Origin of the sequence: Gracilimonas tropica DSM 19535 (genome assembly GCF_000375425.1) — a bacterium.
GTDB classification, from domain to species: Bacteria; Bacteroidota; Rhodothermia; order Balneolales; family Balneolaceae; genus Gracilimonas; species Gracilimonas tropica.
In genome coordinates, this window is the sequence record NZ_AQXG01000001.1 from 634,387 (window position 1) to 749,729 (window position 115,343).

101 protein-coding genes and 1 tRNA gene (2 of these 102 only partly in view) are annotated in these 115,343 nt (G+C 43.0%); 63 read left to right on the forward strand and 39 right to left on the reverse strand.

Annotation, left to right across the window (positions count from 1 at the left end; translation table 11 throughout):
- The 4 genes in view from B151_RS17770 to B151_RS19315 are tightly spaced (at most 21 nt apart) and all read right to left on the reverse strand, a layout consistent with a single transcriptional unit that may run on beyond the window.
- Nucleotides 1-246: the beginning of a WG repeat-containing protein gene (locus tag B151_RS17770; RefSeq protein WP_157470653.1), read on the reverse strand. The gene continues 798 nt to the left of window position 1, outside the view; 246 of the gene's 1,044 nt are visible here — the first part of the coding sequence; the start codon lies at nucleotides 244-246; its stop codon lies off the left edge, out of view.
- A gap of 11 nt (nucleotides 247-257) precedes the next feature.
- Nucleotides 258-1,322: a WG repeat-containing protein gene (locus tag B151_RS0102870; protein ID WP_020402091.1), complete on the reverse strand. Its 1,065-nt coding sequence runs from the start codon at nucleotides 1,320-1,322 to the stop codon at nucleotides 258-260.
- Nucleotides 1,319-2,956 (reverse strand): DUF1501 domain-containing protein, encoded by a 1,638-nt coding sequence (locus tag B151_RS17775; RefSeq protein ID WP_020402092.1) that lies wholly within the window; start codon nucleotides 2,954-2,956, stop codon nucleotides 1,319-1,321. Before B151_RS17775 ends, B151_RS0102870 begins: the two co-directional genes overlap by 4 nt.
- 21 nt (nucleotides 2,957-2,977) lie before the next feature.
- Nucleotides 2,978-4,609 (reverse strand): DUF1800 domain-containing protein, encoded by a 1,632-nt coding sequence (locus B151_RS19315; RefSeq protein ID WP_020402093.1) that lies wholly within the window; start codon nucleotides 4,607-4,609, stop codon nucleotides 2,978-2,980.
- Between the two features lie 280 nt (nucleotides 4,610-4,889).
- Here B151_RS19315 and B151_RS0102885 point away from each other — a divergent pair, with 280 nt between their 5' ends.
- The 4 genes from B151_RS0102885 (at nucleotide 4,890) to B151_RS0102900 (ending at nucleotide 9,462) form a co-directional block, all read left to right on the forward strand.
- Nucleotides 4,890-5,348, forward strand: a complete 459-nt coding sequence (locus B151_RS0102885; protein ID WP_020402094.1) for a single-stranded DNA-binding protein — start codon at nucleotides 4,890-4,892, stop codon at nucleotides 5,346-5,348.
- Nucleotides 5,349-5,479: 131 nt separating this feature from the next.
- Complete coding sequence (locus B151_RS0102890) at nucleotides 5,480-6,871, forward strand: hemolysin family protein (RefSeq protein ID WP_020402095.1); 1,392 nt, start codon at nucleotides 5,480-5,482, stop codon at nucleotides 6,869-6,871.
- Nucleotides 6,864-7,895: a UDP-N-acetylmuramate dehydrogenase gene (gene murB, locus B151_RS0102895; protein WP_020402096.1), complete on the forward strand. Its 1,032-nt coding sequence runs from the start codon at nucleotides 6,864-6,866 to the stop codon at nucleotides 7,893-7,895. The genes B151_RS0102890 and murB overlap by 8 nt, the downstream gene beginning before the upstream one ends.
- 82 nt (nucleotides 7,896-7,977) lie before the next feature.
- Nucleotides 7,978-9,462, forward strand: coding sequence for a M48 family metalloprotease (locus tag B151_RS0102900; RefSeq protein ID WP_211207807.1), 1,485 nt, complete (start codon nucleotides 7,978-7,980; stop codon nucleotides 9,460-9,462).
- Between the two features lie 218 nt (nucleotides 9,463-9,680).
- On the opposite strand, the gene B151_RS0102905 is transcribed toward B151_RS0102900, so the two are convergent.
- Complete coding sequence (locus B151_RS0102905) at nucleotides 9,681-11,105, reverse strand: ammonium transporter (RefSeq protein WP_020402098.1); 1,425 nt, start codon at nucleotides 11,103-11,105, stop codon at nucleotides 9,681-9,683.
- A 290-nt stretch (nucleotides 11,106-11,395) separates the two neighbouring features.
- On the opposite strand from B151_RS0102905, the gene purB reads away from it, so the two are divergent.
- From purB to B151_RS0102920, 3 genes are all read left to right on the forward strand, one after another.
- The gene (gene purB, locus B151_RS0102910; RefSeq protein ID WP_020402099.1) at nucleotides 11,396-12,691 is read left to right on the forward strand and encodes an adenylosuccinate lyase; all 1,296 of its coding nucleotides are present in this window, start codon (nucleotides 11,396-11,398) and stop codon (nucleotides 12,689-12,691) included.
- A 171-nt stretch (nucleotides 12,692-12,862) separates the two neighbouring features.
- The gene (locus tag B151_RS0102915) at nucleotides 12,863-13,939 is read left to right on the forward strand and encodes a PAS domain-containing protein (RefSeq protein WP_020402100.1); all 1,077 of its coding nucleotides are present in this window, start codon (nucleotides 12,863-12,865) and stop codon (nucleotides 13,937-13,939) included.
- Nucleotides 13,905-14,669 (forward strand): sensor histidine kinase, encoded by a 765-nt coding sequence (locus B151_RS0102920; RefSeq protein ID WP_020402101.1) that lies wholly within the window; start codon nucleotides 13,905-13,907, stop codon nucleotides 14,667-14,669. The genes B151_RS0102915 and B151_RS0102920 overlap by 35 nt, the downstream gene beginning before the upstream one ends.
- A gap of 184 nt (nucleotides 14,670-14,853) precedes the next feature.
- Here B151_RS0102920 and B151_RS0102925 read toward each other — a convergent pair whose 3' ends face one another.
- Genes B151_RS0102925 through B151_RS0102935 form a run of 3 tightly spaced genes read right to left on the reverse strand, consistent with a single transcriptional unit; the run spans nucleotide 14,854 to nucleotide 18,131 of the window.
- Nucleotides 14,854-15,708 (reverse strand): HAD-IIA family hydrolase, encoded by an 855-nt coding sequence (locus B151_RS0102925; protein WP_020402102.1) that lies wholly within the window; start codon nucleotides 15,706-15,708, stop codon nucleotides 14,854-14,856.
- Nucleotides 15,708-16,751 (reverse strand): aminoglycoside phosphotransferase/kinase family protein, encoded by a 1,044-nt coding sequence (locus B151_RS0102930; RefSeq protein WP_020402103.1) that lies wholly within the window; start codon nucleotides 16,749-16,751, stop codon nucleotides 15,708-15,710. Before B151_RS0102930 ends, B151_RS0102925 begins: the two co-directional genes overlap by 1 nt.
- A gap of 12 nt (nucleotides 16,752-16,763) precedes the next feature.
- Complete coding sequence (locus B151_RS0102935) at nucleotides 16,764-18,131, reverse strand: glutamine synthetase family protein (protein ID WP_020402104.1); 1,368 nt, start codon at nucleotides 18,129-18,131, stop codon at nucleotides 16,764-16,766.
- Between the two features lie 503 nt (nucleotides 18,132-18,634).
- Between B151_RS0102935 and B151_RS0102940 the strand changes: the two genes are divergently transcribed.
- From B151_RS0102940 to rho, 32 genes are all read left to right on the forward strand, one after another.
- Nucleotides 18,635-20,131, forward strand: coding sequence for a phytoene desaturase family protein (locus B151_RS0102940; protein ID WP_020402105.1), 1,497 nt, complete (start codon nucleotides 18,635-18,637; stop codon nucleotides 20,129-20,131).
- A gap of 224 nt (nucleotides 20,132-20,355) precedes the next feature.
- Nucleotides 20,356-21,399, forward strand: a complete 1,044-nt coding sequence (locus tag B151_RS0102945) for a site-specific integrase (RefSeq protein WP_020402106.1) — start codon at nucleotides 20,356-20,358, stop codon at nucleotides 21,397-21,399.
- Nucleotides 21,400-21,428: 29 nt separating this feature from the next.
- Nucleotides 21,429-22,424 carry a hypothetical protein gene (locus B151_RS0102950; RefSeq protein ID WP_020402107.1) on the forward strand — a complete coding sequence of 332 codons (996 nt, stop codon included), beginning with the start codon at nucleotides 21,429-21,431 and terminating at the stop codon, nucleotides 22,422-22,424.
- A 72-nt stretch (nucleotides 22,425-22,496) separates the two neighbouring features.
- Nucleotides 22,497-22,730, forward strand: coding sequence for a helix-turn-helix domain-containing protein (locus B151_RS17785; protein ID WP_020402108.1), 234 nt, complete (start codon nucleotides 22,497-22,499; stop codon nucleotides 22,728-22,730).
- Between the two features lie 89 nt (nucleotides 22,731-22,819).
- A complete protein-coding gene (locus tag B151_RS17790) occupies nucleotides 22,820-23,974 on the forward strand; it encodes an AAA family ATPase (protein WP_020402109.1) in 1,155 nt (384 codons plus the stop codon).
- 212 nt (nucleotides 23,975-24,186) lie between these two features.
- On the forward strand, nucleotides 24,187-25,308 hold the full coding sequence (locus tag B151_RS0102965) for a BT4734/BF3469 family protein (RefSeq protein ID WP_020402110.1): 1,122 nt from the start codon (nucleotides 24,187-24,189) through the stop codon (nucleotides 25,306-25,308).
- Between the two features lies 1 nt (nucleotide 25,309).
- Nucleotides 25,310-25,465: a hypothetical protein gene (locus tag B151_RS20065; protein ID WP_020402111.1), complete on the forward strand. Its 156-nt coding sequence runs from the start codon at nucleotides 25,310-25,312 to the stop codon at nucleotides 25,463-25,465.
- A gap of 1 nt (nucleotide 25,466) precedes the next feature.
- The gene (locus B151_RS0102975; protein WP_020402112.1) at nucleotides 25,467-26,036 is read left to right on the forward strand and encodes a hypothetical protein; all 570 of its coding nucleotides are present in this window, start codon (nucleotides 25,467-25,469) and stop codon (nucleotides 26,034-26,036) included.
- Nucleotides 26,033-26,260 carry a hypothetical protein gene (locus B151_RS0102980; RefSeq protein WP_157470654.1) on the forward strand — a complete coding sequence of 76 codons (228 nt, stop codon included), beginning with the start codon at nucleotides 26,033-26,035 and terminating at the stop codon, nucleotides 26,258-26,260. The genes B151_RS0102975 and B151_RS0102980 overlap by 4 nt, the downstream gene beginning before the upstream one ends.
- Before the next feature lie 163 nt (nucleotides 26,261-26,423).
- The gene (locus tag B151_RS0102985) at nucleotides 26,424-26,681 is read left to right on the forward strand and encodes a hypothetical protein (RefSeq protein WP_020402114.1); all 258 of its coding nucleotides are present in this window, start codon (nucleotides 26,424-26,426) and stop codon (nucleotides 26,679-26,681) included.
- A complete protein-coding gene (locus B151_RS0102990; RefSeq protein ID WP_020402115.1) occupies nucleotides 26,678-27,001 on the forward strand; it encodes a hypothetical protein in 324 nt (107 codons plus the stop codon). The genes B151_RS0102985 and B151_RS0102990 overlap by 4 nt, the downstream gene beginning before the upstream one ends.
- Before the next feature lie 78 nt (nucleotides 27,002-27,079).
- The gene (locus B151_RS0102995) at nucleotides 27,080-28,396 is read left to right on the forward strand and encodes a phage major capsid protein (protein ID WP_020402116.1); all 1,317 of its coding nucleotides are present in this window, start codon (nucleotides 27,080-27,082) and stop codon (nucleotides 28,394-28,396) included.
- 322 nt (nucleotides 28,397-28,718) lie between these two features.
- The gene (locus B151_RS20235; RefSeq protein WP_020402118.1) at nucleotides 28,719-29,093 is read left to right on the forward strand and encodes a hypothetical protein; all 375 of its coding nucleotides are present in this window, start codon (nucleotides 28,719-28,721) and stop codon (nucleotides 29,091-29,093) included.
- Nucleotides 29,094-29,610: 517 nt separating this feature from the next.
- On the forward strand, nucleotides 29,611-30,243 hold the full coding sequence (locus tag B151_RS0103010; RefSeq protein ID WP_020402119.1) for a rhomboid family intramembrane serine protease: 633 nt from the start codon (nucleotides 29,611-29,613) through the stop codon (nucleotides 30,241-30,243).
- On the forward strand, nucleotides 30,236-31,141 hold the full coding sequence (locus B151_RS0103015; RefSeq protein WP_020402120.1) for a rhomboid family intramembrane serine protease: 906 nt from the start codon (nucleotides 30,236-30,238) through the stop codon (nucleotides 31,139-31,141). The genes B151_RS0103010 and B151_RS0103015 overlap by 8 nt, the downstream gene beginning before the upstream one ends.
- Nucleotides 31,142-31,206: 65 nt before the next feature.
- Nucleotides 31,207-32,439, forward strand: a complete 1,233-nt coding sequence (gene ispG, locus B151_RS0103020; RefSeq protein ID WP_020402121.1) for a flavodoxin-dependent (E)-4-hydroxy-3-methylbut-2-enyl-diphosphate synthase — start codon at nucleotides 31,207-31,209, stop codon at nucleotides 32,437-32,439.
- Between the two features lie 285 nt (nucleotides 32,440-32,724).
- Complete coding sequence (locus tag B151_RS0103025) at nucleotides 32,725-35,391, forward strand: TonB-dependent receptor (RefSeq protein WP_083909852.1); 2,667 nt, start codon at nucleotides 32,725-32,727, stop codon at nucleotides 35,389-35,391.
- Between the two features lie 39 nt (nucleotides 35,392-35,430).
- On the forward strand, nucleotides 35,431-39,090 hold the full coding sequence (locus tag B151_RS0103030; protein WP_020402123.1) for a hypothetical protein: 3,660 nt from the start codon (nucleotides 35,431-35,433) through the stop codon (nucleotides 39,088-39,090).
- A complete protein-coding gene (locus B151_RS17800) occupies nucleotides 39,090-40,130 on the forward strand; it encodes a PorV/PorQ family protein (RefSeq protein ID WP_020402124.1) in 1,041 nt (346 codons plus the stop codon). The genes B151_RS0103030 and B151_RS17800 overlap by 1 nt, the downstream gene beginning before the upstream one ends.
- Before the next feature lie 59 nt (nucleotides 40,131-40,189).
- Nucleotides 40,190-42,409, forward strand: coding sequence for a T9SS type A sorting domain-containing protein (locus B151_RS20240; RefSeq protein WP_020402125.1), 2,220 nt, complete (start codon nucleotides 40,190-40,192; stop codon nucleotides 42,407-42,409).
- Between the two features lie 82 nt (nucleotides 42,410-42,491).
- Nucleotides 42,492-43,508 (forward strand): LacI family DNA-binding transcriptional regulator, encoded by a 1,017-nt coding sequence (locus B151_RS17810; protein ID WP_020402126.1) that lies wholly within the window; start codon nucleotides 42,492-42,494, stop codon nucleotides 43,506-43,508.
- A gap of 11 nt (nucleotides 43,509-43,519) precedes the next feature.
- Nucleotides 43,520-46,414 carry an alpha-amylase family glycosyl hydrolase gene (locus B151_RS17815; RefSeq protein ID WP_020402127.1) on the forward strand — a complete coding sequence of 965 codons (2,895 nt, stop codon included), beginning with the start codon at nucleotides 43,520-43,522 and terminating at the stop codon, nucleotides 46,412-46,414.
- Between the two features lie 81 nt (nucleotides 46,415-46,495).
- Nucleotides 46,496-48,865 carry an alpha-amylase family glycosyl hydrolase gene (locus B151_RS17820; RefSeq protein ID WP_211207808.1) on the forward strand — a complete coding sequence of 790 codons (2,370 nt, stop codon included), beginning with the start codon at nucleotides 46,496-46,498 and terminating at the stop codon, nucleotides 48,863-48,865.
- Nucleotides 48,866-49,185: 320 nt separating this feature from the next.
- On the forward strand, nucleotides 49,186-50,553 hold the full coding sequence (locus B151_RS0103060) for an alpha-amylase family glycosyl hydrolase (protein WP_020402129.1): 1,368 nt from the start codon (nucleotides 49,186-49,188) through the stop codon (nucleotides 50,551-50,553).
- 38 nt (nucleotides 50,554-50,591) lie between these two features.
- Nucleotides 50,592-52,136 carry an MFS transporter gene (locus B151_RS0103065; protein ID WP_020402130.1) on the forward strand — a complete coding sequence of 515 codons (1,545 nt, stop codon included), beginning with the start codon at nucleotides 50,592-50,594 and terminating at the stop codon, nucleotides 52,134-52,136.
- A gap of 118 nt (nucleotides 52,137-52,254) precedes the next feature.
- Complete coding sequence (locus B151_RS0103070) at nucleotides 52,255-52,593, forward strand: hypothetical protein (RefSeq protein ID WP_157470655.1); 339 nt, start codon at nucleotides 52,255-52,257, stop codon at nucleotides 52,591-52,593.
- Complete coding sequence (locus tag B151_RS0103075) at nucleotides 52,571-52,990, forward strand: type II toxin-antitoxin system VapC family toxin (RefSeq protein WP_020402132.1); 420 nt, start codon at nucleotides 52,571-52,573, stop codon at nucleotides 52,988-52,990. The genes B151_RS0103070 and B151_RS0103075 overlap by 23 nt, the downstream gene beginning before the upstream one ends.
- A gap of 1 nt (nucleotide 52,991) precedes the next feature.
- Nucleotides 52,992-54,776, forward strand: a complete 1,785-nt coding sequence (locus tag B151_RS0103080) for a glycoside hydrolase family 13 protein (protein WP_020402133.1) — start codon at nucleotides 52,992-52,994, stop codon at nucleotides 54,774-54,776.
- 30 nt (nucleotides 54,777-54,806) lie between these two features.
- Nucleotides 54,807-55,331 carry a TlpA family protein disulfide reductase gene (locus B151_RS0103085; protein WP_020402134.1) on the forward strand — a complete coding sequence of 175 codons (525 nt, stop codon included), beginning with the start codon at nucleotides 54,807-54,809 and terminating at the stop codon, nucleotides 55,329-55,331.
- Entirely contained in the window at nucleotides 55,328-56,182 is an 855-nt protein-coding gene (locus B151_RS0103090) for an aminotransferase class IV (RefSeq protein WP_020402135.1), read from the forward strand. Before B151_RS0103085 ends, B151_RS0103090 begins: the two co-directional genes overlap by 4 nt.
- Entirely contained in the window at nucleotides 56,179-57,432 is a 1,254-nt protein-coding gene (locus B151_RS0103095; protein WP_020402136.1) for a bifunctional folylpolyglutamate synthase/dihydrofolate synthase, read from the forward strand. The genes B151_RS0103090 and B151_RS0103095 overlap by 4 nt, the downstream gene beginning before the upstream one ends.
- 118 nt (nucleotides 57,433-57,550) lie before the next feature.
- Nucleotides 57,551-59,101, forward strand: a complete 1,551-nt coding sequence (rho, locus tag B151_RS0103100; protein WP_020402137.1) for a transcription termination factor Rho — start codon at nucleotides 57,551-57,553, stop codon at nucleotides 59,099-59,101.
- Nucleotides 59,102-59,257: 156 nt separating this feature from the next.
- Here the strand turns inward: rho and B151_RS19990 are convergent, their stop codons facing one another.
- Nucleotides 59,258-59,914, reverse strand: a complete 657-nt coding sequence (locus tag B151_RS19990; RefSeq protein ID WP_051069693.1) for a hypothetical protein — start codon at nucleotides 59,912-59,914, stop codon at nucleotides 59,258-59,260.
- Nucleotides 59,915-60,049: 135 nt separating this feature from the next.
- Here B151_RS19990 and B151_RS0103115 point away from each other — a divergent pair, with 135 nt between their 5' ends.
- Together B151_RS0103115 and B151_RS0103120 are read left to right on the forward strand one after the other, a co-directional pair.
- Complete coding sequence (locus tag B151_RS0103115) at nucleotides 60,050-60,838, forward strand: hypothetical protein (RefSeq protein ID WP_020402139.1); 789 nt, start codon at nucleotides 60,050-60,052, stop codon at nucleotides 60,836-60,838.
- Between the two features lie 130 nt (nucleotides 60,839-60,968).
- Entirely contained in the window at nucleotides 60,969-61,943 is a 975-nt protein-coding gene (locus B151_RS0103120) for an NAD(P)-dependent alcohol dehydrogenase (protein WP_020402140.1), read from the forward strand.
- A 238-nt stretch (nucleotides 61,944-62,181) separates the two neighbouring features.
- Here B151_RS0103120 and B151_RS0103125 read toward each other — a convergent pair whose 3' ends face one another.
- The gene (locus B151_RS0103125; protein ID WP_020402141.1) at nucleotides 62,182-63,186 is read right to left on the reverse strand and encodes a metal-dependent hydrolase; all 1,005 of its coding nucleotides are present in this window, start codon (nucleotides 63,184-63,186) and stop codon (nucleotides 62,182-62,184) included.
- 348 nt (nucleotides 63,187-63,534) lie between these two features.
- On the opposite strand from B151_RS0103125, the gene B151_RS0103130 reads away from it, so the two are divergent.
- The 7 genes from B151_RS0103130 (at nucleotide 63,535) to B151_RS0103150 (ending at nucleotide 67,941) form a co-directional block, all read left to right on the forward strand.
- A complete protein-coding gene (locus tag B151_RS0103130; RefSeq protein ID WP_020402142.1) occupies nucleotides 63,535-64,149 on the forward strand; it encodes a hypothetical protein in 615 nt (204 codons plus the stop codon).
- Between the two features lie 146 nt (nucleotides 64,150-64,295).
- Nucleotides 64,296-64,382 (forward strand) — tRNA-OTHER (locus tag B151_RS20070).
- Nucleotides 64,383-64,389: 7 nt separating this feature from the next.
- Nucleotides 64,390-65,184: a hypothetical protein gene (locus B151_RS17825; RefSeq protein WP_020402143.1), complete on the forward strand. Its 795-nt coding sequence runs from the start codon at nucleotides 64,390-64,392 to the stop codon at nucleotides 65,182-65,184.
- A 229-nt stretch (nucleotides 65,185-65,413) separates the two neighbouring features.
- Complete coding sequence (locus B151_RS20310) at nucleotides 65,414-65,614, forward strand: hypothetical protein (protein ID WP_020402144.1); 201 nt, start codon at nucleotides 65,414-65,416, stop codon at nucleotides 65,612-65,614.
- A gap of 9 nt (nucleotides 65,615-65,623) precedes the next feature.
- A complete protein-coding gene (locus tag B151_RS20315) occupies nucleotides 65,624-65,950 on the forward strand; it encodes a hypothetical protein (protein WP_020402145.1) in 327 nt (108 codons plus the stop codon).
- Between the two features lie 207 nt (nucleotides 65,951-66,157).
- Entirely contained in the window at nucleotides 66,158-67,108 is a 951-nt protein-coding gene (locus B151_RS0103145) for a phosphotransferase (RefSeq protein WP_020402146.1), read from the forward strand.
- Nucleotides 67,105-67,941, forward strand: a complete 837-nt coding sequence (locus B151_RS0103150) for an inositol monophosphatase family protein (RefSeq protein WP_020402147.1) — start codon at nucleotides 67,105-67,107, stop codon at nucleotides 67,939-67,941. Before B151_RS0103145 ends, B151_RS0103150 begins: the two co-directional genes overlap by 4 nt.
- A 274-nt stretch (nucleotides 67,942-68,215) precedes the next feature.
- Here B151_RS0103150 and B151_RS19330 read toward each other — a convergent pair whose 3' ends face one another.
- From B151_RS19330 to sppA, 5 genes are all read right to left on the reverse strand, one after another.
- The gene (locus B151_RS19330; protein WP_020402148.1) at nucleotides 68,216-69,433 is read right to left on the reverse strand and encodes a collagen-like domain-containing protein; all 1,218 of its coding nucleotides are present in this window, start codon (nucleotides 69,431-69,433) and stop codon (nucleotides 68,216-68,218) included.
- Between the two features lie 1,009 nt (nucleotides 69,434-70,442).
- Entirely contained in the window at nucleotides 70,443-70,670 is a 228-nt protein-coding gene (locus tag B151_RS0103165; protein ID WP_020402150.1) for a hypothetical protein, read from the reverse strand.
- Nucleotides 70,671-70,697: 27 nt separating this feature from the next.
- Entirely contained in the window at nucleotides 70,698-71,138 is a 441-nt protein-coding gene (locus B151_RS0103170; protein ID WP_020402151.1) for a copper resistance protein NlpE, read from the reverse strand.
- A 13-nt stretch (nucleotides 71,139-71,151) separates the two neighbouring features.
- Nucleotides 71,152-71,997, reverse strand: coding sequence for an MBL fold metallo-hydrolase (locus B151_RS0103175; RefSeq protein WP_020402152.1), 846 nt, complete (start codon nucleotides 71,995-71,997; stop codon nucleotides 71,152-71,154).
- Between the two features lie 6 nt (nucleotides 71,998-72,003).
- Nucleotides 72,004-73,794 (reverse strand): signal peptide peptidase SppA, encoded by a 1,791-nt coding sequence (gene sppA / locus B151_RS17840; RefSeq protein WP_020402153.1) that lies wholly within the window; start codon nucleotides 73,792-73,794, stop codon nucleotides 72,004-72,006.
- A gap of 52 nt (nucleotides 73,795-73,846) precedes the next feature.
- Between sppA and B151_RS0103185 the strand changes: the two genes are divergently transcribed.
- Together B151_RS0103185 and alr are read left to right on the forward strand one after the other, a co-directional pair.
- Nucleotides 73,847-75,517 (forward strand): phytoene desaturase family protein, encoded by a 1,671-nt coding sequence (locus tag B151_RS0103185; protein ID WP_157470657.1) that lies wholly within the window; start codon nucleotides 73,847-73,849, stop codon nucleotides 75,515-75,517.
- A 12-nt stretch (nucleotides 75,518-75,529) separates the two neighbouring features.
- Complete coding sequence (gene alr, locus B151_RS0103190; protein WP_020402155.1) at nucleotides 75,530-76,594, forward strand: alanine racemase; 1,065 nt, start codon at nucleotides 75,530-75,532, stop codon at nucleotides 76,592-76,594.
- On the opposite strand, the gene B151_RS0103195 is transcribed toward alr, so the two are convergent.
- The 4 genes from B151_RS0103195 to rpiB all read right to left on the reverse strand — a co-directional run bounded on the left by B151_RS0103195 (nucleotide 76,588) and on the right by rpiB (nucleotide 79,836).
- Nucleotides 76,588-77,100 (reverse strand): FKBP-type peptidyl-prolyl cis-trans isomerase, encoded by a 513-nt coding sequence (locus B151_RS0103195; protein ID WP_020402156.1) that lies wholly within the window; start codon nucleotides 77,098-77,100, stop codon nucleotides 76,588-76,590. The genes alr and B151_RS0103195 overlap by 7 nt on opposite strands.
- A 123-nt stretch (nucleotides 77,101-77,223) precedes the next feature.
- A complete protein-coding gene (gene tatC / locus B151_RS0103200; RefSeq protein WP_020402157.1) occupies nucleotides 77,224-78,054 on the reverse strand; it encodes a twin-arginine translocase subunit TatC in 831 nt (276 codons plus the stop codon).
- 30 nt (nucleotides 78,055-78,084) lie between these two features.
- A complete protein-coding gene (gene glyA / locus B151_RS0103205; RefSeq protein WP_020402158.1) occupies nucleotides 78,085-79,383 on the reverse strand; it encodes a serine hydroxymethyltransferase in 1,299 nt (432 codons plus the stop codon).
- A 9-nt stretch (nucleotides 79,384-79,392) separates the two neighbouring features.
- Entirely contained in the window at nucleotides 79,393-79,836 is a 444-nt protein-coding gene (gene rpiB, locus B151_RS0103210; protein WP_020402159.1) for a ribose 5-phosphate isomerase B, read from the reverse strand.
- Between the two features lie 139 nt (nucleotides 79,837-79,975).
- Between rpiB and B151_RS0103215 the strand changes: the two genes are divergently transcribed.
- Nucleotides 79,976-80,785: an inositol monophosphatase family protein gene (locus B151_RS0103215; RefSeq protein WP_020402160.1), complete on the forward strand. Its 810-nt coding sequence runs from the start codon at nucleotides 79,976-79,978 to the stop codon at nucleotides 80,783-80,785.
- Nucleotides 80,786-80,881: 96 nt separating this feature from the next.
- The gene (locus B151_RS0103220) at nucleotides 80,882-82,846 is read left to right on the forward strand and encodes a GNAT family N-acetyltransferase (RefSeq protein ID WP_020402161.1); all 1,965 of its coding nucleotides are present in this window, start codon (nucleotides 80,882-80,884) and stop codon (nucleotides 82,844-82,846) included.
- Here the strand turns inward: B151_RS0103220 and B151_RS0103225 are convergent.
- Nucleotides 82,827-83,708 carry a hypothetical protein gene (locus B151_RS0103225; protein WP_211207809.1) on the reverse strand — a complete coding sequence of 294 codons (882 nt, stop codon included), beginning with the start codon at nucleotides 83,706-83,708 and terminating at the stop codon, nucleotides 82,827-82,829. The genes B151_RS0103220 and B151_RS0103225 overlap by 20 nt on opposite strands.
- 62 nt (nucleotides 83,709-83,770) lie before the next feature.
- Nucleotides 83,771-84,514 (reverse strand): bacillithiol biosynthesis deacetylase BshB1, encoded by a 744-nt coding sequence (gene bshB1 / locus B151_RS0103230; protein ID WP_020402163.1) that lies wholly within the window; start codon nucleotides 84,512-84,514, stop codon nucleotides 83,771-83,773.
- Between the two features lie 133 nt (nucleotides 84,515-84,647).
- Here bshB1 and B151_RS0103235 point away from each other — a divergent pair, with 133 nt between their 5' ends.
- From B151_RS0103235 to B151_RS0103270, 8 genes are all read left to right on the forward strand, one after another.
- Nucleotides 84,648-85,877 (forward strand): ABC transporter permease, encoded by a 1,230-nt coding sequence (locus B151_RS0103235; protein ID WP_020402164.1) that lies wholly within the window; start codon nucleotides 84,648-84,650, stop codon nucleotides 85,875-85,877.
- A 2-nt stretch (nucleotides 85,878-85,879) separates the two neighbouring features.
- Nucleotides 85,880-87,103, forward strand: coding sequence for an ABC transporter permease (locus B151_RS0103240; RefSeq protein WP_020402165.1), 1,224 nt, complete (start codon nucleotides 85,880-85,882; stop codon nucleotides 87,101-87,103).
- Nucleotides 87,104-87,170: 67 nt separating this feature from the next.
- Complete coding sequence (locus tag B151_RS0103245) at nucleotides 87,171-87,383, forward strand: hypothetical protein (RefSeq protein WP_020402166.1); 213 nt, start codon at nucleotides 87,171-87,173, stop codon at nucleotides 87,381-87,383.
- Between the two features lie 8 nt (nucleotides 87,384-87,391).
- Nucleotides 87,392-87,832: a phage holin family protein gene (locus tag B151_RS17845; RefSeq protein ID WP_020402167.1), complete on the forward strand. Its 441-nt coding sequence runs from the start codon at nucleotides 87,392-87,394 to the stop codon at nucleotides 87,830-87,832.
- Nucleotides 87,822-88,208, forward strand: a complete 387-nt coding sequence (locus B151_RS0103255; protein WP_020402168.1) for a hypothetical protein — start codon at nucleotides 87,822-87,824, stop codon at nucleotides 88,206-88,208. Before B151_RS17845 ends, B151_RS0103255 begins: the two co-directional genes overlap by 11 nt.
- Before the next feature lie 122 nt (nucleotides 88,209-88,330).
- Nucleotides 88,331-89,674 (forward strand): TolC family protein, encoded by a 1,344-nt coding sequence (locus B151_RS0103260; protein WP_020402169.1) that lies wholly within the window; start codon nucleotides 88,331-88,333, stop codon nucleotides 89,672-89,674.
- A 35-nt stretch (nucleotides 89,675-89,709) separates the two neighbouring features.
- On the forward strand, nucleotides 89,710-91,080 hold the full coding sequence (locus B151_RS0103265; protein WP_020402170.1) for an efflux RND transporter periplasmic adaptor subunit: 1,371 nt from the start codon (nucleotides 89,710-89,712) through the stop codon (nucleotides 91,078-91,080).
- A 14-nt stretch (nucleotides 91,081-91,094) separates the two neighbouring features.
- Nucleotides 91,095-91,817, forward strand: coding sequence for an ABC transporter ATP-binding protein (locus tag B151_RS0103270; RefSeq protein WP_020402171.1), 723 nt, complete (start codon nucleotides 91,095-91,097; stop codon nucleotides 91,815-91,817).
- Between the two features lie 105 nt (nucleotides 91,818-91,922).
- On the opposite strand, the gene B151_RS0103275 is transcribed toward B151_RS0103270, so the two are convergent.
- The 9 genes from B151_RS0103275 to B151_RS0103315 all read right to left on the reverse strand — a co-directional run bounded on the left by B151_RS0103275 (nucleotide 91,923) and on the right by B151_RS0103315 (nucleotide 104,070).
- The gene (locus B151_RS0103275; RefSeq protein ID WP_020402172.1) at nucleotides 91,923-93,005 is read right to left on the reverse strand and encodes a DUF6588 family protein; all 1,083 of its coding nucleotides are present in this window, start codon (nucleotides 93,003-93,005) and stop codon (nucleotides 91,923-91,925) included.
- Between the two features lie 89 nt (nucleotides 93,006-93,094).
- Nucleotides 93,095-94,003, reverse strand: coding sequence for a ribosome small subunit-dependent GTPase A (gene rsgA / locus B151_RS0103280; protein WP_020402173.1), 909 nt, complete (start codon nucleotides 94,001-94,003; stop codon nucleotides 93,095-93,097).
- Nucleotides 94,004-94,053: 50 nt separating this feature from the next.
- A complete protein-coding gene (locus tag B151_RS0103285; protein ID WP_020402174.1) occupies nucleotides 94,054-95,658 on the reverse strand; it encodes an ABC transporter permease in 1,605 nt (534 codons plus the stop codon).
- Between the two features lie 110 nt (nucleotides 95,659-95,768).
- Nucleotides 95,769-97,217, reverse strand: a complete 1,449-nt coding sequence (locus tag B151_RS0103290) for a phytoene desaturase family protein (protein WP_020402175.1) — start codon at nucleotides 97,215-97,217, stop codon at nucleotides 95,769-95,771.
- Nucleotides 97,218-97,221: 4 nt separating this feature from the next.
- Nucleotides 97,222-98,904 carry a S8 family serine peptidase gene (locus tag B151_RS0103295; protein ID WP_020402176.1) on the reverse strand — a complete coding sequence of 561 codons (1,683 nt, stop codon included), beginning with the start codon at nucleotides 98,902-98,904 and terminating at the stop codon, nucleotides 97,222-97,224.
- 28 nt (nucleotides 98,905-98,932) lie between these two features.
- On the reverse strand, nucleotides 98,933-100,072 hold the full coding sequence (locus tag B151_RS0103300; protein WP_020402177.1) for a DUF445 domain-containing protein: 1,140 nt from the start codon (nucleotides 100,070-100,072) through the stop codon (nucleotides 98,933-98,935).
- A 35-nt stretch (nucleotides 100,073-100,107) separates the two neighbouring features.
- Complete coding sequence (gene ybeY / locus B151_RS0103305) at nucleotides 100,108-100,569, reverse strand: rRNA maturation RNase YbeY (RefSeq protein WP_245550351.1); 462 nt, start codon at nucleotides 100,567-100,569, stop codon at nucleotides 100,108-100,110.
- 11 nt (nucleotides 100,570-100,580) lie between these two features.
- A complete protein-coding gene (locus tag B151_RS0103310; RefSeq protein WP_020402179.1) occupies nucleotides 100,581-101,030 on the reverse strand; it encodes a hypothetical protein in 450 nt (149 codons plus the stop codon).
- A gap of 61 nt (nucleotides 101,031-101,091) precedes the next feature.
- Nucleotides 101,092-104,070, reverse strand: coding sequence for a glycosyltransferase family 117 protein (locus tag B151_RS0103315; RefSeq protein WP_020402180.1), 2,979 nt, complete (start codon nucleotides 104,068-104,070; stop codon nucleotides 101,092-101,094).
- 179 nt (nucleotides 104,071-104,249) lie between these two features.
- Here B151_RS0103315 and B151_RS0103320 point away from each other — a divergent pair, with 179 nt between their 5' ends.
- Nucleotides 104,250-105,743 (forward strand): sodium-dependent transporter, encoded by a 1,494-nt coding sequence (locus tag B151_RS0103320; protein WP_020402181.1) that lies wholly within the window; start codon nucleotides 104,250-104,252, stop codon nucleotides 105,741-105,743.
- Between the two features lie 58 nt (nucleotides 105,744-105,801).
- Here the strand turns inward: B151_RS0103320 and B151_RS0103325 are convergent, their stop codons facing one another.
- Genes B151_RS0103325 through B151_RS0103335 form a run of 3 tightly spaced genes read right to left on the reverse strand, consistent with a single transcriptional unit; the run spans nucleotide 105,802 to nucleotide 108,680 of the window.
- On the reverse strand, nucleotides 105,802-106,938 hold the full coding sequence (locus B151_RS0103325) for a GNAT family protein (protein ID WP_020402182.1): 1,137 nt from the start codon (nucleotides 106,936-106,938) through the stop codon (nucleotides 105,802-105,804).
- On the reverse strand, nucleotides 106,925-108,037 hold the full coding sequence (locus B151_RS0103330) for a DUF3419 family protein (protein ID WP_020402183.1): 1,113 nt from the start codon (nucleotides 108,035-108,037) through the stop codon (nucleotides 106,925-106,927). The genes B151_RS0103325 and B151_RS0103330 overlap by 14 nt, the downstream gene beginning before the upstream one ends.
- Nucleotides 108,038-108,086: 49 nt before the next feature.
- Nucleotides 108,087-108,680, reverse strand: coding sequence for a hypothetical protein (locus B151_RS0103335; protein WP_020402184.1), 594 nt, complete (start codon nucleotides 108,678-108,680; stop codon nucleotides 108,087-108,089).
- A gap of 281 nt (nucleotides 108,681-108,961) precedes the next feature.
- On the opposite strand from B151_RS0103335, the gene B151_RS0103340 reads away from it, so the two are divergent.
- Nucleotides 108,962-109,546, forward strand: coding sequence for a hypothetical protein (locus tag B151_RS0103340; RefSeq protein ID WP_020402185.1), 585 nt, complete (start codon nucleotides 108,962-108,964; stop codon nucleotides 109,544-109,546).
- 92 nt (nucleotides 109,547-109,638) lie between these two features.
- On the opposite strand, the gene B151_RS17850 is transcribed toward B151_RS0103340, so the two are convergent.
- Nucleotides 109,639-111,060 (reverse strand): serine hydrolase domain-containing protein, encoded by a 1,422-nt coding sequence (locus B151_RS17850; RefSeq protein ID WP_020402186.1) that lies wholly within the window; start codon nucleotides 111,058-111,060, stop codon nucleotides 109,639-109,641.
- 115 nt (nucleotides 111,061-111,175) lie between these two features.
- Nucleotides 111,176-111,898 (reverse strand): DUF6090 family protein, encoded by a 723-nt coding sequence (locus B151_RS19335; RefSeq protein WP_020402187.1) that lies wholly within the window; start codon nucleotides 111,896-111,898, stop codon nucleotides 111,176-111,178.
- A gap of 178 nt (nucleotides 111,899-112,076) precedes the next feature.
- Here B151_RS19335 and B151_RS0103360 point away from each other — a divergent pair, with 178 nt between their 5' ends.
- Nucleotides 112,077-112,760, forward strand: coding sequence for a methyltransferase domain-containing protein (locus B151_RS0103360; protein ID WP_020402189.1), 684 nt, complete (start codon nucleotides 112,077-112,079; stop codon nucleotides 112,758-112,760).
- A gap of 237 nt (nucleotides 112,761-112,997) precedes the next feature.
- Here B151_RS0103360 and B151_RS0103365 read toward each other — a convergent pair whose 3' ends face one another.
- From B151_RS0103365 to B151_RS0103385, 4 genes are all read right to left on the reverse strand, one after another.
- Nucleotides 112,998-113,276 (reverse strand): helix-turn-helix domain-containing protein, encoded by a 279-nt coding sequence (locus tag B151_RS0103365; protein WP_020402190.1) that lies wholly within the window; start codon nucleotides 113,274-113,276, stop codon nucleotides 112,998-113,000.
- Between the two features lies 1 nt (nucleotide 113,277).
- Entirely contained in the window at nucleotides 113,278-113,523 is a 246-nt protein-coding gene (locus B151_RS0103370; protein ID WP_020402191.1) for a type II toxin-antitoxin system RelE/ParE family toxin, read from the reverse strand.
- A 748-nt stretch (nucleotides 113,524-114,271) separates the two neighbouring features.
- Nucleotides 114,272-114,844, reverse strand: a complete 573-nt coding sequence (locus tag B151_RS0103380) for a PD40 domain-containing protein (protein ID WP_020402193.1) — start codon at nucleotides 114,842-114,844, stop codon at nucleotides 114,272-114,274.
- A 395-nt stretch (nucleotides 114,845-115,239) separates the two neighbouring features.
- Nucleotides 115,240-115,343, reverse strand: the final stretch of a protein-coding gene (locus B151_RS0103385; protein WP_020402194.1) for a S9 family peptidase. 2,221 nt of this gene lie beyond the right edge of the window; only the last 104 of its 2,325 coding nucleotides appear in the window; the start codon falls outside the window, past its right edge; the stop codon is at nucleotides 115,240-115,242.

Genomic DNA, 115,343 nt, shown 5'->3' on the forward strand with positions numbered 1-115,343 from the left:
GGAGTTGATGTATTTCCATCCCCAGGATTCCCGAACGGCTGCAAGTCCATCGTGAAAAGGCGCTGCATTTTGGAAATCAGGTTCCAGCACAATCTTGCCGTTAGCATTGATATATCCCCATTCACCGTCCACCGAAACAGGATAAAGTTTCACCTTGTTATCATCGTTGTTGGGTACGATAGAGTTAACCACATCGCATGATGTGATCGAAAAAGTAAAAACCAAAAGTAAAAATAAGCGTTTCATGATGAATTGATTTATTGAGTTGGGTACCAAATGTATTCGCCTTTTTTGTTGATATATCCATATCGGATGTTATCATCGGTTCCAAGCTGAACGCGGGCAATGCCGTTGGAAAAACTTTCCGCATTTTCAAAAGGAGTGGTGATGGAAACAAGTCCGCTTCCTTTCTTAATGTAGAACCAATCATTACTTAAACGTACAGCCGCCATATCTTCAGAGAATGGTTTTACTTCGGCAAACTGAGCATCTATAACGATCTTTTCATCCTTATTTATGAAACCGATATACTCTCCATCCCGAAACCAAGCCAGTCCCTGGGAAAAACGACCGGTTTCCTGATATTTTGGGGTGATGACAGGATTACCGGATTTATTGATAAAACCCCAGCCATCGGAAGTTTCAATGGGAGCAAGGCCGTCCACAAACTCACCGGCCGTCGAGATCTTAAATGTAGGGTTAATACTTTCGTTCCCGTTTTCGTCGATATAGATCCAGCCCTCAAAAGTTTCTACGGCGGCAAGTCCATCTGAAAACGGACGGGCATCACTGTAGGTTGGCTCTACCAAAAATGTACCATCTGCGTTAATGTAGCCCCATAAGCCATCCAACCGTACAGCTGCTTTTCCTTCAGAAAGGGGCTGAGCAAAATCGAATTGTGCTTCAATAACATAATTTCCGGCTCGGTCTATAAAACCATAAGACTGTCCCGGAAGTTGGACCGGAGCCAATCCATCTTCAAAATCACCTGCACTGATAAATTGTGGCTCGATCATTGTTCCTGTCGGTTCCACCTGCACATATCCCCACAGCGTTTGTTTACGGACGGCAGCCATACCATCAGAAACATCCCTTGCCAGATCAAACTGGGGATTCATGATGATATTCCCAGAGCTCGAAATGAATCCCCAGCTGCCATTCAGAAGAACAGGGTGTATGGCAGTTGCTTTATCGTTGTCATCATCCTTCCCGGTGATAGAGTTAACTACATCACATCCGGTCATCAGAACCAAGACAAAAAGGGTAAATAGTAAAAGGGAGAGTATCCTCGGTTTGAGTTCTTGTTTTCTTGAATAAGTCATTTTATCAGCGTCATTTTTTTGGTTTTGGTGCCGGTAGGGGTTTCCAGTTTGTAGAGATACGTTCCGCTTGATAACCCGCGGGCATCAAAGGTAACATTGTACTCACCGGCTGCTTTCCGTTCATTGATTAACGTCCGGATCAATTTCCCGTTAATGGTAAAAATGCTGAGTTTTACATCAGAATCATGCACCAGAGAGAATGAAATGGAAGTAGTGGGATTAAAGGGGTTGGGATAATTCTGATCCAGCATGAAGGTTTGCGGAGCAGAGGCAGTTTCCGTGCTTGTCGCCATCGCATTTACAAAACCCAGCTTTTCAAAATTCCCATCAATTACTGAACCTGTTTCCTCATCTCCCAATCCAAACCAATCATCCAGAATGGAAGTGTACACAGATCGATAGTCGGTACTAAAAACAGGATCTCCGGAATTGTCAAGGTTGGTCAGGTTAGAGTGATTTCCATAGAGTCCGCCGTTCACCGGTCCAAAAACCATCACTGGAGCTGAAGAACCATGGTCGGTACCATTGGAGGAATTCTCATCCAGCGTACGGCCGAATTCTGAAAAGGTCATCGTCAAAGCTCTGTTGTGCAAATTGTCGCTTTCCAGGTCTGCATAAAAAGCTTGTACTGAATCAGCGATATCAGCGAGTAAATTGGCATGACCTCCTTCTGTTCCTCCTTGGTTATTGTGCGTATCAAACCCGCCTTTTGAGACCAGAAAAAGTTTGGTTTGAAGTCCACCGCGAATGAGCCGGGCTACTACAGAAAGGCTTTGTGCGAGAGACGAATTTGGATAATCCCCGATGTTGGTGGCATTATCCGCTGCATCCTGAATGGATTCAAGATACTTGAAAGAGGAGTTCGCTATTTTTCGGGCAAAGGACAGTGACTGGCCAAAATCGTTCTGAGGTACGTTGTTCTCATCGTAAAAACCACCCTGCTCCAAAAATTGAGTAAACTGGCCTGCTCCTCCAAAAGTGACCCCTAAATTTCCGAACTCACTTTGAAATAGTGTAGCGGAACCTCCGATACGTACACCTAATGGAAATTCGGGGGGATTGGCAATGAAGTCAGGATTGTCTTCTACCAGAAATCGTCCGGCCCAACCGGTGTTTTCGATGTTGTTGCTACCACTTCCGGTTGTCCATATGTCTGTGGCTCGGGCATGGGAACGGTTGGTATCAGCGTAACCAACATTATTGATCACAGCCATATTGCCTTCACCCCAAAAAGACTGAAGGCTGCTCATAGCCGGGTGCATTCCAATATTATCACTCAGTAAAATAGAATCTTGTTTGGCAATGCCGATGGTAGGCCTTTTTTGATAATAGATATCATTTTCTACAGGTATAATGGTATTCAATCCATCATTTCCGCCACTAAGCTGAATAAGTATGAGAACGCGATCGTTATCTGCCCGGGAAAGTCGGTTGAAAAACTTGGAGCGGGCAAATGTACTTATTGGCATACCGCCCAAGAGCATTGAAGAACCGATGGCTCCAAACCCAAGTGTACTCAGGAAACTGCGTCGGCTCCAGCATTGGTGATCATGTTGGTGCGCTTCTTTGTCATCCAGGCTTGCACCTTTGCGGGTATGTGATAATCCGGGATTTTTGAGGTCTTTTTTACACATTCGTTTAGGCGATTTTTGAAATTAAATGAGCTGGTAAGCTGGAAGTTGCTGCAGATAGGTAATGTATTGGCGGATGCTTTCCGCGAAGTGTTCCTGGTAATACAAGTTGCCATCCTGATCGGAATTTGCAGTGAATTCATACCATGGAATGGGCCCCAGTAGTATCTTGGTGAGATTGATCTTATAAGCCGGGAAAGAATCAAAATCAGGGATTCGCTCAGCGGGATGAAGTGCCGGGTTTCCTGCAAAATCTTCTTCAACGGTACGAACACCCACCGTATCTAAAGGAGGTGCTAATAAATGCTCAGCCAGATCTTCAGCCAGCGTAAATGGATTGGAAGGATCGGAGATTTTCTCTGCTAAACGTATTGGGTTGAACCGATTGCCGGAGCCGTTGCTTCCATAAATTATATCAGTAAGGTTGTCCCAACGGGAAGGCAGTAAATTAGTGTTAAGCCAGGCGTAATGTCCGGGTGTGCCATCTGAATAGGGAGGATTGTAGCCGGCCCAGCCGAACACAGTTTCAGGGCGAAGCAGTTCTTCATTAAGTTCCTGCATACGCAGACGAATAAATTCTTTCAGACCGGATGTGGGAGTTATTTCAAGCTCCCGTAAATAACTGATGAAGATCTCGGTAGGGCTTTTGATCCGGCTGCCATAAAACTGTTCTTCATAAAAATGTGCACTGCCAAGGAGCTTTTTCAGTACCTCTGCAATATTAAAATTTTGACTGACGCAGTGATCAGCAAGTTCGGTGATGATAGTTTCATTGGGAGTTGCAGAAACAAAAAAGACGTAGATCTTCTTGCAAATAAAGTAAGCTACTTCCTGTTCCTTCAAACTGAAAATGAGATCGATTACTCCGTCCAGATCAAAATTACTTGATTGTCCGAAAATGGTCTTGCTACTGTTATCGAAACGGTTTTCATCAAAATAACCGGAAAGGGAAGCATCGTTTACCCGCCAGCCCGTGACAGCCCTTGCTACTTCTGAGACATCATTTTCAGTGTAATTAGGGTTGCCGTCTTTGTCTGCGGTACCCAAAGTAAAAAGCTCCATCAACTCCCGCGCAAAATCCTCATTTGGTTGCCCCACAGGGTTATTATAATTATTGAGGTAATACAACATCGCAGAATTTTTACTAACAGCTTTCACCAATGTCTTGAAATCACCAAAGCCAAATTCGAATAACAGTTTCCAATATTTATACATATGGCTGGCATAGCTGTTGCCTGCCTTTTCTGGAAGTGCATTCATGTTACTGTAGGAAACGGCAAAATGGTTACTCCAAAATAATTGCATTCGCTGTTGAAGTCCGCTGTTGTACATCATGTCCATCCATCGGAATTGAATATCATACACATCCAATACATCTCCCGAATTGCCCTGGCTGTACCATTGAGGGTCATCGGGCAGTGGCTTATTTAGCGCATTCTGAACGAGCGTACCTACTGCATCAACGGCGCCATTAAAACTACGCACATAATTAAGGTCATTGACCTTCAACCCAAGATGGGTTCTTCGAATTAGATGGGCAGCTTGAGCTTTTGTCCAGGTGCCGCTATAGGTTTCCAATCCGGCTCTTTTGCGTACAGTTGTTGGATTATCTGTTAAGGTCTCTGATGAGTCCTCTTTGACCGGTTCATTAAACATATGCCTTCATTAATTTTGTCTCTTCCTTTTACTCAAGAGGGCTCAGGGGTGAAGTTTGTTACAAAATTCAACGTATGTTTATAGTATCTTCAGGTAAGCAAGTTCCCCGGTGCAGGTATATTAATTTTGGCTTAGAAGTGATGTTTTAAGACATGTTTTTAATTTTTAATCATTAAGTAAAGACTTAATGATTTGAAAGTTTTTGAAATTTTTTTGTAAGGAATTGTTCTGAAGTTACTCTTACATTGTAAAGAAACAGCAAAAAAACACAGGATACGTTATGAGTTCACTGAATAAAGCAATGATCATTGGAAATTTAGGCCAAGATCCGGAGGTACGATACACACAAAATAATACAGCCGTAGCCACACTAAGTATTGCCACGGGCGAACGGTATAAAGACAGTAATGGAGAATGGCAGGAACGCACGGAATGGCATCGTGTGGTTGCCTGGGGCCGAACTGCTGAAGTATGCCAGCAGTATTTGAACAAAGGATCAAAAGTCTACATCGAAGGGCCTATTCAAACCCGCCAGTGGGAAGATAAAGATGGTCAAAAGCGGTATACGACAGAGATCAAAGCATTACGTATGATCATGTTGGATAGCCAGGGTGGCGGCGGACAAGGCGGAAATCAATCCCCTTCACAAGCACAAAACCAGGGAAACAGTCAACCTATGAGCAGTAATGTTGAGCTGGACAGCAACTTCGATGACATGGATGATGATCTTCCATTCTAAAGACATCTATTCAAAAAAATTAGAAAACGGTGCAGTTTTTAGCTGTGCCGTTTTTTATATCCACCTTTTCACAAAATCTTTTATTTTGCCATTCAACAAGAACATTCACGTTCAATAAATCTCAATCGTAATTGGATATTCCCGACGATCCTTTCAGTTTGGTACAAGACAGTTTGCTTAGCGTAACAGAACATCCTGAGGTACTTGGATTAGATCCTTGGGCTTTGGGTCTGCAACTTTTGTTTTTGTTACTCGGGTTAGGCTTTTCAGCCATATTTTCGGGATCTGAAGTAGCTCTTTTCTCTCTTTCTACCCGAATGGAAGACCTTAAGCAGGATCAGTCAGCCGGTTCTGCTGACGACCGTATTATCAAGATGCTGGAAAAACCCCGGCGCCTACTGGCTACGATCCTTATCGGTAATACCTTTGCAAATATAGTTGCGTCTGTGCTCGCCGCTGTGATTACAGGTGATATTGTAGAGGCCTACGGGCTTTCTGAAGTAATTGTTTTTACGGTAGAAGTGATTGTTCTCACATTTATGATTCTCATCCTGAGCGAGATCACACCGAAGATAATTGCCATAAATAACCCGATGAAAGTTTCCCGAAGAAACAGTGCCTTTATCTACACGTTGTTTATTTTGATGAAGCCTTTTGCAAAACTGATCGCAGACAGCACTATCAGCCTTGAACGATATCTTCCAAAACCTCCCAGTAAAATGACCTCCGAAGACATCCGAACGATGGCGGAAGTGGGGGAACAAGAGGGATCCATAAAAGAAGACGAGCGAGAGATCATAGAGAATGTGATTGGTTTTGGTGACATTGCTGTACGGGAGATCATGACTTCCCGTGTTAATATCGTGGCCGTTTCTCTGGATGATTCCCTGCCGGATGTGCTGAAGAAGATCCGTGAAAATGGACTATCAAGAATGCCTTTGTATGAAAATGACCTCGATAATATTGTAGGGGTGTTATATGCTAAAGATGTGCTTCCATATTTAAATAATGATCTGCAAGAGCCTTCCTTTAATTGGAAGACTGTTTCTCGTAAAGCCTTATTCATCCCGGCAACCAAAAAACTTGATGACCTGCTCCGTGATTTTCAACAAGAGAAAACACATATCGCTATTGTAGTTGATGAGTATGGAGGTACGGAAGGAATTGTTACTATGGACGATATTCTGGAAGAGATCGTGGGAGACATTACCGACGATTCCGGGGAAGAAGAAACACTTTATACCCGATTCAAGAGTGGTATCTATATTTTTGATGCCAAGATTGATCTCGATGACATGGAAGAGATCCTTGAAACTGACATCACCGGAGAGAATGACGAATTTGAGACCCTGGGTGGACTGATCTATCACCAAACAGAGAGTTTGCCAATGGTTGGAGAGCGTATCAAATATAAGAACCTGGAGCTTACGGTTCACTCCGTAAAGAATAACCGGATCCGAAAAGTGAGAGTGAAAGTAGAACATCCCAAAAAAGAAGAGCCTTCAGTAGAAGAGAATGAATGATTATTCCCATTTGATCCGTGAACATGTAGATCTTTCTGACTTTAATACAATGGGAGTATCTGCAAAAGCCCGCTATTTTGCCCGGGTTCTCTCCGTGGAGGATCTCCGTAAAGTGTTACAGTTTGTTCATGCAGAAAAGATCCCTGTGTATGTTTTGGGAGGTGGTAGTAATGTTCTTTTTATAGATGATTATGAAGGTTTGGTCTTGCTTAATGAAATTAAAGGGCGGGAAATTCAGAACGAAACTGAAGATCATATACAATTAAAGATCGGGGCCGGGGAGAACTGGCACGATTTAGTGATGCATTGTGTAAGTAACAATTGGGGTGGTATTGAGAATTTATCATTGATACCCGGATCGGTCGGTGCTGCCCCCATTCAGAATATCGGTGCCTACGGGGTTGAACTGGAAGAGGTATTCGTGAGCCTTGAAGCAATCGAGATCACAACCGGTAAACGAAAGGTATTTACCAAAGAAGCCTGTCAATTCGGATACAGAGAAAGTGTTTTCAAGAGAGAATTAAAAGGCCGGTTTGTGATCACTTCCATTGTATTGGAGCTGCAGAAACATCCCAAGGTCAATACTTCGTATCGGGCATTGTCGGATGCTTTGATGGAAAAAGGCATTGCTAAACCCACCATCAAGGAGGTAAGCGATACCGTTATAGAAATTCGGCAGAGTAAATTGCCGGATCCATCCAAGATCGGAAATACGGGAAGTTTCTTTAAGAACCCGGTGATAACCGGGAAAGCATTTGAAGCTCTTCAGAAAAAATATCCCCAGATTCCGCATTATCCGGCCGGTGAGGAGGTAAAAGTGCCCGCTGCCTGGCTCATTGATGAGTGCGGATGGAAAGGCAAAAGAATTGGCGATGCTGGTGTGCATACAATGCAAGCTTTGGTCATTGTTAACTACGGAAATGCGGGCGGAGCAGAGATCTGGAATCTGGCTCAGGATATTCGGAAATCGGTGAAGGAAAAATTCGGGGTTGAACTTGCACCGGAAGTGAATGTGGTGGGATAGCACGAATCCTGAAACAAAGTTCACGAATTATTGTTACCATTTACAGCTAATCAATTGATATAGGTTTATCATCATGAAGAATATGCGCACATACTATTTTTTGCCCATTATAATTGTAGCCGTGATATTAAATGGCTGCGTTTCACTTGAGATCAATCCGGTTTCCGGTAATAAGCGGGCCTTTGGATACAGTTGGGAAGAAGAAGAAAAGATCGGAGCGCAGGCTGACGGAGAGATCATTGCCCAATACGGGTTGTATGAGAATGAGGAATTATCGGAGTATGTTTCCCAAATCGGGCAAGACCTGCTGGAAGAGAGTCATCTCAGAAGAGAGGATACACCGCAAAAGTTTCGGGACACTGAATTTACATTTCGTGTTTTAAACAGTGAAGTGGTCAATGCTTTTGCTTTACCTGGAGGATATGTATATGTGACAAGGGGCTTATTAGGACATTTGAATAATGAAGCTCAGCTTGCTGTTGTATTGGGACACGAAATTGGACACGTGGCGGCACGCCATGCTTCTCAGCGTGCAGTAGAACAGCAAATAGGTCAGGTTGCTATTATTGGCGGAGCGGTATTGGGACAATCTCTGGGATATGATCCCGGCAATATTCTCCAGTTAAGCAGTCAGACCGCACAGCTTCTATTCCTGAAATACGGCCGCGATGACGAAAGGGAGTCGGATGCTCTTGGTGTTGAGTATTCTGCGATGGAAGGATATGTGGCAGCCGAAGGGGCTGATTTTTTCACATCCTTGAAACGGATTTCCGAACAGCACGGTGGAGGAATTCCTACATTGCTTTCAAGTCACCCTGATCCCGGTGAGCGTGAAAAAAATATTCCTAAAATGGCACAGGAATGGGCAGAAAAAGGCTATGAACAAACCATCATTGACAAAGATGAATACCTGGGAATGATTGAGAACATCATATATGGAAAAAACCCAAGGGAAGGCTTTGTAAGGAACGGCTTATTTTATCATCCAGACCTGAAATTCCAGTTTATGGTTCCCGATGGATTTGAGGTGATCAATCAGCCTTCAGCCGTTATTTTGGTCAATGATGATCAGAATGCCATCAGTCAATTTACTATCGACACAGAAAATGACTCTCCACAAAGTTCAGTTCGTGCCTTCTTGGGTCAGGATGGGATTACGCCAATTAAGCAAGTTAATTATTCCAATAATGGCATGAGTGGCTATCAGGGGGTAGCAAAAGCGTTCACTCAAGACAGTTCTGAACTTCGGATACAAATCACAGCCCTTGCATATCAGGGGAATATTTATCGTTTTTTGAATTATACCCTTGCAGAGCAGTATCCCGAGTATGAAGAACGCTTCAGTAAGCTCCCTCAGAGTTTTGCCCAACTGACAGACTCTAATATTCTGAATATAAAACCGGTCCGGTTAGAGTTGATCACCACTTCACGATCGGCTCCCTTTTCATCTTTCCTTCCGAATGAGCTTCCGATGGAAATTCAGCCTATAGATGTGGCTATCCTAAACCAGGTAGAACTGGATCAGGAAATAGAAAAGGGAACGAAGCTGAAGATGCCTGTTCAATAAATAAAAGCCGATTTTTCACATTGTTCTTTTTTTATTAAGAGCCTCAGCATCAATTTAGTTTGGTGAAAGACTTAATAAAGGGAATTATAAAATACCTTGCCTAAGGCCATCATATTCCGAAAGTTTGCAACGATTTAAATGAGGATTAAGATTTCATCCACACCCGGCTTTCATCATTTCTGCCGGGCCAGGATGAATCAAGCACTGCTTCTGAAGACTTAATCGGCAAAAGCACCCAATTCCGATGTTTTAAAAGGTGAAAATTCTGGATATGCGTGGTTTCCGTGTTCGGAGATATCCAATCCGTCGGATTCTACTTCTTTAGAAACACGAACACCCATAAAAGCCTTTATTGCTCCAAATACCAACAGAGAGAATAGAAAGGTAAAAGTTGCAACGGAAACGGTGCCCAACAACTGAATTAAAAAGCTGTGTTCTGTTGAAAAGATTCCTACTGCAAGGGTTCCCCAAACACCGCATACTCCGTGAACTGAGATTGCTCCAACCGGATCGTCAATCCTCAATTTATCGAACATGAGAATGGACAGTACAACAATTGCACCAGCAATAGCACCGATCAATACGGCATCGGTGAGTGAAACAACATCAGCTCCGGCTGTGATACCAACAAGTCCGGCGAGAATACCATTAAGAGCCATAGGAGCATCCAGTGTTTTCATAACCATTTGGGTTGTGATCATCGAAGAAAGCGCTCCGGCGCAAGCGGCTAAAGCTGTAGTCACAAACACGTAAGAAACAGTTTCCGGGTCTGCACTGAGTACGGAACCCCCATTAAAACCGAACCAGCCAAGAAAAAGGATAAATACCCCTACGGTGGCTAAAGGGATATTATGAGCCGGAACTCCATGAATCTCTCCATTCTTATATTTTCCGGTGCGAGGTCCAAGTAAAAGCACACACGCAAGTCCGGCGAAACCACCTACTGCATGGACCAGGGTAGAACCCGCAAAGTCATAAAAACCGAGGTCGGCTAACCAGCCGCCTCCCCAATGCCAGCTTCCGGTTACGGGATAAGCAAAAGCAAGCAATAAAACCCCGAAAAGCATAAAAGAGGAAAGTTTTATACGTCCCGTAACGCAACCGGAAACAATGGTAGCGGCTGTTGCAGCAAACATAGCCTGGAAAATGAAATCGGCCCAAATGGTCATATCCAAACCGTAAGCAGGAGTGAGCATTCCTATTGGATCAGAAGGGTCGAATCCGATCCCAAAACCTCCAAAACCAAAGAAGCCATTAAAATCACCGGGATACATGATCTGAAATCCTATGAATGCATAAAGAATGATTCCGATCGTCAAAACAAAAACATTTTTATAGATCACATTTACAGCATTTTTAGCTTGCGTAAGGCCACTTTCTACTGTAGCAAAACCAAGATGCATCATCAGTACCATAAAGGCGGCAATCAGGATCCACAGGTTATCAATAACAAACTTGATGTAATCAGTGGATGCCTTGAACTCTTCAAGGGTAGAGTATTCATTTCCATAAGCCTGGAAGGTAGTTTTCTCCGTTAGTTCGATGGCGTTATTAGCGGCATAGGTCATGTCTGAAATTGCCAAAGCCGAATCAGGAAGTACAAGTAGTATGGCGGTAAGTATTATTCCGTAGCGTAGCTTCATATTTAATGGATTGATTGAAATTGAGTGAGTGAATTGCTAACTATTTTTTAATTATGGTAAAATAATTAGGCTTAATTAATAATAATATAAAAATATTAAGCCAAAAATTGACAATAACATTATTAAAATATGAAATGTGTGTTATTTGATAATTATTATTATGGAAGCGATTACATTGACCCAAACCAATTAAAAAAGCCCTTTCATTTTTTTAGGAGAAATCTTCCTTAAACCTGAAAAAGAAAAGCTTTATCTTTGGGTCGTAATTTTTAATTCGAAAAAAAGATCGCATGATTGCTCGCTATTCCCGCAAAGAAATGTCGGATTTGTGGACCGATGAACAACAATTTCAAGCTTGGTTAGATGTAGAACTTGCTGCCTGCTGGGCATGGGCCAAATTGGGTAAAATACCTATGGAAGACGTAGATAAGCTCTACGAAAAAGCGGGATTTGATGTCACCCGGATCAAAGAAATTGAAGCTCAAACCCGCCATGATGTAGTAGCATTTACCCGGTCGGTTTCCGAAACATTAGGCGATGAAAAAAAATGGGTGCACTATGGATTGACCTCCACCGATGTAGTGGATACTGCATGGGGGGTCCGGCTCAAAAAAGCGAATGCAATTCTGCTGGAAGGAATTGAGCGGATTATTGAAGTACTGGGTGAAAAGGCAAAAAAGCATAAGTTCACGGTTATGATGGGGCGTACGCACGGAATTCACGCCGAACCGACGACTTTTGGGCTGAAATGCGCTCTTTGGTATGCTGAGATGAACCGAAACCTCAAGCGTTTCAAAAAAGCAGCAGCAGACGTTGAATTTGGGAAATTGTCTGGTTCTGTTGGAACATTCGCAAACATTCCACCGGAAGTTGAAGAATATACGTGTGAAAAATTGGGGCTTAGTCCGGCGCCTATTTCAACCCAAACCTTACAACGCGACCGGCATGCCTATTATTTATCCACGCTGGCACTTATCGGTTCAACCCTTGAAAAGATCGCGGTGGAAGTTCGTCACCTTCAGCGTAGTGAATTACGGGAAGCTGAAGAGGCGTTCAGAAAAGGGCAAAAGGGATCATCTTCCATGCCGCATAAACGAAATCCGGTGAGTTCAGAAAATATTTCCGGATGTGCTCGTGTATTGCGCGGTTATATGGTTACTGCTTACGAAAATATTCCATTGTGGCATGAACGCGATATTTCACATTCTTCAGCGGAGCGAATCATTTTGCCGGATGCCACTACCTTATTGGATTATATGTTGAACCGGTTTGCAGGGGTGATCGAAAATCTGGTGGTATTTGAGGATAATATGGAAGCCAATATCTGGAAAACTCAGGGATTGGTTTTCTCCCAAAGACTGCTGCACAAATTGATCGACAAAGGCATGCCTCGCGAACAGGCTTACGATACCGTTCAACCTTTAGCAATGAAATCCTGGGAAGAACAAACGCTGTTCAGGCCTATTGTTGAGGCGGATGAGACCATCAAAGAAGCGCTCACTCAGGAAGAGATCAATGAAGCCTTTGACCTCAATCATCATACCCGAAATGTGGATCGGATTTTCCAGCGTGTTGGTTTGGAGTGATTTTAACAGGTTTATGCTGGTGAGCTACAAAATTGACCACGATTCCCCCGAAATAATTAGGAGATCATTTTTTCCGGAGATTCATAGAATCTTAAAAAAAACTTAATACTCTTTGCAAGGACAGAAAATGTTCTCCAACAAAGAGTTCGTTAAAATTTGAGGCCGGAAGAAATGAATAGTGTATCTGATTTTAATTCAGATTCCGAAATAAAGAAAAATGGATTATCTGTTCATGATAATCATACCTATAAGTATATCTTTGAAAAGGCCCCGATCGGGATCATCTATTATAACGAACAGGGGGTTATTACTACTTGCAATGACCGGTTTGTAGAAATTGTAGGTTCAACCCGTGAACAGCTGATTGGAAAAGACCTCACTCAGCTTCCGGATAAAAATATTCGAGAAGCTATTTATGAAGCATTAGGCGGAGTGGTTGGGGTTTATGAAGGGGAATATATGACGGTTACATCCCACCGCCTCATCGCTATTCGGGTGGAATTTCATCCATTACATGAAGATGGCAAAAAGACCGGAATTGGAATGATTCAGGATATCAGTCAGCGTTACTATGCTAACATAAAGCTGAAAGAGAGTGAAGAGCGCTATCGCACCATTTTTACCCGAAGCCACAACGTTATGTTGCTCATAGATATGGAAACGGGGTTAATTAAAGATGCGAATCCCGCAGCTTTGAGATTTTATGGATGGACCAAGAGACAAATTCTGAGAAAGAAGATAAGTGAGATCAACATATTGTCGGCCAGGCAGGTTGCAGAAGAAATGGAAAAGGCTCGAAAAGAGGAAAAAAACTCTTTCCATTTTAAGCACCGGTTAGCAGATGGGCAGATCAGAGACGTTGAGGTTTACAGTGGCTTGGTTCGGTTTGATGGAAATATGTTCTTGTATTCAATTGTACATGATATCACAGACAGGCTGACTTATGAGAGGGAACTAAAAAAGTTCAAATTGGGTATCGAACGTTCGTCAAATGTTGTGTTTATTACTGACAGGGAGGGTAATATTGAATATGTAAATCCCAGTTTTACAAAAGTGTACGGCTATTCTTTAGATGAAGTAAAGGGCAGTACGCCCCGTATTTTAAAGTCAGGAAAACAAAGCGATGATCATTATCAAAAATTTTGGAAAACGATCACGAGCGGCAAAGAGATGACCGGAGAATTTGTTAATAAGACAAAGCAGGGGGGAACTATTGAATGTCAGCTTTTCAAGCAATCCTATTATTGATGATGAAGGCAGAAATATCGGATACATTGCTATTCAGGAAGATATTACGGAGCGAAAAAAGAAGGACAAAAAACTGATAAAGTCTCTTAAGGAAAAGAAAGTTTTACTCTCGGAGGTTCATCACCGTGTAAAAAATAATATGGCGGTCATTTCTGCTTTGCTTGAATTGAATTTGTATCAAGATGAGAAGGAGGACATTGAAGAGTTCATCAGAAACAGCCAGCTGAGGATTAAAGCCATGGCCAATGTTCATGAGCTGCTGTACCAGCAGGAGACATTTTCGACCATTCCTTTTAAAGAGTATGCTCAAAAATTGGTGGATTCTATTATCTCCACTCAAACTGAAAGTAAATTCCTACCTAAGGTTCTTCTCGAAATTGATGATGTGAAGTTGAACATTAATCAGGCTGTACCTGTAGGACTTATACTGAATGAATTGATCATCAATTCCATGAATCATGCTTTTAAAGGCCAGAAAAATCCGGAAATCAAGGTAAAATTAAAAAACAGGGATTCGTATATCTTCTTAACTGTACGCGACAATGGAACAGGCATCCCCGGAAATATTGATTTCAGTGAAATGAGATCCTTTGGCCTCACTTTGATCCGTATATTAAGCAGTCAGTTAGAAGCTGAATTGGAGATGAAAAACATCCCTGACGGATTCCAAACAACTCTTACCTTTGAACGAAATTTAGGGTTGAAAGGAGCCTCTGCATCTTTTATCTGATCCTTAAGAGTTTTAACCTATTCTTATCGGTTGAATATTGTAATCTTTATTTTGAAGGGTATAAATTTTGGGAACGATATAGCCCGTGGCCCATCTCCATCACCCGGCTCGGACTTACCCAGGTAACTGTTCCTTTATGGCTGAGCTGCGAGATGGCGATGTGCCTGTTTTCTAAATTTCTGCCTTAAGCCAAAATTGAATTGCAGATGTAATCCGGGATAATTCCGGAAGAGTTGATCCAGAGGTCGGCATTATCGGAGCGGGTGTTTCCGGTAAGGACCAGCATGGTTTTCAGCCCAAATTTATTCCCACCAAGTATATCGGTACTCAAAGTGTCGCCAACCATAAGGATGTCGTCTTTGGTGTATTTGAACGCATCATGATTGATATGTTCAAAAGCATAGTTAAACATCTGGGTGTCAGGTTTTCCGAAATGAATGAATTTTTTGTTGAGCATGCTTTCGCACAGTTTGGCTATACCACCTGTTGCTACGGATACGTCGTTTTTATTGACCGGATAGTATTTATCTGAGTTGGCAACGATCACCGGCACAGTTTTCCTTCGCAGGAAATTGACCGTGGTATCAATATCCGTATTCCAGTCGAATCCTTCGTCATCCAGGAATACAAAAGCAGAAATTTCATCCAGGTTTTCCAGGTCAATATCACGAACGGCTATATGCTCCAACCCGGATTGAAGGATATATTCGGCTGAATTTTCGGTTCCTAGATAAGCAATTTTTCCGCTTTTAATTTTGTGTGAAAGAAACTGTTTCGCGAGCATTCCTGACGTTATGATCTCATCCACTTTCAGGTTCTTCAAACCCAGCCGGTCAAATACTTCCGATTGCTGTTGCTGGCTTCTTGAGGCATCGTTGGTCAGCACCCGAAGCTCAATTCCTTCCTCCCGAAGAAACTGAATGGTATCGGAAACTCCGTCTATAAGTCCTTTATGGTTCTTAAGAACACCATAAGAATCCAGGAATATGACTTTAAACTGCTTGGCTATTTCTCGAAAAGAGGGGACTCGTATATGCATTACAGGTCTAAGGCTTTGAGTAGAGGTTCTGGGTCAAATTTTTGGTCAAGCTGGGGAAGGTAGCGTTCATAGGCTTCACGCTGAAGTTTTGTGGCAAAAATATCATGAAAGAAATACTTGCCATACTTTACCACATAGTTCAGAATAAAAAAACGATAGGATTCCTGTAGAAAACGTATCTCTGTTTCAGTGAGTGGAAAGACCTTGTGATATGCTTTCAGGAAGGTGATGAATCGGTCTTCCATCATCGGGTCTGCATCGTAGCTGAATACGGTTCGGTCACCTACATCCGAAACAATGCGTGCGAAGAAGTAAAAATCGATCATTCGGTTACTGATACGAAACCAATCATAGTCCCACCGGGAAAATAACTGGTATTGCGGGGTGACCGAGAAGTTTCCAATATTCCAGTCCACAAAAACCGGGATGGTATCCAGTTTTTGGGCTCCAAGTTTCTCTACGTTCGTAAAAAAGAGATCGCAATGTTTTCGGATCTGATCTTCATGCATGCGGTACTCATGTTGGCCTAATTCTGTATCAAGAGTATCGAGCAGATGGCGTATATCTACTTCCATGGTCTTGGAGGATCCGGGAAGGGTATTTCGGATAGTGTGGCAGGCTTTATGAAATTTGGCAAACTCTTTTCCAAGCTTCTTGATCTGCTCTTCCGATTGTCGTTTTGCCGGCTTGCGTTTGATCTTGATAGGCCGGTAAAAAACCACCCAGGCATCTATAACCTCATCTTTATGCCGGTGGACAAACAGTGAATTTTCTTTGATCAGTGACCGGGCAAGAAAGTTTTCAAATGGATCGGGAAGGTTATTGGAAAGGGAATTGATGATGGTATGATCTTCTACAAAATGCTCAAACTTTCCAAAGTAAGACAGTTTGGCTATGATGATGTTACCGTCCTTGAAAGTAACCCGATAAACATGGTTGGTAGATACCTTGGCACTGATATCTGTAATGGTGATAATGGTTCGGGTGGGATCGTATGCACGCCACGCTTCCTTTACAATTTCATTAAAATCAATAAATGACATACATCCTTTTTCTTAGATAATTTCAAAGTAGCGTTTTATTTCCCAATCGGTAACAGCGTTTGAAAACTGCTCCCATTCCCACTCTCTTGTTCGGCTGAAATGGTCAGTAAAAGTCTGGCCAAATAATTTGGGTGCCAGATCCGAATGTTTCATTTTTTCGGTTGCTTCAGCCAGTGTTGCAGGAAGTTTTTGATGATCCTTATGATCATACTCATTTCCGGAAGTAGCTTCAATATCCAGTGAAAGTTCGTTTTTGATCCCATACAAGCCCGAAGCTAAACTTGCAGCCATAGACAGATATGGATTGGTATCAGCACCCGGTACACGGTTTTCCAATCGCATGGCATCCACAGTTTGGTTAATAACCCGAAGAGCTGTGGTTCGGTTTTCAACTCCCCAGCTTACAGAAGTAGCTGCCCATGAACCAGCAACCATGCGTTTATAACTGTTTACTGTAGGAGCATACATGGGTAAAATATGAGGCAAGCAATGAAGCTGTCCTGCTATATATTGCTCCATGATCGTACTAATGGAATGATCACGACTATCATCAAAAAACAGATTTTTTTCTTCCTTCTCATCCCATAGGCTTTGGTGGATATGGCCACTGCATCCCGGTAAATTTACATTCCACTTGGCCATGAAACTTGCCATGATCTCATGACGGGAAGCAATTTCCTTTACACCTGTTTTAAAAAGCACAGCCCGGTCAGCAGCTTCTAAAATATCGGTATAGGCAATGGCCGCTTCATAAACTCCGTTTCCGGTCTCGGTGTGCAGGCCTTCCAGCGGGACTTCAAATTTCTTTAACAAATTGAAGAGATCATCAAAATAGGCTTGGTTCTGGGATGATCTCAGAATGGAATATCCAAACATGCCCGGAGTGAGGGGGGTTGGGTTGATTCCTCCTTTTTCATTTAGAGAATCCGGAGTTTCCCGAAAATTAAACCATTCAAATTCATTGGCGAATTTTGGTTTGAAACCGAGATTTAAGGCTTCTTCAGAAACTCTTTTCAATAATGTGCGCGGACAAACATTCGACATGTTCTCATCCCGGTGAAAGTCGGCCAGGAAAAGAGGAGTATTATCATTCCAGGGAATTTCTCGTGATGTTGAGAGATCAATAGAGGCTGTTGCATCCGGAAAGCCGGTATGCCAGCCTGTTACTTTAGAATTGTTGTATACCATATCGTTAGCATCCCAGCCAAAAACCACATCACAAAAACCAACATTCCTATCTATGGCTTTAAGAAATTTTTCTTTTGAGATGATCTTGCCCCGCAGGATCCCATCAATATCAGTAACGGCCAATTTTATTTTTGTAGAAGGGGAAGCTTTAATTGCTTCTATGATTTCCTGTGATGTATTTGTCTGTGCCATGCTTTGAAAATGATTGAGCCATAAAACTAACTAAACCCCGCGACTTTTTTGAATGGAAAATGTAGAATGTGCTATGTGCTATGTGCTATGTGCTATGTGCTATGTGCTATGTGCTGAGGGGAGGAATATTTTAAACAGATATAGAATTGCGTATCGTTTTGGATTCAAACGTGCTTGTAAAATATGAGTAAGAAAACAAAGGTCACTATGAATAGAAAATTTTGCCCTGAAGTTTTTAAAGGAAAATAGTTAACCCGAAAATTGGGCAACTGCTTGCGACTATGGAGTTACGCTACAAAAATATTTGTCAGGGTTGAATTCACCACATCACATATCGGTCAGACGGCTCAAAGCCGTCTGACCGATGGTAGGAATTCGTGTAACAAAGCCTTAGCCATCCATCAGACCGGCAATCGGTCAGATGGAGTTTTGGGTGGTATTAGAAGGTGAATGATTTTTTGTTTTTATGGAACAAATTTGATGGGTGTATATGTTAGTCGGGCATGGATATCAATACAGACTATGACGTAATTATTGTCGGTTCCGGTATGGGGGGAATGAGCGCGGGAGCCATGTTGGCTAAAGATGGCTACAAAGTCCTGATACTTGAGAAAGCGCATGCGCCAGGAGGGTGTTCGTCTTCTTATTTCAGGAAGGGATTTGTGTTCGAATCGGGTGCCACGACGCTGATAGGATTTAACGAGAATCAACCGCTATGGAAGCTGGAGCAAGAAACCGGTATTCAAATTCCCAGGGAAGAGATTACTCCAAGCATGTCGGTTTGGCTGGATGGGGAACAGATCACCCGGTACAAAGACCGGGAGCAATGGATTCAGGAATGTATTCGCGTTTTTGGAAATGAAACCGGACAGCGTACTTTCTGGGAAGAAGCTTTTAACGTATCGGATTTGGTCTGGAAGGTCTCGCTAAGAAATCCTTTTTTCCCACCACAAAAAATTTCAGAATGGGGATCGCTGGCCATCAATAATAACCCCCTGGATGTATGGGTGCTTAAATATGCGTTGAAATCGGTTCGCGAGGTAATGCAAGAATATGGAATTGATGCCCCAAAATTCCGCCGTTTCGTGAATGAACAGCTTATGATCACTGCCCAATCGAAAGCTGATGATACACCCTTTCTATTTGGTGCTGCAGGATTGACGTACACCAACTATTCCAATTTCTACGTACCCGGTGGGTTGCTTGAGATGGTAAACACAATCAGGGCTTTCATTCAAAAAAGAGGAGGTGCACTGCATACTAAAGAAGGCGTTGAAATGATCACAAAAGATAAGGGGCAGTTCACAGTTCACACCCGAAATAAAAGAAAAGAATCCTTTGCATACCGGGCGCCCATTGTAATTTCAAATATCCCGGTTTGGAATATGAAAGAAGTGACTTCCGGGGAAATGAGATCATATTTTCAAAAAGAAAGCGCTGAATATGAGTCGGCCTGGGGGGCTATAACCTTGGGCATTGCCACTAATGACACTTATCCCGAAGATTTGCCTCTGCACCATCAAATTCACTTAAAAGAGGGAAAAACCGTTCCATTTACAGATTCTGATTCAGTATTTGTGTCTATGTCGAAAAAGGGAGATACCTTACGAGCCAAAGCCGGAAAACGCACACTTAATATCTCAACGCACGCTGATCCCGAACGGTGGTATTCGTTGAACGGCCAATATGAAACGGCCAAACAACAGGTTCAGGATTTTATCGTTGAGACTCTGCAAGAAAAGCTGCCCGGATTTTCTGACGCACAAATTGAAGTGATCCACACAGCCACTCCCATTACCTGGGAAAACTGGGTGTACCGAAAAAAGGGCAGAGTGGGGGGAATTCCCCAAACTATGGCACGAAGCTTGCTAAAATGGACACCAAGCGAAACTCCGTTCAAAGGTTTGTATCTTTGTGGAGATACGACGTATCCCGGGCAAGGAATTCCCGGCGTAACTTTGAGTGGAATCAACGTATATTACAGAGTTGTTAACTCTTAGTTGCTTTTCCTTGCTTATACGTGCTTAAAAGGCGGTTTTAGTCTTGTTACTTTCCTTTCTTTTCTCTTTTTTCTGTTACTTTTGTTACTATATTGTTACTTTTAGACGGTCGATGTAAGCCAAGTTTATACGAATAGAGTTTCATTCACTTAAACTTTTTTGGTTTTGTTACTCGACTCAATAGTAACAATCACAGCCAATTTTCACTTGAATAGTAGTGTATTATGGGAATCAAAATCAGAGAAAAGGATTTAAAATCGGGCAAAAAGTCTTTGTACTTAGATATCTATCACAAAGGGAAACGGAATTATGAGTTCCTGAAGATCGGGCATTTAACAGGTGATAAGAATAAGGATGAAGAGATACGGGATAAGGCGAAGGCTATCAAAGCAAAAAGGGAGTTGCAGATCTTTAATGAAACCTACGATTTTGACAAAAAGGATGATGATCTACTCTTTACTGATTTTATGCAGATTATCGCAGATGAGTTTGAGAAGAAAGGGAACCGGAATGTTAGCACGGTTTTATTTCATGTTCGGGAATTTGGCAAAGATGATATTTCATTCCGTGGTGTTGACGAAAAGTGGATAAAGGGATTTAAAGACTATCTGCTGGATGAAGTGAAGCAAAGCACAGCCCGGACGTATTTTTTAGTGCTGCAATCGGTTATTAATAAAGCAGTGAAGAAAGGGCACCTGAAAAAAAATCCGATGGATGAGGTAGAAAACATTCCAAAGGATGAACCAAAGATCGAATACCTGAATGATGAGGAACTGAATAAACTTTGGGGAACTGATATCAGTAATATTGAGGTGAAACGGGCTTTTCTCTTTTCATGCTATACGGGGTTAAGACTTTCGGACGTGCAACGGTTGAAATGGAGTGATATCGAGGACGTCCGGGATAATGGAAAGGCTTATAAGCAAATTTCCATCAACATGAAGAAAACAAATGACCTGATTTATATTCCTATCAGTAAACGAGCCGAAAAACTACTAAATGTTAAGCATAGGGTATCTGAATATGTGTTCGATATTTCACCCAGCAAGGTGGAATATTGGCTGCCTAAGTGGGCAAAGAAAGCCGAGTTGGGAAAGCATATTCATTTCCATATGTCACGCCACACATTCGCAACGCGGTTGCTTAATAAAGGGGTGAACATCTTTACAGTGAGTAAGTTGTTAGGGCACGCTTCCATTGAGCACACACAAAAATATTTACACTTGAGAGATACCGATAAAAAATCAGCAATTGACGTGCTGGATTAAAAACAGGAATAACGCATGAAGGTTCTATTATGATAACACCCTTGGAAATACAAAACTGGCTGAAAAATGTTGTAACCAAAAAAAGCTTTGGCCGGGAAAACACGGAATATCTAAAACAGATCAATAAAAGTGCGTATGATTTTTTAGAGAACGAAAATCAAAAACTTGCAGAACCATACGACAATGACGAAGATTATTTTGAATACCTATGGACGTTTAGGCTTTACAGAGAAAGCTATTGGGATAGAACGGTCGAGGCTTATCTATACTCTTTGCACGCTTCAGCTATGCTTATAAATTTACAAAATCAAAAACTTGCTGGAATTTACTATAATGAATGGCTGGATGAAATCAATAGCGCTCTTGACGGTTCATCTGGAGCTTTTAGGTGGATTGCAGAAATAGCCAACCACCTGAATGGCAGCCGGGTGATCTCTGAAGATGAATATTTAGAATTTCGGCTCAGGCTATCTAACTATCAGACTGAATTTATAAATGAGTTTTTCACAGCCTTTGACCGGGGTTTAGATAAAGATAGCAAAAAGGTTTACGCCGTGGCGGCAGTAGATTTGAAAATAGTATTTGATCGTCTTGGTAAAATGGTTTCAATTGAAAACGTTTTCCCGCGAGATAGTCGTTTTTGGCCTGACTTTTATATCCAAAAAGCATTAGTAAATTTCATTGATAGCACCGTCAATAAATCCCGAAGAGGTCGAAAAAGCCTAATTAGTAAATGCGGTATATCTGAAAAACAGTTTGCCCAAGATATTAATAAATACCTTTTTACTATTTCTAAAAATAAAACTGAAATGCCATTTAGCACGTACGAACTTGCGGGGCACTTAATGACTAAACCTGCTTATCAATCTACGGATGAAAACGGCGATCAATGGATTCAGGATCAGAACGATTTTAATAAATTTGTGAGGGGCTTTCTAAATAATAAGTGGGGTAAATACATGCACGAAAATGAGTTTCCCGCAATAGTGCAATATGGGGGAGAATTTATTTTAATTGGGGATTAATTAATAAATCCTTACCCGCCGTTAATTACATGCTGATCTTTCTGTCAACAATTAACAAAAAACAGAAAGATTATGACTACGAAAGCTTATCAAAAACCCCTTAATGTTGAAGAGGCAGCCGAGTTTCTCGACCTGTCAAAATCCCATCTGTATAAACTTACAAGCCGGGGGGAAATTCCACATTACAAACCGACCGGAAAGCGTCTATACTTTTTGCCCGAAGATTTGATCGAATACCTAAAGGCTGGACGTGTTAAAACCAACCGCGAGCTTGACCAGGAAGCCGCAAAATATGTAGCGCAATAAAAAGCCCTGGAGCAACGAACTCCAAGGCAGGAAAAGCACGTATCAATATACGATTCTTGTTTTTCTATTGCACTTCAAAGGAAAAGCACATGCAGAAAACAGAGCAAATATCAAACGGGCAATTTAAGCCGGTTCCATTAGAGGAAAGGTATAAAGCATTCCGGCAAAGGGATACAGACGACTTTTCCGATGTTACCCCGATTGGTGGGAAACCTTCACTGAAAGAGCTTGCACGGATTGACTATACAAGGGAGCTGCCACCACCTGAAACAGCCTTAAAAATTGGTGGTGAAATATTTGGTACGCTTGGGAACTTCTCTTTAGTGATAGGTAAGGCAAAAAGCCGTAAAACCTTCTTAATGGCACTTGTGCTTGCTGCATGTTTAGGGTTTAAAAACGAAGATTCTTTTTTTGAAGGATTATTGCCCCCCGGAAAAGATAAAGTTGTTTTCGTGGATACCGAACAAGGCGAGTACCATGTTATCAAAGTTGCCCAACGTGTTACGCGACTGACTGGAAAGCCGCAACCGCCTAATTTTGAAGTGTACGCGCTCAGGAAATTTTCAACCGAGGAGCGTAATATCATTATCGAAGAGATCATCAATTCCACACCGGATTTAGGTCTGTTAGTTATTGATGGCGTCCGGGATATCGTAACATCTATAAATGATGAAGGTGAAGCCACAAATTTGGCTAATAAGCTGCTTAAGTGGACTGAAGAGAAGCAGATACATATCGTAACCGTTCTACACCAGAACAAGGGAGATTTTAACGCGCGGGGACACATTGGAACGGAGCTTATAAATAAAGCTGAAACGACCGTTTCCGTTACCGTGGAAAAAGATGCTGAAGTATCCAAGGTTGAGGTTGAGTATTCGCGAAATAAAGCCTTTGAGCCGTTCGCATTCCGTGTAAATGAAATTGGATTGCCTGAAATTGTGGAAGGCTGGCAGCCGAAAAGTGATACCAATTCCAAGAAGTGCGTCCCGTCCGAACTGGATGAGTATAAACACACCCAAATTTTACAAAAGATTGCCCGGAATATATCTGACCGTCCGTCTTATTCAGATGTATCATCACAAATTATTGAAGCCGTTACCGATGTTGAAGAGTATATCGGAGAAACAAAAGCACGGCAATTTTTTACCCACTATCTGAATAACAATTTCATTAAAAAACATGGACGGGATAGAAGCCCAAAAGCATACTATTCCATCCATCCGATGGGGGGTAATGATGAGTAAAAAAGTAACTGTGTTAGGGGGTACTGTGTTAAGTGGGGGTAACACACCTGACAAAAACATGACACCCCTATTCAAAACGCTACAAACAAGGATTTTTAACTGTGTTACTGTGTTAACACACCTATTAACACACCACTGTGTTACTGTGTGCACGCCTATGTATAAGGCGTGCCCAACACAGTACGACCACCACAGTACTAAAGGAGTTCACCATGTTTGATGAGAAAGTATCCATATTCCAGAGCTTCCAAGCTGACCCAAAATCCATTCCATTGGCTCAATGGCTGAAGGTATGTAAAGAGGGTTCACGCTATGCCAAACAAGTTGAACAGTATAGAAGCACCGGACGGGATGATCTGAAAAAATCACTTCCATTGATAACCGTTGGTGCGATATGTGAAGGTGGTAGAAAATTGGAGAATGTAACCACCCGGACGGGATGGATATCCTTAGACGTTGACGGTAAAGATAATCCACATATCAAAGACGCCAAAGCTTTACGGGATGAGATTGCAAAGATTGTGTATGTAGCTTTTTCAGCATTGAGTACGGGCGGTAAAGGAGTTTGGGCACTTGTTAAGGTGAAGCATCCAGAAAGACAGGCAGAACATTTTGAGCAGCTTATCAAAGATTTTGCAAGCCGTGGTATTATCCTGGATAGCAGCAAGGGTAAAAATCCTAATGATGCACGGTTTTATAGTTACGACCCCGGCGCGATAGTGAAGGATAGTTTTAAGATATACGACCGATTGCCCATTGATAATAAGTGTTCACCGTTCATTTCACATAGCAAAGTGAACGTGAACACCCCTGACGGTACTTTAAACTATGGTAAAAAAGCTCTCGAAGATGAGATCAGTATCCTGTCAAATGCACCTGAAGGAGATCGAAATAATCAGTTATTCAAAAGTGCTGCTGCCTTGGGCTCCTTAGTTGCCGGGGGAGTGTTAGAAGAACATACCGTGAAAGATTTGCTATTTGATGCAGCACGTTCAACCGGACTGAAAGAGAGTGAGATCAATAAGACGTTGACCAGTGGTTTTAATACCGGACTGCAATCACCCAGAACACCCGAACCGAACGGGCACAATAGAAGCATGGTAAGCCCTTCACCTAAAGACGATAAGCGTTCTACGGCTAAATATGAAAGCCGAAATCCAGCACCCCACGGATATAACCCATTTACGGGCGAAATCTTTGATGAGAGAGGATATCCAGAGGATTGGGATGAGATCGACACGGACTTGGAAGTATTAATGCAGCGCGACCCGATAGTAAATGATATTGTGGAAATCTTTGGAGCTGAACTTGAATCACAAATACAATTGAACTGACATGAATAAACACAATGATATTGACGGAAATGAGATCGCAGAACTGCTGTACGGTAAGCGAAAAAAGAAGCGCAGGAAACGTATTCAGAAAGTGAATAAGCCTGACCATTGGCGACCTGATTTTGATAGTAACGAACTAAAATTAAAACAGAAATAACATGAAAGAAATGATAGAAAATAACGCGGATAAGTTATTCCAGAAAGTGAAGCGACAAACGAGCCTTTGCGAAATACTCTATGACCGCAAAAACGAGCTGGCAAAGCAGGACGTAGATCAACACAGGGATGAGATAAAATCAATTTCCAAACGTCTTGACCAGGAGTTTATAACATTGGAAAAGTTGCAAAATGAATACCTAAAAGAAACCGGAATTGATATGGCCATTATAGACGAAAGAATTATCGAACCAGTAAAAATGCTCAATGCCGCGGGTTTAATTACTTCAGGAAGCTGCCAAGGTGCCGACTTCACCAATTACGATGATTATCGAAGGTATTGGAATGAAACAAAAGGGCACCACGCAAAAGCGTATATCCAGATTGCAGATTATAGGGAACTGCCTGAAAAGTTTACAGACTTAGTGAATATCCATACAGATCTAACTTTGGTTTATGTGATGGAAAATGAATTTGATTTTAGATGTGAAATAAAATCTGTTTCCATGCTGAAGAACAAAGAGTTTCCCAACAATGTGATGGAAGTAATTACAAAATGGATGGAATCATGAAAGACATTTTAAACAACATCTACACATTTATAATTGTATCGCTTTCCTGTCTATCCTTCACGGCTGCCGGGGTGATGATAGTAATGAGTACAATCGACACGCAACAGGTTTACCTATGGCAGGCAGTAGCATTCATAGCAATTGGAATTGTGATGGCGCTTTTCTTCTTGCACTTGAGCGAAGTAGCTAACAGAAAGGAGCCCAAAGACAATGAAAACAGATAGATACCCCCCGGGGGAAAGAAAGAAAACAGATATTCATATCGATACCGTTGCTTTCCAAAATTTCCCTTTCTGCCACGAATCAACCGGGGCGGGGTAAAACTTGAAAATCCATGTTCTGGCACTATTGAGCTAACATTTTAACAAAAAACTAACTTGAAATAATATGGGAACTTACAAACAGAAAAGAAGCCGTAAGCCTTTATCGCTGGATGATGCACAATTAAGAATGACAGACAGTATAAAGCAATTAGAGAAAATAATTTTGACCAGTGAGGACGAAAACCGAGTGATAAACGCTTCAAATGCCCTTTCTGGACTTATCAGTCGATATGCAAAATTACTCGAAGTGAGCGACTTGGAAAAACGTATCGAGCACTTGGAAAGGATTAATGAGAATCAAAAAATGAGAAAAGTAAAATGAAACCAACCGACCGACTGGCAAAGCTTGAAACTGAAATTTTTGAACCGGGAACCGATGCCGAAAAGTTGATCGCGTTGGGTGAAAAATGGCTGGATGCCGTTCACCAAAGAAATTGGGATACTGCTATTGAGTTAGCAGAACAGGCCACTACCTATTTTGAAGATCACCCCGATTGGAAGGAATGGCCACCGGAACATGCACCGAAATTGCTATTCATACAATGGCGTTGGTTTTCACGTTTCCATCACCCGGAAATTAGGACGCTCTATCAGGACGCTATTACCCAAAATAAAACACCAAATTTAGTACCTATTAATTGATATGTATCAGTATATCAGTTATATTTAAGCAAAGCTCAAAGAGAGCACTAACAACAACGAAACCAATAGAGAATAGTTATGGACAATTACGAGCGCAGAATTAAAGCAAAGGATTTAAGAGAGCAGTCAGGCGTTTTAAACGACAAAGCCCAAGCAATAGTTGATAAAGCAGAAGGTCGAGAAATGACCAACAAAGAAACAACCGAGTATAACCGGTTAATTGCTGCTATTAATAAAAAAATGGATGAGGCTGAAGATCTGGAAAGACAGGCAGGAATAAAACCAAGTGAAGTTGGAGCGGTTCCAATTGCCCCGCACCTTTCCGCACCTAATGTAAACGCAAAAGGAATTGAACTTTGGGAAAGTGCATCTGGCCCAACAAAAGGTTCACAAATCCGGGTTTATAATCGAGGCACTTCATTCAGTGATGATCTACGGCGACAGAACCCGGAAGAGTTTGAAAAGTTTAAAGACGTAACATGGGCGAGCTGGATAAGAGGTATCATCAACGGGGAAACTCGATTAATGGATACTTCCAACGATTCGCAATTAGTACCCACCCCGCTATCTGCTTCAGTGATTGATTTAGCGAGAAACAAGAGCCGAATTTTTCAGGCAGGCGCTAAAATGGTTCCTATGTCAAGTAAAACCTTAGACATGGCGAGAGTAACATCCGATGTTGACAGCGAATGGAAGGCGGAAGGTTCTGCATGGAGCCAAAGCGATGTTACCCTTGATAAAGTAACGCTAACCGCTAAAACGCTTATTGCAGGTACCCGCCTAACAGTTGAATTGTCAGAAGATGCGCCGAACGCGTCCGAAGTAATTCAAAACTCAATAGCTGAAAAATTGGCGCTGGAATTAGATCGCGTTGGTTTAGTCGGTTCAGGCTCAGGACAAGAACCCGAAGGTCTATTTCTTAACAGCAACGTTAATGAAGTAAGCCTTGGAACCGATGGAGCCGTATTAACTAATTACGTGCCATTTTCAGAGGCTTATCAAAAAGTACTGGAAGCGAACGGCGTTCCACGTTCTGCAATCTTTGCACCGCGCACCTGGGGTGAATTAGATCGCTTAGTCGATAACGATAATAACCCATTACGAGCGCCCCAAAGCTGGCAGGATTTACAAAAACTTGTTACTAATCAAGTTCCCATTGACCAAACACAAGGCACATCTACCGATGCATCAAGTGTGTTTATTGGCGATTACAGTCAAATGCTTGTAGGAATGCGCACACAGCTACGCTTAGAAGTTTCACGAGTTGCAAGTGATGCGAATGATTCAGCATGGGAAAATCTGGAAATTTGGATAAGAGGATATTTAAGAGCAGACATCCAGTTTGCACATCCAAACCATTTCTGTAGAGTAGTAGGAATCACACCTGAATCTTAAGTTTGCGTACATCCATAATTATCTCTCTCAAAGGATAATTATTTCACCCGGCTGGAAAATCCAGTCGGGTTTTTTTATGCTTACCAGCTAAATGAAAGGCAGTGCTTACCATGCTTCAAATAAAATAGGATATTTGGATATTGAAGCAGAAGTAAAGCATGTCAGAAGCGGGGTCGATGAAAGGTAAAAGCGATGGTCAAAATGACCATAGCTTAACATCTGAGCGACTTGCTAAAGAGATGCTGTTCTATATTCTGTTTCTGCAAACTCAAAACACGGGTTAAGGCGCACCAATGCAGATAAGCGAAAGGCAGTACTAACCTTGCTGAATGATGAAGAGTGGAGCCAGTGGAGTGATTCTGAAATTGCAAGAAAATGTGCCGTTGACCATAAAACCGTTGCGAAATATAGAACTAAAAGCGACTTGGGAAATTTTGAAAATATCGAAGCGGTTAAGGATTGGATGGATGCCAATCAATTAGGTAGAAGAAACCTAACTGATGGGTGGAAGTTTGAACTTGCACAAGCCCGAAAAGAGATCCTCTTAGAAAAGGGGAGGGAGAATATGTCGGCTGGTGGTGGTGATAAAAAAACGGGTTTATCAACAGCTGATAAACCCGATATTGAGCCAATTAACACACAAAAAGAAATAGCCAAAGATTTGAGCCTATACAGTCAAACAGTCTTATTTAGTTAATGGTAAGATATGCTTAAACCTTAGATAAGCCCTTAAAATCGAAATATGAGCTTAATTATTTCGGTAACTTGGTAAAATTAGCTATTTTAGGATATGGAAGAGCAAATTTCCATATCACTGCTAAAGATTGCCCGGAATTGTGCGGAATGTAAGCAACCGATAAAAGAGAGCTACGCGCAAATGATGAGAGCTAACCGGGAGAGCCTGATTGCTTACCTATGTAAAAACTATTCAGATCAGGACGTTTCTATCCTTCATTATTTCCAAGTCATATAACATTTTGCTGCAAGTAACGTATTTGGGAAGAGTAGTATTTAAGGCAAACAATTGGAATGAAATTTGTACCTTTGATGCTCAGGAATTTCATATCAGTTAAAAAAACACTTGTTACTATACCGTTACTTTGTCATTTACATAAAGGCAGTTAAATAATTGATATAAAATATCTTATAGATGAAATTCAGTTCATCAACGTATATTACAGAGTTAAAAAGAATCATCAATAAAGCAGATATTTTTGGATAATTTTTCACCCAACACCCGGTTTTCAGTTTTCCCGCCTGTCATTAAAAATCTTTTGATCATCAATGGGTTAGTATTTCTTTTAACCAAACAGATCTTTGGTTCCGGTTGGACTCCCATAGGAGCAGCATTAGCGCCATATCTTGTGCTCAATCCTTTGGGAGAGGGCTTTATGCCATGGCAGCTTTTAACCTATATGTTTCTGCATGCGGATATCTATCACATCATGTTCAATTTGTTTGCCCTTTGGATCTTCGGGCAAGCCATTGAAAATTTATGGGGCTCAAAGCGATTTTTGATCTACTATCTATTATGCGGAATTGGTGCTGCGATCATTCATATGTTCTTTGGTGGTTATTTTACCTATACACTAGGAGCCTCAGGAGCCGTTTTTGGGATTTTATTAGCGTTCGGAATGATGTTTCCTGACCGCTATATCATGTTATTGATTCCTCCCATCCCTATCAAAGCTAAGTACTTTGTTACCTTTTACGGACTCTTTGAACTCTTCAACGGTCTCTCTATGCCAAACAGCGGAGTAGCTCACTTTGCCCATCTCGGCGGTTTGATAGTGGGTTTTGTACTTATCAAGTATTGGGGACTAAAAAAACCGGAGTATTATGGCTAACCGACCATTTAATTTTCCCGGTAGTGGAAACTTCGGAGGCGCGGGCTCTTACGATTCTTTTGGAGGAGCTATGAAACGAGGCTTCCTTCGTATGCCTGTGGCTATACGGACCATTATTCTGATCAATGCTATTGTGTTTGTGATTCAAATGCTTGGCGGACAAACGCTGAACGGCTGGATTGTTCCCAATCTTGGTTTTGATCCTAATTTTCCAACCTTCCTCACGCAGCCCTGGCGACTGATCACCTACATGTTTTTGCATGGAGGTTTCTTTCACTTTCTATTCAACATGTTATGGCTTTGGTGGATGGGGCGTGCAGTTGAAGAAACGTTAGGTCCCCGCACATTCACGGTTATTTATTTTGGTGCGGGAATTTTAGGAGCTCTCTTGGATGCGGCCTTAGCTTTGGTTTTTGGCTCTGCTTTAGTGATAGGAGCTTCCGGTGCGGTGACCGGGATTTTAGTGGCTTTTGCCATGCTGTATCCAACTGCGCCCATTATGTTATTTTTATTCCCACCCATTCAGGCCCGGTTTTTTGTAGCCGGCTGGATCGCTATCGACATCTTATTTCTCGGAAGTGGTGATGGAGTGGCTCGTTTGGTTCACCTTGGAGGAGCTTTAGGGGGATATTTATTCATCAAAGCGCATGAAAACGGAAGAGACTTAAGTCTGGTTATCAGGTATGTAGAGTATCTTTTTGGAAGGATCAAACCAACAGGCGGAAATAAGAAAAGAAAGCGAAATGCGAATATGCATATTGTTCAGGATGCAGAGATCATCGAAGAAGTAGAGCAAACCGAACTGGACGCGATCCTCGAAAAAATATCACAAAAAGGCTATGACTCGCTCACCAAAGAGGAAAAACGAAAACTCTTTGAATTGAGTAAGAAAAACTAAGTTTCAAAGCACAAAGCACAAAGCACAAAGCACAAAGCACAAAGCACAAAGCACAAAGCACAAAGATGGCAGAAATTAAACGACGCAAATCGATTCAGGTAATGGTAGGAGATGTTCCGGTAGGCGGAGGCGCTCCAATAGCTGTTCAGTCAATGACTAACACAGATACGGCAGATATTGATGAGACCGCAGATCAAATTGAGCATCTGAATAGGTCAGGTTCTGAATTGGTTCGGATCACCGTTAACAATGATGAGGCCGCAAAAGCAGTTCCCTATATAAAAGAAAAATTACTGAAACGGGGAATTACGGTTCCTGTGATCGGAGACTTCCATTATAATGGGCATAAATTGCTGACGAAGTATCCTGAAATGGCTAAAGCGCTTGCAAAATTCCGGATCAACCCCGGGAATACCGGAACAAAAACAAGGGATGAGAATTTTACGACCATCGTTGAGCAAGCCATCAAATACGACAAGCCGGTACGCATTGGGGTGAACTGGGGATCTTTGGATCAGCAGTTGCTGGCTGATAAAATGGATGAAAACAATAAGCTTCCAAAACCCAAATCTGCCAAAGCAGTAATGCTCGATACCATGGTGGAAAGTGCAAAACGCTCCTCCAAACTCGCTGAAGATGTAGGTTTGGCATCCAATAAGATCATTATCAGTTGCAAAATGTCCGGCGTTCAAGATGTGATAAAAGTATATGAGCGCATTGCCGAAGAAGTTGAGTATCCCTTGCATGTTGGATTGACCGAAGCGGGAATGGGAATGAAAGGTATGGTAGCGAGTGCATCGGCACTATCGGTGATATTGCAACAAGGTATTGGCGATACCATTCGCGTATCACTAACTCCTGAACCGGGGGCCGACAGGGCGCTGGAGGTGCAAGTTGCACAACAGATCCTTCAGTCACTTAAGATCAGGAGTTTTGTTCCGCAGGTAACAGCCTGTCCCGGTTGCGGACGAACGAAAAGTACCTACTTCCAGGAGCTTGCCCGGGAAATTCAGGAATACATTGTTGAATCGATGCCGATATGGCGAAAAGTCTATCCCGGGGTTGAGGAAATGGATGTTGCCGTAATGGGTTGCGTGGTTAATGGTCCGGGGGAGTCCCGCAATGCTAATATCGGGATATCACTGCCGGGTACGTTTGAAGAACCGAAAGCTCCTGTATATGTTGATGGCGAACATTCTACAACGCTGAGGGGAGACAATATAGGAGAGGAATTCCGGGAGATATTAGACAATTACATCAAGAACAGATACGGAAAAAAGGAAACAGCTAAAGGTTGATTTTGCTTGTATGAAACCCCTTACATTTGTTCTCAGGAAAAAGATGTAACAAGACATAAATATTTTCATCAAGGTTTTGGAATAAAAATATTCGGGTCTTTTCTTGCCTTATTTATTTTATGTAAACAAATAAATAACAGTAATATTTACGGATTAAAAACTGACCAGTTCACTTCGTGGATTTCGAGTCGGGATAAACATTAAAAACCTAATTTATACTTGAATATATGTAAGCGCTTACATTAAATTGAATCCAACTAATCTGAATGACTAATAGTTGGATGTATGAGATATTTAATGACCCTCATCGTAAGCCTTATCGCGATATCTGCATTTGCCCAAAGCGGTAAAATTCGCGGGGTAGTAACGGATGCTGAGACCGGTGAACCGATCATCGGAGCAAGTGTGATCATAGAGGGGACTACCAAAGGTAATGCCACCGATATTAATGGTGAATACATAATCTTAAATGTTGAACCGGGTACCTATAACCTTGAATTTTCATATATAGGATACAGTCAGACAACAGTTCAGGATGTAAGGGTCAGTATTGATCTTACCACAGAAATCAATGTTGAACTTCAACCTGAGGTGGTAGAAGGAGAGGAAGTTACCGTAGTTGCCGGGCGGGAATTGGTCAGAAAAGATGTAACGGCCAGTTTGTCTTCTGTTACCAGCGAACAGATCGAAGCTATCCCGGTTGAGAACTTTTCAGAAGTAGTGGAATTACAGGCCGGTGTAGTTGATGGTCACTTTCGGGGTGGGCGAACCGGGGAAGTTGGTTATTGGGTGGATGGTGTACCCGTGACAGATGTATATGATGGCAGTCTTTCAGCGGGTGTAGAAAACAGCTCCGTTAAAGAAGTTCAGGTGGTTACCGGTGCTTTTAATGCAGAATACGGACAGGCAATGAGCGGTATTGTAAATATCGTTACAAAAGATGGAAGTAATAATTTTACCGGATCTGTAAATACCTTTGCCGGTGATTATGTTTCTACCCGCGATGACCTGTTTCGTGGGATCGATCAGCTGAACCCTGTTGCTGTGAGGAATATTGAGGCCAGCTTAGATGGGCCTATTATTAAAGACAATCTTTTCTTCTTTGTGAGTGGAAGGTATTTTGGAAACGATGGCTGGTTTTTTGGCCGGGAAGTGTTTAATTATAATGATGTAGGGATTAACAATCAGGGACAATTGGCCCTTTTGGATACACTTGGTTCAGGGGATTCGAGCCTGGTTAATATGAATCCATATGAGAAGTTGAATGGTCAGGTTAAGTTAACCTGGCGGCCTGTGTCAGGATTAAAGATCTCAGCTAATGTGATCGGTGGGGGTGAAGAGTTTAGAAATTATAACCACGGAGCTCAATTCATACCTCAGTTCACCCGCGACGAATATACCCGAAATTACAGTGCTTATTTAAAAGCGACACACTCTCTTTCTGACCGGACTTTTTATGATGTAAGCGTATCCAATACTTATAAGAAGTATGAATCTTATTTATTTGAAGATCCTTTTGACGAGCGATATCTGCCAAATGACTATGCCGGTTTCAGAGCTCCAAACATAACTTCAGGCTTTATAATCGGTGGTACAGATAATGGTCGTACCATGCGAGAAACAAATACAATGATCGGCAAGTTTGATCTTACCAGTCAGGTTAACAATTCTAACCAAATTAAAACCGGCGTTGAATACAGGTACCATAATTTAGTTTTTAGAGATGCTTCTTCAATTGTAACTGATCTTGAAGAGGGCGTTGAACGAGTTTTTGAAAATGCTGCATATGATGTAAATCCCACCGAAATGTCAGCATACATACAGGACAAGGTTGAGATTGGCGATTTGATCATTAATGCGGGTGTTCGTTTTGATTACTTCGATTCTAATTTTAAAGTGTTCACCGACCCAACCGATCCCAATGTGGTTTTTGATGAACAACGTCCGGAAGACGAGTCGTTGGTTTTTGAAGATTCTGAACCAACCTGGCAATTCAGTCCGCGTTTGGGAATTGCATTTCCGATATCGGAAACCGGAGCTATCCATTTTTCCTATGGCCATTTCTTCCAGATCCCGAATTTCAATTTGTTGTATCAAAATCCATTCTTCCGTTTGGGGGGAGGATCAGGGTTGATCGGGTTGTTGGGGAACGCCAATTTAGATCCTCAAAAAACGATCAATGGAGAATTAGGATATAAGCAGGAATTGAGTTCTAGTTCAGCTGTCGAGATCACAGCATTCTTCCGGGATATTCGAAATCTTGCAGGTACTGCCACTGATCCAATTGCAGTACAGGGAACATCGGTTCGATATGGGATCATCCGAAACTCTGATTTTGGATTTATCAAAGGTGTGGTGCTGACGTTAGATCAAGGATTTGACAATGGGATGTATTTGACGGCTGACTACACCTTCCAGATCGCAAAGGGTAATGCTTCTGACCCGGCTCAAGCTTATAATGCAGCGGCTGCTAAAACCGAACTCGAAAAACGTATTGTACCTTTGGATTGGGATCAGCTTCACACGGTCAATGTGACGGCTAATTACAGAACAAAAGATGGATGGGGATTTGGCGCTATATTTAGTGCAGGATCCGGATTTCCATATACCCCTGATTACAGTCTTCGTACCAATACTGCACCCCCTTCTATTAATCCTTTGAACAGTCAAAGAAGACCGTCTAAGTATAATATTGACATAAATTTGACTAAGGATATTCAGTTTAGTGATGATCAACGTTTACAGTTGTATGCTAAGATCGACAATCTTTTTGATACCGGAAATGAACAGAATGTATTTAATGATACCGGCACAGCCGAATATTCTCTTTATAGAAATCAAGATCTGAAAAACTTCAGGGGAGACATTGATTTTTTAAATGCAAACTATACCCGACCGGATTTTTATAATGAGCCGCGCAGAGTGGTATTCGGCATCCGTTACAATTTTTAATTGAATTTCAATATGTACCTGACTGACAGTTTTAGAAGCATGAAAACATATATCCCAAAACTTATCGCTGTATTTGCTGTTTTGATCTTAGCACAAAGCTATGCAGAAGCTCAGCAAGTGCCAGAATTTCTGAAGGATCCTCAGTACCGGTCCAGCCGAGAATATCGTAAAAGTGCGGAAGCGGATGGCAACCGGGTTTGGATTACCTTTGAAAACACCGGATACCTTGCAGGTGTCGGTGAAATACGAGGTCAGTGGCCCCGGGGATCAGAAGTAAACTATATCGGTGATGTGTCCCCCGTTCTTTCCATGGAAATTCCTGTAGATACTGACAGTGATGGTGTTGCGGATACCCTTATTCAACATTCTGTGACTACGCCGGGAGATCGACAAGGACAGGGTGCCAGACCGGGGCAAACCGAAGTCTGGGCATTTGAACCAATTCCGGGATTTGCCAATATGGATCAGGAAAATGACCGGCCTGCTATCAGTACGGATGAATCTACCTGGCCCGACCGATGGCCTGATCAGCCAACCTGGATAGCCCCGGATGGCAGTGTGGAATGGAATGGATTTTTTGGACGCGGTATTCAAAACGCAGACTTTGAAACCTATTTTTGGGCAGATGACCATAATGATCGTTTTATGCAAGAAACCTATGGGTTTCGCCCGGATAGTACCGACCTGACACGGGGCGGACAGGGACTCGCGATGAGTGTCCGTGGGTTGCAGTGGAGTCAGTTTTTGGCGCAGGATGCCATGTTCTATATCTATGAGATCACGAACACCAGTACCACCACTTATCCACGGGTATCGGTTGGACTGGTAGTAGGAACTGCTGCAGGCGAAAGTGCGAACGCTAACTCCGGTGATACTCAGGATGACCTTGCTTTCTTTGACCAGGGAAATCGAATTGTATACTCCTGGGATGCAGATGGAACCAACCAGGATGGTAACGATGTAGGATATGTTGGTTATGCATTTATGGAAAGTCCAGGCGACCCCAATGATGGAATTGATAATGATGGAGATGGTGACCCAAATGAACTGAATGTGGAAGGATTTCCATATACAGATCCTGCTTTGGTCGGCTCACCTGCAAACTCTCAATTCACTCCACAGGATTTCTTACCCCGAACCATTAATGAAGGTGATCCAATTGTTTTGATCGATCAGGAAACCTATGAGCGGTCTATTGTTTATATGGGCAATGGACCTATGACGGTAACGTCACAGGGTATTGAATACGAACTAAGTCCAGGTATTACACTTGAAGAAACCAAGAAAACAATTCAGGGACAGATCGATGAAGTAACCGTCACAGAAAAAAATCTCATTGATGAAGACCTTGACGGTATTATTGATGAAGATGTATCATTACACAGCCAGAGAAGATATCAGGAATTGAATGGTAATGTTGAAACTTATGCTCCTCTGTATTTCAAAAATTATGTAGGCTATGCCGAAGCAGTTGGAGAGAATGGTACTCCAACCCGTCAGGATTCTATAGATTATGGATTGCTTAACCCAATGGTGGATGAGCAGCCGAATGATGGTATTGACAATGATGGAGACTGGAATTCTCTAACCGATGATGTTGGAGCTGACGGGGTATCAGGAACCGGAGACCGCGGAGAAGGTGATGGTCGCCCAACGGTAGGTGAACCAAATTTTGAAAATCTTGATGTCGATGAAACCGATCAGGTTGGTTTGTCAAGTTTCTACTATTTCACTCCGCCCGGTGCCGTTCGTTTGAATGAAGACCAACAGGTATGGAGCGCCATGTCTCCCGGTTTCTTTACCACCAACAATGAACTTCAGCAAAACCAGGGAAGTGGTGGAGTAGACGGAGACTTTATCTTTAGCTCAGGTTATTTCCGGCTTGAGCCCGGTCAGACTCTTCGGTTTTCACTGGCACTTGTATACGGAGAAGACCTCGCCAATATTACCAACAACGTGCAGACCATTCAGGAGATCTATGACCGAAACTACAACTTCGCCCGTCCGCCTGAAAAGCCAACCTTGAATGCGGCTGTTGGTGATGAGAAAGTGACTTTATACTGGAACAGTATTGCGGAAGAAAGCGAAGATCCTATTCTTGGTAAAGATTTTGAAGGATATAAACTATTCAAAAGTACCGATCCTAACTTCCTTGATCCTGATCGAATTACGGATGCTTTCGGTAATGATGCTTTATTGGAACCGATTGCCCAATTCGATCTGGACAACGGCATAAACGGGCTCTGGCAGCCGGTAGCGGATACTTCAACCGGACAAAATGATCCTTCCTACGTATACAATCCTGATCTGGCCGACCGGGTACGAGGAGTTCCATTTTATTTGGGAGACGATACCGGACTGCAGCATTCCTTCGTAGATACGAACGTTGTGAATGGACAAACCTATTATTATGCATTGGTGGCATACGACCGGGGCAGCGTCGACTTTTATCCGGCCGAGAATAATTTTTCTGTGACTATCCGCGAAGACGGTTCCACTGTTACCGACATCAACGTGGTTGAAGTTGAACCCAATACACCGGTGCTGGGTTATCAGGCGGGAGCGGTAGCCGGAGAGGTAGAACATCCGAATGGCTTTGCTACCGGTGATGTATTCGTGGAAGTTTTGGATCCGGTGTTCCTGCGTGAGAACTCAAGTTATGAAGTTCGGTTTTCAGGAGATAATGAACTTAAGGCCGATCAGTTTTCCATTGTCAATAACGGTGATATAATCATCTCTGACGCATCTATTGAAGATGCCCAGTCCAACATTTTTGATGGAATGCGCCTTGCTTTCCAAAATGACGAAACCCGGCTGAATCAAGATGCCATGGGGTGGGCTGATCCTGCAGATTCCACCAATATTGATGTATTGGTACGTGAGGGAACCTTCAGTAATAGTCCTTTCTGGCGATTCTCAGGTATCATCGCTCCTTATGATTACGAAATTGAATTTGGGGACGAGATCTTGGCCACCTCCATCGATACTGTTAATGGGGTTGGCCCAAGTGCCAGAAATACCCCGGCAACTCCGGTCAATTTCAAGATCACGAATACCACAACCGGGCAAGAAGTTCCTTTTGCCTTTGACCAAACCCAGGGCACTGACGAATATGCCAATGGAGCCACCTATGCGGAATTAGGTGACAGAGAGTTCATTTATATCTATGATACTTTTGGAGATTCCCTGAGCCCGACGTACGAAGTTCGCTTTCTCTATGAAACGATATTGGGTCAGACTGAAAGGGAACCTACCGGTGACCTTCCGGAAGCAGGGGATACCTATGAGATCAAAACCTATAAGGCCTTTCGCCCAAATGATACCTATACGTACTCAACCGAATCATCCAAAGTAGATGAGGAAACAGCTCAAGAGATGCTGGATCAGATTCGTGTAGTACCTAATCCATATGTAAGTGCCGCAAGCTGGGAAGGAAAACTTCCGCCTACCATTACCAGTGGTCGTGGTGAACGAAAGATACAGTTTCAGAATGTCCCTGAGAATTCAACCATACGGATCTTTACTGTAAGGGGAGAATTGGTTCGCGAGCTAAAACATGATGATAGCATCGACAGGGGATATATCGATTGGGATCTGCGAACCCGCGAAAACCTGGACGTAGCTTATGGCATCTATTTTTACCATCTGGAAGCACCGGGGATTGGTACGAAAACAGGAAAAATTGCACTGATTAAATAATGAAGACACAAGCAATGAATATGAAAAAGTCACTGAAGTACTGCTTGTTACTGGCAGGCAGCCTGGTACTATCATTAAGTGCACAAGCACAAGATAAAGTGGGTACCACCGGTCCTGCATTTTTAAGTATAACCTCAGGCGCCAAAGCCTCGGCAATGGGTGGTGCATTTGTTGCGGTGGCTGACGATGGAAGTTCCATGTTTTGGAACCCGGGGGGAATGGCTCAGCTGGATAAAAGCACCGTCACGTTCTCCAATATGAATTGGTTCCTTGATTCCCAGATACAGGATGCTTCGGTGGTGCTTAACGGAGGAGAGGCCGGAAATTTTGCACTCTCAGTAAGAGCATTGAATTATGGAGATATTGAAGTAACAACAATCGAGAATCCTGAAGGAACCGGAGAAATTTTCACTCCAACCGACCTTTCTGTTGCTGTGTCTTACTCACGATTCATTACCGATCAGTTTTCCATAGGAGCCAATACCAAATTCGTTCAGCAAAAGATATGGAACGAGGCTGCTAATGGTTTTGCCGTAGACCTGGGAATGTTTTATCGCTCTAACTTCAAGAATCTGCGTATAGGGATGTCGATCACCAACTTTGGGACGGATATGAGAATGACCGGAGATGACTTACGTCAGGCTATAGACATTGATGAAAGCAAAAACGGGAACAACGACCGACTTGAGGGATACCTGGGAACCGACTCATGGCCGATGCCGCTTTTATTTAAAGTGGGTTTGGCCATTGATGCCATAGATATTGACAATCATAAAGTGGAAGTAGCCTTGGATGCCAAGCATCCAAGTGATAACTCAGAAAGTATAGATGTAGGGTTAGAATACGGATTCAATGACCTGATCTTTCTGAGAGGCGGTTATCGAAGCTTGTTTTCATCTCAAATGGAAGATCAGGGCTATACGGCAGGGTTTGGGCTGAAATATGAGATCAATGGCATTGCCGCTGAGCTTGGTGTGGCCTATATGACCCATGAATATCTGCAAGATCCACTGTTATGGACACTTGAAATTGGTTTTTAAGAACTTACATTAAAGAAACTGCATAAGCAGAAACAATAACAATAAAAATAGGAGCAACTATGAAAAAGGTTACAACCTTATTCAGTACTGCATTGATGATGGTTCTTATAGGAACTACATCTTTGTTTGCACAGGATGTTATCTCCATCGAAGCTGCTAAAGACAGCACGGATGGAACGGTAGTTACTGTGCGAGGAATTGCTATTACTCCTGCACTTGAGTCTGATTCAAGAACATCTTTCTTTATTCAAGATAATGGTGTTGGACTGAATATCTTTGATTTCGGAACTCCGGCCAAAGATATAAGTGCCGGTGATAGTGTAGAAGTTACAGGTGAACTGGATACATATAATGGTTTAAGAGAAATCGTGGTAAGTAATATTGAAACAGATATTACTGTGATTAACTCAGGTAATGAACTACCAGCCCCACGTGTAATTTCTTACGAAGAATTTGTAGAAGCTGCAACTCCAGAAACAGATACAGCTGGCATTCAAGGAACGTTGGTGAGAATTAATGATCTTTTAACGACTCCTGCTGATTGGCCTGCTGACACAACTTCAGGATCAACTAATGTTGATGCTTTTTTAAATGCTGACAGCAGTGAAGTACCGATCCGGTTATTAGCTCAAACTGAAGCAATCGGTGTAACTCCACCTGCAAGATTTGATATTGTCGGTGTTGTTGGAACGTTTAACGGCTCACAGATTTCACCAAGATTTGCTAGTGATATTTTAGGCTACTATGATATCACCTTCCAGGCAGACATGAATGATATCATTGACTCTGCTGCATTTGTACCCGGAGAAGATTTCATTACAATCCCTGGTTCCATGAATGGTTGGGATACCGCCGCAGATACTTTGATGGATGCAGATGATGATGGGATTTATACAAAAACTCTTTCTTTAACTGAAGGAGATTATTCTTACAAATTCCATATCTACTCCAATTCAGGACGTATTACCGGTGGGTATGAAGCGAATCAGCCAACTGATAACACGAACCGTAATTTTACGGTAACTGCTGATGATTCTCTGGATGCTGAAATGCCTTCATTCGATTACAGAGACCTGAATGATGCAACTTTCGGTGAAGTAGAACTTTACTTCCAGGTAGATATGTCTATTCAGGAATTGAATGGTAATTTTGATCCGGAAACTGAGTATGTATCAGTAACAGGTGCTTTTGATGGATGGAGTGCTACTTCTAATGCCATGACTGAAACTCAAACTGAGAGCGTATATGAAGTTACGGTAACCTTCCCAACTAACCAGGCAATCCCAAGTACTTACGCTTATAAGTTCACGATCGTGAATGCTGATGAGTCTGTTTCCTGGGAAAGTGGTGATGACAAGCTGATCACTGTAACGGAAGATGGATTGTTTGAAGGAAAATATCTGGCTCAGAACGCGCCTGATGGAAACGTACCATACTTTGACAACATTACTCCAAGTGATGTATTCACTGAAGATACCGATGTGGTATTCGAAGTAGATCTGCGACCTGCATATTATACCGTAGCAGACAGTGGTGCACTTCCGGCTGATGTTCAAACCGGAACCGGTGCTGACTCTACAATATCATGGTTATATGGTAACGGTCCGCTTCTTGCCAATGGTTGGGAAGACTGGGGAGTCGATTCTGCTGCCGCTAAGAGCGCAGGGCTATTCTTCAATGACCGTGGTGTAGACGGTGATGAGGTTGCAGGAGACTCCCTGTTTTCAGCTACCTTCTCATACGTTGCCGGTGATGCCCGTGTAGGAGCATTCAAAATGGGTGTAAACGGACAAGATAATGAAGCCGGCTTTGGAGCTGATCACAATGTACGCATCAACGATGCGAATAAGATCGAAGTGGTATTCGGTGGGTTCATAAGAGCCGATTCCGTATACGATGACCTCTACGATGAATACATCCTTGCCACAGAAGAAGGTCCGGTTGTAGTTCGAAGAGGAGGCTCAGGAGACGATGGTGTAGTAGTTTCAAATGAAACAGAGACCATTGAAACTCCACAAGAGTTTACACTCAGCCAAAACTATCCTAACCCATTCAACCCTACAACGAACATTAACTTTACTTTGCCTCAGGCTACTAATGTTACGTTGACGGTTTATAATGTTCTCGGACAGCAAGTTGCAAGACTGGTTAACGGACGCCTGGCTGCAGGTCAGCATTCCGTACAGTTCGACGCATCTAACCTTGCATCCGGCATGTACCTGTATCGAATCGAAGCAGGCACATTTGCTCAGAACAAGAAAATGATGTTAATCAAGTAGATTGATTTAACTCTCTAATAAGTCTTTCGCAGGTACTTTGACCGGTACCTGCGTTTTATTCAAATAAAATTCACTCAGAAAAGTGCCAGCAACTATATACGATATCGCAAAAAAAGCCGGGGTGAGCATTGCCACTGTTTCACGTGTTTTCAACAACAGTGCCAATGTATCAGACAAGGCTAAAAAGAAAGTATTAGCCGTTGCCGATGAAATGGGATATCACCCGCAGGCATTTGCTCAAGGACTTGCAAGCCGTAAAAATAACACGGTGATGGTAGTGGTTCCGGTGATCTCCAATTACTTCTTCATGGAAGTGTTAAGTGGCATTCAGGATAAATTGAGTGAACTGAACTATGAACTGAGCATCTTCAATATATCTCCCAATAAAGATGTTCAGGAACAGGTGGAGCATGTTCTTAAACGCCGTTGGGCAGAAGGGTATCTGTTTATCTCAATACACCTGGAGGAAGAAAACTGGAAGAAGCTGCAAAAATATAAAGTGCCCATAACCCTGGTTGATGAACATTATCAGGGATTTGATTCTGTGAGTGTTGATAATGCTCAGGGTGCTTACCGCGCAGCTAAGTACTTCTTTAAAAAAGGCTACAAAAGAGTGGCCATGTTGTCGGCATTGGAAACGTCCAAGCCTATAAGAGATCGGCTGATAGGATATAAAAAGGCCCTTGAAGAATTTGACCTTCCCTATGACAGTCAATTGGTTGTTACCGGTGATTCCATGAACCGTGATGGGTTTACGGAAAGAGCCGGTTATGAAGCGATGATGAAAATATTGTCTATGGAACCGATGCCCGAGGCTTGTTTTTGTGCATCCGATATTCAGGCGGTAGGTGCTCTCAAAGCCATGGAGGATGCCGGAAAGAAGATTCCCATCATCGGTTATGATGATATTGAACTTGCGGAATATATGGGGTTGTCTACTATCCGTCAGCCTATGCGCGACATGGGCTTCTTTGCAACCCAAAACCTTATCGACCGGATGAACAACAAAGATAAGGCCATCTCTCAAACCATTTATTCACCTGAGCTTACCATTCGAACCTCAACCAAGGTAAATGGAAAAGCTGATATTCTATCCTAACATCTCATAGCATGAAGTTCCTGAAGTTTTTTGTACTGTTCGTCTTTTCCTTAACTCTGACAGATCTTTATGCTCAAAGTATAGAGGTTACGTTCAGGTATTATGCCAATCCTGAAGCCCAAAGGGCATACGTTCCAGGCGAGTTCAATAATTGGGGCAGTAACAACAGTGGCCGTATCGCTATCGACAATGTTTCTTTGATGGAAAAAGATCAGCAATATGGGTTCTGGTATAAAACCATCTCCCTTGAAGTAGGTGGAGGAGAAGCCTCCAGTAACGGAGCATCAGGATATGCCTACAAGTTTCATGAACAATATGATGCCAGCGGAAGTGAATGGCAATGGTTTACCGATCCTTTAAATCCCATTGCCATTGGGCAAAATAACGACTCTTTTCTGGAGGTAACCCATCCACTTATTTTTCAAATGCAGCCTTCTTCAGGTGAAATTGTGGGAACCGATGGAGAGATCTGGGCTACCATCGCTTCAACCAATGAAGATCCGGTGGATACCCAATCATCTCAATTCTACGTGAATGGGACTGTAGCAGGTACCCTTGATTCTTTCTTTGATGCTGACAGGCAACTTTTCCATATAACCGACCTTTCTCAGATCGATCTTTCTGTAGGATTGAATACCCTTAAATTTGAAGTGGTAACGGAGGCCGGGGAAACCAGAGCCGATTCCGCCTCTTTTGTATACCTGCCGGAGGTAAAACCAGTAAAAGAACAACGTCCTGACGGTTTAAAAGATGGTATTACCTATAATCAAAACAACAGCGCTTCCGTAAGCTTTTCACTCTTTGCACCCGGCAAGGATTATGTGTTTCTGATCGGTGATTTTAATGACTGGCTGCCAAGTGAAGAGTACTTGCTAAAAAAAGACTCTCTGAAAGCCGACAGTGTATGGCACTGGATCACTCTTGATAATCTTACCCCCGGTGAAGAATATGCATTTCAGTATCTTGTGGAGGGAGAACTTAGAGTCGCAGATCCTTATTCTGATTTAGTACTTGATCCGAATAACGATCAGTATATCTCTGAAGAAACGTTTCCGGGTTTGAAAGCATATCCGGAAGGCAAAACCAACGGTTTTGTGAGTTTGATCCGGCCCGGCAATGAAGAATACCAGTGGGAGATCACTGATTTCCAAAAACCATCGAAAGATGAGCTTGTCATTTATGAACTGCTTTTACGGGATTTTGTTGAAGCACGAAACTTCCAAACCCTTACGGATACCCTTGATTACTTAGAGAATTTGGGTATAAACGCGATTGAACTGATGCCGGTCAGTGAATTTGACGGCAATCTCAGCTGGGGATACAACCCAAGTTTTCATCTGGCTTTAGACAAGTTCTATGGAGATCCTCACTCTTTTAAACGCTTTGTAGACGAGGCTCACAGTCGGGGTATTGCGGTGATCCTGGACGTAGTTATGAATCATGCCACGGGTTCAAATCCATTCTACCAGCTTTATGGAAACGATGATAATTACTACTTCAACTCAGAAGCCCGGCACGCTTACAATGTATTTAATGATTTTGATCATTCTTATTCCGGCACACGCTACTATACCAAGCGCATGATCGAGCACTGGATCAATGAGTACAAGATTGATGGGTTTAGGTGGGATCTTACGAAAGGATTTACACAGAATTGTGCCGGGGGAAGTCAGACTTGTACCAATAATCCTCAAACCGACCGAATCGAGGTCCTGAAGCAGTATGCCGATTACCAATGGGCTGCTGATCCTGATTTTTATGTGATCTTCGAACACCTTGGAACCGAACAGGAAGAAGCTCAATGGGCCAACTATCGCGTTCAGGAAGGAAAAGGCATCATGCTTTGGGGTAAGATGAATGATCCTTACAACGAAGCTACCATGGGATATAATGAAAATGGTAAGTCCAATTTATATGGAGTGCTTTCAGAGTCAAGAACTTCATTCAGTCATCGGCGGTTGGTAGGGTATATGGAAAGTCACGATGAGCAGTGGCTCATGTTCAAGAATCTTAAATATGGTAATTCTGCAGGGGACTATGATATTACGGAGTTGGGAACGGCACTAAACCGGCAGAAACTTGCGGGCGCATTTTTCTTCCTGTTGCCCGGACCAAAAATGATCTGGCAGTTCGGTGAATTAGGCTATGGAGGCGGACCCAAAGAATGTCTGAAACCGGGTGACGGCAGTAATGGAGACTGTTTAGCCTCCGACCCAAGCCGGACCGGACAAAAACCAATTCGCTGGAATTATTACGGAGATGAAGCGCGAAAAAATCTATATAAAGTTTGGAGTTACCTGATCAACCTTCGGAGAAGTAGTCCGGCTTTCACAAAATCCTATACCTATGATTTCAGTAATCTGAGTGGGGATATCAAATATTTTACCCTTCAGCATGAAGACAGTGATGTTTTAGTGGTTGGTAATTTTGGTGTAACCGAAGCAAGCCTGACCGCACCGTTTCCTTCTTCCGGAAATTGGTATGATTACTTCAGCGGCGGATCCGTAAATGTGACAGATAATAGCTCTTACCCTTTGACTTTAAGTCCCGGTGAGTTCAAGATCTTCACTACCAGACAGTTTGAAACACCGACTGAAGACGACCTGTTTACCTCTATCGAGCAAGTTGATAATGAAATGCCAACCAATTATCGGTTGATGCAAAACTACCCAAATCCCTTCAACCCGAATACAGTAATCAGTTACCAACTTGCTGGGAACAGTGATGTAAGCCTCAAAGTGTTTGATATGCTGGGCCGGGAAGTGGCTACTTTGGTTGATGGGCGGAAGTCAGCCGGAAGTTATCAGGTGAATTTTGATGCCTCCAATCTCAGCAGTGGAATGTATATCTATCGGCTGCAAGCGGGAGGGAAGGTTTTTACTCAAAAAATGATGCTTATTAAGTAGAAAATTGAAAGGATGAATTTTGAATCAGAAATTAATTCATCCCGAGAATTCGGGAAGAATTCAAAATTTAAAATTAAATACGTGTTAAATAAGTCTTATAAATTCATCTATACCCTGCTGATTTTAGTTCTTGCAGGTTGCTCTTCAACCATCGAAGCTCCGGAGGAGTCGCAGATCATTGGGTTGGCTACCCCCATCAATTTGGAGTATGGGGAAACGGAGATCGTTACAGCCGATTATTTTATAGCTCACTCACTCATCGATTCTGTTGCAGCCCCGGAAGGACTTCAAGCCACGCTTTCTTCTGATAAAAGTTCTATTACCCTGAGTGGATCCATGAACGCTCCTTTGGATGTCATGAAAGTTTGGGCAGACGGTTTTGCTTATGATTTTCTGCTCAAGAAATCCGCCAAGCAAGAGATCACATTGACTTATGAACCGGAATCAGGAAGGGTGAATTCTGTTAAGATGAAGGGGGAGATGAATAACTGGAATCCCAATGCGGCTGTGTTTGAGAAGACTGGTGACCGTTGGGAATTTTCTATGTTAGTGAATGAAGGGGTGTATCAATATGTGTTGGTTGTGGATGGTAAAGAAATGCCGGATCCTGCAAACCCAAATACGGTCTCAAATGGAATGGGGGGTACCAATTCCCTGCTAACCGTTGGAGATGTTGAAGCCAAAAAACCTTCTTTAGCTACTTATGATCACTCCGGACCTTCGGTATATCTGAAAACAGATTTCCCCGAAAACACGATCGTATTTTGGGAAAATTACCGTCTTGAAACCCGCTTCCAGGATGACTTTGTCAGCTTTGAGTTACCCGCTAATGCATCTCATATGGGGCGCTCGCATATCCGTGCCTGGACTTTTGGGGATAATGGCAAATGGTCGAATGATGTTCTCATCCCGTTAAATAATGGACAGATCATAAATAACACCGAACAACTAACCCGCCACGATTATGAAGGCTGGAATATGTATTTCGTACTGATCGATCGGTTCAAAGATGGAAATCCGGCCAATACGAAGAAAGTGGATGATCCTGACATTCATCCCAAAGCTAATTATTACGGAGGCGACTTTGCCGGTATCACTCAAAAAATTCAGGATGGTTATTTTGATGAAATAGGAGTGAACACTCTTTGGCTTTCTCCGATCACTCAAAATCCGGAGGGAGCATATGGCCTATGGGATAAAGGCGGAGTGACAACCAAATTCTCAGGTTATCACGGTTATTGGCCCATTTCATCATCAAAAGTAGATTACCGCTTTGGTACGGAAGATGAGTTTAGGGAGCTGTTGGATGTTGCTCATCAAAACAATATGAATGTGATCCTGGATTATGTTGCCAATCATGTGCATGAATTGCACCCGGTATATCAAAATCATCCGGATTGGGCCACCGATTTATATTTGCCGGATGGAACTTTAAATACCGAGTTATGGGATGAACAGCGCCTCACCACCTGGTTTGATACTTTCATGCCAACGCTGGATTTTTCCAAAGAAGAAGTGATTGAGACCATGACGGACTCGGCTCTGTACTGGGTGAAGGAATTTGACCTGGATGGATTTCGCCATGACGCCACCAAGCATATACAACTCGAATTTTGGAGGACTTTAACTCGAAAAATCAAAGATTCGGTGACTATTCCAACGGGTAAGCGCGTATTTCAGATCGGGGAAACCTACGGCAGTCGTGAGCTTATTGCCAGTTACATTAACTCCGGTATGCTCGACTCACAATTTGATTTTAGCCTATATGATGCCGGCTTGAATACATTTGGTCAGGGTAATTCGTTTGAAGGATTACAGACGCAGTTGCAGGAAAGCTTCAACTATTACGGCTACCATAATTTAATGGGCTATATCTCCGGGAATCACGACAAGACAAGATTTATTACCCTTACAAGCGGTGAAGTGGCCTGGGATGAAGACGGTAAACTAGCCGGCTGGACTCGCGAAATCGAAGACCCGCAAGCATTTGCTTACGACCGGCTGAGCATGTTTCACGCCTTCAATCAAACCATCCCGGGAATTCCGGTTACGTACCAGGGCGATGAATACGGTCAGCCCGGAGCTAATGATCCCGACAATCGCCGCTGGATGGAATTTGAGGAATCTGAGCTCACAGCCAATGAAATTCAGAACCGAAATATCTATAAGAAATTAACCGAGCTCCGAAAAAGTAAAATGCCGCTTTTATATGGAGATTTTCGATTTCAAATCACTACAGAAAATACCCTGGCCTATTCCCGTGCTTATTTTGAAGATCAGGCCATTGTAGTATTCAACAAATCGGCTCAAACCGAAGAAATTGAGATGGAGTTACGAGACGAATTCGATTACCAAAACCTGAAAGCTCATTTTGGCAATGTCTTCAGAGTAGAAAATGGAAGATTATACGTGACCCTTCCATCCAATAAATTTGAAATTTTGACCTTGTGAGCGTGACTCACATCCCTCTGGTTGGTCGCCGGAAGGCACCAACCGTCTCCCTTCAAAGGAAGAATTCCCGAACATAAATTCATGAGTCGTAAATATCCAAATGATGATAATAACTTTTGAATTTAGCCAAGGAAAATCTTGGGGATGTAAAATGTTGAACGACGCTTAAGACTCCAGCAACCTCGCAGCGGCCGACAGGTCCTGCGAGCGTTGCGTGAAATACGACGACCAAATTTAACCGAACGCTGAGAGGTCTTGAGGATGCTCGCAGGTTCTGTAAATTTTTAAAAAATTTATCAACAATCACTACAGAAATACTCATGAATCGATTTAAAAACCTGTTTCTTGCCTTTATAACTGTGTCTGCACTGATGCTGTCTTCTTGTGCGGCCCCGGAAGTGGAAACTACCGCTCCCGAAAGTAAAGTTGAACAATTAGAGTGGAGTAAAAACTCAAGCATTTACGAGATCAATGTCCGGCAATATTCAGAAGAAGGTACATTTGATGCGGTTAGGGAAGACCTTCCCAGAATTCGGGAAATGGGCGTTCGGATACTGTGGCTGATGCCTATTCATCCCATTGGAGAGAAAAATCGGAAAGGTCCTTTGGGAAGCTATTATTCCGTGCAAAATTACACAGAGGTTAATCCTGAGTTTGGCAACAAAGCCGATTTCCTGCGCTTTGTGGATGAAGCTCATCAACTGGGATTTAAGGTGATCATTGATTGGGTGGCAAATCATACCGCATGGGACAATCCTTGGACACAAAATCCGGAGTGGTACGAGTTGGATGAAGAAGGTAATTTCACCCCACCACATGGTACCGACTGGACCGATGTAATTCAGCTTGATTATGAGAACGAAGAAATGAGAGCCGCTATGATCGAAGCGTTAGAATACTGGGTTAGAGATTTTAACATTGATGGTTATCGCGCCGATGTTGCTGGTATGGTACCAACTGATTTCTGGGTGGAAGCTAAAGATTCTCTGGACAGCATAAAGCCTGTTTTTATGTTAGCAGAGGATGGGGAACCTGAGTTACTGATCGAAGCTTTTCAAATGAATTATGCCTGGCAATATGCCCATACTATTCGAGAAATTGCAGACGGGAATCAAACGTTTGCTGATCTAGACAGCTTGATGCAGGAAACGGAAGCTAATTTTCCCCAAACATCTTATCGAATGTACTTCACTACAAATCATGACGAGAATTCCTGGAATGGAACCGATCCGGGTATGTATGGAGATAACTTCGAAAACTTTGCCGTGCTTTCAGCCACTATAGCCGGAATGCCATTGATTTATAACGGGCAAGAGTCTGGCTTAGATAAGCAGCTCGAATTCTTCGAACGTGATCCAATTGAATGGAAAGACTATAAATATCAGGAATTTTATACGACCCTTGTGGGCTTAAAGCGTGATAACCCTGCATTATGGAATGGCGACTTCGGTGGAGATCTTGAATTCATTCAAGTTCCGGAAAGTTCAGAAGGAGTATTGGCTTATAAGCGTGAGAAAGATGAAAGTGAAGTAGTGGTGGTTCTTAATTTTTCGGATGAAAGAACAACCACCTCTCTGGACGAAGTAGGAGTGGATGAATCTTATACCACATACAATTCAAACAGCTTAATGGTTACTTCTGAAGAAATTAGTTTTGGCCCAAACCAGTGGGTTATTTTCGTTAAATAAAATTCTTTATCTAATTATTAATTTAAAATTTCCGGCTTATGTCTGACCAACTTTTAAACAAACGTCCCAAACTCAGCTTTTGGGAGATCTGGAACATGAGTTTTGGATTTCTCGGCATCCAGTTTGGCTTTGCACTTCAAAACGCAAACGTGAGCCGGATCTTTGAAACGCTGGGTGCGAATGTTGACGATATCCCCATTTTATGGATCGCAGCGCCTTTGACTGGTCTCGTGGTTCAACCCATTATAGGTTACTTCAGTGACCGCACCTGGACGCGATTGGGAAGACGTCGGCCGTATTTCTTATTCGGTGCTATCGCAGCATCAGTGGCCTTGGTTATTATGCCAAATTCACCGGTGCTTTGGATTGCAGCAGGTATGCTCTGGATTATGGATGCCTCTATCAATATTTCTATGGAGCCGTTTAGGGCTTTTGTGGGAGACATGCTTCCTTCCGAACAAAGAACCAAAGGTTTTGCAATGCAGAGTTTCTTTATTGGAACCGGAGCCGTGGTAGCATCCGCACTTCCCTGGATCTTAACCAATTGGTTTGGCGTTGCCAATACTGCTCCTGAGGGTATTATACCGCCTTCCGTACGCTGGTCGTTTTACCTTGGCGCCATTGCTTTTATTAGCGCTGTGGTTTGGACGGTATTCAAATCCAAAGAATACTCACCGGAGCAGCTCAAAAAATTTGAGGAAACCGAAAAAGAAGAAATTACCGATGAGAATGCACTTCGTGAAGTTCCAATTGAAGCCGGTGATGGACAAAAGAAGGTTACCTTAGGCGTTGTATTTGCCATCATTGGAGCCGTTACCACCTGGTTAACTTACGAATACGGTTTAGATAAAGAAGTTTATGTTGCTACCGGGGGCTTAACAGTAGTAGGTCTGGTAATGGCCATGGCCGGAATCCTCCAGAAGGCAGGTAAAACCGGTCAGGGCTTAGTGGTTGTAATGCACGATTTTATTCACATGCCCAAAACCATGAAGCAGCTTGCCTTGGTGCAATTCTTTTCCTGGTTTGCTTTGTTTGCCATGTGGATTTACACCACGGCCGGTGTTACCGCACATATTTATGGAACAAGTGATACTACGTCAGCACTCTATAACCAAGGCGCTGATTGGGTTGGAGTGATGTTTGGAGTGTACAATGGGGTAGCTGCAATTGTAGCATTTGGTCTTGCTCCTATGGCCAAATTGCTCAGTCGAAAATGGGTTCATGCCATCTCTCTTATTCTTGGCGGATTAGGCCTGATCTCCATTTACTTTTTCTCTGATCCCGGAATGCTGATCATTTCAATGATAGGGGTGGGAATTGCCTGGGCTTCCATATTAGCCATGCCTTATGCGATATTAGCCGGCTCTATTCCTGCTGAAAAGATGGGATTATATATGGGAATCTTCAATTTCTTTATCGTACTGCCCCAACTTATTGCCGCTACCATTTTGGGTTATGTAACCCGATCCTTTTTTGAGGGAGAAGCCGTGTATGCCTTGGTTTTAGGTGGAATTGTGATGATCATTGCTGCAGCCACCATGTACTTTGTGGATGATGTGGATGCCGATGTTAAACAAGTCTGACCGTTAGCATTAAGGCTCTCAAATGTACTGAACAGATCCATCAGACGGGTTGTCCGTCAGATGGGTTTCTTTTGAATGCTTGCTATCACTTTTCAGCAAAGAAAATTCGAAATGGAAAATGTTGCAACAAATTATTAAATTCGTTGCAACAATAAATAATTTTAGAGCAATGGGTAAGAAAGACAAGAGTAAAAAAGACATTGTATGGTTTGGGATGAAGCTCACTCCCGAAGAAAAAGCCAAGATCAAAATGCTTGCTAAAAAGAAAGGGGTATCCCAAAAAGACTTTATCATGAGCCTTGTGAATGAAGAAATGATAGAATATGAGGTTGAAGTAAAACCCGGTTCAACATTAGAAAAGTTAGAAAAATATGTCGGAATTATAGATGAAGGACCGGCTGATCTCTCAAGCAATCCTAAGTATTTAGAAGACCTTGGAAAAGACAGTTTATCTTGATACCGGGCCCTTGGTTGCTCTTTTTCATAAACGAGATCAATTTCACCCTTGGGTAAAAAAGGTACTAAGTGATCATACATTTAGATTCATAACATGTGAAGCTGTTCTTACGGAAACCCTGTTTGTTTCACAAAATTCACCCAGGGCCGTTGCTGCAATTGCAGGAATGATGGAGAACAATATCCTGGAAATTCAATCTGCCATTACAAAGGATCCTACAGAAGTTCTTGATCTTATGAATAAATATCATGATCAAAATACTTCCTTGGCAGATGTCAGTTTAGTGACTTTGTATAACAATGAACAAGCTCCAATCTTTACAACCGATTCCGATTTTCTGGTCTACAGGGATTCCCGGGGAAACGCGATCGATCTTATCTCACCTTATAAGTCCTGATATGAAAAACATATTCTCAATTTCTTTGTTGCTTCTTCTATGTATTGGTTTGATTTCCTGTTCACCCCAAGACGCAGTTGAACCACAAGAAAATTATGAAGCCTCTGAATGGGCTGAAGGAATTGTGTGGTACCAGATCTTTCCGGAGCGGTTTCGGGATGGCGATCCTACTAATCAACCTGACAGAAAAAGAGCACGCGGACCGGAGGGCTGGCAGCCTACATCATGGACGCAGGATTGGTACCAGCGGGATGCATGGGAAGTAAAAGCCAGCGATGATTTTTATGGCGCTATATATGAGCGCAGATATGGAGGCGACCTTCAGGGTGTGATCGATAAATTGGATTATCTGAAAGAATTAGGAGTGGGAGCGATTTATTTTAATCCCGTTTTTGATGCTCAATCTTTGCACAAGTACGATGCTTCCTTTTATCACCACATAGATCGGAATTTTGGGCCCGATCCGGTTGGGGACGTGAATCAATTTGAAGCAGAAGATCCCGGAAATCCTGAAACCTGGCAGTGGACTTCCGCCGATTCGCTGTTTTTGAAACTGATCGAAGAAGTCCATGCACGTGATTTGAAAGTGGTGATTGATGGCGTTTGGAATCATACCGGAACCGAATTCTGGGCATTTCAGGACTTGGTAAAGAATCAGGAAAATTCACCATACAAAAATTGGTATATCGTGAATGATTATGACAATCCCGCTACCCCCGATACCAATGAATTTGATTACGAAGGCTGGTGGGGCTTTAAAGGCCTCCCGGTATTTCAGGAGCGAAATGAGAACCTCATGAAACCGGTTCGTGAGCACATTTTTGCAGTCACAAAACGTTGGATGGATCCCAATGGAGACGGCGATCCTTCGGATGGAGTGGATGGCTGGCGACTGGATGTAGCTGAAGAAGTGGGCAAAGAATTCTGGAAGGAATGGCATGCTTTGGTTCGTGATGTCAATCCTGAGGCCATTACTGTGGCTGAGATCTGGACAGATAAAGCCAGGGAGTTCATAAATGGAGAACTGTTCACCTCGGTGATGAACTATCGCTTTGCATACGCTGCCAAAGATTTCCTTATTGATGATAAAATTGATACCGATGAGTTTGTTCGTCGTCTGAAACAAGTTCAGCAAGATTATCCTGAAGGAGCCGGGCATGTGCTTCAGAACCTGATGGACAGTCACGATACGGCGAGATTGGCTTCATTCACCGTAAACCCCGGAATTGAATATGAGGGGGAAAGTCACCCAAGAGATGGATTTAAGGTGAGAAAACCCAATGCGGCAGAGCGTCAAATCCAGCGATTGGTGGCAGCATTTCAATTTACGTGGCAGGGGGCGCCTATGATCTATTACGGAACCGAAGCCGGTATGTGGGGTGCCGATGATCCTGATGACCGAAAACCGATGGTTTGGGAAGATCTACAATACGAACCGGAAACACACCATCCTTTCGGCGAAAAATGCCCCGCCGATGAAAACAATTTTGATGCAGAGCTATATCAATACTATCGGTCATTAGCTGAACTTAGAAATAATGAACCCACCTTGGAAAAAGGGACTGCGGAAATAGCAGGTCATGATCCAGGTGAAAAATGGGTAGTATTTAAACGAATATTTGATGGAGAAGAAGTCATCGTGATCTTGAATAGGGCAGAAGAACCTCTTGAAATGGATATGACCGAATGGGTGAAGAAAAGTGAGCTTCAAGATCAATTGACAGGGGATAGGTTTTCAACTTCCGAAGTCATAATAAATCCCGTTTCAGCCCTCATTTTGAAGTAGAATCTTCTCTATCTTTCGACAAAAAATTCTATGCGTCTTAAACAAGAGCAATTTGTGCCTTTCATGATCGCTGTGGGTATCTTAACCATGGGCATCATTGTAGTTTCTTCATTCAGCTTTAACAACAAGCAGATCCGCCAGTTTCGGGAGAATATCGTGGCTTCTGATTCTTTGGCCATTATGCCACTGAAAGTGGTAGGTACAGATTCAACAATTCGAATAAGGGATTTCAATGGACAAAAATCGCTTCTTGTATTTTGGGCAAGTTGGTCTGAAAAATCAGTTTCAATGCTCGATGAGATCGAGTTGCTGCATGCCGGGCAGGATTCTTTGACGGTGATTGCGGCTCTGGTTAAAGATGCCGAGGAATCGCTGAATGAGGTCAAGAAATATCCACATTTCATATATACTGACGGTGTACATTTGTATAATCATTTAAAAGTACCGGGCTTTCCAAGTTATATTCTTTTTGATGAGAACTCAGAGGTTCTCACTTCAAATATCGGGTATGAGAAAGGAATTGGTAATGATTCTTTAGCCGTATTCTTTGAATGAAAATTACCTCCCACATAGTTTTGAATGGTAAACTGATCCGCGCTGATAAAGCAGCCGTAAATCCCTTTAATCGGGGAATGATGTATGGCGACGGCTGCTTTGAGACTTTAAAAAGTTACCCGGGCGGATTTTTGAAATGGGATCAGCATTTTCAGCGGTTACAAGAAGGCCTGGATTACCTGGATATCAACAGGCCGTTTGATTCAAAAGCACTTAAAGATCAGGTGTTGGAATTGCTGAACCTTCACGATCTGAAGAATAAAGAAGCCATGGTTCGCATTCAGTGTTGGAGAGATGGTGGCCGGGGCTATGCTCCCACAACAAGGAACGCCGGCTGGATGATGCAAGCCTCTGAGATCGTTTCGGATGCTACTCCTCAAAAACTCACTGTTGCGAACACCCGCTGTATACCTGAAGCTTCGCTAAGTCGACGCTTCAAGCTTAGCAACGGACTTAATTACATCAAAGCGGCACAGGAGGCAAAGTCAAAGAATGCTGACGATGCGATTATGTTAACTTTGGGGGGGAATGTCAGCGAAACCACCATCTCCAATATTTTTTGGGTCAAGGACTGGAGCATTTTTACCCCCTCTGTTGAATGCGATCTATTGCGCGGGGTGACTCGCTCCATCGTCCTGGATATTTGCAAAAGAATAGGAGTCAGTGTAGTTGAGGGAGCTTTTACTTTAGATAAACTCCATGACGCAGAGGCGGTTTTCACCACTAATTCAATTTCAGAGATCCGTGAGACTCAATCAATAGATGACACCGGATTCCATATCGGACACAAACTTGTTGATCAGCTCAAAGAAGAGTTTGATAAGTACAAGAAAGAAAATCTGAAGCCATGAGCCGTTTCAAGAAAATAACCGACGTTTGGGATTTCTTGAATGAGATTCCCATGTTTCAAAAGTCCGGAGCCTCTGCCTCTAATTTTTCACTGGATAAGATCAATGCTTTTTGTGAATTATTAGGCAACCCACAGGATGAATATCCAACTATCCATGTAGCAGGAACCAACGGAAAAGGCACAACCAGTTACTTGTTGGAGCAGGTGTATGCAGAGGCAGGGTATAAAACAGGATTGTTTACTTCACCCCATCTGATTCGCTATAACGAAAGGGTAAGGGTATGCCGGCAAGAAATCCCCGATTCCGAAATCCTAAGATTTTTTCAGGTTTCAGAACCGTTCTTCGAAAAAATAAAACTCACGTATTTTGAGATAAGTACAGCTCTCGCATTTTGGTATTTCGCCGATCAAAAAGTTGATATTGCAGTAATTGAGACCGGACTAGGGGGACGTTTGGATTCAACTAATATCATAAGCTCCGAAGTTGCAGTTATGACCAGTATTGGGTTGGATCATCAGGATATATTGGGAGATACGAAGGAGAAGATCGCGCGGGAAAAAGCCGGGATCATCAAAAGGAATAAGCCGGTTGTGATCGGCGATATCACCGGGAGTGTTCGAAAAGAAATTAGTGAAGCTGCAAGAAAAATGAACGCCCCTTTGTATGAAGCAAAGCATTTGGATCCAAAATGGGATCAGGGCAATATCAGCTTGAGATCAGGTAAAATGAACCTGAATACCCACTTCAAGGAAAGTGTTAATAAGTGGAATGTAGCAATGGTATATTTGACCATTGAAATTCTTGTTGAAAAATTTCCTGTCAGTCATTCGGTTTTCAAAAAGGCTGTTGAGTTATTTCCCGGAGCGCCCGCAAGATTTGAACGCTTACATACTGAACTTGATTGGTATTTCAGCGGTTCACACAACGAGCAAGCACTGAGATCATCTGTAGAAGCACTGGAAGAGATCGCTCCAAAAGAGGAATGGACACTCATATTCTCGGCTTTGAAAGATAAATGGAACCCACAGATGAAAGAATATTTCAGTGGTTATAAGCAGGCTTACTTTGTAGAACAGCAAGGAGAACGGGCAAAAAGCTACCGGGAAATTCAAAAGGAAATGGATGTTCTTCAATTAGATGAACAGAACTCGAAAATTATTTTAAAGGAATTAAAGACAGCGTTAGTAATTTTTATGGGAAGTTTTTACTTTTATCCCATCGCAAAGCGGTGGACGACAGACGTATCATAATATTATCACTGCTCATTCAATCCTTACCTGATAGAATATCCTTTATTGCTGCTACACTTGCGGCTTGATGTTCACCCCAAATATTCAGTAAGAATCATATTCACAACAGCTACATTTTATGTCAGATAAAGAAACTGCCGGTATTACGGCCGGGGACCTTGAAGCCTTGGAAGGTAAAAAGCTTCACGAATTACAGAAGATCGCAAAATCAATTGGTATAAAGAGAGTTACAGGAGTTCGAAAAGCTCAGTTGGTCGAAGAGATCCAGGCTAAAGCTTCTAAAAAAACCCTTTTTGATAAGCAAGAAAAATCTTCTGAGAAGGAAGAATCTTCTAATGATGATTCTACACAAAAGGAAGAGGAAATGAAAAGCTATGGAAGCCAGAGCCATATTGTTTCCTACAAGAAGAAGGATCAGAAAGAGGATGACAACAAGAAAAAGAACAAAAAACGTCCGCACAGTAAAAAGCAAAAGGGACACGAGCATAATAAACTTCCCGAATCGAATGCGCCGACGCTGGAAGAACGTATTAAAGAATTAGAGCCGGATCTTGGACCTTACCTGTTCAATGAAGGCACGCTTGAGATTCTGCCTGACGGTTACGGCTTCCTGAGATCTGTGAATTATAATTATAAAGCGAGTCCGGATGATATTTATGTATCTCCATCGCAGATTAAACGTTTTCGTTTAAAGCAAGGAGACGTGGTTATTGGGGTGATCCGTCCGCCGAAAGTAGGGGAGCGATATTTTGCATTGCTTCGTATAGAAGGGGTTAATGGGCGCATACCTCATGATATGGACAATCGGCAGGATTTCGAAGACCTGCTTCCCATTCACCCGGATCAGCGATACCGGCTGGAATTTGATCCTAAAGAATATTCAACACGAATGATCGACCTGTTTGCGCCCGTTGGGAAAGGACAGCGTGGTTTGATTGTGGCGCAACCCAAGACCGGTAAGACCACCATCCTACGAAATTTGGCCAATGCCATATCTGCAAATCATCCGGATACAAAGATTTTGATCGTACTGATCGATGAGCGGCCTGAAGAGGTTACCGAAATGGAACGCACGGTTAAAAATGCGGAAGTGGTAGCCTCCACCTTTGATGAAAAGCCTGAAAATCATATTGGCTTGGCTGAGATCGTCTTCGAAAAAGCCAAACGATTGGTGGAAAGTGGACACGATGTGGTTATGCTGATGGATTCCATCACCCGGTTGTCCAGAGCGTACAACGTCACGGCTTCCAACAAAGGCCGAACCATGACGGGTGGTATTGACTCGGAAGCCCTCAAAGCGCCCCGACAGCTCTTCAGTTCGGCTCGTAATATCGAAAATGGTGGCTCCTTGACCATCCTTGCCACAGCCTTGATCGATACCGGCTCGCGCATGGATGATGTGATCTTCGAGGAATTCAAGGGAACGGGTAACATGGAGATCTATCTCGATCGCCGCTTGTCTGATCGTCGCCTGTATCCTGCCATTGATATCTTTAGAAGCGGAACCCGCCGCGAGGAACTGTTGGTTTCTGATGCAGAACGGGAAAAAGTTGTACTGCTCCGCCGTTATCTGACCAATATGAATCCGTATGAAGCCATGGATTTCTTGCTGGATAAGATCAAAGGCACGAAGAATAACGAAGATTTCCTGATCTCGATGAACAAATAGTTTGTCAGTGATCAGGTAACAGTTAGCAGTTAGCAGTGAACAGTGTTCCGTTTTATTCTTTATGGAGTGATGGTTATAAGTCCGGGTGTATTATGTAGGACGCTGCACTCAAGAACTAACTCGCTGCTTACACACTGCGTTGGTTCGTTTTTCCGGTTATATCAAAGAGAGGTTAAGGAAGCACAGATAAAGCAAGATCGCGATCGGTGTCATAATCTGTTTTTCCGGTGTACTTTTTGAATTAAAGTTGGCAAGGGAACTGATCAGAAACATAATTCCCAGCACAGGATAAGCTTCAGGAAGCCAGTGTTGGCCAGTCAGATACATAAGCAGGAGGAATACCGTAAAAGCAAAAATCATCATCGAAAAGAAACTGCCGATTCGCAGATTTTTGGGTAAGATCTTGTGCTCTCCTCCCCACGCATATTTGCCCAACGGATAACCAAGCGCCAGTAAAAGCTGAAAGATACCCAGTAGCGAAGAAAGCAGAAGGCCGATCCAAACCAATGCTTTTGCAAGGTCAAAATATTCGGTGTAAGTCGCATTCAGGATGATATCATCTGCTGAAAACTCCACTTTGCATTCATCGGATGAGAGGTTATAGCGACTTGATGCAATCAAAGTCCTTCCACTGCGGGTATATTCAAGAAGATTTCCGGTATCCAGGGTTTTTGTGACATATTCAGCCGTTTCCCCCTCATTGAACATAGAACAAAGAATTTCGACCTCTTTCTTTGCTTCTGTCCAATACAAAACAAAAGCAGAGAGAGCAGTCAACAATACCACAAAAATTACATTAGATAATATTTTCACTAAGCTGAAATGGAATTTAATGGATTATAAGGAGGTATGATTATTTTTGAGTTTTTATTAAACAAATTAAATAGTACATCGTAATCCCAGAAATTAAAAGTACTTTCTACCTCATTTAAGAATAAGACGGAATACATGAAAAGAATACACCTTATTGAATTTGAAGACCTGTCAGGTTTTCCGCAATGGATACGAAGCTGTATGACCCGGCTGATCATGGTCATGCACAGGTTGATCGGTACCCAAAAGAAAGTAGCAGAGTTATTGAACCGGCTCATTGAACAAACCGGAAAAAAAACGATCGTTGATTATTGTTCAGGAAGTGGGGGACCTATGCCCGGTGTACTTGAATCGCTGAAAACTATCTATGGTAAAGATGATGTAAACCTGATCTTATCAGATTTGTATCCCGATAATGCAGCGATCCAAAAGTTTAATGAGGGAGAGGAAAGTGCGATCAAATACCTTCCGGAGCCCGTTAATGTGATACAAACCAAACTGGATATCAACGGTATTCGAACGATGATTGGCAGCTTTCATCATTTTAGACCCGATGATGCCCGGAATATTCTCAAAGATGCGCAGCACAACAAACAACCAATCTGCATTTTTGAACTGAGTGATAACAGTACTCCTATTTTTCTATGGTGGATTTCAGCGCCAATCAATTTCATCATGGCGTTGTTCATCACTCCATTCGTACGTCCTATGACCTTTCAACAACTCTTTTTTACGTATTTGATTCCCATAATTCCTGTGTTTTTTGCCTGGGACGGTGCCGTTTCTAATGCACGAACGTACACGCAAGATGATTTGAATGAACTGTTGGATGGACTTCCAAAAAATAATTATACCTGGGAATCCGGAAAGTTTGAAGGGAAGACAAATCAAATATATCTGTTAGGCTATCCCGATGAGAAATAGTAGAACCTGCGAGCGTCTGAATGTCCTCGCAGCGTTCGGGCAAAAGGTTCTCATCTTGAACTATCGGGAAGATGCGGATAGTTTTTGTACTTTCTAAACAACCTCGTTAAGTGCCTTAAAAATTTAGCTTATGGAAACGACCATGAAAGCCGCAGTTCATCACCGATATGGAGATGAAAATGCCATACAGTTTGAGCAAGTCGCCCTGAAAAATCCTGAACCAAATGAGGTTGTAGTTCGGGTGAAAGCCGCTACCGTAAACCGAACCGATTGTGCAAATCTCACCGGAAAACCGATCATCATGCATTTGGTGGCAGGGATCGGAAAACCCCGGAATCCGATCACAGGATCCGATTTTGCCGGAATTGTGGAAGCCGTGGGTGAGAAGGTTAGCAAGTTCAAACCAGGAGATCGAGTTGTGGGACTGGATGCTGATCAGTGTTCGTCGCATGCCGAATTTGTGATCATGAAGGAAAACAAAGGTATCTCAAAATTGCCCGATGAAATTGATTTCGGGAAAGCAGCCGCCTCTATGGAGGGTGCCCATTATGCATACAATTTCATCAAACGCATTCCAGACATCTCTGGAAAGAATATATTGGTGAACGGTGCTACGGGAGCTATCGGCTCGGCAGGACTTCAGTTTCTGAAATATCATGGGGCTACGATTACAGCAGTCTGTCGATCAGAGCATGACCATCTTATCCGTGACCTGGGAGCTGATGAAGTGATTCACTACGACAAGGAAGATTTCACTCAAAGTGAAGCCACATTTGATGTGATCTTTGATGCAGTTGGAAAAAGTACATTCGGTAAGTGTCGGCGTATACTGACCAGCCGCGGGATCTATATTTCTTCCGAATTAGGACCTAAGATACAGAATCCGCTCTTGGCACTTGTTACTCCATTTGGTAAAGGTCAGCAGGTGAAGTTTCCGGTTCCCACTGATACCAACAGAAGCATTCAATACATCATGGAGCGATTGAATGATGGTTCTTTTGAACCGCTGATCGACCGGGAATTCTCTTTTCAGGAGATCAGGGATGCCTATCATTATGTGTTGCAGGGGCAGAAGGTGGGGAATGTGGTTTTGAGGTTTGATTAAGTAAACCCTATTCTCTTTCTCTTTCCCTCCGGCACGCCTGCAATACATTTCAAACCTTAGTTGGGCCGCAAGGAAAGAGGACTCCTGTAAGAAAGTATAGTCGGAATGTGATTTTTATTTCGATGGTTAGAACCTGACAATGCTATTCTTCAAGCGTCTCCTTCCTTTCTTCTCGTGACGAAGGTCCATCTTCGTCACGCAGTCCCGGAAGCTCCGGCTTCCTATTCTTTTGGCAAAATTAATAAAGCTTCCTCCCAAACAGCATATCTATAAAAGACTCCCGAACTTCTTCACTCGCATCCCGATAAGTCCCAAATTCCACGTGAGTATTCGGCTGAGTGGTATCAATTTCAATACCCCAAAGTGGAGCATTGGTGGTTGGAAGCATGGAATACCGCCCGTCGCCGATCACATTTTTGTGATCAGGATGCTGGATGAGAACGCCTTCCGAGAGGTCCGAAAAACGTTGAATATCCTGATAGAGCACGCTTCCCTCAAATTGGGAATACGCATCTTTCCATTGTAAGAGTGGGGCAGATGTTCCCTCCAACACCACCGGCTCGGCGAAGGGGAGAGATTGTAAGCCAAAGCTGTAGAGGGAATCATCCGTGGTATAACGAATGCTCCAAAGGATTTGGTTGGCGATGGTCGATTTGACGATGAGCTGTTGGATCTGATGATTCTTAGAGTCTGCAATTTCCTGAGCTATACGAACCCCTTTTTGTTGCTGCGTGAAGGCAAAGAGCAGATAACCGATCGCCCAGGCTAAGGCAAACCATGTGTACAATTTCTCTCTTTTGTAGAAAGCAATTCCCGTGAAAAGAATCACGCCCAGCGTAAAAAACGGATCAAAGACAGAAATAATATCCATTGAATAGCGCTCGGAGCTGAACGGCCAGAATAAGAGTACGCCGTAGCTTGTGATCAGGTCCATGAGTCCCGCCGTGGCATAACCGGCCAAACTAAACAGGTAGGTTTGTTTTAGGGTGAGATACTTTTTCACGAACCAGTAACTCAATAGCGTAGCGACCAAAGCTCCAACCGGAATGAAAAATAGCGAATGGGTAAACTGCCGGTGCATTTCCAGGTTCAGCAGGGGATCGGAAGCGCTGGCAATGAATACGTCGAGATCGGCGAGTAGGGCGGAACCTAATCCCACGATGGCCGCTGCCCGAAAGGATTTTTTCTTCGCGAATGATTGGGAGGCGGTGGCGCCGATGAGTCCGTGGGTGACGGGGTCCATGTTTATTTGGTTTTAAAATGAGCCGTTAAAGTAAATGGGGAATATGGAAATAGAAACAGCTTTTTCAGTTCAAAACATTTCGAAAGCTATTTCTGCAACTGGTTGATCTGGTTTTATGACCAGTTTTTGAAATATACTTTAGTCAGTGTTGACTTTATGAGCTAACTCATTATATTGGTGACACTTATTTCGGGGTTTTATCCAGCGACATTATACGACTAACAAGACGGGTAAAATCATAGAAACAACGAGTAAATACGTTTGAAGGGGATTTTAGGATATTATCCGAGGCCTGCTGAGAATGTGTTTGTTCGTATAATATTATGTTAGGCACACAAAATAGAAGGCATGGATTTATCTCATAAACAAAAGCTCTACGATATTTACAAAGAGGAAAGACAGCGCCTCGATGATGCCGCAAGAGAGGTTGGTGCGAGATATGATAAGAATACTTTGCTGCTTGCAGGTGGTGCTTTAGTAATATCTATAACTTTCATCGAAAAAATAAGCCCTAGCCCATCGGGTTGGAGTATGTGGTTAATTGGAGTTTCTTGGCTTCTTTTGATTGTAAGTATCATTTGTCAATTATATGCCATAGGTGAAAGTCAAAATAGCATTAGAAGACAAATTGAAATTCTTGATTTAGAAATAAAAAAGAATTTTAATCAAATAGATGAGTTTGACAATACAAACAAATACATAGAAAGAACTGGAACCTTAAATCGTGTTGCCCTTTGGAGCTTCATAATAGGTGTGATCTTTTTATGTGCATTTTCAATTGTAAATTTAAATAACACAATTATGCCAGAAGAAGAGAATAAAAAAGTAGAAAGAAAAAGAATCGACGAAAGCAAAGGATCGTACGTTCCTCCAACTAACATAGTTCCTCCACCCCAGGAGTCAGATTCTCAACAAAATACAACGCAAACTTCTGATTCAGACAGTTCAAGTCAAGAAAAGTAGTTTGCCTAACAACCGGATTAACGGCGGACGCAGACGCGGCTTTGGTTAAATTTCTTGCCAATGATTGTTCAAATGTGTAGCCTTTTAAAAAATCATAATCCCTGTGCCGGTTATGTGGTAGACCGTTACAGTACCTAATTAAAAATGGCGTCATGGTCTTAATGGTAAGACACCCGATACTAAAATAGTTAAACTTATTTCGGGAGATGTAGGTTCGAATCCTAACAACGCCACTCAACTATGGAATCAGCAGAACTAACAAAATTCTTAGAGGGTGTAGGAAATGCAATACACTCTATAAATACTATTGCTGTCGCATTGGCTCTTTTGCCTAAGGAGGGTGAAGTAGAAGTGCCACAGGAATTAAACATATCTTGGAATCCATCTAATATTCAGAATTCTAAAATAATGTCACGCCGTTTCGCCGAAAAATCCGCTTATGTTTATGCTGCAGAGAATCTTTTTGTTTACCTAGATAATATTTCTAAAAACCCATTTTGGATTTACGAAGACATAAATTTTGGAAGTGACACCAAAAAGGCTGAAAGAGTAAAGAACTTTCTATCAGAAATTCCAGGAATTACTAAAAGCCAGACCATATTATGTGAGCTACTTTGCCATTGGAGAAATAGAATTGTTCATTTTGCTACTTCAAAAGCAAGGTTATCAAGTAACAATCGACAATACTTAGTATCAAAAAAAGATCATATCTACGACAAGTATCATCATTTCAATGTTGATATGGCTTTAGATAATTTCAAAAATGGTAAAATTACACTTAAGGATACCTCAACACTTATTACCATCACAATTATATGTGCAAGGAAAGTTGATGAGTACTTCCATAAAGGACACGAACGAATAACAAACATTAATGATATTAGAGGAATGCTTTTAGATAATTCGAACTTCAGTAATATTTATAAGCAGCAACAATCTAAAAAACGTGAACGACAGTCAAAAAAATGGATAGAGCTTAATTTCCCTTATTTATCCGATGAGATTAAAAATAATCTCTTCAGTAAACAAACTTGAGATACCTTTTTATGAAAAAATAACCTTGCCAAATATGAGCTCTAAACAATCCAAACTTAGTAGAATAAGCGGCAGAATAATTCCTTTAACCTCGTTCCACGGGATCTGCCCTGGAATGCCCCTCCGAGGCTCCGCCTCACCCTACAAAAAGGCAGGCTCCGGTAAGTAATTCAAAAAAACTGTAAGGAATTCCTCCCAAACCCCTCTTACATAGAAAAAGGGTACAAATATGGGAAGAAGCCGATACAAATTTCACGAACTCCATGATCCCTATTTCATCACCAGCTCGGTGTTGGAAGGGATACCGTTGTTTATGCAACCTGTTATTGCTGATATCATAATGGGTGCATTAAGATATATGCAGCGAGAGCACTATGTACAACTCAGAGCCTACGTTCTCATGCCAAATCATTTGCATCTTATTGCCTAACATGAACAGTTGCCCGAACTGTTAGCCCGGTTTAAATCGTATACGGCCCGATCGATCATCGACTATTTAAAAATGCAGAAGAACCGGCTAATACTTGCCCGCTTAAAATATGGGAAAAGAAACCATCACAGGGATAGTGAGCATCAGCTTTGGCAGGAGTGGTTACACCCGAAACAATTGTTTACGGATGAGATCGTGGAACAAAAAGTAAACTATATTCACTTTAACCCGGTGAAAGCAGGTTTTGTGAATACACCCGGAGACTGGCGGTATTCCTCCGCACGGAATTACGCCGGACAACGGGGGCTGATTCCGGTACAGCGGTTTGGGGAATGAATGTCAGGTGAAGCTGGAATTTAGTAGGGTTGGAGGCGGAGCCTCCGGGAATGCGTTCCGGGGCAGAGCCCGCGGAACGAGGATAACTCGTTCCGAACGCCCCCGTTCGGAATGACAAAACGGACCACCCGGTCCGATCAGATGCTCTTCATCTTATTCGATTGATGGATCAAAACTGCTCTGAAATGTTTCCTATCTTCAGGGCTTATGAAGAAATCCCTCGAAAATGTAATTCTACAGGCGACATCTGCAACGGCCATAGCTGATCAGGAATTAATACAGGAACTCTGGAGCGGTTATGGAAAGATCATCCGTATGGAACTTCATGGAGGTTCTGCCGATAGCGTAGTTGTTAAGCATGTGCAGGCTGAGAAGGCAAGCAACCATCCGCGGGGCTGGAATACGGATATTGGTCACCGGCGTAAGGTGAGATCTTATGAGGTGGAAACCACTTGGTATGAGCGCTACAGTTCTGACAGCAAAGCCCGACTTCCGAACTGCCATACCGTGCATCATCACGAGGATGAGGTGCTCATTGTGCTGGAAGATCTCGACGCCTCCGGCTATCCGCTCAGAAAAACAAAATTGGACTGGAATGACATCGATGCCGTTCTGCACTGGCTGGCTGACTTTCATGCAAGCTTTTTGGGAGTACATCCCGATGGCTTGTGGGATACCGGTACCTACTGGCACCTCGATACCCGTCCTCAGGAACTGGAAGCACTAAGTGATGAACACCTGAAAAAAGCGGCCAAGGCCATCGATCAGAAGCTCAGTTCCTGTTCCTACCAAACGTTTGTACACGGTGATGCCAAGCTGGCTAATTTCTGCTTTTCCGGTACCGGAGAAGTGGCCGCTGTGGATTTCCAATACGTAGGAGGTGGATGCGGTATGAAGGATGTAGCCTATTTCATCGGAAGCTGCCTGGATGAGGAAGACTGCGAACGGCTGGAATCGAAAATTCTGGATACGTATTTCGGGTACCTGCATCAGTCCCTTGGAGGCCGTAACGAGGCACTGGAAAACGAATGGCGGCCTCTGTACCGGGTGGCCTGGGCCGATTTTCATCGCTTTCTAAAAGGGTGGAGTCCGGGGCACTGGAAGATCAACAGCTACAGCGAAAAAGTCACCAAAGAAGTCATCAATCAACTGATATGAATTTAAATGAACTGAAGGATACCGCCATCGAAGCTGCATTGGCTGCGGGTCGGATCATAAAGTCCTACATGGATACCGATATTACCCTGGTAGAGAAAGGCGGGGGCAGTAATTATGCCTCCCAAGTAGTAACCAAAGTGGATAAGGAATGTGAAGATGAGATCCTCTCATATTTATTACCGGCTTGTAAAAAGTACAATTTGGCATTGCTGACGGAAGAAACCGAAGACGATGGCAGCCGCTTCGAGAAGGACTACTTCTGGTGTGTGGATCCCATCGACGGAACCCTGGCTTTCGCCCGTAAGCAACCGTGGTTTTCCGTATCCATTGCCTTGATTTCCAAAAAAGGGGAACCGGTGATCGGGGTGGTCTATGACCCCAGCACTGAAACCTTATATCATGGAGCAAAAGGTCATGGCGTGTATCGCAATAATGAACCTTTGCACATACCTGAACCGAACGACTATCTGACCCATGTAACCGATAAGCCGTTAACTCAAACTTCCCGCCCGGACGAGCTGATGAAGCTCCTGCATGATAAAGCAGATAATTTGGACCTTTCAGGATTAAAAGTGATTCATGGCAGCGGCTCAGTATTGAATGCTATAACCGTGCTGAAAAATCCGCCTTCCTTTATGATCAAGCATCCGAAACCGGAAGTCGGGGGTGGCAGTTTGTGGGATTATGCAGCTACGGCCTGCCTGTTCCACGAACTCGGCTACCGCGCTACCAACTTTCAAGGCGAACCACTTGATCTAAATAGAGCAGACAGCACGTATATGCATCATGAAGGAATATACTTTGAATGCGTACCGGGAGGGAAAGATGAATAGTACAATAATTTATCCTCGTTACGAACCTCAGGTTATCCTCGTTACGAACCTCAGGTTCGTAATGCATAGTGGAACCGCTGGTTCCCTTGATAAGTCAGCCGGCCGGTAATTAAACACCATTTTGAACCGGTGATTCTGACAGGCGTTCCCAACGGGTCGTTGGGAATGAGATGAAAAAAATGGATGCTACCTCTCGGTAACATCCATTTGTAAGGAGCCTACTTTATTTCTGATCTTTTGAGATTCAATCAAACAAAGCAAAAATCTTGTATGATCAGTTATTTCCAAATCCGTAATAGTCTGCCACTTCCTTGTAATTAGTAAGGTCCAGGGTTTCGGGGATAAGATCCTTTTCAGATTGTTGCTTAGTGTGGTCATTGGTGCTGGAAGATTCGATACGAACTACTTTGATCTGATCATACTCTTCTCCCGGTCCATCTTCTGCTCGAATTCTAAGGTTTAGATTGAAGTAATGAAATACACTGTACTGCGTATTTCCACCGTATCCCCATCCGGGCATGTGGTAGTAGATATCAATGTCGTTAGCATCCGTTTTCATTAAATACACCACCCAAGCACTCTCATCTGCATTATCAACTGTAATACTGATACTATGATCGGAATCAACGGTGAAATCATGACCAGGGAAGATATATCGCGTAACATTCGCATTCCCATCTGCTCCTTTGATGTTTATGGGGGAACCCCAGCCAAGGTCTGTTTTGGGGCCATAGAGATCGTAGCTGCTTTTGTCAAGATAGTAGTCGCCAACTACCCCCAAAGAAGCAGCAGGAGTACCCATACCGGAATAGATCTGGCTTCCATCTTCACCATCTTGTCCGTCGGTACCGTCCTGTCCATCTTCACCACTCAAATCAATGGGATTACCCCATCCGTTTTCTGTCTTGGGACCATATAAAGCTTTGTTAGTCTGATCGAGGTAGTAATCACCGACAACTCCAAGTGATGCATCCGGAGGGCCATCACCTGCATGAATCTGGCTTCCATCATCACCATCTTCTCCATTCAAGCTTATTGGGTTGCCCCAACCATTATCAGTCTTTGGTCCATACAGATTTTGGTTAGTAAGGTCTATATAAAAATCCCCAACTATCCCTAATGAACTATCTGGAGCACCAGTACCGGAATGGATCTGGCTTCCGTCTTTTCCGTCTTCTCCATCAGATCCATCTTCGCCCATTAATACAATAATTGGATTGCCCCACCCATCTTCATCTTTTGGTCCGTAGTATTCGCCTGTATTAGTATTAAGGTAATAATCACCCTCTTTTCCGATATCTGCGGTAGGAGCACCTGGGCCAGCATACATGACGCTTCCATCTTCACCTGCAGGGCCGACCGGTCCAACTTCTCCCTGTGGACCTTGCTCTCCTTCAGGACCAACTACTTCTTTACAGCCTGTTACAGAGATTAGAGTTAAGGTGGTTAATACGAGCAGTGTGCTTGACAAATATTTTTTTAGATTTCTCATAATAGATTTTTCTTCATTATTCTATATTCGAATGGAATTATCTATTCTGCATACGTAATGTTGAATGGAAAAAGCTCATATCATTTATAAAGGAGGGCTAATATCAGTATTCCAAGACCTGCTTTTAGTACATATTCATTTTTTACCAACAAGTCATTGATTACTTTTTAAAAAATACGAACTAGAGATTAGCTAAAAATCAGGATGAAGGTGAGTATAACCATTTAAAGAGACCGCCGATTAGTAAGCCCCCAAATATTGAACCCAGCGCCAACATGATGTAGACAATGACTTTGTTGGCCAATTCCAATGTACTAAATCCAAAGGGATCGAAAATAAAGACCCACAAAAAGATGACAAGACTAGGAATACCAATAAAAATGGCATTAAAAAGAGCGGGATTATTTTCCTGTAAAGACTTCAGCATGACAGTTTCAAAATGATAGACTAACTTTTATTCCTTTCTCAAAATATACATCTCTGCAAGATCTCCGGTAATTATCCTCGTTACGAACCTCAGGTTCGTAATGCATATAGGAACCGCTGGTTCCATTGATAAGTCAGCCGGCCGGTAATTAAACACCATTTTGAACCGGTGATTCTGACAGGCGTTGCCCTCGTCACGGTGCTCTGCTCCGTGATGCCCTATTGAGGCTCAGCCTCAACCTATAAGACGCCGATACCAAAATAATTTGTAAGCAATATCTCCCAAAGGTCTTCAACTGAATAATACCAAACGAGTAGTATGAGGCAGAGCCTCAATGAGACGTTCCGTAGCAGAGCAGCGGAACGAGGGTAACGAGATTAACTTGTGGATTGAGAGTACCCAGCGACCTCACGGTCTGCCGGCTCAAAGCCGTCTGACCGATTGCCAGGCTGAATCGGGCACCCCAAATCTAATCCATCGATCAGACGGGTGATCCGTCAGATCGGGTACGGGGTGGTTTCGGACTGAAAGAAAAAGTTAGAGTGGAATTTGTGGAACGGGTGAAACGAGGGCACAGTAAATTCAATCAGAAGAAGTCACCAACCATTTAACCAACCCACCAACCAACAGTCCACCGAATAAAGAGAGGATTCCCAGCATCACATAAACGATAAGTCGGTTGGCTAGCTCCAATGTGCTGAACTCAAAAGGATCGGTAGTAAAGATCAGCAAAAATAGCGCGAGGGCGGGAATACCGATGAAGATGGCATTAAAAATGGCGGGTTTCATTTCCTGTAATGATTTCAGCATGTCAGTTTTAAAATGATTGGCTGCTTTTTATTCCTTACGCAAAAGGTAGCTGTCAGCAAGATCTCCGGAAATTCGTTCTCCATTTGCATCCAGCTTTGCGATGTAATTTTCTCCCACAAAATACTGATTTGGGACCTCTTCATTTTCCAGGGTGATGGTGTTTCCGGCTTCATTCCAACTAAAGGATCCCTCCGTTTCAAACGTATTCGGTTCATCTTCACCAAGGTAAGTAAGGCTGAGGGAATAGGAACCATCGGAATGTAAAACCAATGCATTTTCGATGCCTTCACAGGATGCGCAGGGCAATATACCCGAATAGGCGCCTGACCAGTTTAGAGAGTTTTGGGAGGTATGGGTACCTTCAAATTCCACAGATGCATCGGAGCGTTGCTGATTGTCCGTCTTGGATTCGCTACAACCCCAAATGAACAGGAGGGAGGTTACAAAAAGGGTAGAAATTAATTTCATATTCAAGTCTTGTTCAAATTTCCCGCAACACAAATTTCTTATCCTTGTCGCGGTCTAAGGTTCCGGCTTTGGCGTGAACCGAATGGTAAAAAAGCATCAGCGATTGCTCTTCCAATGCCTGACGTAAGATCAGGGTTTTGGCTTTCTTGGATTGAACCGGATCCACATCCATTTGTCGCATAGCATAGTGATTAAGGTGATGCTCCGATGGGATCAGGTCTCCCAAAAAATAAGCCGATTCTCCACCATCCTGTATCTTCACAATCTGATGCCCGGGGGTATGTCCGCCTGTGCGAATGAGTTCAATGCCGGGCAACAGTTCAAAATAAGTATCGGTGACCATCACCAGTTTATCCTCGGCAGCGAGCTTGTAAAGTTCGTCTAAATTATAGCCCGCACCCAGGGGTTTTTCCCTGGCATTTTGTTCCTGAAGCGCAAAATACCATTCCTTCTTTTGGAGAAAATAGTTGGCATACGGCATGGTCGGCTGAGTGGAAGTATGATCATCTACAAAGGTAGAACCCGCAGCATGATCATAATGCAAATGGCTCAAAACCACATGCGTGATGTCAGAAGGAGAGAGGCCGAAAATATCCAGATTGGTAACCAGGTTAGAAGTATTTACATACTTACTTTTATGATCAAGCCCCCATCCTAAGCCTGTATCCAGCAATACATTATGTTTGCCATCCCGTATAAGAATGGGGTTTATGCCGATGGAAGAAGACCGGTTTGCCATTTTGCCGAGCTGACTTTTCGCTTTGATATCTTCAGCATTCGATTTTTGGAAAAGTCCATCTTCAAATACTTCAAAAATACCTTCGCTGAGTTGTTCTATTTCAAATCGGCCGACTTTCATAAATATTTATTGAACGGTGATTTCCGTGGGTAAGATCATCCAGTTTTGTCCTGCGGGTTGCTCCATCAGCATCTGTATGTTTCTAATTTCTTCTGTATTTGTAAACGAAAACCAACTGTTTACATACGCATATACTTTTGCTTCCGATTCTGCCATCAAGGCTTCAAAAAGTCCTTTTTGTTTCGGGAAGTTTTCAATGCGGTATTCATCAATGCCGGCCATTTTTGCAGCCATGGCCGTTGCATCTTCTAAAGAGCCTAGTTTATCCACAAGGCCAACTTCCAGCGCTGCAGATCCGGTCCAGACACGTCCCTGGGCCACTTCGTTGACTTCATCCCGGCTCATTCCTCTGTTTTCCGCTACTCTTGCAAGGAATACTTCGTATCCATGATCCACATTTTGCTGAATGATGCGCTCTTCAGCCGGCGTAAAAGGTTCTGTAAGATCCAAAAGGTCCGCATATTCATGAGATTTTACGACTTCGAAATCCAGCCCAATCTTGTCTTCCGTCAGTTCCTGAACATTAAACAACAGATTGAAAATGCCGATAGAGCCCGTGATGGTATTTGGAGCGGCCATCACCGTATCGGCTCCCATGGAGATATAATATCCCCCTGAAGCGGCAACAGACCCCATATATGCAACCACCGGTTTCTTTTTGGAGGCCTCGCGGATCGAATTCCAGATCAGATCGGAAGTGGTAGCCGAGCCGCCGGGACTGTTCACATGCAATACAATCGCTTTTACGGTTGAACGATCCAGTGCCTCATCAAGCTGTTTTTTTATGAAAGAAGCGGTGATCATCCCTGAATTATCAAGCGGGGACTGGCTTCCAAGATCCGGCATGATGGGTCCGTTGGCATAGATTACTGCCACACGGTCTCTGGAAGAAGGAGAATCAACGCCGGCCAATGAAGATGGAATCTTGCCATAAGTGCTGAAAGAAATGGTTTCAAGTTCATCATCAGCATCGACCCCGATCTCATTTTTGATACTCTTCTCAACGTCATTTTCAAAGGCAAAAGCATCAATCAACCCGTTTTCACGCGCATATTCCAGGCGATTCACCGGACTTGAATTTAGCATTTCGTTCACTTCAGCCGCTGAACGGCCGGTTTTCTCTGAAACAGCTTTAACAAAGGTCTCGGTAGCCATTGCCAGGATCTCTTCGATCTGCTGACGGCTTTCGGGCGAAGCAGAAGTTTGAATAAAAGGCTCAACAGCAGATTTGTATTTACCTACCCGAAATACTTCAGGTTGAACCCCGATCTTATCCAGCATATCAGCATAAAAAGAAAGCTGTGATACAAACCCGTCAAATTCAAAATTAGTGTAGGGAGGGCTGAAAACGCTGTCAGCAAGAGAGGCCAGGTAAAACGATTGCTCATTATAGCCGATATCATCGGTGCTGAAATACAAGAATTTACCGCTGTCTTTGAATTCCTTAAAGTATCGATAAGCGTGCTCGAGGTTGGCCCACGATTCACCTAACATATTCGCTTTTACCCAAACTCCTTTGATACGATCATCGGCAGCTGCTTTTTCAAGATTCTCTTTTAATGTTACCAGCGACAGTTTATTCGCCGCATTAGGATTGAAGTAACTTTCCACCGGACTCGGAACGGAATATGCAGGTATGGAACCGGACATTTTTATCGTGAGAACACTGTTCTCTTTCACCTCGGGAAGCGGTTCGGAAGTACTGGAGGCGAGGATGATGAAAAAGGCGACCAACAGTAAAATAAATGAAGTGAAAATGCCCAAACAAGAGGCCAGAAATGATTTAAAAAAAGTCATGATTTGTAATAATTTGCGGTACTTTATAAGCTAAATATGGAATGAATCCGAGATGGGATTCTGTTTGCTGAACTTAGTAAAAGTTCAACATCATTCCACCATAAATTCAGTGAAAACTATGTCAAAATATGATGCTATTGTAATCGGTTCGGGACACAACGGATTGGTCACGGCCTGCTATCTCGCAAAGAACGGATATAAAGTGTTGGTACTTGAGAGGGATTCTACTATTGGCGGGGCCGTAAGAACCGAGACCATGTTCCAATCCGAGGAAAACCCGAATGGTTTTCGGATGGACGTGGGTTCTTCAGTGCATATTATGATTCATCAAACCGGAATTATTGAACATCTCGAATTGGAGAAATACGGACTTGAATACATTGATATGGATCCGATTATGTCGTACCCGGTGCCTACGGGAAAAGGCGTTATTCACTTTTGGAAAGATGTGGAGAGGACACTGGAATCGATCTCGAAAGTAGCTCCGGAGGATGTGGAGAACTACAAAGAGTTCATTGATTTCTGGGGAAGGATCAACAAGGGTGTGTTGAAGGCATTTATGTCGAAGCCGGCAGCGGGGAGTTTGTTTGCAGAAATGACCAAGGCGCAAATTCGGGAAGGCTCGATGTTCAAGAAAGGGGAGCAGCAGGCGGGACTCCAGAAAATTCTATCCAGTTATGGAAAAGTGGTGGATGATGCGTTTGAGTCGCCTTATATGAAAGCGGCCATATTGTGGTTTGCTGCACAATCAGGTCCGCTGCCGGATCATTCAGCGACGGGAGATTTCGCCGGCTGGCAGTCGATGTTGCATGAAAGTGGAGCCAAACATCCTAAGGGCGGGAGCGGGATGCTTACGCAGGCCATGAAAAATATGATCGAAGCGCATGGAGGGAAGGTTTTAGCCGATCACCCCATTAGAAAAATCCTTATCGAGAACGGGGAAGCAATTGGTGTGCAAACCGAAAATGGGGAGGAGTTTAAAGCGAACATTATTGTTTCTAACGCCCATGTTCAAACCACGATGATGAAGATGGTGGGAAGGGAGCATCTGGATGATTCGATGTTTACAAAAGTGAAAAATATTAATGTAGGAAATGGCTTTGGCATGGTCATTCGCTGTGCGGTGGAAGAATTGCCGGAATACACGGCCGCCCCCGGAGATCCACATATTCATAATGGCATTCAGCTTTTGGCGCCCTCGGTTCAGTACATGAATAATGCGATCGGGGATTATATGCAGAAGAAGCCACCAGAAAAACCGGCGGTGCTTTGTATGACCTTCTCCAAAATTGATCCCGAAGTGGCAAGGGATGGAAAACATACGCTGTTTGCATGGGCGCAGTGGCATCCGTATGAGCTGGCGAATGAAATGAACTGGGATGATATTCGAGAGCGGGAAGCCCAAAAAATTTACGATGTGGTAACTGATTACGCTCCAAATATGAAAGGAAAATTGATCGATTGGTACATTCAGTCTCCCTTGGATATTGAGCGAAAACATGGTCTATTGCGCGGAAATGTGATGCATGTGGAAATGAGCTTCGATCAAATGTTCATGTTTCGCCCCATTCCTGAAATGAGTCAGTACGAAACTCCGATTAAAAATTTATATTTGGCCAGTGCTTCTTGTCACCCGGGCGGTGGCGTTTTTGGTGCTGCAGGACATAATGCAGCCCAAGTCATTTTAAAAAAGCATAAAAAGAAATTTTTCTCATTCAGTTAGATACGAAATTCATTGAGCTCAACACTATTTGTTCATCTTGATAAACTTGGCCATAATCTGAAAGTCATCGAGTCTTATCTTGGAAAAGATGTTAAAAGGATGGCCGTCATCAAAGATGAAGCCTATGGTCATGGTTTAATACCCGTTGCAAACTATTTGGAGAATAAGGTTGACTGGTTTTGTGTGGCCGAACTCGAGGAAGCCATTCGGTTGCGAAAAGCCGGTATAGAGAAGCCGATCCTTGTTTTTGAGATTCCTCCAATAGGTGAGGAACAGGCCTACAAAGAGTATAATATTACCGCAACCATTGCAGATATTTCTGTTTTTAAGCGTCTGTTACCGGGTACCAAATGTCATTTTAATTTTGATACCGGTATGGGGCGGCTTGGAATGCTACCGTCAGAAGCAGATGAGGTACTCAGAAAGATGGATGAGTTTCCGGATCTGAATTATACCGGAGTTTACACTCATTTCGCCAATGCGGATGGCAACGATGAGCCTACCGTTGATCAGCAAATAAATCGTTTTTTACAGATCAGGGAGAAGCTGCCTAAAGATCTGATGACCCATACCTGCAACAGTGCCGGCATACTCTATCACTCGCAAAAGAACTACTTTGATGCTGTCAGGATCGGCGTGGCTTTATATGGTTATGCGCCCGGTGATAAAACGAATACAGGCCTTGAAGCTATCATCGAATGGAAATCACACTTGGTGCAGGTTAAAAAGATTTGCAAAGGTGATACCGTAGGATATGGAAGTCGCTGGAGAGCTCCTGAAGACGGTTGGCTTGGCATCGTTCCAATTGGGTATTCGGATGGAGTTTTTAGGGGGTTGAGCGGAAAGATCGAAGTAGAGATCGGGGAAAACATCTTCCCTCAAGTCGGTACCATAAGCATGGACTATATGGCGGTATACCTGGGTGAAAATAAATTTCAGGAAGGAACCGAAGTCACCATCCTTAAGAATGGAAATTTATCGGCAAATAAATGGGCGATGCTTGCCGGAACAATCCCTTACGAGATCACGACGGTTATCGCCCCAAAAGTTAAACGGGTATATCTTGGAGATCAGTAAATAATTTCGTCCAGTTCAAGATCTATCCAAATGGTGTCTTGCTCATACTGGGAATTTGGATTATTTCCATAGGCAAGATCCGGGGGCAGGATAAGGACACGTTTTTCTCCTTTTTTCATACCCAAAACACCTTGTTTAAAACCTTCCTCGGTAATGATACGACCGCTTCCAACCGAGGTGGTAACCGGAATTTCTACTCCATTAGCATAAGAACTTGAAAGAATCCGGTCGGGATCATCCTTTAAGCGTTTTGTGTAAAATATTTGGATCTGATCGCGTGCATTAACGGTACAAATATCTTCATCACCGCTGGGGCATATTCCTTCTTCGATCACATAATATTCGAGTCCCGTCTCGGTAGTTATTTTTTCTGCTCCCTCAATTGAAAAAGGTTCTGGCACGGTTGAGTAGTCAATTCGTCTTGGATCATTATCATCACAAGAGATCAGAAGCAAAGAAGCAATAAAGATTAAAAATACCGGTACTTTCAAAGTTTTAAGATGCATCAAAATGTAGTGTTCGCTTAAATTGATTTGTCGATTAACTGTTTCGTATAGAAATTATTTCAGCAGAAAGATAAAGCTTAGTAATGTTAAACCATAGCTGATTATAGGCTTCAAAAAGGATTGCTACTGCTCCGAAACACCGGAAATGGCTTCATTGATTTCCTTCTTGCGCTTCCGCACTGCAAACCGGCTCACCCAAATGGAAAACTCATACAGAACGGTCAGTGGCACTGCGATCAAAACCTGAGAGATTGGATCGGGAGGAGTGAGAAATGCAGCGATCACCAGGGCGAATACAATGGAATGACGGCGATATTTCCTCAGAAACTCAGGGGTTAATAATCCGATCTTGGAAAGGGCATAGCTGATGACCGGAATCTGGAATATGATACCGCAAGAGATAACCCACATAGAAACGGAGCTGAAGTACGCATTGATGTCAAAGTCATTTCGAATGATATCGGATATCTGGAATTGCGCAAAGAACTGAAGTGCAAAAGGTACCAGGATCAGGTAACCAAAAGAGACTCCCATCAAAAAGAATAGAGTGATGAAAAAAGCACTAAAAAATGACTTCTTTTTCTCGCTTCGTTCAAGTGCGGGTTCCACAAAAGACCACATCTGATAAATAAAAACAGGCGAACCGATCACAAAACCCATTACAAAAAGAGTGCCCCAGAATGTGAAAAACTGTCCGGGCAGCCTGCGGCTTTGAAGTTCGAAATTGATGGCGTCTACCCTGAGAATGTCATACATGAAAAAATCAGAGCGTGTAGGGCCTAAAAGAACCTCTTTCACAAAAAAATCGGAGAAGACAAATGCAATGATCAAGCCGACCAAGACTCCGATCAGGCCTTTTATGATGCGCCAGCGAAGTTCTTCAAGATGCTCCAAAAAAGACATGGTAGCCGTTCTGTCGGCCGGTTTTTTGGCCTTGGGCGGTTCGCTTTGCATAATTTGTCGTTCTTGCAAAATGGAAACTCCTTAGGCGGTTACAAAATCGTACAGCGGAAACCGATCGCACAGATCCCGAACTTCTTGTTCAACCTTGGTGTGTACTTCTTCATCTTCCGGCTTTTGCAGCACTTTGTCGATCAGTACGGCAATGTGTTCAAATTCTGCTTCTTTGAGTCCGCGAGTGGTCATAGCGGGTGAACCGATCCGGATTCCGGATGTTACAAAAGGACTTTCTGTATCAAATGGGACCATATTTTTATTTACGGTGATAGCAGCCTTGCCTAACGCTTCTTCGGCGATCTTGCCATTAAGGCCTTTATTTCTGAGATCGATCAGGATGAGATGGTTATCGGTTCCGCCACTCACCAAATTATAGCCCAGCTCCATGAACTTATTGGCCATAGCTTTGGCGTTTTTCTGCGTCTGGGTCTGATAGGTTTTGAAATCGTTTTGCAACGCCTCCCCAAAAGAAACAGCCTTGGCAGCAATCACATGCATCAAAGGACCACCTTGCGTTCCGGGGAATACAGCAGAATCAAACACTTCACCCCAGTTCTTAGTTCGGCCCGACTTAGCAGCAGTTACTCCAATGGTATTCTCGCCATCCTTCCCAACAAGGATCATCCCGCCACGCGGACCTCGTAAAGTTTTGTGTGTGGTTGTAGTTACCACATGCGCATGGGGAAGAGGATCTTTCAAATTTTTGGTAGCAATGAGTCCTGCGGTATGAGCCATGTCCATCCACAACAAAGCACCTACTTCGTCAGCGATGTTTCGGAAAGCTTCATAATCATAGTCGCGGGGGTAAGCTGAAGCGCCGATGGAGATCATAGTGGGGTTCACAGCTTTAGCTCGTTCGCGGATCTTGTTCATATCGAGGCGTCCCGTTTCTTTTTCTACCCCATAAAATTCTGCATTGTAATTAATGCCGGAGAAATTTACGGGTGAACCGTGTGTGAGATGTCCGCCATGCGAAAGATCAAAGCCGAGCAAAGTTTCGCCGGGCTTCATACAAGCAAGATAAACAGCAGCATTGGCCGTGGCTCCTGAATGAGGCTGTACGTTTACCCAATCAGCTCCAAAAAGCTTTTTAGCGCGTTCGCGGGCAAGGTCCTCAACATCATCCACCACTTCGCATCCGCCGTAATAACGCTTTCCGGGATAGCCTTCCGCATACTTATTGGTAAGCACACTGCCCATGGCAGAAATGGTAGCTTTGGAAGCAAAGTTTTCGGAAGCGATCAGCTCCAGGTTGTAGTTCTGTCGGTTGGTTTCCTTTTCAAGGAGTTCAAAAATTTGGGGGTCTTGATCCTGAAGTGATTTCATCAGTTCCGGTTATTTATCTTGAGTTAGGGATTCAATTTTCTTGATGCGCCGTTCATGCCGTCCGCCTTCAAACTCTGTATTCAGCCAAATACCAAGGATCTCACGAATCTGATCCTCATTCAGCTCCCGGCCAGGAAGGCATAAAATGTTGGCATTGTTATGAAGTCGCGTCATTTCTGCCGATGTTTTGTTATACACCAGGCCGGCTCTCACTTTGGGAAACTTATTGGCCGTCATACACACACCCTGACCACTGCCACAAATAAGAATACCAAGTTGGTCGTCACCGTCATTTACCCGCCGGGCTACTTTTACGGCAAAATCTGCGTAGTCAACAGAGTCTTCGGAATCGGTGCCATAGTCGGTTGTTTCATGGCCCATTTCTTTAAGAATTTTCTTGGTGATCTCTTTGGCCGGATATCCGGCATGATCGCTGGCTATGGGGATATTCATGATGACTTTTTTAGTCTTTGATTTGAGGTTGCCAAATATCTCTATTTTTTCACTGATATTAAAGCAAGATGCCGGATGATTTTTGATTGGGATGTGAAACAGGATATCTTTGAAGTGAATCTAAAATTCACCACTCATTTTGAAATATTCCAACGAATTAGCAACGGCCAAAAAGGCAGCATCCGAAGCTTCAAAAATTATTCAAAAATATGCCTCAGACCAATCTTTTGATATTGACCTGAAAGGCAAAAACGATCTTGTAACCGATGCTGATGTAGAATCGGAACAAAAGATCATTCAAATCTTACAGCAAGCTTTTCCGGATGACCATGTTTTAGCGGAGGAATCTTCTGCTAAATCAACTTTACCAGCAGGCCGGGTTTGGATCATCGATCCTATTGACGGTACTACCAACTTTGCCCATAAATTTCCCCGGTATTGCGTTTCCATTGCTCTTTGGGAAGATCAGCAACCAAAAGTAGGCTTGGTGTTGGAAGTGGCGAGTCAGGAGTTGTTTACTGCGGTGAAGGGAGAAGGAGCCCGCCTCAATGGAAAAGAGATTCAGGTCTCAAAAAATACAGATCCGTCTTCATCGCTGATAGGAACCGGGTTTCCATATAGAAGCCTTCATTTGGTGGATAATTACCTGCAGCTTTTTAAGCGAATGATGGATAAGACGCATGGAGTCCGTCGCCCGGGAACCGCGGCCTGGGATCTCTGTAACGTAGCTTGCGGCCGGTTTGAAGGATTTTATGAATATGGACTCAGCCCCTGGGATGTAGCAGCCGGGTCGCTCATTATTCAGGAAGCAGGGGGCGTGGTTTGTGACTGGGAAGGAGGAGAGAACTGGCTTTTTGGAGAGCGGATAGTTGCAGGAAATTCCTCTCTAAGGGATTTTCTTTTAAAAGAAATTCAGGACTGTTTTGAGCCGGAGCAGCTTAGGAAGTAAGCTTTTAATCAACATCCGTAATTGAAATTATTTTAAGTTAGACGTTAAATATGATCATTAAATCATGTAATTTTATGATCTAAATAATCCACTTCTATGGAACTTACTATTCGCCAATCTACACCGGGGGACCTTGATACTCTACTTGAACTGGAAAGCAAAGCATTTCCAGTTTATCAACAGAGTTCAAAAAGAACGCTTTCACTGTCACTTAAAAGTAATTTTCAGCAGGTTTGGATTGTCGAAAAGATTTCAGGTGATAGCATCAAGCCATTGGGGTGCTTGATATTATACCTCTACAAAAGAACCATACGAATATTCTCCATCGTGGTGGATCCGGAAGCACAGGGAAATGGAATCGGCCGGATGCTGTTGAATCAGGCAAGAGAAATAGCCCGTGAAAAAGGCGCTGAACGAATCTCGCTGGAAGCCGATGCAAGTAATCAAAAGCTCATAAATTGGTATAAGAAAGAAGGGTTTGAGTCCACCGAACTGCTTACCGATTATTATGAGGAAGGCAAGGATGGAATGCGACTTGTGTATCACATGCCTGAGCAGGAGGTGAGGACGCGCATCAGTAACGTGATTGTAGTGGATGACCCAAAAGCATGGAATTTAGGGCTTGAAAATGTAGAGGTGATGTCTTCGCGGGATTATACTTCAAATAAAGCAAATGTAGCCGAAAGGGCGCTCCGTGTTTTCAACTTGTGTAATTCCTATCGCTATCAAAGCATTGGATATTATGTGTCGCTGCTTGCTTCGGCGCGGGAACACCGGGCAATTCCTAATGTAACTACCATCCGTGATTTTCGGGATGTAAGCGTGATTCGCTCCATAGCCGATGATATTGATGAGGTGATTCAGCGATCCTTAAAAAAGGTGAAATCGAATGATTTTACGCTGAATGTCTATTTTGGAAGAACCTTAGATCCTTCTTTAAAGTCATTGGCACAAAGATTATATCAAATGTTTGAATCGCCATTGTTTCAGGTTCAATTTCAGTTTGCTGAGAAGTGGAGTATCAAGCGAATCCTGCCTTTGAGCTTAAATAAAGTGCCCGCAGAGGAATTGGAAACAGTAAAAGACTTCGCCCGAGAATATTTTCAAACCAAGCGGTTTCAGCGTCCTAAATTAAGGCGATATAAATACTACCTGGCTGTTTTAGTGGATCCGAACGAAGAAAATCCACCTTCCGACAGAAGAGCGCTTCAGAAATTAGAAAAAGCCGCTGAAGAACTGGATGTAAATATCGAGTTTATAACCCGCCAGGATTATAACCGTCTTTCGGAGTTTGATGCTCTTTTCATTCGGGAAACTACAAATGTGAATAATTACACCTATCAGTTTTCCCGAAAAGCTTATGCGGAAGGTTTGGCAGTGATCGACGATCCATGGTCAATACTGCGTTGTTCTAACAAAGTGTATCTGCATGAATGCCTGAAAGTGAACAGTGTTCCGGCCCCGGAAACGAATGTTTTTTTCAAAGGAATGGTGAATATGGCTGAGCTGCAAGGATTTACCTATCCATTGATATTAAAGCAGCCGGACAGCGCATTTTCATTGGGCGTTACAAAAGTGAAAAATGCCGAGGAATTAGAAACTTCTTTGAACCGGTTATTCAAGCATTCTGATATGGTGCTGGCGCAGGAATTTGTTCCATCAGAATATGATTGGCGGATTGGGATGTTGGATAATCAGCCTTTGTTTGCTTGCAAGTATTTTATGGCAAAAGGCCACTGGCAAATCTATAACTGGAAAGGCCCGAAAAAAGATCAATCAGGAGATGCGACAACGATTCCGGTTGAGGAGGTTCCGCGGAAGGTGATCAAAGCAGCTACTAAAGCAGCCGGATTAATGGGGGATGGCCTTTACGGAGTGGATCTTAAGATGATTGGCGATAAGGTGTATGTGATCGAGGTAAACGACAATCCCAATATTGATTCGGGCATTGAAGACAAAGTGCTGGGCAAAGAGCTATATAAAAGAATTGTGCGATCGCTGATCACAAGAATTGAAATGGCCCGCAATATTGACCGGTTTGTTAGTATTGAGCCGGATTAGGTTCTTCCAGTTTCTTTAGTAATGAAATGGCAGCATAAACGGCCATCATATTTAAAACAGGTATGATAAAGATGGCAGGAATAATATGGTAGCCTTCCAACCCCATATAGGTAATTTTAGCAACTAAAGCAGCCATTAAGAGCGATAAAAAAACCAAATAGACCGGTGCTATCAAATAACCAATGGTTGATTTTTTGAGCAGCTGATACCCCGCAATAAAGGAAAGGGGTAAAAGGATAGACAGGTCAAGCCCCTGAACAATCAAGGTGGTGTAATGCTCCAGAGAGTCAGGATAAATGCTTCCATCAAACAAAGGCGGAAGCACTACCTGAAGCCATAAAAGGCCTATTATGACGGAGTTTGTGATCAAAAACCAACCGGGAAATTTCACAGATGATTTTGCATCGAAAAGATAGGCGCTGTTTTCTGAACGAAGGGAAATAACGTTAAGTGATAAGGCAAAAAACGAAACTCCAGCTAATATCACGTAGACCAAGAACAATGCACTATACATCCCCATCACCAGGTAAAACAAATAGGTTACAAAGAAATACCCGGTGATTCCGGTAAGAATAAATCTGGATCTGAAAGATCCTTTTCGGGAGAAATACAAGGCAGTTAAAAGCAGTGGTATTCCTATAAAAAAGGTCACAAAATCTTGAGCAATGCCCTGTATGGCTACTTCAGCCGACATGTGCCTGTAAATGCCTGATCCATAAATCTCGACAGCTTTTCCCCGTATGCTTTCGTAGTGAAATTTCCCTGAACCACCGTTACTTAAAATTCCAATGAGCGTTGCGAATGCAGAAAACAAGGCGATGCTCACTGTTAAAACTGTGACAGTTTTCTGATTTCTCATCATGTTTTGGTAATTATTTGATCACCAAAACTTATAACGGATTCATGTAGATGATATGAAGCGGCTCAACGCTTGGGCGAATGCTCAAAAAAGACATCCATGCTTTTCAGGGGGGTAGGCTCAAGGTAATATTTGAAGGGCTCACCAAAAGGAAATCCGGCTAAATGACCAAAATACCGAGCGCGGGCTTCATGTTGTTTGAAGTAGTTTTCGGAAGATATGTAGGTTTCCGGCTCGTCTCCGGGATCATTGACATTAAACTGGGTGGCAAAGGCCAGGATGGATTCCTTCTTGATTTCCCAAAAGTCACTGATGTCGAACACAAAATCGGGTTCAAAGGGACGGTCTTGCATATAGTGTAATATATGAGCCGGCCGCCAGGGTTTTTGTTCGGCCCCATTGGAATCCCGGGTTTCGATCTTCTTCAATCCGGAATAAAAAAGGGCATCGAGAGTTAGATTCGTGCCTTTGCCATGGTCGGGATGTCGGTCGAAGGGAGCACCTGTAATACAGATATGAGGTTGAGTCAGCCGTACTTGCTCAATGATCTTAAGCTGGTTTTTCCGGTTATTCAGCAAAAAGGAATCTCCCAGATCCAGGTTAGCACGATAGGAAACCCCAAGTATTTCAGATGCTTTTTCGGCTTCTTTTGCCCGAATCTGATCGTTTCCACGCGTTCCCATTTCTCCTTTGGTGAGATCAATGACCCCCACTTTTTTTCCTTGTTCCGTTAGGGCAGCGATGGTTCCACCGCAGTTTAGTTCAGCATCATCTGGGTGGGAAGCAAAAACAAGAACATCTACTTTCATAAATAGGCTTTATCTTTTCTTTAAAATAGGGAATTAATATAGCGTCTAAAGTTGACAAAATATTTCAATTAATCTGCAACGTTTCACCTTCGTTCTCGTAGTTCTTACGACTGTCACCAAATAAAATGCATTCATGAGATTTCTAAACAGCTTTATAGAAGGTTTTCGAATTGCTCTTCGCGCCCTCAAAATCAATAAGATCCGCTCAACATTAACGGCTCTATGTATCATTATCGGAATTACAATGGTCACCATTGTGGATGCCGTAACCACAGGCATGGATATTTCATTCGAGAACAGCATGGCTATGATGGGACAAAATGTGGTGTATGTTGAAAAATGGCCGTGGGGCATGGGAGGAGAGTATAAGTGGTGGGAATATCGAAACCGCAAAGAAATGAAGCTTGAGTATGTAGAACAGATACGGGAATCCAGTGATCTGGCTAACAATGTGACGGCCGCAGCTAACAGAGGAACCAGTGTTCGATACCAGGAAAAATCAGCTGAAGGGGTCGGATTAACCGGGGCTACAGCAAATTACCTTAGTATACAAGGACTGAACATCAAAGAGGGCAGAATGTTTGTGGAGCAAGAGGTTAGAACCGGAGCTAATGTGGCAGTAATCGGAAATACCCTGATGGAAGCTTTATTTGAGCACGAAAACCCGCTTGGCAAGCGGATCAAGCTGGGGGGACAACGCTTTACGGTAGTAGGAGTTTTAGAGAAACAAGGCAAATTTTTAGGCTTAGAAGATACGGATAACAGGATCATTATACCTATTTCTGCCTATGGACAAATTTATGGGTTGAGGTACGGAATTCAGATCGGTGTTCAGTTTCCGGATCAGCCTACACTGCGGGAAGGAGAATATGAACTGGAAGGTATCATGCGGCGTATCCGGCAGCTTGATGCCACCGAAGACAATGATTTTGCGCTTAATAAACCACAGGCCTTTAAACAACAGCTGGAGGGAATGAAAGCAGGAATATATACCGTCGGTTTTCTGTTGAGTGGTTTATCCTTGCTGATCGGGGGAATTGGAGTAATGAATATCATGTTCGTTTCGGTGAGAGAACGCACCAAAGAAATTGGCATTCGAAAAGCCGTGGGAGCCAAAGCCTGGGAGATCCTTACTCAATTCCTGCTGGAAGCCATAGCAATTTGTTTATTGGGAGGGTTGATAGGCGTTGCGCTTGCAGCCGGGTTAACCATCCTGATCAATCAGGCATTTGTAGCCGTGATGAATGTTAGTGTTGTAATAGTGGCATTTTCAATTTGTACGATCGTCGGAGTTTTATTCGGCTTTATTCCCGCCTACAAAGCTGCAAAGTCTGATCCTATTGAATCTCTAAGGTTTGAATAATCATGCATATTAAAGAAGTTATAGTACAGGCATCAGAATCACTTAAAGCCAATAAATTGCGGTCGGCTTTGACTTTGCTTGCGCTGGTGATCGGGGTGTTTGCCGTGATCGTTTCAACGACAGCCGTAGCCGTTCTGGATAATTATTTTAAAACCACAATGAGCCTGATGGGAACCGATGTAGTCAATGTTTCGAAGACCCCATCTGTTCAAATGGGCTCATTGAGTGACGATATCCGAAACCGAAAAGACATTACCTTTGAAACGGCAGAACGACTCAATGACCTGATGCGCATTGGCCGTGCCGTAAGTCCGGATGAAGTATTTCAGCTTTCATCCATCAAATTCAAAGACGAAGAAACCGAACCGAATGTATATGTGAGGGGGAGTAATGAACATTACCTGGCCAATAATTCCTATGAACTGGAGGATGGCCGAAATTTTACCGGTGATGATGTTCAATATGGACGGAATGTGGCAATCATCGGTAAAGATGTTCAGGATGTGTTGTTCAAAAATGAATATCCGATCGGCAAGCAAATTCGCTTTGACGGAAAACCTTATACGGTGATCGGAATACTGAAACCAAAAGGACAAATTTTCGGGCAATCGTTTGATAACTTCGTATTGATCCCCTATACAACAGCCATGAATGCGTACGGAGCAAACCGAAACATTAATATACAGGTCAGGGCTCCGGCCATCGACTTTATTGAGCAAACCGTTGAAGAAGTGACCGGTATTTTACGGGTGATCAGAAAAGTAAGTCCCGGAGAGTCCAATGATTTTGAGATATCCACGAACGAGAGTTTATCGGGAACCTTTGATTCTTTTACAGGAGCTCTCTATCTGGGTGGATTTGCCATCGGTTTTATTACGCTTTTAGGAGCCGGGATTGGTGTGATGAATATCATGCTGGTTTCCGTTTCAGAACGAACCCGCGAAATTGGTATCCGGAAAGCCGTGGGCGCAACTCAAAAAGCTATCGTAAGTCAATTTTTGATGGAAACCATATTTATTTGTCAGCTCGGAGGGATTATTGGTATGATCCTGGGCATTGGCGTGGGTAATCTGATGGCGTTATGGATTGAGACGGAACCGGTGATTCCGCTGTGGTCGGTGATTGGTGGCTTCGGTGGAATGTTGATCGTAGGATTGATCTTCGGAGTGTATCCGGCTTATAAGGCATCCAAGTTAGATCCGATAGAAAGTTTACGGTACGAATAACTTTTTGCAATGAAATGATTTAAGCATCCGTTTCATTTTAGTATATTGACAAAAAACACAGGGCATTATGAACGAAGAGATCATTCAAAACTTAAACGAACGCCTCGACAGAGCTATTGACCGGGGACGGGAAATCCTGGATGATGAAGATCTTCAGGTACGACTGGAGGAACTTCAGGAACGAGCAGAAACGGTGGTTCGCAGAAATCCCATCAAATCTGTAGTGGCAGGATTGGCTGTAGGTTTTATCATAGCTAAAATTTTCACTTCTGACGATTAGGTGCAGTCATGGACGATTTAGGGAGCCGTATAAAACATGTTTCCAATGAGCTGAAGCATTACGTGGAAGCAAGGCTTGAACTGTCTGTGATAAACATCAGCGAACAAGTAGCCTATTGGATCGGTAAAGCGATCCAGAATTTATTTGGATATACGATCTTAGCTCTTGGGCTGGTCTTCGGGCTTACCGCTCTGGCTATATATTTAGGCGAATTACTTGATGAGGAATGGGCCGGATATTTAATTGTCGCTTCACCATTTTTAATCGTTGGGTTGATATTGGTTCTAACCAAACCCACACTGATAGCCGGTAAGATCCAGCAAGATATTTTGTCAGAATTGCTCTCATCATTTGATAAGAAAGACAAACAGAAAGAAGTAAAAAAATTGACAGCTCCAGCCTCTTCAGAAACGCTCAATCAAAAAACTACCAGTGGTCATGGCGAATAAGAAATTATCTGAAATAGAGAAAAAGAAACAAGAGTTGGAACAAGAACTGGCTGAAATCCAAAGCGGCCTTGATAAGTCTATTGATGACGTAAAGGAGGGGGTGACTACCAATCTTGACCCCAAGAACCTGATCCGAAGATACCCGTTACCGGCTGTAGGAGCTTCTCTGGTGCTGGGATTTTTATTAGGGAAAGAGAGAAAGAAATCTCCGCGAATAGCATCCAATCGAAGCCACAGTTACAGCAGTGACTCTGAATCAAGGATCGCATCGGAAATAAAGCGGATCGTAGCCAGAAAAGGAATGAACCTTTTATTGGATTACCTGGACGATAAAGTTTCGGAACTGAAGCATAAAAAGCAGCATCCAGAGGATTAATTTTACAATAATTTAGGTTCATCCTGTAAAAGGATATAAAATCAAAAAACAGGGCAACTATTCTGTAACTATTTTCGTCCCTTTCCGTGTACGTACCCGTTAATCAAAATCTAATGTTCAAAATGAGAAGAATATTTTCATCTACCATCTTCGCTTTACTCCTAATTAGTGGAGTAGCCAACGCTCAGGAAACCCGAACCATTTCTTTACAGGAAGCCATCCAGATTTCACTGGAGAATAATTATCAGCTGAAACAAGCAAAGAACAATCTTGAACTCGCCGGGGAAAGTATCAAAAGTGAATATGCTGATTTTGCACCGTCAGTAGGCGGGAGTATAAACGGGGGAAGAACCATTGGTCGACAGTTTACCGAAGATCGTGGAATCATAAATGATCCTTCACAGTCAATAAGTGGGAGTATAAGTGCCAGGATTACAATTTTTGATGGGTTCAATAATATTCTTTCTCTGCGATCCAGTAAACAGTCTAAAATTTCTGCTGAGGAAATTTATCAGCGTTCTAAGGAAGAAGTTATTTTTAATACCGCATCTCGATATTTACAGGTATTACTAAATATCCAATTGCTGGAAATTGCTGAAGAAAATTTAAATAATTCAAAACAACAGCTTGAGCAAGTTAAAGCTCAGGTAGAAGTAGGGTCTCGTCCTTCTGTGGATCTTTATAATCAAGAAGCACAAGTTGCAAGCGATGAACTTTCGGTAACACAACAAGAAAACAGTTTAAAGTTTAGCAAATTATTATTAGTTCGTCAGCTACAGATCGACCCGCTTGGAGAATATGAATTTACTATTCCTGAATCTGAAGACGGCTTAAATCAAGATTTTAAGAATTTCAATTTGAGTGAATTAATTGATCAAGCTTTACTAAATCGTTCTGATCTGAAAAGCGCCATAGCTGATATTAAAAGTCTTGAATACCAGCTTCAAATAGCAAGAGGTTCTCTTTATCCAACTATTTCTGGAAGTGCTTCTTTATCATCAAGATACAGTGATGTTTTACAGGGATTTGACTTTAGTGACCAGTTTTTTGACTTGAACGTGAATAAGGGTATCGGTTTTTCAGTATCCATTCCTCTTTTTCAGAATTGGAACCGCATGTATAACATTCAGTCTTCAAAAATTCAGCTTAAGAATTCTGAATTGAATCTGGAGAATTCACGCTTACAAGTTATTCAAGAGGTAACACAAGCTTATAATGATTACACTTCTTACCAGAAGCAACTGGAAGCATCTGAGAAATCTCTAAAAGCCAGTGAGCGTGCTTTTGAAACGCAACAAGAACGGTATAACGTAGGTTCAAGTACACTCATCGAACTTAGTCAGGCTCAAGCCAACTATGTACAGGCGCAGTCGAATTACACGCAGGCTATCTATAACCTGATCTTCCAGGAGAAGCTTTTGGATTATTACCTGGGTAAGCTAAGTGGCGAAGCCGTTGAATTTTAGATCTATTTATAAACTTACATTTATTGGGATAGGATATGGGCAAAGGTAAATCATCAACAGGGAAGACCCTCATTTGGATCTTAGGAAGTCTTGCAGCTATTGTAGTTGTGGGATTAACACTCAGGTTCACGGGGGTGATAGGAAATACGGATTCGGGAACTCAGGTTGAGACCACTCAGGCCAAACTGAAAACCATTACGCAACTTGTTTCTGCATCAGGGAAAGTACAGCCGGAGATCGAAGTTATTATTCGGCCGGATGTTTCAGGAGAGATCATTGAGTTAGCCGTCAACGAAGGAGATGTCGTTCAACAGGGTGACCTTTTAGTTCGGATCAAACCCGATATCTACCAGGCTCAGATCGACAACCTGAATGCCGCCTTATTAACACAAAAAGCAAGGTTAGAGCAAACAAAAGCGGCTTTAATTCGTGCAGAAGCAGCTTACAAACGGGATAAGCAACTCTACGACCGTGATATGATCTCTGAGATGGAATTCATTCAAAGTAAATCGGAATATGAATCTCAGCAAGCCAGTATGAAGGCCGCTGAATATCAGATCCAAAGTGCAGAAGCTCAACTGCGGCAAGCGCGGGAAGAACTGGAGCAAACGGTGATCAGAGCTCCGCAAGACGGTACCATCACCAGCCTTGCGGTAGAACAGGGAGAGCGTGTATTGGGGAATTCCCAAATGGCCGGAACCGAGATGATGCGTGTTTCTGTGCTCGATCGTATGGAAGTAATGGTGGAAGTGAACGAAAATGATATTGTGAATGTGGGGCTTGGGGATACCACCCGCATTGAAGTGGATGCATACCCTGAAAGACAGTTTGACGGGGTGGTCACTGAGATCGCTAACTCTGCGCAAACAACAGGGGCCGGCACAAATGAGCAGGTAACCAATTACGAGGTTAAAGTTCGTATCGTAACCCCTCATAACCTGGACAGCCGGGCTGAGCAAATGGTGCGAACGGAGACGGCTGAGAACCCTCAGGGTATGTTCGTTCCTAATTTCAGGCCGGGGATGTCTGCTACGGTAGATATTGAGACGCAAACAGTCGTGAACGTGGTATCTGTGCCTATTCAGGCCGTAACAGTTCGGGACTTTGCTAAGGATAAAAAAGAATCTACGGATTCTGATACGGCCGATATCACTTTAGCCAGCAGTCAGGATGATGAAAACATCATTAAAGAAGAAGATTTCAGAAAAGTTGTTTTCGTTGTTGAAGACGGAAAAGCAATTCGCAAAGAAGTGGAAACAGGGATCAGTGATAATTCTCATATTCAGATCCTTTCCGGTGTTTCGGCAGGAGATGAAGTAGTCATCGGAAGTTATCGTACCCTCTCAAATGTACTTGAAGACGGAGATAAAGTAACCGTTGATAACAAGAGCAGCATATTTAATTAATCTTAGGGCAAACTATGTCGAATAAAGCAGTTATACATATCAAAGATCTTACCAAAGTATATCAAATGGGGCAAACCGAAGTTCATGCCTTGGCCGGTGTTTCCTTTGATGTACAAGAAAATGAATACATTGCGATCATGGGGCCTTCCGGTTCCGGTAAGTCAACATTAATGAATATGATTGGATGCCTGGACACGCCTTCATCCGGAGATTATGTGCTTAACGGAAGTAATGTTTCCAAGATGGATGATGCGGAACTTGCAGAAGTCCGAAATCGTGAGATCGGATTTGTATTTCAGACCTTTAATTTGCTGCCACGAACGTCATGTTTAGCCAATGCCGAACTTCCGCTGATCTATGCCGGCATGAAAGCCGCCGAACGGCATGAACGAGCTAAAGAAGTATTGACTAAGGTAGGCCTTGGAGATCGTATTGATCACAAGCCGAACGAACTTTCCGGAGGTCAGCGGCAGCGAGTAGCTATAGCAAGAGCTCTGGTCAATAATCCGTCCATTATATTAGCGGATGAACCAACCGGTAACCTCGACACCAAAACAGGAGAGGAGATCATGTTACTTTTTGAAGAGCTGTACCGGCAGGGAAATACCCTGATCGTGGTAACTCACGAACAGGAAATTGCCGATCATGCCCGAAGAATAGTTCGCTTACGAGATGGGGTGATTGAGAAGGATGAGAAAGTAGAACATCCGGTATTGGCAAACCAACAATTTGCCTGATCTATTTAATAGGTTTTCAGATAGTAATATTCAGATATAAAAAAAGGCACTCAAATGAGTGCCTTTTTAGTATCAACGAGTTTTTAGTTATCAGGTCCTAAGAACTTATCTAAAACTTATACCAATACCTGCATTGGCTGTAAAGTAACTTGCAACTGTTGCTTCACCATAGAAAGCTAATACGCCTAATCTCAATCGGAAACCACCCAAAAGGTGAACAGAGCTTTCACTATCCAATCCAAATGAAACAGGGTCGGAAACAACATTATAGAATGACTGACCACCTACATTGGTACTCACCGGGTAATCTCCATTAATATTAAGGTCGAGAGAGGCGGTTTGATAACCCACACCTCCATAAACCGAAATCAGAGGTAAGGATTTACCAACCAAGGCATTCACAACAAATGAATTGAATTCCGTGGTGATTTCCTGTTCATCAAAATTTGGATTTGGGTTGTTGGTCAATGACGGATCATTAGGATTTCTTACGCCTTCGGCAGGAACATCAAGGTTTGCATTAACAGAAAGGCGATTGAAACCTGCCATAACAGAAATATCAACGGGAATCAGTTTTCCTCCCGGCAACCATTGTGTGATATCGTGTTTAATGGCTCCACCAATTAGCCCGATATTTCCATATTCTCCGATCTCAGTTTCAGGAAAAAAACGAACCGTGATATCGGTTCCCTTAACTAACCCAAGTCCGGCCTGAACGACAGGGGCAGGGACCACTGGAATTCCAACACCTTTTGGCATATTAAATCGGGTCAGTTCTTGTCCGTTTTCTCTTATTATGAGTTCGGTTCCGGTTACGTTATCACCCGCAACAGTCGGGGTTACAGGATTTTCGCCTGCTGCAACTTCAATTTTTTGAAGGCTTAGAGCACTGATATCGAATGATTGAGCTGAGGAAGGAACAATGGCAATAGAAGGCCTGATCTGGAGACTAAAGCCCAATGTTTTTTTAGGTGCTGCAGACTCAGTCCAGCCTGCATTTAAACCCGTTCCGAAACCGGTGGGGAAAGGACGTAAATATTCTTTTGTTAGTAATGTAGCATCTTCAGCGCCAGCACGTAATACGGCACCGATGTCACCCAATTGGGCATATGCAGTACCGACTGAGGCAAGGCTGAGTACCGAAACGGCACAAAGGCCTTTGATGATTTTTTTTGTTTTATCGAGCATTTGTACTCCTTGAAATTTGTTGAACAGTTAAAGTTAATATGTATATAATTTTTGAGAGACGGAATACCTCTTACGGGCGATTCAATATTCTAATCTAACGATTCGAGCATGTTTAAATAGGAGTTATACCGGCTTGCAGCAATATCGCCGCTTTCAAATGCTTCAGCTACTCCGCATTTTGGTTCATGGTTGTGCGTGCAATTGCTGAATTTGCAGTGCTTCCTGGGTTCCAGCATCTCCGGAAAAAAAAGCGATAATTCCCATGGTTCAATATTCACCAATCCAAATTCCCTGATGCCGGGGGTATCTGCAATATATCCCCCAAAACTTAATGGGATCAACCGGGCAAAGGTTGTGGTATGTTTACCTTTGTTCGAAAAATCAGAAATTTCGCCCACTTTGAAATCATATCCGGGGTCTATCGCATTGATGAGGCTTGTTTTTCCCACCCCGGAAGGTCCGATGAATGCAGATGTCTTATCTTTTAGCAGTTCTTTGAGCTTTTCCAGGGACTGTTCATCTTTCAGGCTGGTGCTCAAAAATTCATATCCCAGAGAGGTATATAATTCTTTCAATTCTTCCGCGAATTCAATTCCACCGCTTTTAGCAAGATCCATTTTATTTACGATGATCACCGGCTTCACTTCATAGGCTTCGCAAGTCACTAAAAACCGATCAATAAATCCTTCTTTGAGCCGGGGTTTCTTTATTGATTGAACCACACAGGCCTGATCCAGATTAGAAACCAGGATCTGTTGCCCTTTTTTGCCATGGGTAGCTTCCCTGGTTATATAATTTTGGCGGTCATGGATGGATTCAATTGTTCCGGTACCGTCTTCGTTCATCGAAAGATCAACCCAGTCGCCCACAGCCAGGGGATTGGTCACTTCCTTTTCATCGAGGCGAAAACGACCGGGGAGGCGGGATTCTATGATCTCTCCGTCCGTTTCAACATGATACCAGCTGCCGGTAGATTGTATGACTCTTCCTTTTTTCATGCGCCAAAAATACGGAAGAGAGGATATATAACAAGCAGGGATTTCACTATTTACTGAGTTTCTGACTTTCGGGACCTTGCGATGGTCCTGCTGATGATGATGACGGGGATGATTCCAACCAACACGATCATTAAAGCAGCACCGGCAGATTCGGCTAATCGTTCATCAGATGCATAGCGATACACTTGTACGGCCAGGGTATCAAAGTTGAACGGCCGAACGATTAGGGTGGCAGGCAGCTCTTTCATCACATCTACAAAAACAAGGAGGCCGGCTGTAAGTAGTCCACCGCTCATCATTGGGATGTGGATCTTTCGAAGTACTTTTGAGAAGCTGTAACCCATACCTCGTGCCGCTTCATCCATATTTGGGGTGATCTTCTCCATGCTGGCTTCAACGCCTCCAAACGAAACCGACAGGAAGCGCACCAGATAGGCAAACACCATGGCAAAGATCGTTCCGCTAAGAAGTAATCCGGTTGAAAATCCAAAAGTGTCTCTGAAAAAGGAATCAACGGTATTATCAAAAAAGCCAAAGGGAATGAGTACCCCAACGGCAATCACAGAGCCCGGAATGGCATAGCCCAGCGAGCTGATACGGTTAAACAACTTTACCCAATATCCTGAGTTCAAACGGGCAGAATATGCCATGACCAATGCAAGGCCCACCGCCAAAAGTCCGGTAATGGCCGATACGGTAAAAGAATTAAAAGCTAATTCAATAAACTTGAGATCCAGGTAATTCAGGTTTGAGAAAAACATATTCAATAAAAGGATCACCGGAAGGATGAAGCCTAACAATACCGGTATAAAACAAATAACAAATACCAGCCAGGCTTTAACACCTTTAAGTTTGAACCGGTTTAGACGCTTGAAGCGGGATGAATTTGCTTTCTCATTGCTGATCTTATTTCGGGTATAACGCTCCAGGAATATCAGAACCACAATAAATGCGAGCAGAAAAGCGGCAAGCTGTGCCGCAGCAGGTCGATCACCCAAACCAAACCAGGTTCTGTAAATTCCGGTGGTGAAGGTCTGAACGCCAAAATATTGAACCGTGCCAAAATCATTCAAGGTTTCCATGAGGGCAAGTGCCAGTCCTGCTGCAATACCAGGCCGGGCAACCGGAAGGGCCACTTTATAAAAACTCTGCCAGGTGGAATATCCCATGATGCGGCTTGCCTCTAAAAGAGAGGTCGATTGTTCTAAAAAAGAGGAGCGGGCTAACATGTAGATATAAGGGTAGAATGCCAGCGACATTATTATGATGGCACCTTCCACAGAGCGAATATTTGGAAACCAATATTCATCAATACCTAAACCTAAAGTAGAACGTAAAGCGGTTTGTAATGGACCTGCAATATCCAGAAAATCAGTGTAAATATATGCCATGAGATAAGCTGGAATAGCAAATGGCAGGATAGATGCCCATTCAAAAATCCTTCGTCCGGGAAATTCACACATGGTTATGAACCAGGCCGATGACACACCGATCCCGATCACACCTACCGATACGCCAACGATCAGCCAAAGCGAATTGCGAATATAATCACCCAAAACGGTGCTCGCTAAATGTTGCCAGATATCTCCGGAGGGCGTAAAAATTGAGAATACCACCGTCAATATGGGAATAGATATAAGAAGAGCAATCACCATACTGAATATGGTCCATTTTGGGGATTGCCGCTTTACCTTTGCAGACTCTGTTTTAAGTTTTTTAAGCCTCGTATGTAGTGCTTTTAGCATGTTTGAAAGATACGCTTATCTCATCTTTTATCAGAGGAGATTCCAAATTCATTTTTTAAGGCCGACTGAGCGGCATGAAAACCGCACATCCCATGAACGCCACCGCCCGGTGGCGTAGAAGAGGAACAGATATACATGGATGTTTCAGGGATATGATAAGGATCCCATCGTAAAACAGGGCGCCCAAAAAGTTGGCTAAATAATTGTGCGCCTCCATTGATGTCGCCTCCGATATAGTTGGCATTATACGATTCGAGGCGCTTCGCATGCGTGGTGTGCTTGCTTATGATGGTGTCTCTAAAACCGGGGGCAAACCTTTCGATCTGATCTTCAATCACGTTCGTCATATTCCGGGTTGAACCGTTTGGGACATGGCAATAAGCCCAAAGGGTGTGTTTGCCTTTTGGGGCGCGGGTATCATCAAATAAACTGGGTTGAGAAACCAATACATAGGGTGATTCCGGGTGATTGCCCTCCCAAACCGCTTGTTCTGATTTTGCTATTTCGTCAAATGTTCCACCAAGATGCAGTGTTCCGGCTCTGCGACAGAATTCGTTTGTCCATGGCACCGGTTCAGACAAAGCCCAATCTACTTTAAAAGCGCCGGGGCCATACTTGTAGTTTCTTAGTTTGCGCAGGTAACCCGCAGGTGCATTATAGGGAATGATCTCTGCGATTTGTCGGGGAGTGAGGTCAAATAAAACGGTTTTTGTGGTTGGAATGTCATTCAGTGACCTTACTTCTGCACCGGTTTGAATCTCACCTCCAAGATCTTGCAAAAGAGAAGCCATTGCTTCAGTAACCATTTTTGTTCCGCCTTTGGCAATGGGCCATCCAACGCTATGAGCAGAAGCGGCCAAAACCAATCCAAATGAAGCAGAAAAAGCATTGCTCAGAGGAATAATACTATGTGCAGCAGCACCGGCAAAAAGTGCTTTTGAATGAGGAAGTTTGAAAAGTGAGTTGCTCAAGTGTTTAGCCGACAGCATGCCATACCACCCAAAGCGAGCCATAAGTAAAGGGTGCTTTGGAATTCGCAACGTCCCAAAAACATCTTCGGACAGATATTTCCAATTTTCAGAAAATTCAGCAAATAAATTACGATAGCTTTTTTCATCTGTGCCAAGATTTTCTGCTGTTTTCTCCAGTGAGCACCAGGCAACAGCAGCATCGCCATTATCCAGCGGATGGGCATAGGGTATTTCAGGCTGGATGAGCTCTAAGCCATAGTTTTCAAGGTTCAGGGTTTTTAAAAAAGGTGAACTTGCTGTAGTCGGCAAAACTGCCGCACAGATATCATGCAGAAAACCCGGTTCCGTGATTTCTTGCGTGCGGGTTCCGCCTCCGATCGTGGATTTCGCCTCCATAACAAGCACCTTAAGATCGTGCTGTGCCATTCTGATGGCTGCACTGAGTCCGTTTGGACCTGATCCTACAACAACAGCATCATATTCTGTTTGGCCGGTCACAGAATTACTGGTCGGCTCTTTGTTCTGCCAGTTTCAAGGCGTCATAAGCATTGATGATTCCCCCGGTGGCAGACAAATCTGAGAATGGGATCGGCGTATCTGTTCCGGGTTTATAGACCACTTGATTTGATTTGGTAACGGTTTCCAGGATAATCTCTTTCACTTCCCGGGTTGATAATTCGGGATAATAAGACATGATCAGTGCAGCTACACCGGCTACAACGGGTGAGGCCATGCTGGTGCCGCTGTTATATTCATATTCGTTATTGGGATAGGTTGAGTAAATGTCCACTCCCGGAGCAAAGAGATCCACATTGGTCTTGCCAAAGTTGCTGAATGATGCTACTAACGTTGAATCCGATCGCCAGGATGAGGCTCCGACACTCAGGTAATTTTCAGCTTTACCTCCGTCTTCATAATACCGGCTGGGATATGATTCTGTACTGTCAATATTGTCACTTCCGTTCCCTGATCCCGATACCATAAGTACGCCTAAACTGTCAGCAAACCTCATGGCGGAATCCACATATTGCTTTTGAGGGGAATAACCTTTTCCAAAGCTCATGTTGATGACACGGGCTCCGTTCTCGGCTGCATATCGGATAGCATTCGCAACATCCTTGTCTCGTTCATCCCCGTCCGGAACGGTGCGTAAGATCATCAGTTCAATATTTGCAGCTACTCCTTTTGCTCCGATATTATTATCTCGAATGGCACCCACAATACCGGCTACATGTGTGCCATGATCATTTCGGGGGCCTACAACGTCATTATTTCCATAAAAGCGGTCGCTGAGGTCATCGTAATCATCCCCAACAATAGGACGCGGGTCAAACTCAGGATTCAAGCTGTACTCAGCCAAGCCTTTCACATGTTCATAATATTCCTCAAGCCCCTCGAGATCTTTTTCTGTGGCTCCGTTCCTTTTCAGGTAAGTGACGATTTGTTTTGCTTGCTGGGTTTGTTGACTATCATTGCCAGATATTTGCAGTTCTTCTGTGCTCAATGAATCAATGCTGCTGACACCCAGCTGCTGTTTGGCGAACATGATGGCATTTCTGGTTTGGGTAAGTTGTTGCAGCTCCTGCTGATTACTTTTAACCCTGTTTTCAAATTTCTTTTTGATGTCAAGGTAGTATTGGTATTCCTTCTGATCTTCATCGCTGACTGAGTCTTCTGAGACATCACCATACTTTTCATTCAGCCTGGCATAAATCCTGACAAGTTCATAGGTGTCTTTATTTACGTGGGTACTGTCCGGTCCGCCAATGAAGTTCCACCCGTGCATGTCATCAATGTACCCGTTATCATCATCGTCTACTTTGTTTCCGAGAACTTCATCATTATTGGTCCAGATTTTATCTTTAAGATCTTCGTGAAAAATATCTGTTCCGGAATCTATGATGGCCACGATCACTTTTTCTTTGGGCGTTTTATCTGCTAAAAATTCGGAATATGCCTTTTCAACGCCGGTACCTATATAGGGCGTGACATTGGCAGGAGTGAGATGCCAGGTTTCAGTAGCTTTGAGAGTGGCGTTTGTTTCTGAAGATGAGGTTTGCTCAGTTTCAGAAGAGGACCGGGTTTCAGTTTCCTTTTCGGAATTGGTAGCCGTTTCGGTACTTGCACAACTTATAGATACAACAAACAAAGTCGCAAAAATGAAGAGCTTCGATAAATAGTTCATGGGGTGAAGAGAATTAATTTAATTTAAATCAGGATTTATTTTTCATTTTTAAAAGTAACGTATCAGCCGTCAAAGTAGTTAAAATAATAAACGCCAAAACGATCATACTCGCAACCGGTTCCCAGATAATAAAGCCTCCGAATGTACCCAGGACAGCTCCAAGATATTGTATGTAATTAAGCTGATCGTTACTTGCATTCTTGATCAGTTGTTCGAGCCTTCTTTCATCGTATTGCCGTAAATTATCTTCTACCAGCGCATGTACGTCTAACTGGTTGATCAATTTATATAATAAGTTGGTAACCAATTCTTCAATAACGGAACCATGCTCATCGAGCCGGGCAGGGAGTTCATCCAGAAAAGAATCCATTTTATTTAATCCGTTTTCTATGCCGGTAGGCAGTTTCACCAAAGCACTTTCAACAAGATCCTGCATTTCCTGTCCCTTTAGAAAGCTGTATGCTTTCAGGGCCACTTTTTCGAATGAGTTCTCGTCAATAGCTTCATCGATCTGTTTGATGAGTTTTTTTGCGATGGATGATCTTACTTCCGGATCAGCTATCATTTCATCCACATAACTAACCACCAAAGATTTTAAACGGGTTCGGAATTCCGGATCATCAATTACTTTCTTTACGTAGATGGTAGCTTTCTCACGATATCGGGCAATAGCCTGAGATTCATGGATCTTTTGTTTGATGATCTCAGGGTTGATCAGGTCTTCTGAAACAGCTCGGGCAAGCCGGTAAGCAATGCGGTCTTTCTGGGCGGGCACTAAACCCTGACCGAGAATAGGGCGCCGGTGGGTGGGCCTGAAAAGCATGGTAATGGCCAGCCAATTGGTCAGAAAACCGATCAGGCCGCTTATGCTGATGATCCTCAGCAATCCCTCAAAATGAAAAGTGAGGCCTAAAAATACGGCGCTCATCTCGTCAAAATCCCAGAAAAAAGAAAGAATGAATACCCCCGCCAAAAGGTAAGGAAACATAAAAAGCAGGTTCATCAACCAAGGGTACTTGCCTGTTTGTCTTGGTGGTGCTTCTAAAACTGCTGCAGACGTTTTCTTAGCTGAATGTTTATCTATTTGCTGTTTTAAGAGTTCCCATAGCTGAACTCCGTACGCCTTATTCCGCTCTTTGATGTTATTTGAAGTTTGATTTTCGTCCATGTGATGAGTTTATGAACTGCGTACGCAAAAATCGTTTAGTTGTTGTTGCCTGACAACGATAAATATTTGTTTTCTAAGTCGGTCATCCGTTGTTTTTCATCTTTGGAAGAATCATCATAACCGACCAGGTGCAACAAACCGTGAATGAAGATCCTTTGAAATTCTTGTTCTATTGGTTCGCCAAATTCATTTGCCTGTTCAGCAATTCGGGGTGCGCAACAAAAGAGAGTGCCTTCAATGGCTGAGTTATCAGAAGAGTTCTCTCCTTCATCATAGCGGAAAGAGATGATATCGGTTATATAATCACGATCCAGGTGTTCTTTGTTGATGCGGACGATTTCAGCTTCATCCACGTAAACAAGTTCTACCATTTCAAAATTTACCGCTTCCATCTGCGCTATTAGCGCAAGTATTTTGGACGCAGCTGTGTGGGATAAAGGTACCTCAGTATCACTTTCGTTAAAAAACTGAAGGATGGGAGAGGCGTCTTTATCCAAAGCAGGGTGAGTTAAAATGAAAAACCGTCGTCCATGGATTCGGTGAGGGAGAGAGCGATACCACACATCATAAGATCTTCGGGTAATTCGGTAAAATCTCCGCTGATGATAGCATCATCGACATTGGCATATAAACTACAGCCGGCTGTTTTCTCTACGATCAATCCGGAAGTTTTGGTGCCGGATTTTCCAAAAAAGGTAACCTGCTGGAGCATATCACTGGCTACAAAGGCCGTACAATTATGCAGCTGCAAAAAGGTATTAAATGCATACACAGAAACCATGTTCATTTGCTCACCGTTTACATCGAGGCCAAGATGGATTTCAAGCGCGAGTTTACGGGATGGCTCATCTTCGCTTTTTACCTCAAAACGAAAAACATCATTTCCAAGAGGTTTGGCTTTAGTTCCGAGGACCTTGGCTATGGTTTCGATATTTTCTTTGGTGAACTGATGGATCATAATGTTATTCAATTAATGAGCTGAAATATACGGCACCTTCTTTTAAGATTAAATAATGGAATTAGTTGATTCCATACCGACTGATTTCCTGTTGGCTTTGTTCTTTTGATGCCGGCATGGCAGGGAAACTGGCCCCCATCATGGCATCGACATTTGTTGCCAGTTCGGTGGCTTTATCTGTTTGACCGGCCTGGAAATATACATATTGTACCAACACCAGCGACTGTCGGGCCATTCGGACTTCTCTCAGATATTGCTGCGCATCAGCATTTATATTCTGAAGTTTTGTCCTGAGTTCTCGCTGCTCGCTGATGTTTCCTCTGGTTTGAGCGCTTTCAAACTGTTGGTTCAGCGTGTTGAACTCCGCTTCAAGTTCCGTAAAACGCTCCATATTACTGGAAAGGGAATTCATTAATTTTTCCTCGCTATTTCCTGCAAGTCGGGCAGCATCTTCATTTGCTCCGGCCTGTGCATATCGTACCGCATACAGTAACTTAACGGATTCATTGGTTTCGTCCGGGCGGAAAGGTACTCGTTCCTCACCCCATCTCAGCCAGTATTGGGCACTGTCCGGCATTCCCATTTCTCTATATTTCTCCGCCAGGCTCATAAAGTTGAACCGGTAGTTACTTAGCATCCGGCGAATATTCTCATCGAAATAGACATCCGGATTATTCCACTCACGGAACTGGAATTTCTTTAAGCGGTCTGTCATAATATCAACATCGATATAGTCTTCGCGGCCATTCTCAAAATTCTTGGGCACTACACGGTATGCTTTACCCTCGGTACGGAAATAATCTTGCAGTCCAAGCTGACTCGTTGACGATACCGTATTGGCAAAATAAACCGGTCTTAGCCAGTTATTTGTTTTCAGGATATCAAGAATAAGCCGATCCTGTACCTGCAGGTAGTAGATGTTATTTCCCTGCTGATCCTGTCCGTACAATCGACCGTTCATTCTCCAGCTCACCATATCATCCAAGGAATCCACAGGCATTTCATAGTCGATACCATTCTGAAGGATTGGGAGGGAAGTATCCGGTTTTACGCCGATCTTTTCCTTGTAATTAGGATCATTTGAGAATGCTTCTTTAAGCATCTCCTTATCAACCGGTATTTCAATGTTTTGAGGCTGCCATTGCGTAATACCTGCTGTTACTCTTTCAACTTCTTCATCTGATAATGAAATAGGAAGAGGTGCAGACTCATGTGACCACTGATCACGCAATTGTTTGATATACCAGTCGGTATTCAACAGACTCAGGCAAACGATGCGAACATCGGTTCGAACGCCTTCCACCTCCTGCAGATACCAAAGTGGGAAGGTATCATTGTCTCCATTGGTGAATAGAATTCCGTGTGGAGCTACAGACTCAAGCAGGTTTCGTGCGTAGTCAGGGGCAATGAAGCGGTCGCTGCGGTCATGATCGTCCCAATTCTGATATCCCATCCATACCGGGGATGCAAAGAATAACACAGCCAGTAACCCATAGGCTGCAAATTTGTTGTTCGCATAATTTTTAAGCAGTTCGATCAATCCGGTGACTCCTAAACCGATCCATATCGAGAATGCGAAGAAAGATCCCACGTAAGCGTAATCCCGCTCACGGGGTTGATAGGGGGTTTGATTCAGGAACACTATAATGGCAAGTCCCGTGACGATGAAGAGCGCCAACACCGATAAAGCTCGTTTCCAGTCGGAGCTGAAATGGTAGATCATTCCAAAAAGTCCCAGTAAAAATGGAATAAAGAAATATGCGTTGCTGGCCTTATTGTCGGGGTAGGCCGGTTCCTTAAAGCCAGACCTCCAGCCGGCATCTTGTATATCTGCTTCACGACCTATAAAATTCCAGTTGAAATACCGGATATACATATGATTGACCTGATATTCCCAAAAGAACTCCCAGTCAGAGGCATATTGAGCATAATATTCCAGGTGTCTTGGATCCGGGGAATAGCGCCGCGGAAATAGTTCTTCATTGTTACGGTCGATCTGTCCGGTACGTTCGTTGAAGTTATTTCCTTTAAGGATAGGAGTGGCTCCATACTGTTCACGTTTCAGGTAGCTGATGAAAGCCTCCACAGTTTCCGGGTCGTTCTCATCTACCGGAGGGTCGGCAATTGAACGGATCATGATCACGGAATACGAAGAGAAGCCGATCAGGATCATGGCGTAGCAGATACTAATGATATTGGCCAGTCGCATCTTCTTTTTGTGGGTATAGTAAACCGCATATGCAACCGCTGCCATAAACAGGAAAATAAAGGTCATTGGCCCGATCAATCCATAGGTTGCATCTCCGATACCATTGGCAATAGAGGGGATGTTCTGAATGGTAAAAGGGTAGATGGCAAAGAAGGCTACTACGGATCCCGCTCCCATCAATAAAAACGATTTCCACTCAAATTCTTTCAGTTTGAAATAGATGATCAGCGCAACAAAGAATAAAGCCAGCAAATTGAGCAGGTGAACCCCGATAGCAAGTCCAAACATATAGGCGATCAATACAAGCCAGCGTTCACTGTAAGGTTCATCATAGTTTTCCGCCCATTTGAGAGCCAGCCAAACTACGATGGAGGTAAAGAACATCGACATGGCATAAACTTCGGCTTCTGCGGCACTAAACCAGAAAGTATCGGTAAAAGTGAATGTGAGTGCACCGATCAAAGCACCCCCATACATCCCCAGCTTATCCATCAAAGGCATGCTGTCGGGATCCCCTTTCCATTCACGAACCAGTCTCACAATGATGAGATACAGTAACATGATCGTCAGTGCAGAGGCAAGCGCACTTATAAAGTTTATACTCAAAGCCACATAACCGGTGGGCATAAACATGGAAAATATTCGGCCCACTAAGGAATAGAAGGGAGCTCCCGGAGGGTGATTTACCTGCAGTCCGTGGGCTACAGCGATGAACTCACCGGCATCCCAAAAACTGGCTGTTGGAGCCAAAGTAAGTGAGTATATGACAAGAGAGAATAAAAAGGTAAAGAGAGCGAGGTACTTATTCGTCGTTTTATGATCTGAAAACATGAAAAATTTGGTTAGCTGCTCAAAAAGTTTTTGGATATTCGTTTAATACATTTTATGATTGGCTCGCAATTATAAGCACAGCCTGTATTGAATCAAAATGCAAGATACATAAGAATTTTAACTTCTTGCAGCTAAACGGGAAAGTTTAACGCCTATTTTTAACCTTAAAAACTTTTTGCATGTCAGCCAATACTAAAGAACGCTTTTCGTCAAAACTGGGGTTAATCTTAAGTGTACTGGGGATAGCCATTGGAACAGGTAACATTTGGCGATTTCCACGCATCGCAGCTCAGAACGGGGGAGATGAAGGTGCCGGTGCCTTTCTTATCGCCTGGGTTTCTTTTCTTTTTCTTTGGTCAATTCCATTGATCATTGCTGAGTACGGCATGGGGCGCAATGGACGAAAAGGCGTTGTCGGTTCATTCGTTGCCCTGATCGGTGAGAAAAAAGGGTGGTTAGGCGGATTTGTAGGTTTTGTGGCAACGGCTATCATGTTTTATTACAGCGTGGTTGCAAGCTGGTGTTTGTATTATTTGATCACGAGCATCACTTCAGCACTTCCGGCCGATTTACAAGCTGCGAATGCCATTTGGGAAGGTTTTCAGGGATCGATCTGGCCCGTGGCCGGGCATGCTCTGGTAATGGGAATTGGTGGTTTTATTGTGATCAAAGGGATTTCGTCTATTGAGAAGGTAAATAAAGTACTGATACCCTCATTATTACTGGTATTGCTCGTTTCTTTGTTTAAAGCACTTTCACTGGAAGGGAGCGGGCTCGGTATCGAATACCTTTTTACTCCGGACTGGTCTACCTTGAAAGAACCACGGATCTGGTTAGAAGCCTTGACCCAGAATGCGTGGGACACCGGGGCTGCCTGGGGTCTGATCCTGACGTATGCAGCCTACATGCGTAAATCGGATGATGTCACCATCAGTGCCTTTCAGACCGGGATTGGAAATAACATGGTGTCTTTATTGGCGGCAGTCATCATTTTCTCAACTGTATTTGGCACGCTAAGTCCTTCTATGGGAAGTGGAGAGATCCTTGATGTAATGAGAACGTCCGGGCCTGCTTCAACAGGACTAACTTTTATCTGGATGCCCCAATTATTTGCGACCATGGGAGGAGGCAGTATTTTCGCAATTTTATTCTTTTTGGGACTGACTTTTGCCGCTTTCAGTTCTTTGATCTCCATGATCGAGCTTGCGGTTAAGGTTTTTGTGGATATGGGGGCCGTTCGTAAGCGGGCTACCATTGTGATCTGTTTGGTAGGATTTGGTTTTGGCTTGCCCTCGGCACTTAACCTGACCTTCTTCGCCAATCAGGACTTTGTTTGGGGAGTTGGGTTAATGGTTTCGGGAGCCCTGATCTCCTATGCGGTCATCAAATATGGAACCGGTAAGTTTCGTGATGAGTTGATCAATACCGAAGAACGCTCTGCTACTTTGGGCAAATGGTGGGAGATCATCATTAAATACGTAGTGCCAATTGAAGTGGTGACACTTCTGGGATGGTGGATGTACCTTTCAGCCGCAGAATATGCTCCAGATACCTGGTTCAACCCACTCAGCCCGTTTTCTGTGATGACCGTGATCGTACAATGGGGGCTTGCCTTATTCCTGGTCTGGTTCTTCCGCAAGCGTTTGATGGGGAAGAAGGTGCAGGAACATTGACCACTGGTTTTCTGCTGCAGAATGAATACAAGCAAAAACCTGTACAACGTATTTACTTTTATATTTGAATAGCATCTGCAAAGATCAGATCTGGAGGAATCAAGTTGCGTTTCGAATTTTCCTGCAATGGGGTAATGATAACCCCGGAGCGAACTTCCCTTGAAATAAAAGGCTTAGTTGCCTTTATGATTGGGTCATGGGAGTCGCATCCAAAAATAACTGCCTGGTATCCCTTCCTTCGATATTCCCGATAAACAAACCTCAACAAGGCTTCCATGATCTTGGGGTCCCGATCACGTACAGCATATTCTGCTATGGTCACATCTTTGAAAGCTTCGCCCGGTTTAGGTAATGGAGGACTTCCGGTTAGCCGTGCCGCAATATGATAGCCAAACCGTATTAAACCCATTCTGAATCCATGAAACCAGATCCGATTCTTCTTGAATGGGGTCATGTCCCAGGCCAGGCAGGTGCCGACAACCTCATTGTTGCGAATAGCCAGGAAGTAGTTTTTGATGCCGATATTTTGTCTGTTATTCAGGTTTTGAAGGAATCGTTCTTTACTCATTTCCGGAGCTAACCATAGCTGCCGAAACTCATCGGAAAGCAAAGCCACGATTTGATCTACATCAGCCATTTCGGCTTTTCGAACAGTGTATTTGGAATCAAGTGCGATCGGTTTGATCGTAAGTATAGTAGACATTGAAACTGATCCGGCCCACCGGGAGTCAAGTTCACCAAGGCGGACGAGTTTATCGGCCGGTCGATTTCCCTCCATCACATAAGCGTACAGGTATTCAACTTCCGGCCGGTCTTTCATTTTTTGAACCACTCTATCCGATAACTTTTTGAGGAATATGCGACCAGTTCCCCTTTCGATGACGTGCATATTTCCAAGATAGATAACATCCGTCAAAGCACCATTAATGTACCTTTTCTGGTATGCTGCTACAGCACACCCGATAAGATGATCATCATGGAATAAACCAAGAGGTACATTCCGGTATGATGTTAGTTTTGGTATGGTGAAAATATCAGGCGAGCGGTCAAAGTGAATTCGAAGTCTCTCCGTTCTTACCGGTGCACGTTCGCTCAACTCAAGAAAGCGATCATTCCAGCTTTCATCCAGTCCTTTGACCTCATAAGCAGATTTATCCGGCTTATTACCCTTTTTTATCTGTTTAGTTTTTGGCATGATGATCTATACTAAATGGGATCAACTTGTAGAATGGGAACCGGTCTTTGAGCAAAAGCTTTTCACCCGACTCCCGATCAAACCCCAAAATCTTCTGAAGAGAAGGGTCTGTGACATCGGCAGAATGAATATATCGGATCAAACCCCGGGCATTGGGACCTGATTTTTGTGCAATGAGTTGCAGTAAAGCAGTGAAATCCACATCCGAAAGCCAGTCGCTGACATTCGAGAGTGCAAATTTATTATAATATCCTGAATCTGACTCTTCGATGATCCCTGTTATGGACTGCTCTGCAAACCGAATTCTTTTTACCATTTCCCGGAACTGTGATTTATCACCTTGCTGCAAATAGGATGGAAGTGATTCCTCAAAAAGAACCCGGTTGAAAAGCACGAACTGAAGCATCCAGTTATTGCGCACAGGCGTGTTAGTGCAAAAATCTCTGAACTGATGATAGAATTTTAGTCCTAACTGCTGATCTTGCCAGTGAATCAATCCCTGCTCCGATATGCCCCTTTGTTTATAGAGTTTGGGATGAAACATGACCTTGAACAAATTTTTTAGCAAACCGGCTCTCAAAACGTCATCAAAATAGGTCTTTTGTTCTTCGACAGATGTGGTTTCGAAAAGTCCCTCCAACCTTTTTTTACCTCCGAGAAGCCACCGGCCCAAAGGAGAGAACTTCCTTATATAAGTCTCATATTTTCCAAGATTAACCGGACCGAGTGTCAATATGGAGGGATGTTTCTTCCAAAAGTTACGTTCTGCCTTTGAGAATTCCGGATCTATTTGTTTGATCCATGATACTCTTTCGGAGTCTTTTGCCGGCATGTATCCCAAAAACCGGGCAGCCGATATCGTATCTAAGAGTAAGGCTGCTCTTAGTTTGAGCCTGGAAAGAAAAAGTTGGGATAGAGCAATGTCAACGGCATCAATAATAACGGATTCGGGACTATGGACCAGTAATTCGAGCGGGACTTCTCCGGCACTTGCAATGCACAACACGCGGTCATTCTCCTGAAGCGTGAGAGCGGTAAGTTCACTTTTAGGATCATCTTGAGAAACCCCAAAATCATATATGAAATTTCTGTTGAACATGTGTCATAAATACCATTTGACCGAATGAGAAAAACACAATTATGCACGCTTAAAATCTCCAGACCGCTCGAATACCCGGCACCGAAACTTCAGGAAAATAGGTAGGGCTCAGCGCGATCTTTTTTGTATGTAATTCAATGCGATTTTTGATACTGAAACTATCAATCAGGTTGTGAATGATGGTGGTTACAGTACCAAATACGATGATCGTCATGGCAATGCCGAATTCACTGCCTGTTTCATTGCTAAACAGACCCCAGGAGCAGTCACCAATGGAGCAGATGAGCATCACTGAGCCAATAGTACCTCCAACAATTAATAATCTTCTGCCGGCGTATTTGAATCCAATTTGAGATTCATCCATATAGGTATATCCTAAAACCGGGCCAAAAACCAAGCCGCTCAATACCAGGTATCCTCCTACCTGGTTTTGAATACTGAAGCCCGCAAAAACAGGTAATACAGTTGCAGTTAATGCTAAAGTACTGGCTGTAGCTGCTGACTTATCGGCATAAGACTGTACTTCCTGTGCTGTTAGCTCATTGTGACCAGAGAATTGCAGTATAATGAAAACAGCGATCATTGCTGACCTTATAATACCTGAAAAACCCTTGTACTCTACATCCCGGCAAACTTCTTTCATAGTTCACTCTTTAAAGTGGATATGATCAACTTGTATGATCATTGTTACTATGGTTATAAAAATAATATCCTTGTCCGGATTATATGTGGTTTAAACGCGGTTGTTTTGGTAGGTAAAATTCCTGCATTCCGGTAAATGTTGATAAACGTAAGATTAATGATTACTTGCTGGGTTTACATTCTCTGTCATCTCCCTTGTTCATAAACGAGTATCATGAAATTAAAACAGAAGTGAATATTCGGTGTCAATTCAAGGGATATAGCTGAACGAGGGGAGGGAATATGATGAAACTAAATATTCTGATCGTAGTGATAGTGGGTTATTTGATTATATCAGTAATACCTTTAAAGGCCCAAATAAAAACTGTTCAAAGGGGAGAAACAGTACGTATTACGGCTCCTTCAGTCTTGAACACCTATTTAATAGGAGAGGTTTTAGCTATATCGGATAAAGAAATAAGGATCAAGGATATCACTCATTCTCCTCCCTGGCATGACATCCCTTTTACTTCAATATCTAAAATGGAGGTTAAAAGGTTAGAATCTCAAACAACGGAAGGGGCGCTTATTGGGGCCGCATTGACCGGAATTACTTTTGGCTTAATAGCAATGGGAATGGGAGATTCCAAGAGTTGCAATGAAGGGGACTGGATGTGTTACGATATAGCAAACTCAGGTGAATTATTCTTAGGCGGAGCTGTTTTTGGGGGCCTTGCGGGCGCTTTGATAGGAGGAACCATTGGCAGTGGCATAGATAAAGAAAAGTGGCAGAGGGTTAAGCTGAAATTCGATACAATGCAAGAAATGGCCAACAATAATAGAACTATGACCGTAGCTCCGGGCATCAGGTTCACCTGGCAAATTTGATGGATGAAGCCAAAAGAAAACTTCCTAAGTACAACTGCTAATTAACAGATATCATATCTGCCAAAATAAATGGGATAGCTGTCCATGGTCAATCAAGGTTCAATGCGTGTGCCGGTAAGTCCCTGTACTTCAAAACCGACAGGAAGGCCATCCCGGAAAGTGAAATGAAAAGGAGTCCCATCTGACGCATCAAAAAGAGTAGAATCGTTTTCCGGAACCAGATCAATTTCAGTCTGAATAAAGTTTTCTTTTGGAACTACCAATCCGGAATCTCTGAATACAATTGAGATCTCACCAAGTTCTGCGATTTGGTATTTTCCCACAAAAGACCTGAGAGTCTCTTCGGAAAGAGCTGCTTTTTCCTTAACGGTTGGCTGAAGCTGAGGCCATCCATAATGCCGGAATATAGCCTGCATCAATTCTGCTATCAGGGGAGATCCGCTATCGGAATTGGTCATGATCACAACCACATTTCCTCCTTTTTTAGAAGCTGCGAAATCACTTCTGAAGCCGGCATTGGAACCACTGTGTCCAAAATGAGACCCGTCATAACGGATGCCAAGGCCTAATCCGTAATTATTGTCGCCGGGCGTCAGCATTTCTTGTACGGTGGCAGAATTCAATACTTCTTCATTTGAGCCTTCAAGTGCTTGCTGAACGGCTATCGCATATCTCCCGATATCGGTAGGATTCGTCCATAAGCCCGCTGCTGCCTGCTCAGGATAAACATGCCATTTTCCCTCGATCTCTGAACTATCTGAACGATATCCGGAGGCAGCTCTATCATGAAGTTGATCCGGCAGCGGTTGTGCATAAGTGGATGAATGCATGGATAAGGGTTCCAGAACTCGTTCTGCCATGATTTCCTCAAAAGGTTTTTGAGCTGCATCCGAAAGGGCGATCTGCATGACCGTATATCCACCGCCTGAATATTGCCATGATACTCCAGGGACTTTGTATACAAATACGGAATCAGTATTGCCCTGACCACTTACCACACCAACGGCATTCGGAATGTTATCTGTTCTTTCATAACCCGGAAATCCCCAAACGGTAGTGCCGGCGGTATGATTTAAAATTCTTCGCAGCGTTACTTTTTCATCCGTTGTGAACTCATTGTCTTTTAGCTTCCATGAGCTCAGGTATTCATTAATGTCGGCATCCAGGTCTATGATACCATCTTCAGCCATATCAAGAGCGGCCATGGCTGCAATGGGCTTACTGATGGAAGCAGCCTGAAAAAGTGTTTGGGCGGTAACCGGGGTATTCGATGCTTTGTCAGCCATTCCGTAACCTTTAGCCCAACCGAAGGTTCCATTTCTGAAAACAGCCACACTCAGCCCCGGTACATTATAATGCTCCATACGGTCTGCAAGGGAGGCCGGTTCGGGCTTTTCTCCTTGAATGTAGAAAGTTGGCAACAGATCGTTTTCAATGGAAGAGATATCTTGCTCATTCGTCTGACAAGATAGACTGAAAAGAGCTACAAGGATAAGCAGTACGTATTTTTTCATGATGTTTAGCAATGATGTTATGTTCTTCGGGCAAAACGTAAACTTAAATAGATTTAATAGATAGTAAGTATAATTTTTGTTTTTCGAATGAGGAATAAATACTGTCAAAGGAAACTTAATTTTCCTTCAGTCTTTTTCGTATCTGTCGCAATAAAAAGGTTGACCGCTCCAAAAAGTAATTCAGAAAAGGAATATAATTTTTATAAACAATGGTATGATGATAGGCTACCCGATTTTTGTAATCGCTGCTTTTTCCAAAATAGTGTATCGAGCTTGAGTCTAACTCTTCGTTATAGACATAGGTTTTGTACCAGGAATATTCATCGCGCCAGAACTGAAGATTGTGGGTGATATCACTTTCGATAAAGTCATTCAATTTGGTGATACCGTCGGTCGAGACCGAGTAAAAATTGATAAGGTCATGAACCAGGGTATCCATTCGTTGATTCGAAGTCGTCTGAAAATCATTCAGTTGTAAATACCCTCTCTGGTTCACGGATAAAAGTCTTCTGCTGGTAATCAAATACCTGCAGGCTACACATTCCTTTAATTTGGTTTCAGAGAGCTTCTTACTGATCACTTTATCGAAAAGGGATTTCCGCTGTTCGTAAAAACGGAGAATGGAGCTTACCTCAGCAGAGTCACTCTGTAAGTCATTCATCACCACTTCATAGATACCGTTTTTGAGACTATTCGTTTGCCGCTGCTGATTCCAGTTGTTGATGGATACCGCGATCATGATCCCGATCACGATCAGGATGATCTCTCCAATGGCATAGGAAAGGTAACTCTTCAATTTGTTCTCTCGAATGAGTTTCTGTTTTAGCTTTTGAAACATAAATGGTTTTTGTAATTGATCTTACGGTATTTAAACTACGATCAATTTTGGGAGAGGCAAATTGGAATTTAAAGAACTTGTGGGCAGGAGTACCAAAAAACGATAATGCAATTATTCAACAGAATAATAACACTTCCTTCCAATTATAATGAGGACACAAGTGCATCCAACCTGTAATATGGCTACCATTGCGATCATGAATGATCATAAGAAGAACACCAAGAAACCCTGGCCCACCAAAGAGGCTATGGCGCAGATCTATGAAAAGAATCTGTGGGGCGGAGGCGATACGGATTTTTATTCAGGAGCCGGTTCTCATCATCCGGAATTAGTGACTCCTTATGTTGAGAAGCTCCGGTCTTTCCTGCGATCCTTTGAAGAAGTACCGGTGGTTTGTGACCTGGGGTGCGGGGACTTCAACATCGGTCGGCAATTAGTTGAACATACCAAAAAGTACAAAGCGGTAGATATTGTTCCGGATCTCATTGAGCGGAATAAGGAAACTTTCATGCATCCAAAACTGGAATTCCAATATCTTGATTTAGCCCAAGATGAATTTCCATCCGGCGATTGCGCGATCCTGCGGAATGTCTTACAGCATCTTTCGAATGCGGAGATCCGGCAGATCGTACCCAAACTGTATAATTTTGACTATGTGGTTGTTACCGAACATTTGCCGGAAGGAGCATTCACTCCAAACAAAGATATCATCTCCGGACAAGGCATACGGCTCAAAAAGGGGAGTGGGGTAGACCTTTTGGCACCGCCGTTTAATTTTGAAGTCGGCGAACAAGAGGAATGGCTTTCACTTCCGGACCCGGATTGGGGTGGCGTGTTGGTGACGTCTTTATACAAAGTGTGAGGCAGAGCCTCCATGGGCCATTCCGGAGCAGAGCAACGGAACGAGGATAAAAAGTGAAATTAAAAGTAGCTTCATCATATTTCTCATGATTCTTGAGTTAAATGCATAACGGTTTGGCGTTTAACCTGCTTGGCCTATTGGCGGTAACGTAAACAAAACCGGGAATTTTTTTAACCACCAAATTACAAACTGACAAAAAGCGACCAAGACCGCGTTGAAACGCTGGTTATACCTCCCTCAATCTACGAGTTCGACTCTAAGTTTTTTCCCAAACGCTTTGGCATACTTCTCAAGAGTAGACAAGCGAATATCCTCCGCATGATTTTCAATACGGGAAACAGCGGTCTTTTTGGTATTTAACTGTTGGGCTACTTCATCCTGAGTAAGCCCCGCTTTTTCACGGGCCTGTTTCAGTAACACACCAATTTTAAAGTTTCGGAATCCTTCTTCATATCCTTCCGCAAATTTGGGATCTGTTTTTTTTCGCTCACTGATATAAGCTTGAAGATCACTCATGTTATGTTCCTCCTTTATGATATAGGTAATCAGCTTTTCGCTGTTCGGCTAAATCGATTTCCTGTTTAGGTGTTTTCTGAGATTTTTTAGAAAATCCGTTCGTTAGTATGACAAACTCATCATTATCTATAAAACCAAGTAAACGAAAACTATCTGAACCAATCCTTGCTCTGACTTCCCAAATGTCATCGGTACTTTTAAGCTTTTTGAAATATTGAACCGGAACTTGGTCTAATTTCTCTACCAACTCAAGAACCCAAGTGACTTTTTGAGCGTGTTTGGATATAATGAGTCTAAAAACTCCTTAATCGGGATTTTGCCTGATTGGGTTTTATAAAACTTGATTTCTTTCACAGAACAAATGTTAACAATTATGTTAACTTAATCAAGTGCTATTTATTTTGGGGAGGGAGATATAACGACCCAGCGTTTAAACGGCGAGCCTGGATTTAGTTAATAAAATTCCGAACCCTAACCGAGTCCGCTTGAAACGCTTGTTATGCGTTTTTATGACATTATAAACTTCTCCCAGATAAAATTTAAATATGATCCCCCATAATCCATTGGACAGAAGATTATTAGGGCTATTGAAATTAAAAGTATGGGTAATATTAGACTCCAAAACTTCTTTTCATGTAAGGAAAAATATGAAATAAAAATTTGATAGGAGGACGCAAAAATTAAAACGGGAATGATGAAAAGCGCTGGATAAAAAATCATACCTAAACCCATTGGAATCTTTAGAATACTCCACGAAATAACGTAGAAAAATAAAAACCAGAAAACGATTGAATATAGAAAGTAGATTCCTATGAGTTTTACTGATGCGTCTTTATCAAATTTCATATGTGGAATATTTAAACGCATAACGACCTACCGCATAACCGGCGCAGGGATTATGATTTTTTAAAAGACTACTCATTTGAACAATCATTGGCAAGAAATTTAACCAAAGCCGCGGCTGCGTCCGCCGTTAATGCGGTTGTTATACCTTTTTATTCTTTTAGGTTAAAAACGAAGATTCCATTCATTTCACAAATAAAAGCTACTTTTTCATCATCTGGAGATAAAGTTAAACTATGACAATTTTCCATTCCGCTTTTCCATATAACTCTTGGCTCTTCTGATGGCTCGGTGATTTTAAACACCGTCGCGAACCCTTCTTGTGTAAGTTCAATCAAAGTACCGTCCGAAGATTGCAATGACCTTGGACTAAACTTGGTTGAATCAAACCATGCTTCGGCTTGAGGAGATTCTGCGAGGGAAGATTGAGAATTAATTACTCCAAGCTTTTGATCATCTCTCCAAGTCGTTTCAACCAAAGCCAGGCTATCTAGATTTATGGAATACCAAGTACCCATTACATTGCCACCTAATTTTTTGCCATCAGGAGACCAAGTCGGATAATAATCTATTCCTTGTGATGGAAGTAGCAGGGCGGTACTGACTTGCAGTCTTTCTAATTCTTTTTCTAAAGATTGAAGTATTTGAGTAGAATCTTGTTGAGCATAAAGTTGATTTGCAATTGCAAGTAGCAAGCCAAGAGTGAATAGTTTAGCGATCTTCATGTTTGATAGATGATTTAATAAAAAGGTATAACATAATATTATCCGAACGAGGGTATTGTTAGGGCGAACGAGCATAAACCGCCTTTACGCACTTTTCTGCCACTTCTTGTTCGTATAATGTGATTTTTGGGAGGTTACCCGAATCGTCGTTTGCCTAAGCGGTTCGTATAAACCCCGAATTAACTCTCCCTAAGATAATAACTTACCCCATAAATGCAACGCTAAGTAGAAGATACAAAAAAGGCTCCTACGCAGAGCGTAGGAGCCAGCTTGCGAAGCAGACATCGGAACGAGTTCAAAAGGCTCTTACGCAGAGCGCAGGAGCCGGTAAAGTTTAGGGTTAAACGTTCGATGTTCCTTGCCTGCCTTCCGGTAAAGGCAGGTTGAATGTTCCCTTAATCTTGCTGCCCGAATTCGAATTCCTTCGGCGGTTCCGCATTCTTCAAGTGCTCCACAAAATAATCCCAGCGGCGGCGCATCATATAATCTTCCCCATAAA

What these genes read in the sequence shown, in the direction of transcription:
- B151_RS0102870 (WP_020402091.1), bottom strand. Translation starts at nt 1,322, where the DNA reads ATGACTTATTCAAGAAAACAAGAACTCAAACCGAGGATACTCTCCCTT.
- B151_RS17775 (WP_020402092.1), bottom strand. Translation starts at nt 2,956, where the DNA reads ATGTGTAAAAAAGACCTCAAAAATCCCGGATTATCACATACCCGCAAA.
- B151_RS19315 (WP_020402093.1), bottom strand. Translation starts at nt 4,609, where the DNA reads ATGTTTAATGAACCGGTCAAAGAGGACTCATCAGAGACCTTAACAGAT.
- B151_RS0102885 (WP_020402094.1), top strand. Translation starts at nt 4,890, where the DNA reads ATGAGTTCACTGAATAAAGCAATGATCATTGGAAATTTAGGCCAAGAT.
- murB (WP_020402096.1), top strand. Translation starts at nt 6,864, where the DNA reads ATGAATGATTATTCCCATTTGATCCGTGAACATGTAGATCTTTCTGAC.
- B151_RS0102900 (WP_211207807.1), top strand. Translation starts at nt 7,978, where the DNA reads ATGCGCACATACTATTTTTTGCCCATTATAATTGTAGCCGTGATATTA.
- B151_RS0102905 (WP_020402098.1), bottom strand. Translation starts at nt 11,105, where the DNA reads ATGAAGCTACGCTACGGAATAATACTTACCGCCATACTACTTGTACTT.
- purB (WP_020402099.1), top strand. Translation starts at nt 11,396, where the DNA reads ATGATTGCTCGCTATTCCCGCAAAGAAATGTCGGATTTGTGGACCGAT.
- B151_RS0102915 (WP_020402100.1), top strand. Translation starts at nt 12,863, where the DNA reads ATGAATAGTGTATCTGATTTTAATTCAGATTCCGAAATAAAGAAAAAT.
- B151_RS0102925 (WP_020402102.1), bottom strand. Translation starts at nt 15,708, where the DNA reads ATGCATATACGAGTCCCCTCTTTTCGAGAAATAGCCAAGCAGTTTAAA.
- B151_RS0102930 (WP_020402103.1), bottom strand. Translation starts at nt 16,751, where the DNA reads ATGTCATTTATTGATTTTAATGAAATTGTAAAGGAAGCGTGGCGTGCA.
- B151_RS0102935 (WP_020402104.1), bottom strand. Translation starts at nt 18,131, where the DNA reads ATGGCACAGACAAATACATCACAGGAAATCATAGAAGCAATTAAAGCT.
- B151_RS0102940 (WP_020402105.1), top strand. Translation starts at nt 18,635, where the DNA reads ATGGATATCAATACAGACTATGACGTAATTATTGTCGGTTCCGGTATG.
- B151_RS0102945 (WP_020402106.1), top strand. Translation starts at nt 20,356, where the DNA reads ATGGGAATCAAAATCAGAGAAAAGGATTTAAAATCGGGCAAAAAGTCT.
- B151_RS0102950 (WP_020402107.1), top strand. Translation starts at nt 21,429, where the DNA reads ATGATAACACCCTTGGAAATACAAAACTGGCTGAAAAATGTTGTAACC.
- B151_RS17785 (WP_020402108.1), top strand. Translation starts at nt 22,497, where the DNA reads ATGACTACGAAAGCTTATCAAAAACCCCTTAATGTTGAAGAGGCAGCC.
- B151_RS17790 (WP_020402109.1), top strand. Translation starts at nt 22,820, where the DNA reads ATGCAGAAAACAGAGCAAATATCAAACGGGCAATTTAAGCCGGTTCCA.
- B151_RS0102965 (WP_020402110.1), top strand. Translation starts at nt 24,187, where the DNA reads ATGTTTGATGAGAAAGTATCCATATTCCAGAGCTTCCAAGCTGACCCA.
- B151_RS20065 (WP_020402111.1), top strand. Translation starts at nt 25,310, where the DNA reads ATGAATAAACACAATGATATTGACGGAAATGAGATCGCAGAACTGCTG.
- B151_RS0102975 (WP_020402112.1), top strand. Translation starts at nt 25,467, where the DNA reads ATGAAAGAAATGATAGAAAATAACGCGGATAAGTTATTCCAGAAAGTG.
- B151_RS0102980 (WP_157470654.1), top strand. Translation starts at nt 26,033, where the DNA reads ATGAAAGACATTTTAAACAACATCTACACATTTATAATTGTATCGCTT.
- B151_RS0102985 (WP_020402114.1), top strand. Translation starts at nt 26,424, where the DNA reads ATGGGAACTTACAAACAGAAAAGAAGCCGTAAGCCTTTATCGCTGGAT.
- B151_RS0102990 (WP_020402115.1), top strand. Translation starts at nt 26,678, where the DNA reads ATGAAACCAACCGACCGACTGGCAAAGCTTGAAACTGAAATTTTTGAA.
- B151_RS0102995 (WP_020402116.1), top strand. Translation starts at nt 27,080, where the DNA reads ATGGACAATTACGAGCGCAGAATTAAAGCAAAGGATTTAAGAGAGCAG.
- B151_RS0103015 (WP_020402120.1), top strand. Translation starts at nt 30,236, where the DNA reads ATGGCTAACCGACCATTTAATTTTCCCGGTAGTGGAAACTTCGGAGGC.
- ispG (WP_020402121.1), top strand. Translation starts at nt 31,207, where the DNA reads ATGGCAGAAATTAAACGACGCAAATCGATTCAGGTAATGGTAGGAGAT.
- B151_RS0103025 (WP_083909852.1), top strand. Translation starts at nt 32,725, where the DNA reads ATGAGATATTTAATGACCCTCATCGTAAGCCTTATCGCGATATCTGCA.
- B151_RS0103030 (WP_020402123.1), top strand. Translation starts at nt 35,431, where the DNA reads ATGAAAACATATATCCCAAAACTTATCGCTGTATTTGCTGTTTTGATC.
- B151_RS17800 (WP_020402124.1), top strand. Translation starts at nt 39,090, where the DNA reads ATGAAGACACAAGCAATGAATATGAAAAAGTCACTGAAGTACTGCTTG.
- B151_RS20240 (WP_020402125.1), top strand. Translation starts at nt 40,190, where the DNA reads ATGAAAAAGGTTACAACCTTATTCAGTACTGCATTGATGATGGTTCTT.
- B151_RS17815 (WP_020402127.1), top strand. Translation starts at nt 43,520, where the DNA reads ATGAAGTTCCTGAAGTTTTTTGTACTGTTCGTCTTTTCCTTAACTCTG.
- B151_RS0103060 (WP_020402129.1), top strand. Translation starts at nt 49,186, where the DNA reads ATGAATCGATTTAAAAACCTGTTTCTTGCCTTTATAACTGTGTCTGCA.
- B151_RS0103065 (WP_020402130.1), top strand. Translation starts at nt 50,592, where the DNA reads ATGTCTGACCAACTTTTAAACAAACGTCCCAAACTCAGCTTTTGGGAG.
- B151_RS0103070 (WP_157470655.1), top strand. Translation starts at nt 52,255, where the DNA reads ATGTTGCAACAAATTATTAAATTCGTTGCAACAATAAATAATTTTAGA.
- B151_RS0103080 (WP_020402133.1), top strand. Translation starts at nt 52,992, where the DNA reads ATGAAAAACATATTCTCAATTTCTTTGTTGCTTCTTCTATGTATTGGT.
- B151_RS0103085 (WP_020402134.1), top strand. Translation starts at nt 54,807, where the DNA reads ATGCGTCTTAAACAAGAGCAATTTGTGCCTTTCATGATCGCTGTGGGT.
- B151_RS0103090 (WP_020402135.1), top strand. Translation starts at nt 55,328, where the DNA reads ATGAAAATTACCTCCCACATAGTTTTGAATGGTAAACTGATCCGCGCT.
- B151_RS0103095 (WP_020402136.1), top strand. Translation starts at nt 56,179, where the DNA reads ATGAGCCGTTTCAAGAAAATAACCGACGTTTGGGATTTCTTGAATGAG.
- rho (WP_020402137.1), top strand. Translation starts at nt 57,551, where the DNA reads ATGTCAGATAAAGAAACTGCCGGTATTACGGCCGGGGACCTTGAAGCC.
- B151_RS0103115 (WP_020402139.1), top strand. Translation starts at nt 60,050, where the DNA reads ATGAAAAGAATACACCTTATTGAATTTGAAGACCTGTCAGGTTTTCCG.
- B151_RS0103120 (WP_020402140.1), top strand. Translation starts at nt 60,969, where the DNA reads ATGGAAACGACCATGAAAGCCGCAGTTCATCACCGATATGGAGATGAA.
- B151_RS0103125 (WP_020402141.1), bottom strand. Translation starts at nt 63,186, where the DNA reads ATGGACCCCGTCACCCACGGACTCATCGGCGCCACCGCCTCCCAATCA.
- B151_RS0103130 (WP_020402142.1), top strand. Translation starts at nt 63,535, where the DNA reads ATGGATTTATCTCATAAACAAAAGCTCTACGATATTTACAAAGAGGAA.
- B151_RS17825 (WP_020402143.1), top strand. Translation starts at nt 64,390, where the DNA reads ATGGAATCAGCAGAACTAACAAAATTCTTAGAGGGTGTAGGAAATGCA.
- B151_RS20310 (WP_020402144.1), top strand. Translation starts at nt 65,414, where the DNA reads ATGGGAAGAAGCCGATACAAATTTCACGAACTCCATGATCCCTATTTC.
- B151_RS0103145 (WP_020402146.1), top strand. Translation starts at nt 66,158, where the DNA reads ATGAAGAAATCCCTCGAAAATGTAATTCTACAGGCGACATCTGCAACG.
- B151_RS0103150 (WP_020402147.1), top strand. Translation starts at nt 67,105, where the DNA reads ATGAATTTAAATGAACTGAAGGATACCGCCATCGAAGCTGCATTGGCT.
- B151_RS19330 (WP_020402148.1), bottom strand. Translation starts at nt 69,433, where the DNA reads ATGAGAAATCTAAAAAAATATTTGTCAAGCACACTGCTCGTATTAACC.
- B151_RS0103165 (WP_020402150.1), bottom strand. Translation starts at nt 70,670, where the DNA reads ATGCTGAAATCATTACAGGAAATGAAACCCGCCATTTTTAATGCCATC.
- B151_RS0103170 (WP_020402151.1), bottom strand. Translation starts at nt 71,138, where the DNA reads ATGAAATTAATTTCTACCCTTTTTGTAACCTCCCTCCTGTTCATTTGG.
- B151_RS0103175 (WP_020402152.1), bottom strand. Translation starts at nt 71,997, where the DNA reads ATGAAAGTCGGCCGATTTGAAATAGAACAACTCAGCGAAGGTATTTTT.
- sppA (WP_020402153.1), bottom strand. Translation starts at nt 73,794, where the DNA reads ATGACTTTTTTTAAATCATTTCTGGCCTCTTGTTTGGGCATTTTCACT.
- B151_RS0103185 (WP_157470657.1), top strand. Translation starts at nt 73,847, where the DNA reads ATGGGATTCTGTTTGCTGAACTTAGTAAAAGTTCAACATCATTCCACC.
- B151_RS0103195 (WP_020402156.1), bottom strand. Translation starts at nt 77,100, where the DNA reads ATGCATCTTAAAACTTTGAAAGTACCGGTATTTTTAATCTTTATTGCT.
- tatC (WP_020402157.1), bottom strand. Translation starts at nt 78,054, where the DNA reads ATGCAAAGCGAACCGCCCAAGGCCAAAAAACCGGCCGACAGAACGGCT.
- glyA (WP_020402158.1), bottom strand. Translation starts at nt 79,383, where the DNA reads ATGAAATCACTTCAGGATCAAGACCCCCAAATTTTTGAACTCCTTGAA.
- rpiB (WP_020402159.1), bottom strand. Translation starts at nt 79,836, where the DNA reads ATGAATATCCCCATAGCCAGCGATCATGCCGGATATCCGGCCAAAGAG.
- B151_RS0103220 (WP_020402161.1), top strand. Translation starts at nt 80,882, where the DNA reads ATGGAACTTACTATTCGCCAATCTACACCGGGGGACCTTGATACTCTA.
- B151_RS0103225 (WP_211207809.1), bottom strand. Translation starts at nt 83,708, where the DNA reads ATGATGAGAAATCAGAAAACTGTCACAGTTTTAACAGTGAGCATCGCC.
- bshB1 (WP_020402163.1), bottom strand. Translation starts at nt 84,514, where the DNA reads ATGAAAGTAGATGTTCTTGTTTTTGCTTCCCACCCAGATGATGCTGAA.
- B151_RS0103235 (WP_020402164.1), top strand. Translation starts at nt 84,648, where the DNA reads ATGAGATTTCTAAACAGCTTTATAGAAGGTTTTCGAATTGCTCTTCGC.
- B151_RS0103240 (WP_020402165.1), top strand. Translation starts at nt 85,880, where the DNA reads ATGCATATTAAAGAAGTTATAGTACAGGCATCAGAATCACTTAAAGCC.
- B151_RS0103245 (WP_020402166.1), top strand. Translation starts at nt 87,171, where the DNA reads ATGAACGAAGAGATCATTCAAAACTTAAACGAACGCCTCGACAGAGCT.
- B151_RS17845 (WP_020402167.1), top strand. Translation starts at nt 87,392, where the DNA reads ATGGACGATTTAGGGAGCCGTATAAAACATGTTTCCAATGAGCTGAAG.
- B151_RS0103255 (WP_020402168.1), top strand. Translation starts at nt 87,822, where the DNA reads ATGGCGAATAAGAAATTATCTGAAATAGAGAAAAAGAAACAAGAGTTG.
- B151_RS0103260 (WP_020402169.1), top strand. Translation starts at nt 88,331, where the DNA reads ATGAGAAGAATATTTTCATCTACCATCTTCGCTTTACTCCTAATTAGT.
- B151_RS0103265 (WP_020402170.1), top strand. Translation starts at nt 89,710, where the DNA reads ATGGGCAAAGGTAAATCATCAACAGGGAAGACCCTCATTTGGATCTTA.
- B151_RS0103270 (WP_020402171.1), top strand. Translation starts at nt 91,095, where the DNA reads ATGTCGAATAAAGCAGTTATACATATCAAAGATCTTACCAAAGTATAT.
- B151_RS0103275 (WP_020402172.1), bottom strand. Translation starts at nt 93,005, where the DNA reads ATGCTCGATAAAACAAAAAAAATCATCAAAGGCCTTTGTGCCGTTTCG.
- rsgA (WP_020402173.1), bottom strand. Translation starts at nt 94,003, where the DNA reads ATGAAAAAAGGAAGAGTCATACAATCTACCGGCAGCTGGTATCATGTT.
- B151_RS0103285 (WP_020402174.1), bottom strand. Translation starts at nt 95,658, where the DNA reads ATGGTGATTGCTCTTCTTATATCTATTCCCATATTGACGGTGGTATTC.
- B151_RS0103295 (WP_020402176.1), bottom strand. Translation starts at nt 98,904, where the DNA reads ATGAACTATTTATCGAAGCTCTTCATTTTTGCGACTTTGTTTGTTGTA.
- B151_RS0103300 (WP_020402177.1), bottom strand. Translation starts at nt 100,072, where the DNA reads ATGGACGAAAATCAAACTTCAAATAACATCAAAGAGCGGAATAAGGCG.
- B151_RS0103310 (WP_020402179.1), bottom strand. Translation starts at nt 101,030, where the DNA reads ATGATCCATCAGTTCACCAAAGAAAATATCGAAACCATAGCCAAGGTC.
- B151_RS0103315 (WP_020402180.1), bottom strand. Translation starts at nt 104,070, where the DNA reads ATGTTTTCAGATCATAAAACGACGAATAAGTACCTCGCTCTCTTTACC.
- B151_RS0103320 (WP_020402181.1), top strand. Translation starts at nt 104,250, where the DNA reads ATGTCAGCCAATACTAAAGAACGCTTTTCGTCAAAACTGGGGTTAATC.
- B151_RS0103325 (WP_020402182.1), bottom strand. Translation starts at nt 106,938, where the DNA reads ATGCCAAAAACTAAACAGATAAAAAAGGGTAATAAGCCGGATAAATCT.
- B151_RS0103330 (WP_020402183.1), bottom strand. Translation starts at nt 108,037, where the DNA reads ATGTTCAACAGAAATTTCATATATGATTTTGGGGTTTCTCAAGATGAT.
- B151_RS0103335 (WP_020402184.1), bottom strand. Translation starts at nt 108,680, where the DNA reads ATGAAAGAAGTTTGCCGGGATGTAGAGTACAAGGGTTTTTCAGGTATT.
- B151_RS0103340 (WP_020402185.1), top strand. Translation starts at nt 108,962, where the DNA reads ATGATGAAACTAAATATTCTGATCGTAGTGATAGTGGGTTATTTGATT.
- B151_RS17850 (WP_020402186.1), bottom strand. Translation starts at nt 111,060, where the DNA reads ATGAAAAAATACGTACTGCTTATCCTTGTAGCTCTTTTCAGTCTATCT.
- B151_RS19335 (WP_020402187.1), bottom strand. Translation starts at nt 111,898, where the DNA reads ATGTTTCAAAAGCTAAAACAGAAACTCATTCGAGAGAACAAATTGAAG.
- B151_RS0103360 (WP_020402189.1), top strand. Translation starts at nt 112,077, where the DNA reads ATGGCTACCATTGCGATCATGAATGATCATAAGAAGAACACCAAGAAA.
- B151_RS0103365 (WP_020402190.1), bottom strand. Translation starts at nt 113,276, where the DNA reads ATGAGTGATCTTCAAGCTTATATCAGTGAGCGAAAAAAAACAGATCCC.
- B151_RS0103380 (WP_020402193.1), bottom strand. Translation starts at nt 114,844, where the DNA reads ATGAAGATCGCTAAACTATTCACTCTTGGCTTGCTACTTGCAATTGCA.